Origin of the sequence: Streptomyces sp. NBC_01166 (assembly GCF_045039765.1) — a bacterium.
In the GTDB taxonomy this organism is placed as follows: Bacteria; Actinomycetota; Actinomycetes; order Streptomycetales; family Streptomycetaceae; genus Streptomyces.
On record NZ_CP108613.1, the window covers coordinates 7,068,680 to 7,182,910 of the forward strand.

Annotated in this window: 100 protein-coding genes (1 of these 100 running past the window's edge); 50 read left to right on the top strand and 50 right to left on the bottom strand. The window is 71.2% G+C overall.

Annotation, left to right across the window (positions count from 1 at the left end; genetic code table 11):
* From OG379_RS31995 to OG379_RS32020, 6 genes are all read right to left on the bottom strand, one after another.
* Positions 1–123 carry the 5' portion of an AvrD family protein gene (locus OG379_RS31995; RefSeq protein ID WP_405666552.1) on the bottom strand. It extends 924 nt beyond the left edge of the window, so only the first 123 of its 1,047 coding nucleotides appear in the window; it begins with the start codon at positions 121–123; its stop codon lies off the left edge, out of view.
* Position 124: 1 nt separating this feature from the next.
* Complete coding sequence (locus OG379_RS32000) at positions 125–394, bottom strand: phosphopantetheine-binding protein (protein WP_401629451.1); 270 nt, start codon at positions 392–394, stop codon at positions 125–127.
* The gene (locus OG379_RS32005) at positions 388–1,167 is read right to left on the bottom strand and encodes an SDR family NAD(P)-dependent oxidoreductase (RefSeq protein WP_393766349.1); all 780 of its coding nucleotides are present in this window, start codon (positions 1,165–1,167) and stop codon (positions 388–390) included. The genes OG379_RS32000 and OG379_RS32005 overlap by 7 nt, the downstream gene beginning before the upstream one ends.
* Positions 1,164–2,510 carry a class I adenylate-forming enzyme family protein gene (locus OG379_RS32010; RefSeq protein WP_405666555.1) on the bottom strand — a complete coding sequence of 449 codons (1,347 nt, stop codon included), beginning with the start codon at positions 2,508–2,510 and terminating at the stop codon, positions 1,164–1,166. The genes OG379_RS32005 and OG379_RS32010 overlap by 4 nt, the downstream gene beginning before the upstream one ends.
* A 337-nt stretch (positions 2,511–2,847) precedes the next feature.
* Positions 2,848–3,342: a MerR family transcriptional regulator gene (locus tag OG379_RS32015; protein ID WP_405666556.1), complete on the bottom strand. Its 495-nt coding sequence runs from the start codon at positions 3,340–3,342 to the stop codon at positions 2,848–2,850.
* Positions 3,343–3,644: 302 nt separating this feature from the next.
* Positions 3,645–4,853 (bottom strand): acyl-CoA dehydrogenase family protein, encoded by a 1,209-nt coding sequence (locus tag OG379_RS32020; protein ID WP_405666558.1) that lies wholly within the window; start codon positions 4,851–4,853, stop codon positions 3,645–3,647.
* 103 nt (positions 4,854–4,956) lie between these two features.
* Here OG379_RS32020 and OG379_RS32025 point away from each other — a divergent pair, with 103 nt between their 5' ends.
* Positions 4,957–5,544: a TetR family transcriptional regulator gene (locus tag OG379_RS32025; RefSeq protein ID WP_405666559.1), complete on the top strand. Its 588-nt coding sequence runs from the start codon at positions 4,957–4,959 to the stop codon at positions 5,542–5,544.
* Here OG379_RS32025 and OG379_RS32030 read toward each other — a convergent pair.
* Positions 5,529–6,635 carry a ScbA/BarX family gamma-butyrolactone biosynthesis protein gene (locus OG379_RS32030; protein ID WP_405666560.1) on the bottom strand — a complete coding sequence of 369 codons (1,107 nt, stop codon included), beginning with the start codon at positions 6,633–6,635 and terminating at the stop codon, positions 5,529–5,531. The genes OG379_RS32025 and OG379_RS32030 overlap by 16 nt on opposite strands.
* Positions 6,636–6,798: 163 nt before the next feature.
* Between OG379_RS32030 and OG379_RS32035 the strand changes: the two genes are divergently transcribed.
* Together OG379_RS32035 and OG379_RS32040 are read left to right on the top strand one after the other, a co-directional pair.
* Complete coding sequence (locus OG379_RS32035) at positions 6,799–7,461, top strand: ScbR family autoregulator-binding transcription factor (protein WP_405666562.1); 663 nt, start codon at positions 6,799–6,801, stop codon at positions 7,459–7,461.
* A gap of 233 nt (positions 7,462–7,694) precedes the next feature.
* A complete protein-coding gene (locus OG379_RS32040) occupies positions 7,695–9,053 on the top strand; it encodes a glycoside hydrolase family 5 protein (RefSeq protein ID WP_405666564.1) in 1,359 nt (452 codons plus the stop codon).
* Positions 9,054–9,356: 303 nt separating this feature from the next.
* On the opposite strand, the gene OG379_RS32045 is transcribed toward OG379_RS32040, so the two are convergent.
* The 9 genes from OG379_RS32045 to OG379_RS32085 form a co-directional block, all read right to left on the bottom strand.
* The gene (locus OG379_RS32045) at positions 9,357–11,492 is read right to left on the bottom strand and encodes a SpoIIE family protein phosphatase (RefSeq protein WP_405666566.1); all 2,136 of its coding nucleotides are present in this window, start codon (positions 11,490–11,492) and stop codon (positions 9,357–9,359) included.
* Between the two features lie 311 nt (positions 11,493–11,803).
* Positions 11,804–12,622: a CDP-diacylglycerol--serine O-phosphatidyltransferase gene (gene pssA, locus OG379_RS32050; protein WP_405668725.1), complete on the bottom strand. Its 819-nt coding sequence runs from the start codon at positions 12,620–12,622 to the stop codon at positions 11,804–11,806.
* A 22-nt stretch (positions 12,623–12,644) separates the two neighbouring features.
* Complete coding sequence (locus OG379_RS32055; protein ID WP_104783882.1) at positions 12,645–13,292, bottom strand: phosphatidylserine decarboxylase; 648 nt, start codon at positions 13,290–13,292, stop codon at positions 12,645–12,647.
* Between the two features lie 182 nt (positions 13,293–13,474).
* Positions 13,475–14,680 (bottom strand): acyl-CoA dehydrogenase family protein, encoded by a 1,206-nt coding sequence (locus OG379_RS32060; RefSeq protein WP_351171460.1) that lies wholly within the window; start codon positions 14,678–14,680, stop codon positions 13,475–13,477.
* 2 nt (positions 14,681–14,682) lie between these two features.
* The gene (locus OG379_RS32065) at positions 14,683–15,210 is read right to left on the bottom strand and encodes a MaoC family dehydratase (protein WP_405666568.1); all 528 of its coding nucleotides are present in this window, start codon (positions 15,208–15,210) and stop codon (positions 14,683–14,685) included.
* A gap of 2 nt (positions 15,211–15,212) precedes the next feature.
* The gene (locus tag OG379_RS32070) at positions 15,213–16,178 is read right to left on the bottom strand and encodes a CoA ester lyase (RefSeq protein ID WP_351171463.1); all 966 of its coding nucleotides are present in this window, start codon (positions 16,176–16,178) and stop codon (positions 15,213–15,215) included.
* On the bottom strand, positions 16,175–18,187 hold the full coding sequence (locus tag OG379_RS32075) for a protein meaA (protein WP_393760830.1): 2,013 nt from the start codon (positions 18,185–18,187) through the stop codon (positions 16,175–16,177). The genes OG379_RS32070 and OG379_RS32075 overlap by 4 nt, the downstream gene beginning before the upstream one ends.
* 8 nt (positions 18,188–18,195) lie before the next feature.
* Positions 18,196–19,533 (bottom strand): crotonyl-CoA carboxylase/reductase, encoded by a 1,338-nt coding sequence (gene ccrA / locus OG379_RS32080; RefSeq protein WP_393760828.1) that lies wholly within the window; start codon positions 19,531–19,533, stop codon positions 18,196–18,198.
* 367 nt (positions 19,534–19,900) lie between these two features.
* Positions 19,901–20,695, bottom strand: coding sequence for a GNAT family N-acetyltransferase (locus OG379_RS32085; RefSeq protein ID WP_405666569.1), 795 nt, complete (start codon positions 20,693–20,695; stop codon positions 19,901–19,903).
* A gap of 128 nt (positions 20,696–20,823) precedes the next feature.
* Between OG379_RS32085 and OG379_RS32090 the strand changes: the two genes are divergently transcribed.
* On the top strand, positions 20,824–21,624 hold the full coding sequence (locus tag OG379_RS32090; protein WP_405666571.1) for a restriction endonuclease: 801 nt from the start codon (positions 20,824–20,826) through the stop codon (positions 21,622–21,624).
* A gap of 18 nt (positions 21,625–21,642) precedes the next feature.
* On the opposite strand, the gene OG379_RS32095 is transcribed toward OG379_RS32090, so the two are convergent.
* Together OG379_RS32095 and OG379_RS32100 are read right to left on the bottom strand one after the other, a co-directional pair.
* Positions 21,643–22,458 carry a TetR family transcriptional regulator gene (locus tag OG379_RS32095; protein ID WP_405666573.1) on the bottom strand — a complete coding sequence of 272 codons (816 nt, stop codon included), beginning with the start codon at positions 22,456–22,458 and terminating at the stop codon, positions 21,643–21,645.
* Between the two features lie 91 nt (positions 22,459–22,549).
* Complete coding sequence (locus tag OG379_RS32100) at positions 22,550–24,331, bottom strand: 3-hydroxyacyl-CoA dehydrogenase family protein (RefSeq protein WP_405666574.1); 1,782 nt, start codon at positions 24,329–24,331, stop codon at positions 22,550–22,552.
* Between the two features lie 344 nt (positions 24,332–24,675).
* On the opposite strand from OG379_RS32100, the gene OG379_RS32105 reads away from it, so the two are divergent.
* Positions 24,676–25,248 carry an adenylosuccinate lyase gene (locus OG379_RS32105; protein WP_405666576.1) on the top strand — a complete coding sequence of 191 codons (573 nt, stop codon included), beginning with the start codon at positions 24,676–24,678 and terminating at the stop codon, positions 25,246–25,248.
* Here OG379_RS32105 and OG379_RS32110 read toward each other — a convergent pair.
* The 3 genes from OG379_RS32110 to OG379_RS32120 all read right to left on the bottom strand — a co-directional run bounded on the left by OG379_RS32110 (position 25,226) and on the right by OG379_RS32120 (position 28,607).
* Complete coding sequence (locus OG379_RS32110; protein WP_405666578.1) at positions 25,226–25,798, bottom strand: GNAT family N-acetyltransferase; 573 nt, start codon at positions 25,796–25,798, stop codon at positions 25,226–25,228. The genes OG379_RS32105 and OG379_RS32110 overlap by 23 nt on opposite strands.
* 36 nt (positions 25,799–25,834) lie before the next feature.
* A complete protein-coding gene (locus OG379_RS32115) occupies positions 25,835–27,436 on the bottom strand; it encodes an alpha/beta hydrolase (protein WP_405666580.1) in 1,602 nt (533 codons plus the stop codon).
* Positions 27,437–27,563: 127 nt separating this feature from the next.
* Positions 27,564–28,607 (bottom strand): Rv2578c family radical SAM protein, encoded by a 1,044-nt coding sequence (locus OG379_RS32120; protein WP_405666581.1) that lies wholly within the window; start codon positions 28,605–28,607, stop codon positions 27,564–27,566.
* Between the two features lie 148 nt (positions 28,608–28,755).
* Here OG379_RS32120 and OG379_RS32125 point away from each other — a divergent pair, with 148 nt between their 5' ends.
* On the top strand, positions 28,756–29,199 hold the full coding sequence (locus tag OG379_RS32125; RefSeq protein WP_104783865.1) for an SRPBCC family protein: 444 nt from the start codon (positions 28,756–28,758) through the stop codon (positions 29,197–29,199).
* A 200-nt stretch (positions 29,200–29,399) separates the two neighbouring features.
* Entirely contained in the window at positions 29,400–31,868 is a 2,469-nt protein-coding gene (locus OG379_RS32130) for an MFS transporter (protein WP_405666582.1), read from the top strand.
* A 54-nt stretch (positions 31,869–31,922) separates the two neighbouring features.
* Here OG379_RS32130 and OG379_RS32135 read toward each other — a convergent pair whose 3' ends face one another.
* From OG379_RS32135 to OG379_RS32145, 3 genes are read right to left on the bottom strand one after another with little or no spacing between them, the layout of a single operon-like run.
* Positions 31,923–32,996 carry an acyltransferase family protein gene (locus OG379_RS32135; protein WP_405666583.1) on the bottom strand — a complete coding sequence of 358 codons (1,074 nt, stop codon included), beginning with the start codon at positions 32,994–32,996 and terminating at the stop codon, positions 31,923–31,925.
* Positions 32,996–35,233 carry a bifunctional polysaccharide deacetylase/glycosyltransferase family 2 protein gene (locus tag OG379_RS32140; RefSeq protein WP_405666584.1) on the bottom strand — a complete coding sequence of 746 codons (2,238 nt, stop codon included), beginning with the start codon at positions 35,231–35,233 and terminating at the stop codon, positions 32,996–32,998. The genes OG379_RS32135 and OG379_RS32140 overlap by 1 nt, the downstream gene beginning before the upstream one ends.
* A complete protein-coding gene (locus OG379_RS32145; RefSeq protein ID WP_405666585.1) occupies positions 35,233–35,673 on the bottom strand; it encodes a hypothetical protein in 441 nt (146 codons plus the stop codon). The genes OG379_RS32140 and OG379_RS32145 overlap by 1 nt, the downstream gene beginning before the upstream one ends.
* Before the next feature lie 293 nt (positions 35,674–35,966).
* Between OG379_RS32145 and OG379_RS32150 the strand changes: the two genes are divergently transcribed.
* Entirely contained in the window at positions 35,967–36,971 is a 1,005-nt protein-coding gene (locus tag OG379_RS32150; protein WP_405666586.1) for a chitinase, read from the top strand.
* Between the two features lie 13 nt (positions 36,972–36,984).
* Here OG379_RS32150 and OG379_RS32155 read toward each other — a convergent pair whose 3' ends face one another.
* The gene (locus OG379_RS32155) at positions 36,985–37,878 is read right to left on the bottom strand and encodes a LysR family transcriptional regulator (RefSeq protein ID WP_405666587.1); all 894 of its coding nucleotides are present in this window, start codon (positions 37,876–37,878) and stop codon (positions 36,985–36,987) included.
* Between the two features lie 124 nt (positions 37,879–38,002).
* Here OG379_RS32155 and OG379_RS32160 point away from each other — a divergent pair, with 124 nt between their 5' ends.
* The 8 genes from OG379_RS32160 to OG379_RS32195 all read left to right on the top strand — a co-directional run bounded on the left by OG379_RS32160 (position 38,003) and on the right by OG379_RS32195 (position 47,843).
* Positions 38,003–39,004, top strand: coding sequence for an aldo/keto reductase (locus tag OG379_RS32160; RefSeq protein ID WP_405666588.1), 1,002 nt, complete (start codon positions 38,003–38,005; stop codon positions 39,002–39,004).
* Positions 39,005–39,174: 170 nt separating this feature from the next.
* Entirely contained in the window at positions 39,175–40,008 is an 834-nt protein-coding gene (locus OG379_RS32165) for a M55 family metallopeptidase (RefSeq protein ID WP_362928286.1), read from the top strand.
* Positions 40,001–41,344 (top strand): M20/M25/M40 family metallo-hydrolase, encoded by a 1,344-nt coding sequence (locus tag OG379_RS32170; protein ID WP_405666589.1) that lies wholly within the window; start codon positions 40,001–40,003, stop codon positions 41,342–41,344. The genes OG379_RS32165 and OG379_RS32170 overlap by 8 nt, the downstream gene beginning before the upstream one ends.
* Before the next feature lie 38 nt (positions 41,345–41,382).
* The gene (locus OG379_RS32175) at positions 41,383–43,383 is read left to right on the top strand and encodes a S9 family peptidase (RefSeq protein WP_405666591.1); all 2,001 of its coding nucleotides are present in this window, start codon (positions 41,383–41,385) and stop codon (positions 43,381–43,383) included.
* A complete protein-coding gene (locus OG379_RS32180) occupies positions 43,380–44,324 on the top strand; it encodes an LD-carboxypeptidase (protein WP_393760790.1) in 945 nt (314 codons plus the stop codon). Before OG379_RS32175 ends, OG379_RS32180 begins: the two co-directional genes overlap by 4 nt.
* 142 nt (positions 44,325–44,466) lie before the next feature.
* The gene (locus OG379_RS32185) at positions 44,467–46,248 is read left to right on the top strand and encodes a CocE/NonD family hydrolase (RefSeq protein ID WP_405666593.1); all 1,782 of its coding nucleotides are present in this window, start codon (positions 44,467–44,469) and stop codon (positions 46,246–46,248) included.
* Positions 46,249–46,360: 112 nt separating this feature from the next.
* Positions 46,361–46,594 carry a DUF1049 domain-containing protein gene (locus OG379_RS32190; RefSeq protein WP_401519042.1) on the top strand — a complete coding sequence of 78 codons (234 nt, stop codon included), beginning with the start codon at positions 46,361–46,363 and terminating at the stop codon, positions 46,592–46,594.
* 160 nt (positions 46,595–46,754) lie between these two features.
* Positions 46,755–47,843, top strand: coding sequence for a glutamate--cysteine ligase (locus OG379_RS32195; protein WP_405666595.1), 1,089 nt, complete (start codon positions 46,755–46,757; stop codon positions 47,841–47,843).
* 27 nt (positions 47,844–47,870) lie between these two features.
* Here the strand turns inward: OG379_RS32195 and OG379_RS32200 are convergent, their stop codons facing one another.
* A complete protein-coding gene (locus OG379_RS32200) occupies positions 47,871–48,326 on the bottom strand; it encodes an SRPBCC family protein (RefSeq protein ID WP_405666597.1) in 456 nt (151 codons plus the stop codon).
* Between the two features lie 291 nt (positions 48,327–48,617).
* Here OG379_RS32200 and OG379_RS32205 point away from each other — a divergent pair, with 291 nt between their 5' ends.
* The 3 genes from OG379_RS32205 (at position 48,618) to OG379_RS32215 (ending at position 51,923) form a co-directional block, all read left to right on the top strand.
* Positions 48,618–49,802: an alcohol dehydrogenase catalytic domain-containing protein gene (locus tag OG379_RS32205; protein WP_393760780.1), complete on the top strand. Its 1,185-nt coding sequence runs from the start codon at positions 48,618–48,620 to the stop codon at positions 49,800–49,802.
* Positions 49,803–49,830: 28 nt separating this feature from the next.
* Positions 49,831–50,871, top strand: a complete 1,041-nt coding sequence (locus OG379_RS32210; protein WP_405666600.1) for an NAD-dependent epimerase/dehydratase family protein — start codon at positions 49,831–49,833, stop codon at positions 50,869–50,871.
* 146 nt (positions 50,872–51,017) lie between these two features.
* Positions 51,018–51,923, top strand: coding sequence for an arginase family protein (locus OG379_RS32215; RefSeq protein WP_405666601.1), 906 nt, complete (start codon positions 51,018–51,020; stop codon positions 51,921–51,923).
* A gap of 5 nt (positions 51,924–51,928) precedes the next feature.
* On the opposite strand, the gene OG379_RS32220 is transcribed toward OG379_RS32215, so the two are convergent.
* The 3 genes from OG379_RS32220 to OG379_RS32230 form a co-directional block, all read right to left on the bottom strand.
* The gene (locus OG379_RS32220) at positions 51,929–52,282 is read right to left on the bottom strand and encodes a VOC family protein (protein WP_393760773.1); all 354 of its coding nucleotides are present in this window, start codon (positions 52,280–52,282) and stop codon (positions 51,929–51,931) included.
* 61 nt (positions 52,283–52,343) lie between these two features.
* Positions 52,344–53,153, bottom strand: coding sequence for a class I SAM-dependent methyltransferase (locus OG379_RS32225; protein WP_405666602.1), 810 nt, complete (start codon positions 53,151–53,153; stop codon positions 52,344–52,346).
* 108 nt (positions 53,154–53,261) lie between these two features.
* On the bottom strand, positions 53,262–54,758 hold the full coding sequence (locus tag OG379_RS32230; RefSeq protein WP_405666604.1) for a bifunctional phosphatase PAP2/diacylglycerol kinase family protein: 1,497 nt from the start codon (positions 54,756–54,758) through the stop codon (positions 53,262–53,264).
* A 215-nt stretch (positions 54,759–54,973) separates the two neighbouring features.
* Here OG379_RS32230 and OG379_RS32235 point away from each other — a divergent pair, with 215 nt between their 5' ends.
* The 4 genes from OG379_RS32235 (at position 54,974) to OG379_RS32250 (ending at position 58,984) form a co-directional block, all read left to right on the top strand.
* The gene (locus OG379_RS32235; protein ID WP_405666605.1) at positions 54,974–55,747 is read left to right on the top strand and encodes an IclR family transcriptional regulator; all 774 of its coding nucleotides are present in this window, start codon (positions 54,974–54,976) and stop codon (positions 55,745–55,747) included.
* Complete coding sequence (locus OG379_RS32240) at positions 55,744–56,592, top strand: SMP-30/gluconolactonase/LRE family protein (RefSeq protein WP_405666606.1); 849 nt, start codon at positions 55,744–55,746, stop codon at positions 56,590–56,592. The genes OG379_RS32235 and OG379_RS32240 overlap by 4 nt, the downstream gene beginning before the upstream one ends.
* Positions 56,593–56,709: 117 nt before the next feature.
* Complete coding sequence (locus OG379_RS32245; RefSeq protein WP_405666607.1) at positions 56,710–57,948, top strand: aminotransferase class I/II-fold pyridoxal phosphate-dependent enzyme; 1,239 nt, start codon at positions 56,710–56,712, stop codon at positions 57,946–57,948.
* Between the two features lie 13 nt (positions 57,949–57,961).
* On the top strand, positions 57,962–58,984 hold the full coding sequence (locus OG379_RS32250) for an MBL fold metallo-hydrolase (protein WP_405666608.1): 1,023 nt from the start codon (positions 57,962–57,964) through the stop codon (positions 58,982–58,984).
* Positions 58,985–59,011: 27 nt separating this feature from the next.
* Here the strand turns inward: OG379_RS32250 and OG379_RS32255 are convergent, their stop codons facing one another.
* Together OG379_RS32255 and OG379_RS32260 are read right to left on the bottom strand one after the other, a co-directional pair.
* Entirely contained in the window at positions 59,012–59,632 is a 621-nt protein-coding gene (locus OG379_RS32255; RefSeq protein ID WP_405666609.1) for a DedA family protein, read from the bottom strand.
* A complete protein-coding gene (locus OG379_RS32260; protein ID WP_405666610.1) occupies positions 59,629–60,405 on the bottom strand; it encodes an MBL fold metallo-hydrolase in 777 nt (258 codons plus the stop codon). Before OG379_RS32260 ends, OG379_RS32255 begins: the two co-directional genes overlap by 4 nt.
* Before the next feature lie 275 nt (positions 60,406–60,680).
* On the opposite strand from OG379_RS32260, the gene OG379_RS32265 reads away from it, so the two are divergent.
* Positions 60,681–62,966: an alkaline phosphatase family protein gene (locus tag OG379_RS32265; protein WP_405666611.1), complete on the top strand. Its 2,286-nt coding sequence runs from the start codon at positions 60,681–60,683 to the stop codon at positions 62,964–62,966.
* Between the two features lie 13 nt (positions 62,967–62,979).
* Here OG379_RS32265 and OG379_RS32270 read toward each other — a convergent pair whose 3' ends face one another.
* The 3 genes from OG379_RS32270 to OG379_RS32280 all read right to left on the bottom strand — a co-directional run bounded on the left by OG379_RS32270 (position 62,980) and on the right by OG379_RS32280 (position 65,692).
* Positions 62,980–64,035 (bottom strand): LacI family DNA-binding transcriptional regulator, encoded by a 1,056-nt coding sequence (locus OG379_RS32270; RefSeq protein ID WP_405666613.1) that lies wholly within the window; start codon positions 64,033–64,035, stop codon positions 62,980–62,982.
* A 50-nt stretch (positions 64,036–64,085) separates the two neighbouring features.
* Positions 64,086–64,673 (bottom strand): DUF305 domain-containing protein, encoded by a 588-nt coding sequence (locus OG379_RS32275; protein ID WP_405666615.1) that lies wholly within the window; start codon positions 64,671–64,673, stop codon positions 64,086–64,088.
* A gap of 83 nt (positions 64,674–64,756) precedes the next feature.
* Complete coding sequence (locus tag OG379_RS32280) at positions 64,757–65,692, bottom strand: DUF1996 domain-containing protein (protein ID WP_405666617.1); 936 nt, start codon at positions 65,690–65,692, stop codon at positions 64,757–64,759.
* 236 nt (positions 65,693–65,928) lie between these two features.
* On the opposite strand from OG379_RS32280, the gene ligA reads away from it, so the two are divergent.
* From ligA to OG379_RS32305, 5 genes are all read left to right on the top strand, one after another.
* Positions 65,929–68,025, top strand: a complete 2,097-nt coding sequence (gene ligA, locus OG379_RS32285) for an NAD-dependent DNA ligase LigA (RefSeq protein WP_405666619.1) — start codon at positions 65,929–65,931, stop codon at positions 68,023–68,025.
* A gap of 147 nt (positions 68,026–68,172) precedes the next feature.
* On the top strand, positions 68,173–69,015 hold the full coding sequence (locus tag OG379_RS32290; protein WP_405666621.1) for a rod shape-determining protein: 843 nt from the start codon (positions 68,173–68,175) through the stop codon (positions 69,013–69,015).
* Between the two features lie 689 nt (positions 69,016–69,704).
* Positions 69,705–72,023, top strand: coding sequence for a protein translocase subunit SecD (gene secD, locus OG379_RS32295; protein WP_405666623.1), 2,319 nt, complete (start codon positions 69,705–69,707; stop codon positions 72,021–72,023).
* A gap of 120 nt (positions 72,024–72,143) precedes the next feature.
* Positions 72,144–72,887, top strand: a complete 744-nt coding sequence (locus tag OG379_RS32300; RefSeq protein ID WP_405666625.1) for a YoaK family protein — start codon at positions 72,144–72,146, stop codon at positions 72,885–72,887.
* A gap of 117 nt (positions 72,888–73,004) precedes the next feature.
* Complete coding sequence (locus OG379_RS32305) at positions 73,005–73,310, top strand: 4a-hydroxytetrahydrobiopterin dehydratase (protein WP_393760737.1); 306 nt, start codon at positions 73,005–73,007, stop codon at positions 73,308–73,310.
* 9 nt (positions 73,311–73,319) lie between these two features.
* On the opposite strand, the gene OG379_RS32310 is transcribed toward OG379_RS32305, so the two are convergent.
* Both OG379_RS32310 and OG379_RS32315 read right to left on the bottom strand, forming a co-directional pair.
* The gene (locus OG379_RS32310) at positions 73,320–74,282 is read right to left on the bottom strand and encodes a LysR substrate-binding domain-containing protein (protein WP_405666626.1); all 963 of its coding nucleotides are present in this window, start codon (positions 74,280–74,282) and stop codon (positions 73,320–73,322) included.
* A gap of 85 nt (positions 74,283–74,367) precedes the next feature.
* On the bottom strand, positions 74,368–74,985 hold the full coding sequence (locus OG379_RS32315; protein ID WP_405666627.1) for a TetR/AcrR family transcriptional regulator: 618 nt from the start codon (positions 74,983–74,985) through the stop codon (positions 74,368–74,370).
* A gap of 85 nt (positions 74,986–75,070) precedes the next feature.
* On the opposite strand from OG379_RS32315, the gene OG379_RS32320 reads away from it, so the two are divergent.
* Positions 75,071–76,012, top strand: coding sequence for an aldo/keto reductase (locus OG379_RS32320; RefSeq protein ID WP_405666628.1), 942 nt, complete (start codon positions 75,071–75,073; stop codon positions 76,010–76,012).
* A gap of 47 nt (positions 76,013–76,059) precedes the next feature.
* The gene (locus tag OG379_RS32325) at positions 76,060–76,803 is read left to right on the top strand and encodes a class I SAM-dependent methyltransferase (RefSeq protein ID WP_405666629.1); all 744 of its coding nucleotides are present in this window, start codon (positions 76,060–76,062) and stop codon (positions 76,801–76,803) included.
* Positions 76,804–76,841: 38 nt separating this feature from the next.
* Here the strand turns inward: OG379_RS32325 and OG379_RS32330 are convergent, their stop codons facing one another.
* Positions 76,842–77,042 (bottom strand): hypothetical protein, encoded by a 201-nt coding sequence (locus OG379_RS32330; RefSeq protein WP_405666631.1) that lies wholly within the window; start codon positions 77,040–77,042, stop codon positions 76,842–76,844.
* A 135-nt stretch (positions 77,043–77,177) separates the two neighbouring features.
* Complete coding sequence (locus tag OG379_RS32335; RefSeq protein WP_405666632.1) at positions 77,178–78,227, bottom strand: LacI family DNA-binding transcriptional regulator; 1,050 nt, start codon at positions 78,225–78,227, stop codon at positions 77,178–77,180.
* A 407-nt stretch (positions 78,228–78,634) separates the two neighbouring features.
* Here OG379_RS32335 and OG379_RS32340 point away from each other — a divergent pair, with 407 nt between their 5' ends.
* The 6 genes from OG379_RS32340 (at position 78,635) to OG379_RS32365 (ending at position 88,275) form a co-directional block, all read left to right on the top strand.
* Positions 78,635–79,921 carry an ABC transporter substrate-binding protein gene (locus OG379_RS32340; protein ID WP_405666634.1) on the top strand — a complete coding sequence of 429 codons (1,287 nt, stop codon included), beginning with the start codon at positions 78,635–78,637 and terminating at the stop codon, positions 79,919–79,921.
* A 6-nt stretch (positions 79,922–79,927) separates the two neighbouring features.
* A complete protein-coding gene (locus OG379_RS32345) occupies positions 79,928–80,920 on the top strand; it encodes a carbohydrate ABC transporter permease (protein WP_405666636.1) in 993 nt (330 codons plus the stop codon).
* The gene (locus tag OG379_RS32350; RefSeq protein WP_405666638.1) at positions 80,917–81,777 is read left to right on the top strand and encodes a carbohydrate ABC transporter permease; all 861 of its coding nucleotides are present in this window, start codon (positions 80,917–80,919) and stop codon (positions 81,775–81,777) included. The genes OG379_RS32345 and OG379_RS32350 overlap by 4 nt, the downstream gene beginning before the upstream one ends.
* Before the next feature lie 43 nt (positions 81,778–81,820).
* Positions 81,821–83,074, top strand: a complete 1,254-nt coding sequence (locus tag OG379_RS32355; protein WP_393760717.1) for a glycosyl hydrolase — start codon at positions 81,821–81,823, stop codon at positions 83,072–83,074.
* A gap of 63 nt (positions 83,075–83,137) precedes the next feature.
* Positions 83,138–85,204: an endo-beta-N-acetylglucosaminidase gene (locus tag OG379_RS32360; RefSeq protein WP_405666640.1), complete on the top strand. Its 2,067-nt coding sequence runs from the start codon at positions 83,138–83,140 to the stop codon at positions 85,202–85,204.
* Between the two features lie 41 nt (positions 85,205–85,245).
* The gene (locus OG379_RS32365; RefSeq protein WP_405666642.1) at positions 85,246–88,275 is read left to right on the top strand and encodes an alpha-mannosidase; all 3,030 of its coding nucleotides are present in this window, start codon (positions 85,246–85,248) and stop codon (positions 88,273–88,275) included.
* 60 nt (positions 88,276–88,335) lie between these two features.
* Here OG379_RS32365 and OG379_RS32370 read toward each other — a convergent pair whose 3' ends face one another.
* From OG379_RS32370 to OG379_RS32385, 4 genes are all read right to left on the bottom strand, one after another.
* Positions 88,336–88,695 (bottom strand): DUF6204 family protein, encoded by a 360-nt coding sequence (locus OG379_RS32370; RefSeq protein ID WP_405666644.1) that lies wholly within the window; start codon positions 88,693–88,695, stop codon positions 88,336–88,338.
* 173 nt (positions 88,696–88,868) lie between these two features.
* Entirely contained in the window at positions 88,869–89,705 is an 837-nt protein-coding gene (locus OG379_RS32375) for an aldo/keto reductase (RefSeq protein ID WP_393760709.1), read from the bottom strand.
* 136 nt (positions 89,706–89,841) lie between these two features.
* Positions 89,842–91,641 carry an AMP-dependent synthetase/ligase gene (locus tag OG379_RS32380; RefSeq protein ID WP_405666645.1) on the bottom strand — a complete coding sequence of 600 codons (1,800 nt, stop codon included), beginning with the start codon at positions 91,639–91,641 and terminating at the stop codon, positions 89,842–89,844.
* Positions 91,642–91,868: 227 nt separating this feature from the next.
* Positions 91,869–92,762: a LysR substrate-binding domain-containing protein gene (locus OG379_RS32385; RefSeq protein WP_405666646.1), complete on the bottom strand. Its 894-nt coding sequence runs from the start codon at positions 92,760–92,762 to the stop codon at positions 91,869–91,871.
* A 115-nt stretch (positions 92,763–92,877) separates the two neighbouring features.
* Here OG379_RS32385 and OG379_RS32390 point away from each other — a divergent pair, with 115 nt between their 5' ends.
* Complete coding sequence (locus OG379_RS32390) at positions 92,878–93,909, top strand: bile acid:sodium symporter family protein (protein ID WP_405666647.1); 1,032 nt, start codon at positions 92,878–92,880, stop codon at positions 93,907–93,909.
* Positions 93,910–93,951: 42 nt separating this feature from the next.
* On the opposite strand, the gene OG379_RS32395 is transcribed toward OG379_RS32390, so the two are convergent.
* On the bottom strand, positions 93,952–94,365 hold the full coding sequence (locus tag OG379_RS32395) for a hypothetical protein (protein WP_405666648.1): 414 nt from the start codon (positions 94,363–94,365) through the stop codon (positions 93,952–93,954).
* Between the two features lie 453 nt (positions 94,366–94,818).
* On the opposite strand from OG379_RS32395, the gene OG379_RS32400 reads away from it, so the two are divergent.
* Entirely contained in the window at positions 94,819–95,145 is a 327-nt protein-coding gene (locus OG379_RS32400; RefSeq protein ID WP_405666649.1) for a hypothetical protein, read from the top strand.
* 145 nt (positions 95,146–95,290) lie between these two features.
* Here OG379_RS32400 and OG379_RS32405 read toward each other — a convergent pair whose 3' ends face one another.
* Positions 95,291–95,572 (bottom strand): hypothetical protein, encoded by a 282-nt coding sequence (locus OG379_RS32405; RefSeq protein WP_405666650.1) that lies wholly within the window; start codon positions 95,570–95,572, stop codon positions 95,291–95,293.
* Positions 95,569–95,856: a hypothetical protein gene (locus OG379_RS32410; RefSeq protein ID WP_405666652.1), complete on the bottom strand. Its 288-nt coding sequence runs from the start codon at positions 95,854–95,856 to the stop codon at positions 95,569–95,571. Before OG379_RS32410 ends, OG379_RS32405 begins: the two co-directional genes overlap by 4 nt.
* Before the next feature lie 175 nt (positions 95,857–96,031).
* Between OG379_RS32410 and OG379_RS32415 the strand changes: the two genes are divergently transcribed.
* Genes OG379_RS32415 through OG379_RS32425 form a run of 3 tightly spaced genes read left to right on the top strand, consistent with a single transcriptional unit; the run spans position 96,032 to position 97,589 of the window.
* The gene (locus OG379_RS32415) at positions 96,032–96,874 is read left to right on the top strand and encodes a helix-turn-helix domain-containing protein (RefSeq protein WP_405666654.1); all 843 of its coding nucleotides are present in this window, start codon (positions 96,032–96,034) and stop codon (positions 96,872–96,874) included.
* Positions 96,856–97,065, top strand: a complete 210-nt coding sequence (locus tag OG379_RS32420) for a DUF397 domain-containing protein (RefSeq protein ID WP_405666655.1) — start codon at positions 96,856–96,858, stop codon at positions 97,063–97,065. Before OG379_RS32415 ends, OG379_RS32420 begins: the two co-directional genes overlap by 19 nt.
* Before the next feature lie 20 nt (positions 97,066–97,085).
* A complete protein-coding gene (locus tag OG379_RS32425; RefSeq protein ID WP_405666656.1) occupies positions 97,086–97,589 on the top strand; it encodes an NUDIX hydrolase in 504 nt (167 codons plus the stop codon).
* A gap of 76 nt (positions 97,590–97,665) precedes the next feature.
* Here OG379_RS32425 and fdhD read toward each other — a convergent pair whose 3' ends face one another.
* Genes fdhD through OG379_RS32450 form a run of 5 tightly spaced genes read right to left on the bottom strand, consistent with a single transcriptional unit; the run spans position 97,666 to position 104,273 of the window.
* Positions 97,666–98,514, bottom strand: a complete 849-nt coding sequence (gene fdhD / locus OG379_RS32430; protein WP_405666657.1) for a formate dehydrogenase accessory sulfurtransferase FdhD — start codon at positions 98,512–98,514, stop codon at positions 97,666–97,668.
* 5 nt (positions 98,515–98,519) lie between these two features.
* Entirely contained in the window at positions 98,520–99,380 is an 861-nt protein-coding gene (locus OG379_RS32435) for a 2Fe-2S iron-sulfur cluster-binding protein (protein WP_405666658.1), read from the bottom strand.
* A complete protein-coding gene (locus tag OG379_RS32440; RefSeq protein ID WP_405666660.1) occupies positions 99,377–101,341 on the bottom strand; it encodes an NAD(P)H-dependent oxidoreductase subunit E in 1,965 nt (654 codons plus the stop codon). Before OG379_RS32440 ends, OG379_RS32435 begins: the two co-directional genes overlap by 4 nt.
* Positions 101,332–103,287 (bottom strand): molybdopterin oxidoreductase family protein, encoded by a 1,956-nt coding sequence (locus tag OG379_RS32445; protein WP_405666661.1) that lies wholly within the window; start codon positions 103,285–103,287, stop codon positions 101,332–101,334. Before OG379_RS32445 ends, OG379_RS32440 begins: the two co-directional genes overlap by 10 nt.
* Complete coding sequence (locus tag OG379_RS32450; protein ID WP_393760676.1) at positions 103,284–104,273, bottom strand: 2-dehydropantoate 2-reductase; 990 nt, start codon at positions 104,271–104,273, stop codon at positions 103,284–103,286. The genes OG379_RS32445 and OG379_RS32450 overlap by 4 nt, the downstream gene beginning before the upstream one ends.
* A 277-nt stretch (positions 104,274–104,550) precedes the next feature.
* Here OG379_RS32450 and OG379_RS32455 point away from each other — a divergent pair, with 277 nt between their 5' ends.
* The 8 genes from OG379_RS32455 to OG379_RS32490 all read left to right on the top strand — a co-directional run bounded on the left by OG379_RS32455 (position 104,551) and on the right by OG379_RS32490 (position 113,893).
* A complete protein-coding gene (locus OG379_RS32455) occupies positions 104,551–105,501 on the top strand; it encodes a beta-ketoacyl-ACP synthase III (protein WP_393760674.1) in 951 nt (316 codons plus the stop codon).
* Between the two features lie 75 nt (positions 105,502–105,576).
* The gene (locus tag OG379_RS32460; RefSeq protein ID WP_393760672.1) at positions 105,577–106,254 is read left to right on the top strand and encodes a GntR family transcriptional regulator; all 678 of its coding nucleotides are present in this window, start codon (positions 105,577–105,579) and stop codon (positions 106,252–106,254) included.
* A 257-nt stretch (positions 106,255–106,511) separates the two neighbouring features.
* A complete protein-coding gene (locus OG379_RS32465; protein WP_393760670.1) occupies positions 106,512–107,693 on the top strand; it encodes an ROK family protein in 1,182 nt (393 codons plus the stop codon).
* A gap of 226 nt (positions 107,694–107,919) precedes the next feature.
* Positions 107,920–109,443 (top strand): sugar ABC transporter ATP-binding protein, encoded by a 1,524-nt coding sequence (locus OG379_RS32470; RefSeq protein ID WP_405666665.1) that lies wholly within the window; start codon positions 107,920–107,922, stop codon positions 109,441–109,443.
* Positions 109,440–110,492 carry an ABC transporter permease gene (locus OG379_RS32475; protein ID WP_405666667.1) on the top strand — a complete coding sequence of 351 codons (1,053 nt, stop codon included), beginning with the start codon at positions 109,440–109,442 and terminating at the stop codon, positions 110,490–110,492. Before OG379_RS32470 ends, OG379_RS32475 begins: the two co-directional genes overlap by 4 nt.
* A 78-nt stretch (positions 110,493–110,570) precedes the next feature.
* Positions 110,571–111,608, top strand: a complete 1,038-nt coding sequence (locus OG379_RS32480) for a substrate-binding domain-containing protein (RefSeq protein ID WP_393760663.1) — start codon at positions 110,571–110,573, stop codon at positions 111,606–111,608.
* Positions 111,609–111,655: 47 nt separating this feature from the next.
* On the top strand, positions 111,656–112,876 hold the full coding sequence (locus OG379_RS32485; RefSeq protein ID WP_405666669.1) for a Gfo/Idh/MocA family protein: 1,221 nt from the start codon (positions 111,656–111,658) through the stop codon (positions 112,874–112,876).
* 12 nt (positions 112,877–112,888) lie between these two features.
* Positions 112,889–113,893 carry a sugar phosphate isomerase/epimerase family protein gene (locus OG379_RS32490; protein ID WP_393760659.1) on the top strand — a complete coding sequence of 335 codons (1,005 nt, stop codon included), beginning with the start codon at positions 112,889–112,891 and terminating at the stop codon, positions 113,891–113,893.
* Positions 113,894–114,231: the final 338 nt, after the last annotated feature.

Here is a 114,231-nt window from a genome sequence, read left to right on the forward strand (position 1 = left end):
GCCGGTGACGGCCACCGTGTGGACGTCGTAGACCGCGCGCTGGTAACCCCGTGAGAAGAAGCGGCCCTCGGCCGGGCCCAGGTAGTCGTCGATGGAGCGCAGCAGCAGTTCGGTCGCAGCCATGTCAGACCGCCGCACCGGCTGCGAGAGCCTGGTCGTAGGCGTCCACGAGGTCCTGCACCGTACGCATGTCGGTGATGGAGAACTGCTCCTCGAACGGGTCGACGTCCAGCTCCGCCTCCAGCTCGATGAGGAGCTGGGCGAGCATGAGGGAGTTCAGACCCAGTTCCATGAGGGGCACCGGCGGGGCGACGGCTTCGGCAAGCTCCGGATCGAGCACCAGATCGCGTACCCGGACGACGACGAGTTCGGTTATCTCGGCCTTGCTCAACATGTGATTCCTCCATCTATGACAAGGGACTGACCGGTGACGAAATGGGCGCGGGGAGAGGTGAGGAAGAGGATCGCGTCGGCGATCTCCTCCACGGTTCCGAGCCTCCCCAGCGGGGTGCGGTGCTGGATCTTCTCCCGGTTGCCGGCGGTGACCTCGGCGGTCATCTCGCTGTCGAAGAAGCCCGGGACGATCGAGTTGACCCGGATGCCGAACGCTCCGAGTTCGCGGGCGAGGCTGCGGCTGAACCCGTCGAGTCCCGCCTTCGCCGCCGCGTAGACGGAGACTCCCCGGTAGCCGCGGATCGCGTTGATCGACGAGACGTTGACGATGTTGCCGCCCTGACGGGTCATCAGCCGGGCGCACGCCTGGGTGAGCATCATGGGGGCGAGCAGATTGGTGGTGAGGAGGGTGTCGATCCGCTTGGGCGCGGTCGTCAGGAAGAGTTCCTGGTGGAGAACGCCCGCGTTGTTGACCAGCAGGTCGGCCCGACCGAAGCGCCGGTTGACGCCCCTTACGAAGGCCCGCATGGACGCCGGTTCGGTGAGATCGGCGGCCTCCCAGTGGAAACGGGTCGGGTGGAGCCGCTCACTGTCGGCCGTGAACTCGTTGGCCGTCCGGCTGAAGGTCGCCACCCGCCAGCCGTCGGCGAGCAGGCGCTCCACCACGACGCGCCCCAGACCCCGGCTCCCGCCGCTGACCACCGCGACGCGGCCGTCCTCGGGAGCTCCGTCCGGCGAGGCGGACCCGGTCACGGTGCCGGCCGGCGCCGTCACACCAGACTCCGGGTCTTCTTGAAGCGGTCGTTGTGGTGCTCGGCCTCGGAGATCTCCACGACCGCGGGGACCTTGTACGCTTCCAGCCTGCCCCGGCAGTGGACCCGGGCCCGGCGGCCGAACCCCTCGTGGTCGGCGTCGGCGGTGAGCCGGACGACGGCCTTGACCACCATGCCGGTGACGTGGCTAGGACGCCCGGAGACCGTGACGTCCGCCACCTCGTCCAGTTCCAGAAGGACGTTCTCGACCTCGCTGGGGTAGACCTTCTCCCCGGCCACGTTGATGATCTCCGAACGCCTCCCCAGGATGCGGACGTACGGGCCGTCCACCTCCACCGCGTCCTGGGTGTTGAAGAATCCTTCGTCGTCGAAGGGCGCGGGTGCGTTGAGATAACCGAGCATCGCCATGTCCGAGCGGATCCAGAGCACGCCCTCACGCACCTGGTACTCGAACCCGGGCCCTCCCAGGCGCACCCACAGGGTGTCGTCGGCCTTCGACCTGGTCGGCAGGATGCCGAGTTCGGAGAGACCGTACGTCTGCTTGAGGCGGACGGCGGGCAGTGCCGCCTTCAGCCGCTGGAGGGTGCCGAGCGGCATGGGCTCGGTGCCGTAGGTGACGAGGGAGAGGGAGCTGAGGTCGTGGCGCTGGTACGCACCGGAGATCAGCAGCATGTTGAGGAACGTGGGGGTGGTCGGCAGTACCCGTATCCCGAAGCGCGCGATCGCCGCGCAGACGGTGTCCGGTGTGCGTTCCGGCAGGGTGACCACGGTGCCGCCCTGACTGAGTGTGTGCAGCAGAGTGTTGATGCCGCCGATGTGGTCCAGGTTGAGGAAGGCAAGCGTGGACTGCGGCCTGGTGGGTTCCCCGTACCGGGCGAGTACCTTCGTGAAGTCCAGGACCGTCGCCTTGCTGCGGCCGGTCGTGCCCGAGCTGAAGAGCACCAGACCTGCCCGCCCGGCCGAACGCAGCCGCCCGTACAGCTCGTGGTCCGCGGCCCGTCCGGACCGTGCGAAGGAGTGGCCGGTGCCGTCCGCGTCGATGGTGACGACTGCCTCGACCTGGGCGATCTCGTGGAACTCCGCCCGCTTGGCCTCGGGGAGCGGAGTCAGCGGCACGAGGACGACGCCGCGCTCGACGAGAGCGAGCAGGGCGGCGCAGGTCTCGAAGGACCCGGCCCCCTCCAGGGCCACGACCTGGCCCGCGGTGACCTCGTGCTCGTCCAGGAACGCCCGCCATCGCGCGATTCCGGCGACCAGACCGCCGTACGTGTACCGCACCGAATCGAAGACGATCGCGTCCGCGTCACCGAATCGGTGCAGACGCGCCAGGAATGATGTGATCATTTCGTTTCCCCCTTTTGTGCCGCAGTTGTGCGCCGGCTGCTCGGGTCGCGTGGTGAACACGGAGACCGTGACGAGAGCGGCGGGAACGTGAGAAAGGTGTGTCCGGGACACCGGACCGCACTGTCCGGGGAGGACTTCGTCGTCCCCCGCGAGGCGGTCGTCCGGCCGGGGACGACACCGCGGTGCGTGCTCCGGCGCAGCTTCCGGACGCCGCCCGCGAGCGCGGCTTCCGTTCTGTGACGCTGACGCTACGAAGTTCAAGTGCGCCTGAAGCAAGCACAGTTGTGAGTGTCGAGCGTCACTCGGTGCTGCCGCGGGCGGGCCGGCGGCCATCTCCTCAGGCATAGGCCGGGACAGGCGCCCCGGCCGGACGGCCCGTCGCGGAGGCCGGCGGGGCCGGATGGCCGCCACGGCCGCTCGTCTGCTCGGTGGCGAGGGTGAGTCGCTGCTCCGCCCGCCTGTAGGACGCGAGCCTGTCGTCGACGTGCCGCAGACACCGCTCCAGGCGGGCGGCCTGGTCGCCCAGCCGGCACCTGTGGGCCTCCAGCAGGGCGAGACGCTCGGCGGCACTCTTCTCGCCCTCGCGAACCAGCTCCACGTACCGCGTCAGATCGGCCACGGTCATCCCCGTCTCCCGCACCTGAGCGAGGAAGTCGAGCCAGCGCAGATGGGAGGCCTCGTACGACCGGCGCCCGCCCGGGCCGCGGCCCACATCCGTGACCAGCCCCATCTCCTCGTACCAGCGCAGCGTGTGTGCCCGCAGTCCGGTGAGCTGTGCGACTTCGGTGATCGTGTAGCGGTGTTCGTCCGGCGGACGGTTTCGCTCAGGCATCGTCTGACCCCCTGGTAAGGACAACGCGTAAGAACCTGACCGGCAGACTCAGCCGATCGATGAACACGATGCTACCTAAAAATTCGTCCGCGAAGGTTTGTTTATGGCTCGGAACGGCTTGACATTGCCTTTCCTTGGTGTGCCTCCCGTCCGGCTTGGGCGCGTCTCACCTGGGGGTACGGCGCTCCGGGCCTGCTCTGCGCTCACATTCGTTCTTGAACGTTTATTTACAGACAGCTCGTCCCCGGTCGCACGCATGCGAACGGGGACGGGTGGTGTGCGCTACGCGGGCCGACCGCTACTCAGTCGAGATCCGGCCGGGCCTCCTCCGCCCGCGCGTACGAGGTGGCGGCCGGCTCCATGCGGAGGACGCCGTGGCGGGCCGCGGTCTGCACGTCGCGCCACAGGCGCTGGACGTCGCCGGCGGCGTCGCGTACGTGCGCGCCGCCCGCCCCGAAGAGCTGGTTCGCCGCCTCCAGCAGGAGACCGGCGGCGAACGCCGCGTCCCGCTGGTTGACGGCCGTGAGGGACTCCGTCACCGGTTCCGTGTCCGCGCGGAACGCGGCACGGGCCAGCAGGAGATGCGCGGCGTCGATGCGCGCCGCGGACACCGCCAGTGCATCGCGCACGGCGGGGCTGTCGTAAGGTCCTCGCCCGCCGGTGCCGACGGCGCCTCCCGTCGCCCAGCCGGCCCAGGTCCTCCGGAGCGCGTGTGCGGCGCCCAGCGCGGTCGCGCAGAAGATCAGGCCGCCCGCCAGCTGTGCCGGGGCGCGGTGCGGACGGTCGGCCCCGTGGTTGCCGGTGCCGTCCAGCATCCCGGTGAGGGGGAAGGAGCGGTGGACGGGCACGAGGACGTCGCACACCTCGACGGCATCGCTCGCCGTACCCCGCAGCCCCGTCGCGTCCCAGGTGCCGTGGACGGTCAGCTCGCTCGTCGGCACGGCGAGGACCCGGGTCTCCGGCCGCCCCTCCTCCGGATGGGGCCCGGTCACCGGCGTCGCCAGCAGGACCCACTCCGAATACCGGGCGCCGCTCACGCACTCCCACACGCCGTTGAGCCGCAGGCCCTTCGCCGTCGCCACCGCGGAGCCGGCCGGCGGCGCGACCGCCGAGGCGATCCGCACGTCGGGACCGGCGGCCCACAGTTCGTGCCGGCCGCGCTCCGGAAGGCAGGACGCGAAGCGCCCGTGCGCGGCCCACAGCGCGCCGCACCAGGCGGCCGACGGGCACTCCTGGGCCAAGGCGGTGACGTCTGCGAACAGTGCGGAGAAGCTCCCGGCTCCCTGTCCGCCGCGTCCCCCGAAGTGGGCCGGCAGACCGGCATCCGTCACCGCCTCGACGGTCGCGGGGGAGAGGCGTCCCTCCCTGTCGGCCCGGCGGGCGTCCGCGCCTGCGACGGCAGCCGCCCGAAGGACCTCGGGGCGGGGTGCCGGCAGCCAGGCCCCCGGAACGGCCGGCGGGACGAGCAGGGGGTCCGTGGCGTACGGGGGCGTGATCGCTTGTTCCGTCATGTGAAGTGCTCCCTGGATCCGGCTTCCGATGTGCAGCGAACATTCGTGGGAGAAGGTATTTTTATGTAGGATGGTCGTTCTCCAGGTCTGCGGAGGTAATGGGATGGCAAAGCAGGAGCGCTCGCGGCGTACCTACGAGCAGTTTCTGGACGCTGCCGCTGAGGAGTTCGCTCAGTACGGCTACTCGGACGCCAACCTGCAGCGCGTGGTCGACCGGACCTCCCTGACGAAGGGAGCGCTCTACGGACACTTCGCGCGGAAGGAGGACCTGGCGGAAGCGCTCAGCGGTCGTCTGGCAGCGTTCCTGGACGAGCTGGGCGAGCGCTGCACAGGGCGGGACCTGGCCGAACTGCGCTCGCTGACACTTGAGTTCGCGCGTGAGGTCGAGGCCGATCCGCGGGTCAACGCGGGGCTGCGCCTCATGCTCGACGCCGCGCAGACGGAGCCGGGGGCGCCCGGCCGTCTACGGTGGCCGCCGCGCTCCGCGAGCCGCGCCTCGCCGGATGCGGCGGCATCCGGCGAGGCGCACCCCCGTCCGGCCGGCGAGCCGGCCGACCTGGCCCTGGTCATCCTGGTGGGCGCGTACGTCACTGCCTCCGCGACGGACCGGAAGGGCCTGGCCGAGCGCGTGGCCGCGCTCTGGGGTGCCGTCTCCGCCGCGTCGGGCGACGAGGGTCAGGCCGGGCCGTGATCGGCGGCCGCCCCGCTGGCGGCGAGCTCCCCGGGCAGGCCGGGAGGGCAGGCCCACGTGGAGAGGCAGGTGGCCAGCAGGGTGCCGTTCTGGACCGCCTCGACGGTCAGCGTGCCGGACATGGCAGGGCCTTCGCACGGCTGCCGCCCGGACACCACCAGACTGATCGGCGCGTCGAGTTCGCCGAAGGCCCGGCAGTCCACCGACATCCCGGTCAGCACGGTCTCGCCGTCCGCGGCCCGCGCGTCGGCCGTCGCGCTCCCGGCGTCCCCGTTCACCAGGAGGTGGCCGAGCTGCCGGAAGCCCTCCAGCATGACCATGAGGGGCACGTGATCGCTGGGGTGGTCGAAGTAGATGGCGTGCCGGAGATCGACCAGCAACTGCCAGGACCCGTCGGCGCCCAGGCCCAGGACGCTGTCCTTGGTGCGCAGCCGCCCGACGGACGACGGCGGGATCCGCGTCGTCCCGATCGCCGGGGAGCCGGCGTCCGCCGGTTCCGTGCCGCACCCGCGCAGTCCCTTGTACGTACGGTCGTTGACCGCGACCGCGCTGATCTCCCCCTCGCCGCACACCTGGCCGCCGATCGTCAGCACCACCGTCAGCCGCATCCCGTAGCGGCGCGGCGGACGGTTGCCCACCCACTCCCACCTGGCGTCGAGCACCACCGGCAGCGGCGCGTCCCCGATGCGCAGCAACTCCGGCCGGGTGATGCGGAATGCCGTGCCGCTGCCGACGAACCGGTGGGTGAGCGGCACCCCGTAGAAGCGGTGGGCCAGATACACCAGGGTCTGACGGACCGTCTCCGCCAGCAGCAGCGGATCGCTGATGCCGGAGGAACTCGGTGAGTAGAGGGCGTGATCCCGGGGCCACTGTGCCGCCACCAGGAACCGGTCCTCCCCGGTGCGGACCGAGTCGGTCACGAACACCTCGGCGACGGCGGCGCGGTGCACCATGTGCCGGGGGACGGGCTGGAGGTAGTCGAGTGCGCGCGGGGCGAAGCCGTTCGCCGGCTCGCCGCCGCCCGCGCCGGGTCTGGTGCCGATTTCCTGGATCTCGTGGTCGTCCGTGCGCTGATCACTGCTCCGAAGCATCTCAAGTCCCCCCAGGTGGACCAGCGGAGGCAGAGCGCCTCAGCGGGCGAGCAAGATGATACCGTTACGAAGGTATATTTCAAGCTGGTATTTGGAGCCGGTGGTCCGCATACCGAGAGGTAGCGATCTCCGAACCGACCACGACCCACCAGGAAGGTCGCTGATGGCCGCCGAGAAGAAGACTGCGACGCCTTCCCCAGCCGCGCGAGAGGGCGGCCGGGCGGAGCAGGCGTCAGGACCCAAGCAGCAACGCGCGGTCCGTACCCGCATGCAGGTGCTCGACGCGGCCGCGGAGGCCTTCGCCGCCCGCGGCTATCCGAGTGTGACGATCATGGACGTCGCCGAACTGGCCGGGATGACGAAGGGCGCCGTCTACTTCCACTTCGCCAACAAGGAGGCGCTGGCGCAGGAGGTGGCGGCGAAGTTCTACGAAAGGCTCGGCGTGGTGGTCGAGTCGGTGCGCCAGGACGGGCTCTCGCCTCTGGACGAGGTCTCCGAGCTGCTGATGCGTACCGCTCAGGCGTTCCGCGAGGACGTGGTGGTCCAGGCCGGCGCGCGCCTGCAGATCGAGTACGCGCTCATCGGCGCCGACCTCCCCGCGCCGTTCGAGGGGTACACGGAGGCTCTGTGTGCCAGCTTCCGCCGGGCGCGGGCCGACGGCCTCCTGGCTCCCGGAGCCAACCCCGAGGTGCTCAGCAGGGTGCTCGCGGCGGCCTTCTTCGGCGCGCAGCACATCTCCTGGATCCAGCGCGGCCGTGCGGACCTGGGGGTCCGCGTCCAGGAGCTGCTGTCCACACTCCTGCCCCGCGTCGAGGTGCTTCCCTGACCGCTGTGGCGGAAAGGTCCGGCGGGGCGGACGGAGGCGGGTGGGCTGTCCCGCCTCCGCGGTCCTGGGCGAGGGGGCGTCGGACGGGGTGCTTTCGGGAAGTGGCGCCTTCAAGAAGTGAACTTTGACATGTCCATTGACATGCCGACCGTCGTACTGGCTTCATGTGGGCAATGCATGGGAGCGCTCCCAGGCGCCTCTGCCCGCCATACCCCCCCGAAGGGCGACGACGGATGAAGTCACCGACGAGAAAGTGGCTGGGCCCGGCCTTGGCCGCCATCACCGCGACAGCCCTGCTGATGGCGCTGTCCGGACCGGTCGCCGCGCAGCCGGCGGACCGGGATCCCGCGCCCGCGGCGGCCGCCGCCGGCGCCGGCACGGACTGGCTCCACACCGAGGGCAACCGGATCGTCGACAAGCAGGGCAACCGGGTCTGGCTCACCGGCGCCAACTGGTTCGGTTTCAACGCGACCGAGCGGGTCTTCCACGGCCTCTGGTCCGCCAACCTGGACACGATCACCCGGCAGATGGCGGAGCGCGGCATCAACATCATCCGCGTACCGATCTCCACCCAGCTGCTGCTGGAGTGGAAGAACGGTCAGGCGGCCGTCTCCAGCGCGGTCAACACCTGGGCCAACCCCGAGCTCCAGGGCGAGACGACGCTGGGGGTCTTCGACGCCTTCCTCGGGGTGGCGGAGAAGTACGGCATCAAGGTGATGCTCGACGTCCACAGCGCGGAGGCCGACAACTCCGGCCATGTCCACCCGGTGTGGTGGAAAGGCGCGATCACCACGGAGCAGTTCTACTCCGCCTGGGAGTGGGTGACCGCCCGCTACAAGGCGAACGACACCCTCGTGGCGATGGACGTCAAGAACGAGCCCCACGGCAAGCAGTCCGACACCCCCCGGGCCAAGTGGGACGGCACCACCGACCAGGACAACTTCAAGTACACCTGCGAGACGGCCGGCAAGCGCATCCTCGCGATCAACCCGGATGTCCTCGTCCTGTGCGAGGGCATAGAGATCTACCCGAAGGACGGCGCGAACTGGTCCTCCACCTCCGCGGCCGACTACCACGGCATGTGGTGGGGCGGAAACCTGCGCGGGGCGAAGGCCCACCCGGTCGACCTCGGCGCCAAGCAGGACCAACTGGTGTACTCCCCGCACGACTACGGACCGCTGGTGTACCAACAGCCGTGGTTCGAAGGGCAGTGGGACCGCACCACGCTGGAGCGCGACGTCTGGGACCCCAACTGGCTCTACCTGCACAAGGAAGGCACCGCGCCGCTGTTCATCGGTGAATGGGGCGGTCACCTCGACGGCGGCCCGAACGAGAAGTGGATGAAGGCGCTGCGCGATCTGATGGTGGAGAACGGCATCCACCACACCTTCTGGTGCCTCAACCCCAACTCCGGCGACACCGGGGGACTGCTGGGCTACGACTGGGCCACCTGGGACGAGGCCAAGTACGCCTTGCTCAAGCCCGCCCTCTGGCAGTCCGGCGGGAAGTTCGTCAGCCTCGACCACGAGGTCAGGCTCGGTGGCGAGGGCAGTACCACCGGTATCGGTCTGGGCGACCTCTACGGCGGCTGACCACCGCCCCGCTCCCTCCGCACCACCCCCTGAACGCCCTGGGGTGCCGATGAAACCCCACCGCCTCGGCACCCCAGGGCTCTCCAACGGCCGCCCTGCCGGGCAACCTCGCCCCGCCCCTGCCGGGCCGGACACCCGGAGCGCCCCGCACCGGAATCTGCCCCGTGGTCGTCGGTGACACCGCCGTTCACCGCGACGACAGCCACCTCTCCGGGGCGTACGCCGAAGCGCTCGCCCCGGTCCTGGCCCCGACGCTCGACCGCCTCGTGGGTGCGCCCTGAACCGGCCGGGTGACGTCCGCCTTCAGCCGTCCTGCAGCAGGGCGTTGATGAGCAGCAGCGCGATGTCGTCGGTGCCGGGCGTGGCCCGCTTCGCGTACCGCACGAGCGTGTCGGCGACGGATTCCATGTCCTGCTCCAGGGCCAGGGCGAAGTGCGCGGCCAGCTCCGCGGTGGCGTCGTCGAAGTCCACGCCGGGCGCCTCCACGAGCCCGTCGGTGTAGAGGGCGAGGGCCGCACCGGGGCGCAGCGGGACCTCTGTCGTCGGGTAGCGGGACGCCGGGTCGATGCCGAGCAGGAGGCCGGGCGGCAGGTCGAGGACCTCGGTCTGTCCGTCGGGCTGTCGCATCAGCGGTCCGGGATGGCCCGCCGTGGCCAGCCAGGCGCGGTGCCCGGCCAGGTCGAGGTGCACGTAGAGGCAGCTGGTGAACAGGCCGGGGTCGAGGTCGGTGAGCAGGCGGTTGGTGCGTGCGAGGACCTCGTCGGGCGGCGCGCCGGCGGAGGCGTGTACGGCGGTGCGGACCTGCCCCATGAGCGCGGCGGCGTTCTCGTTGTGCCCCTGTACGTCGCCGATGGCCGCTGCGGCCGTCGTGTCGTCGAGCCGGATCAGGTCGTAGAAGTCCCCGCCGACGCCCATGCCCCGGGTCGACGGGAGGTAGCGGGCCGCCACGTCCAGGCCGGCGATCGCGGGCAGGGTCTGAGGCAGGAGGTGGGCCTGCAGGCTGTGCGCGAGCCGGTCCTTGGCGTCGTAGAGGCGGGCACGGTCGAGTGCCTGGGCGAGGAGGCCCGCGATCGAGGTCAGCAGAGCGCGTTCCTCGGGTCCGAAGGGGTGGGGCCGGTCGTAGGCGAAGACCAGGGATCCGATAGGACGGCCGGAGACGATCAGTGGAAGAAAGGCGCAGGCGGACACCGCGTCTCGGAGGCCGGCCGACGGGTAGGCGCGCTCCAGGTCGGTGAAGGTGGGGTAGAAGTCGGGAATGCCTGTCATCAGCACATGCGCGGCGGGCGTGGGTGAGGACAGGGGCGCGCCGTCGAAGCGGTCCATGAGCGAGGGGTGGCTGCCCCTCCGGCCCTCGACCCGCAGCCGTCCCTCCGCCGAAGTCATCACGACGAGGGTCTGGATCCGGAAGGCGGGCATCACCTGGTCGCCGGCCAGCTCGATCACGTCCTGGGTGCCCACGGCCTCGGTGAGTGTCGCCGCCAGATGCATCAGGTGGTAGAGGGCGGTGGCCCGGCTCGGTACGCCCGAGGACGGGGGCAGCGCCGGCGCCGGGAACTCCGTGGGGCCGGGCTCCGAGGTGGGCAGGATCCGGACGCTGATGCCGGTGGCGGTCGGGAACAGGTGGAAGGCCAGCCAGTGATCCGGCGGCCGCACCACCGTGAAGCTCGTCTGCTGCCGGCTGATGACGGCGGCGCGGTAGTGATCCTCGACGGCGGGGTCGTGCAGCCAGGGGAGCGACACCCAGGGCAGCGTGCCGCACACGTCGTCCGCCCGGGAACCCAGCAGTTCCGCAGCGGCGTCGTTCAGGTAGGTGACGGTTCCGTCGATCGCCAGCGCGCAGCTCCCGCCGGGCAGCCTCTGCACGAACTCCATGGCGGCCGCGGCCTCCGCCGTGTCCGGCTCGGGGGGTTCCGGTGGAGGCAGCACTCGCGGCAGCGCGCCCGGCAGGACCGGGTAACCGCTGCCCTCGGCCTGTTGCAGGAGCATGCCGATGCCCTGGCATCCTCTGACCACGGCCTTGCGCTCGTCGGGCGTCACCTGCGGAGGATGCGACCCGGGCCAGAGCAGTACCAGCCCGCCCCGCGCCGCGTCGCCGGTGCGGATGGGAGCGGCGGCCAGGGCGAACTGGTACGGCAGGACGAGAGCGGCGCGCGGATAGCGGCGTGCCAGCTCCTCCTGACTGCCGAGCCAGATCAGGCAGCGCAGGCGGACGGCGTCGGCCACCGGCATCGGCGCGGACAGCGGGACCCGGGTCCACGGGGCGGCCAGCTGGCCCGGCACCCCGGCGAGTACGGCCAGGTGCAGCGTGGTGTCGTTCCGCGGCAGCAGGTACAGCATCGCCACGGCCGCACCGGTTTCGCGTACGACGTGGGCGACGGCGCTGTCCAGCAGCTCCGTGCCCGAGCCCGTGGCGGCGACAGAGGCGGCATGATCCTGCACGCCTTCCAGCGTCCCGCGTGACAGGCGTTCGCGCACCTGCTGCGGGCCTGGGCGCGTGCGAAGGCCCGGCCGCGGCCGCCGCGGTTCAGCTGCGCGACCTCGACGGGCCCCGCTGGTGATCTACCCGCTTGCGCTCGCCGGCCGGGGTATCCACCTCAACGGGGAACCGGCGACGCCGCTCACGACGGGCTGGTCCGGCGCCCCTTGGAGGGGGAGCCCGCCAGGGGAACACACCGGCCGGCCCCTGGACACGCAGGAGGGCCCGGATGCCGGGGAGCATCCGGGCCCTCGTCGATCTGCGTTCCGCGTGGTTACGGGAGCTGCGCCGCCCGTGCCTCGCGCCGGTTGTCACGGAAGGTGTTCACCCGCCGCGCTGTGGCGAAGAGCGGGATCACCGCCCCCAGGACGACCTGCAGCGCACAGCCGGTCTGGAGGAGCAGCTGGCCGCCGGGGGCGTCGAACGCCCATGCGGCGAGGAGACCCATCGCGGCCACGATCCAGCTGAGCATCGCCACCGCGAGGACGCCTCGCGGCTTCGGGTACTCGACCCGGCTGACCATCAGCCACGCCACCCCGACGATCGCGAGCAGCGTCGGCACGAAGGGCAGCTCCAGCAGCACGATCGAGACGACCGTGAGCGCTCCGAAGGGGCTCGGCATGCCCTGGAACATGCCGTCCTTCAAGGTCACGCACGAGAACCGCGCAAGCCGGAGCACCACCGCCAGCAGCACCACGATCGCCGCGAGCGCCGACACCCGCTGGTGTGCGTCGTCCGCCACCATTCCGTACACCAGTACGAAGTACGCCGGTGCGAGGCCGAAGCTGATCAGGTCGGAGAGGTTGTCCAGCTCCGCGCCCATCGGGGAGGAGCGCAGCTTGCGCGCCACGAGCCCGTCGAACAGGTCGAACACGGCCGCCATGAGCATGAGGATCACCGCGGTCGCCGCGGAGTGCCTGGCCATGCCCGACTCGTCACTGCCCGTGAGGTGCGGGATGAGGATCCCCGTGGTGGTGAAGTACACCGCCATGAAACCGCACGTGGCGTTGCCGAGGGTGAGCGTGTCCGCTATCGACAGCCTCATCGAGAGCGGCATGTCCTCGGCGTCGTCCTGCTCATCCGCCTCGGGCACCCAGCCGGCCTGGGTATCAGGATCAATCACGGTCAATTCGAGTCACCCCCGCGGTCGTGGCCTGGCCAACCTCGACCGCGACATCGACACCTTCCGGAAGATAGATGTCCACGCGCGAGCCGAAGCGGATCAGACCGATGCGTTCACCCTGCTCCACCTTCGTGCCCTGCGGGATGTAGGGGACGATGCGACGGGCGACCGCTCCCGCGATCTGCACCATCTCGATGTCGCCGAGCTCGGTGTCGAAGTGCCAGACAACGCGCTCGTTGTTCTCGCTCTCCTTGTTGAACGCCGGCACGAACCCACCCGGGATGTGCTCCACCGACGTCACGGTGCCGGCCAGGGGGGCCCGGTTGACGTGAACATTCAGCGGGCTCATGAAGATCGCGACGCGGGTGCGTCCGTCCTTCCACGGCATGATGCTCTGCACCACACCGTCGGCCGGCGAGATGACGCGGCCCTGGGTGATCTCGCGCTCGGGGTCGCGGAAGAACCACAGCATGCCCGCCGCGAGCGCGGTGGTGGGCACGGCCACGGCCGCCCAGCGCCCGGACCTGCGGGACCGGGCGAGGCTGAGGGCCGCGGTGGCGACGGTCGGGAGGAGCCACGGCGATGCTCCGCGCGCAAGGCGGACCCCGCCGCGGGATGCAGAGATTTGGCTGTCGGGCATGGATGACCTTCGTAGCGGATGATGCCGCGCTGGCAACGGGGGGACGGCGGCTTTCCGGCGATGCTATCGGGTGCGAGCGGCAACTGGGCAAGCCAGCAGCCGAGTCGGACAGCTGAAAGGCTCCCGACGGGGTTGACCGGGTGTGATGTTCTTCGCCACCAAATCACCTCGTAAGGGACATATCAGCCCTGGAACCGGTACTCCTCGAGCAACCGGCGACCGATGATCATTTTCTGGATCTCGGCGGTACCTTCACCGATCAGCAGCATCGGGGCCTCACGGTAGAGGCGCTCGATCTCGTACTCCTTGGAGAAGCCGTAACCGCCATGGATACGGAAGGCGTCCTCGACGACTTCCTTGCAGTACTCGGAGGCGAGGTACTTCGCCATCCCTGCCTCCAGGTCGTTCCGCTCCCCGGAGTCCTTTTTGCGTGCCGCGTTCACCATCATCGCATGCGCCGCTTCGACCTTGGTGGCCATTTCGGCCAGTTTGAACTGGATCGCCTGGTGCTGGGCGATCGGCTTTCCGAAGGTCTGGCGCTGCTGGGCGTACGAAACGCCCAGTTCGAACGCACGTTGTGCGACGCCACAGCCACGCGCGGCGACATTCACGCGCCCGACCTCGACACCGTCCATCATTTGGTAAAAACCTCGGCCGGTCGTGCCGCCCAGCACGCGATTGGCCGGAATGCGTAGTCCGTCCATGATGAGCTCGGTCGTGTCGACGCCCTTGTAGCCCATCTTGTCGATCTTCCCCGGGATGGTGAGACCGGGGCGGACCTCACCGAAGCCCGCCTCCTTCTCGACGAGGAAGGTCGTCATCGACTTGTGCGGAGCGGTGCCCTCGGGGTGTCCTTCGTCACTCTTGCACAGGACGGCCACCAAAGTGGACGTTCCGCCGTTCGTCAGCCACATCTTCTGGCCGTTCAGAACGTACTCGTCGCCGTCCCTGACGCCCTTGGACGTGATCGCGGAGACATCGGAGCCCAGCGCCGGCTCGGACATCGAGAAGGCACCCCGCACCTCGCCCAGTGCCATCCGCGGCAGGAAGGTGTCCTTCTGCTCCTGCGTGCCGTGCTGCTTGAGCATGTACGCCACGATGAAGTGCGTGTTGATGATGCCCGACACGCTCATCCAGCCGCGGGCGATCTCCTCGACACACAGCGCGTAGGTGAGCAGCGACTCGCCCAGACCGCCGTACTCCTCGGGAATCATCAGCCCGAACAGGCCGAGTTCCTTGAGTCCTTCGACGATTTCCGTCGGGTACTCGTCGCGGTGCTCCAGCTGGGTCGCGACAGGAATGATCTCCTTGTCGACGAAATCCCGGACCGTGGAGAGGATTTCCTGCTGGATATCGGTCAGACCGGCGGTCTGCGCGAGTCGGCTCATGGCTACTTCTCCACGTTCTTCTGCGGCGGCTGGACCAGCGCCGGGCGGCCGGGCTGCTCGCCGCCCCGCTCCTTGATGTACGTCTCGGTGGGGACCATCACCTTGCGGCGGAACACGCAGACCAGCGTTCCGTCCTGCTTGTAGCCCTTCGTCTCGACGTAGACGATGCCGCGGTCGCTCCTGGACCTCGACGGCGTCTTGTCGAGCACGGTCGTCTCGCCGTAGATCGTGTCACCGTGGAAGGTCGGCGCGACGTGCTTCAGCGACTCGACCTCCAGATTGGCGATCGCCTTGCCGGATACGTCCGGCACCGACATGCCGAGCAGCAGCGAATAGATGTAGTTGCCGACGACGACGTTCTTTCCGAAATCCGTCGTCCTCTCGGCGTAGTTGCTGTCCATGTGCAGCGGGTGGTGATTCATGGTCAGCAGACAGAAGAGGTGGTCGTCGTATTCAGTGACCGTCTTTCCGGGCCAGTGCTTGTAGACGGCACCGACCTCGAACTCCTCATATGTGCGGCCGAACTGCATGATCAGGCCTCCGGAGCTTCGAACTTGGAGGTGCGCTGCATACCGGCGGCGCGGCCCTTGCCCGCGATGACCAGGGCCATCTTGCGGCTGGCCTCGTCGATCATCTCGTCGCCGAGCATCGCCGAGCCCTTCTTTCCGCCCTCCTCCGAGGTGCACCAGTCGTAGGCGTCGAGGATGAGCTCGGCGTGGTCGTAGTCCTCCTGCGAGGGCGAGAACACCTCGTTCGCCGCGTCGACCTGACCGGGGTGCAGCACCCACTTGCCGTCGAAGCCCAGCGCCGCCGCACGGCCCGCCACCTCGCGGTAGGCGTCCACGTCGCGGATCTGCAGGAACGGTCCGTCGATCGCCTGGAGGTCGTGCGTACGGGCCGCCATGAGGATGCGCATCAGGATGTAGTGGTACGCGTCCGCCGGGTAGCCGGGCGGCTGCTGGCCCACGACCAGGGTCTTCATGTTGATCGAGGCCATGAAGTCGGCCGGGCCGAAGATCAGGGTCTCCAGGCGGGGCGAGGCGGCGGCGATGTCGTCGATGTTCACCAGGCCCTTGGCGTTCTCGATCTGCGCCTCGATGCCGATCTTCCCGACCTCGAAGCCCATCGTCTTCTCGATCTGGGTCAGCAGCAGGTCCAGCGCGACGACCTGCTGGGCGTCCTGGACCTTCGGCAGCATGATGCAGTCGAGGTTCGGTCCCGCGCCCTCGACGACCGTGATGACGTCGCGGTACGTCCAGTGGGTCGTCCAGTCGTTGACCCGCACGACCCGGGTCTTGCCCGTCCAGTCGCCGTTGTTGAGCGCGTCGACGATGTGGTGCCGGGCGCCTTCCTTGGCGAGCGGCGCGCAGGCGTCCTCCAGGTCCAGGAAGACCTGGTCGGCCGGGAGGCCCTGGGCCTTCTCCAGGAACCGCGGGTTCGAGCCCGGCACTGCCAGACAGGAGCGGCGCGGGCGCAGACGGTTCACGGGCGTGGTCATGCGGGGACCTCCAGAGGGTCGAGCTTGTTCGCTTTCCGGATCTCGTCGACGATACGGCCGATGATCTCGGTGATGCCGAAGTCCTTCGGGGTGAAGACGGCGGCGACGCCGGCTTCGATGAGGGCGTGCGCGTCGGCAGGGGGGATGATGCCGCCGGCGATCACCGGGATGTCCGGCGCACCGGCCTCGCGCAGCCGGTGCAGCACGTCCGGCACCAGCTCGGCGTGCGAGCCGGACAGGATGGACAGGCCGACGCAGTGCACGTCCTCGGCCAGCGCGGCGTCGGTGATCTGCTCGGGCGTCAGCCTGATGCCCTGGTAGACCACCTCGAAGCCGGCGTCCCTGGCGCGTACGGCGATCTGTTCGGCGCCGTTGGAGTGCCCGTCGAGGCCGGGCTTGCCCACCAGCAGCCGCAGTCGTCCGACGCCCAGGTCCCCGGCGGTGCGGGTGACCTTCTCGCGGACCAGCGCGAGCGGCGTCCCCGCCTCCGCGGCGACGGCGACCGGCGCCGACGAGACACCCGTCGGCGCCCGGAACTCGCCGAACACGTCGCGCAGGGCCCAGGACCACTCACCGGTGGTGACGCCCGCCCGTGCGCACTCGACGGTCGCCTCCATCATGTTCGCGGTGCCCGCCGCGGCCTTCTTCAGGGCCGTCAGCGCCTCGGTGGCCCGGGCCTCGTCGCGGTTGTCGCGCCACTCGTGCAGGGCCGCGACGACCCGGGCCTCGTTCTCGGGATCCACCGTCATGATCGCGGCGTCGAGGTCCGCGGTGAGCGGGTTGGGCTCGGTCGTCTCGTAGATGTTGACGCCGACGATCTTCTCCTCGCCGCCCTCGATCCGGGCACGCCGCGCGGCGTGCGAGGAGACGAGCTCCGACTTGAGATAGCCGGACTCCACGGCGGCCATCGCGCCGCCCATCTGCTGGATCCGGTCGATCTCGGCCAGCGACTCGGTGACCAGCTCGTCGACCTTGGCCTCGATGACATGCGAACCGGCGAAGATGTCCTCGTACTCCAGCAGGTCGCTCTCGTGCGCGAGCACCTGCTGGATACGGAGCGACCACTGCTGGTCCCAGGGGCGCGGCAGCCCGAGCGCCTCGTTCCAGGCCGGCAGCTGCACCGCGCGGGCGCGGGCGTCCTTGGAGAGCGTGACGGCCAGCATCTCCAGCACGATGCGCTGGACGTTGTTCTCCGGCTGCGCCTCGGTGAGCCCCAGGGAGTTGACCTGTACGCCGTAGCGGAACCGGCGCTGCTTGGGGTTCGCGATGCCGTACCGCTCGCGCGTCACCCGGTCCCAGATGCGGCCGAAGGCGCGCATCTTGCACATCTCCTCGATGAAGCGGACCCCCGCGTTCACGAAGAAGGAGATGCGGGCGACGACGTCACCGAACTTCTCCTCCGGCACCTGGCCGGAGTCGCGCACGGCGTCGAGGACCGCTATGGCCGTCGACATGGCGTACGCGATCTCCTGGACCGGAGTGGCCCCCGCCTCCTGCAGGTGGTAGCTGCAGATGTTGATCGGGTTCCACTTCGGGATGCGGTTGACCGTGTACGTGATCATGTCGGTCGTCAGCCGCAGCGACGGGACCGGCGGGAAGACGTGGGTCCCCCGCGACAGGTACTCCTTCACGATGTCGTTCTGCGTCGTGCCCTGGAGCTTGTCCGGGTCCGCGCCCTGCTCCTCCGCGACCACCTGGTAGAGCGCCAGCAGCCACATCGCGGTGGCGTTGATCGTCATCGAGGTGTTCATCTGCTCCAGGGGGATGTCCTGGAACAGCCGTCGCATGTCACCGAGGTGCGAGACGGGCACGCCGACCCGGCCCACCTCGCCGCGGGCGAGGACGTGGTCGGGGTCGTAGCCGGTCTGCGTGGGCAGATCGAAGGCGACCGAGAGACCCGTCTGGCCCTTGGCGAGGTTACGCCGGTACAGCTCGTTGGACGCCTCGGCGGTCGAGTGACCGGCGTACGTCCGCATGAGCCACGGGCGGTCCTTCTGACGTTCGGTCATCGTGGACCTCAGACGTTACGGAAGCGGTTGATGGCGTCGATGTGCTGCTCGCGAAGCTCCGTGTCGCGCACGCCCAGGCCCTCACGGGGTGCCAGCGCGAGCACGCCGACCTTGCCCTGGTGCAGGTTGCGGTGCACGTCGTACGCGGCCTGGCCGGTGTCCTCCAGGGAGTAGACCTTGGACAGCGTCGGGTGGATCTTTCCCTTGGCGATCAGCCGGTTCGCCTCCCACGCCTCGCGGTAGTTGGCGAAGTGGGAGCCGATGATCCGCTTCAGCGACATCCACAGGTAGCGGTTGTCGTACTCGTGGTTGTAGCCCGACGTCGAGGCGCAGGTGACGATCGTGCCGCCCTTGCGGGTCACGTACACGCTGGCGCCGAAGGTCTCGCGGCCCGGGTGCTCGAAGACGATGTCCACGTCCTCGCCGCCGGTCAGCTCACGGATGCGCTTGCCGAAGCGCTTCCACTCACGCGGGTCCTGGTTGTGCTCGTCCTTCCAGAACTTGTAGTCCTCCGCGTTGCGGTCGATGATCGCGGTGGCGCCCATCTTCCGGCAGATGTCCGCCTTCTGGTCGCTCGAGACGACACAGATCGGGTTGGCGCCTCCGGCCAGCGCGAACTGCGTGGCGTAGGAGCCGAGTCCGCCACTGGCGCCCCAGATCAGCACGTTGTCACCCTGCTTCATGCCCGCACCGTTGCGCGAGACGAGCTGGCGGTACGCGGTCGAGTTGACCAGGCCCGGGGAGGCGGCCTCCTCCCAGCTGAGGTGCTTGGGCTTCGGCATCAGCTGGTTGGACTTGACGAGTGCGATCTCCGCCAGGCCGCCGAAGTTGGTCTCGAAGCCCCAGATGCGCTGCTCGGGGTCGAGCATCGTGTCGTTGTGGCCGTCGGAGGACTCCAGCTCCACCGAGAGGCAGTGCGCGACGACTTCGTCGCCCGGGGTCCAGGCGTTGACGCCGGGCCCGGTGCGCAGGACGACGCCCGCGAGGTCGGAGCCGATGACGTGGTACGGGAGGTCGTGCCGCTTGCTGAGGTCGCTGAGCTTGCCGTACCGCTCCAGGAAGCCGAAGGTCGAGACGGGCTCGAAGATCGACGTCCACACGGAGTTGTAGTTGACCGAGCTGGCCATGACCGCCACCAGGGCCTCACCCGGGCCGAGCTCGGGAACCGGCACGTCCTCGACGTGGAGGGACTTGCGGGGGTCCTTGTCGCGGCTGGCGACGCCGGCGAACATCTCGGCCTCGTCCTTGTGCACGGTCACCGCGCGGTACGACTCGGGGATGGACATGGCCGCGAAGTCCGCGGCCGTGCTGTCCTGCGATTGGATCGCGTCCAGGATTTCCTTCACGGTGATGCCTCCGGCAGATCGGGTCTCCGGCGTCGAGGGAAACGCTCGGAGGCCCCTGTGGTCAGGGGAGCGGTGCGGTGTTGGAGGTGTGCCGTCGGTTCGGCGTGGTGGTGCTCTGTGCCTGCTCGGTGGAGCAGAAGGGGTTGCCTGTGACGCAGGCGTCCGGGCGCGCGGACACGTGGTCTGCGGGGACAGCCGGCGTACGAGAGATCTCTGCACGCCGGCCGCCCGGACACCTTCAACGTATGGCACTGCGTGACAGGTGGCAAGGCACCCAGTGCCAACAATTTCTCTCAGTTGTCATCTCGTAGGCACGCATGAGCAACATCATGGTCGGTATGTCGCATTGCTCCGCCTTTTGTGGCGGTTACGGCGCGGTGCGGTACACGTACGGCGTCGTCGTGCTCAGGGCCGAGAAGCCGAGCCGTCGCAGGATCGGGGCGGAACGGTCCGTCGCGTCCACCTGGAGGAAGCGGTAGCCGAGCCCGGCGGCGATGCGGGCCCGATGGGCGATCAGGGCGCGGTAGATCCCCCTGCCCCGCCATTCGGCCGCCGTACCGCCGCCCCAGAGCCCGGCGAAGCCGGTGCCGGGGTGCATCTCCAACCGGGCGGAGCTCACGGGCTCGTCGCCGGCCAGGGCGACCACCGCGACGAATGTGTCCGGCGGGGCGTCGGCGAGACGGGCCAGGGTCTGATGGCGCAGCCGGGAACCGTCGGTGCCGAAGGCCAGCTCATGGGCCCGGACCATCAGCTCCACCCCCGCGGCGTCGGTCACGTGCCGCAGCCGCACCCCCTCGGGCAGTTCCACCGCCCCGGCCTGGTCCGCGACCGGTGCCACCAGCAGCGTCTCCGGCGGCTCCGGCTCGAACCCGGCCGCGGTGAGGAGAACGCCCAGCCCGGGCGGGCCGTCGTGCGCGTACAGCTTCCACTCGAATTCGCTTACACCCCGGGCTGCGTAGTGCCCCACCTGTGCCGAGATCTCCGACCGCGCGCGGGCGGGCGAGAGGTCCGGAGCCGTCCACACGACGCCGTTCCAGTCGTCCGGGCCACCGGTCTGCCGCACGACGTCACCGACCCGCTCGACGCGCGTACCGGGGCCGTCCGGGCGGGCGTGCTCGCGCATCTCGTGGTCGAAGAGGGCCAGCATCTCGTCAGGTTCCATGTGCGCATCCGAGCACCCCCTCCCCGGCCCGGCCACCGGGTTTTCTTCCGACGGTGCGTCAACCGGCGGCCGCGGGGCACACGTAAGTGATCTTGAAATGCCGCAACGGACAAGGGGTGGGGAACGCGATGGGGATACAGACGCGCAGATCGGCCCGGAAGGGCCGCAGGTCCGAATTCGACGTCAGGCGGACGGCGTTCGGCTTCGTGTTCCTCGCGCTCCTGATCTGCGGCGCCGGACTCGCGGTGCGCACGGCCCTCAGGACCGCCGAACGGCACCCGGTGGTCGCCGTCGCCTCGACCGTCGCGCTGGTGGCCGCGGTCGTGCTGCTCCTGCGCCTGCGCCGCAGCCGCAGGGCGGCCGCCAAGGCCGCCGCGGCAGCCGTCGAGGCCGCCTACGAGGTCGTGGACGCCGCCCTGGAGGAGCTGCCGGAAGCCGACGTCGTGCCGCCGCGCCCCGAGCCGGTGCGGACGGTCGACCACGAGGCCATGGACCCGTACGACTACGAGGCCATGGACCCGTACGACTACGAGGCCATGGACCCGTACGACTTCGAGGAGGCCGTGGCCGCGCTCTGCAGGCGGGACGGCTGCCTGGACGCCGAGGTCGTCGGAGGCGCCGGCGACCTGGGCGCCGACGTGGTAGGCACCACGCCGGACGGCCGCCGCCTGGTCGTGCAGTGCAAGAGGTACACGAACGACAACAAGGTCGGCTCGCAGGACCTCCAGCGCTTCGGCGGCACCTGTTACGCGGTGCACGGCGCCGAGGCGGCCGTCGTCGTCACCACCGGCGAATTCACCGATCCGGCCCTCGAGTACGCCGAGCAGTGCGGCATCGTCTGTGTCGGTCTCGACGGGCTCACCGCGTGGAGCGAGGGCGCCGCGCCGCCCTGGTACGCGAGCGCGTCCGTGCAGCCCGTCGAGGGGTGAACCCCGCCGGGGCCGGGCTCAGTGCTCCTTCAGCGCCTGCTGGATCGTGCGCATGATCTCGTCGAGCGGTGCGTCGGTACGGGCCACGGTGACCAGCACCTCGCCCTCCCGGGACACGGACGCCGCAGGGGCCTTCCCGGTCTCGCCCCCCACGGTCCGCCCCGCCCCGATCCCCGTGCCGAAGGTCTCCCGCACGATCGCGAACGCGTGGTCGAGCTGGGACTCCACGTCGCCCTGCCCGTCCGCCCGCAGCCAGCGCCGCAGCACATGGTTGTGCGCGGTCACGACGGCGGACGCGGCGACCTCGGCGAGCAGCGGGTCGTCATTGCCCACCTGGTGGTCACGCTCGTCGAAATGGCCCAGCAGATAACGCGTGAACAGCCGTTCGTATCGGGCCACCGAGGCGATCTCGGCCTCGCGGAGCGTGGGCACCTCACGGGTCAGCTTGTAGCGCGCCACGGAGACCGCCGGCTTCGCCGCGTACATCTTCATGACCTCCTTGATGCCGCGGCACACGGTGTCGAGCGGGTGCTCGTGCGCGGGTGCGGCGTTGAGGACGGCCTCGGCCCTGACGAGGGTGTCGTCGTGGTCCGGGAAGATGGCCTCTTCCTTGGAGCGGAAGTGGCGGAAGAACGTGCGCCGGGCGACCCCGGCCGCCCCCGCGATCTCGTCGACGGTCGTCGCCTCGTACCCCTTCGTGGCGAACAGTTCCATGGCCGCTGCGGCCAGTTCGCGGCGAATCTTGAGCCGCTGGGCGGCCGCCCGGGTGCTCGCGGCACTCTCAGGGGCGTCCGCCGAGGCGGAGGAACGAGGGGACTTGGCGGGTTGGGACATGAGGTGAACGTAACCCATCGGCGCAGGGGAGTGCGCCTGTGGGGGCGGGTCGCCCGGGGGTCCCAGCAACCCGCCCCACCCCGCCCCGATGTCAGCGGCGGGCATATTCGCGGAAGCCGCGCCCCGTCTTGCGGCCGAGGCAGCCCGCGGCCACCAGATGCTCGAGCAGCGGCGCCGGGGCGAGGCCCGGGTCGCGGAACTCGCTGTGCAGAACCTTCTCGATGGCGAGCGAGACGTCCAGGCCGACGACGTCCAGGAGCTCGAAGGGGCCCATGGGATAGCCGCCGCCCAGCTTCATCGCCGCGTCGATGTCGTCGAGCGTCGCGTAGTGCTCCTCGACCATCTTGATCGCGTTGTTCAGGTAGGGGAACAGCAGCGCGTTCACGATGAAGCCCGCCCGGTCACCGCAGTCGACCGGGTGCTTGCGCACCTTCACGCAGACCTCGCGGACCGTGGCGTGCACGTCGTCGGCGGTCAGCACCGTGCGGACCACCTCGACCAGCTTCATCGCGGGCGCCGGGTTGAAGAAGTGCATCCCGATCACGTCCTCGGGGCGCGAGGTCACCCGGGCGACCGCCACGACCGGCAGCGACGAGGTGGTCGTCGCGAGCACCGCACCCGGCTTGCAGACCTTGTCCAGGGTCTGGAAGAGCTCCCGCTTGATCTCCAGGTCCTCGGCGACCGCCTCGACCGCGAGATCGACATCGGCGAAGGAGTCCAGGGAGCCCGCCGGGGTGATCCGGGCGAGGGTCTCGTCCCGCGCCTCCTCCGTCAGCCTTCCCTTGGAGACCGAGCGCCCCAGGGACTTGGCGATCCGGGCCTTGGCCGTGTCCGCCTTCTCCTGGCTGCGCGCGGCGAGGACCACGGTGTACCCGGCCTTCGCGAAGACCTCCGCGATGCCCGAGGCCATCGTCCCCGAACCGGCCACACCCACCGATGAGACCTCGCGCCCGGTGACCGCGCCCGCGCTCTCCACCGGCGTCAGGGCGTCCGGCACCACGCTCTGCCCGCCCGGGGCGTCGTACGTGTAGAAGCCGCGGCCCGCCTTGCGGCCGGTCAGACCGGCCTCGCTGAGCTGGCCGAGCACCGGCGCCGGCGCGTGCAGCCGGTCGTGGGAGGCGGAGTACATGGCCTCCAGCACCGTGCGGGCCGTGTCGACGCCGATCAGGTCGAGCAGCGCCAGGGGGCCCATCGGCAGCCCGCAGCCCAGCTTCATGGCGGCGTCGATGTCCTCACGGGAGGCGTAGTTGGCCTCGTACATCGCCGCGGCCTGGTTGAGATAGCCGAACAGCAGACCGTCCGCGACGAAGCCGGGCCGGTCGCCGACCGCGACCGGCTCCTTGCCCAGCTCGCGGGCGAGCCGGGTGACGCTCTCCACGGCGGGCGGGGCGGTCAGCACGGAGGAGACCACCTCGACGAGCTTCATCACGGGCGCCGGATTGAAGAAGTGCAGGCCCAGGACACGCTCGGGGTGCTGCGACTCGGCGGCCAGCCGGGTCACGGACAGGGCGTTCGTGCCCGTCGCCAGGATCGCGGTGGGGGAGACGACCGCGTCCAGCTCCCGGAAGACCTGCTGCTTGATCTCGTACGTCTCCGGCACGACCTCGATGACCAGCTCCGCCTCCGCGGCGGCCTGCAGATCGGAGAACGTACGGAACCGGGCGAGGATGTCGCGTCGCTCCTGCTCCGTGATCCGCTCGCGGCGCACGGCGCGCTCGGTGGAGGCCTCCAGGGTGGCGACGGCCTGCCGGGCGGCGGCTTCGTCGATGTCGATGCCGATGACCTCGCGGCCCGCACGGGCCAGGACCTCGGCGATGCCGGTGCCCATGGTGCCGAGGCCGACGACGGCAATGGTGGTGAGCGGGATGTCCATCACGGGACTCCAGGGTGAGTGACGACTGTGAGGAGCACGGCGGCGCGCAGGGTCTGGATCAACCGGCGCTCGGTGTGCGGGAATTGCGTGTCGTGGTGCACGGTTCCGGGCGCTCGGGCGCACCGGGGGGAAGGGTGACGGGCTCTGTCCCGGAGCCACGTCTCACGAACTGCCGAACCGACAAGCACTCCGGGTGGTTGCGTCACCAGGCCACCGGAGCTGCGGGTGTGTGTCCCGCTCACCTGAGCTTAACCGGCGGGTAACGAGCGCGCCAGCCCTGGCGGTCTGTGCACTGGCACACAGTTCGTCAACCACAGCGCGTTCGCCGCCCTAAACTCAGCGTCATGGATGAGGAGTTCCGCTCGCTTACGGACAGGCTCGGCGACGAGGCCGGTGAAACGGAGGACTTCCACCGGCTGATCGACACCGAGGACGACGAGGAGCTGGCCACGGTCCTCGTGGAACGAGAACGCCCTCTCTGGGCCCGCGAGATCGCGGCGTTCCGGCTCGGCTGCCGGGGCGACCGCCGGGCCTTCGAGGCGCTGGTCCTCCTCCTCAACCACCGTGATCCCGAGCGCTGCGTATCCGCCGCCCACGCCCTCCGGCTCCTGGGCGATCCCCGGACCCCGAGAGCGGCTGCCGCGCTCGCCACCAACAGCCTCCGGACGGGCTATGCCCTGCATCCGGTGCGCCTGCTGACCGACCTGCGCGCACCCGAGTCGGTGCCCGCCCTGGTCAGCACCCTGCACCGGCTGCTGACCCCCGACGAGCCGCACTGGCGCGTCGCCCTCGCGTGCGTCGAGGGGCTGGGGAGCCTGGGGGACGGGCGGGCCCGCCCGGTCCTGGAGGCCGCACTGCCGCACCCCCGGCTCGGCACGGCGGCGGCGGAGGCGCTCAGCCGACTGCCGGCGGGCTGAGCGTGGGGACGTACCGGACCTCGGGCACCATGGCACCCCCGGTGTCGAAGGCCTCCTCCGCGCCGTCCGGGCGGAAACCCGCGCGCTCGTAGAAGCGCCGGGCCCGCGTGTTCTCCTTCAGTACCCAGAGGGACATCGCGGCGAATCCGTCCGCACGGGCCCGCGCGGTGACCTCGGTCAGCAGCGCGCGCCCGGTGCCCGTGCCGATGCGGTCCGGGTGTACGTAGAGCGCGTACAGCTCCCCGCTCCCGGGCCGCCCGCTCCCGTCGCGGCAGGGTCCGTAGCAGGCCCAGCCGGTCACCGCGGCGTCCGGCGCCCCGGCCACCAGGTTCACCGGGCCGCCGCCCGCCGCGAGGCGTGCGCGCCGGCGCTCGGCGTCCTCGTCGACGTCCATCGCGTCCAGGTACGCCTGCGGGATCATTCCGGCGTACGCCCACCGCCAGCCGCGCACCCGGATGTCCGCCACGGCTGCGCAGTCGTCGACGGTCATGTCACGTACAGGCACGCCGGGGGCGTACGCGGGAGCTGGGCGTGTGGTCACGCGCTCCATCCTGGCGTACGCCCCCGGTGCGGGGCCCGGTATTTCTCAGCCGCGGAAGCCGAGCAGACCGTGCAGTGTCTTGCCCTTCAGGTTCGCTCCGGCCTTCGTGGCGGGGGCGGGCTTCGGCTCCGGGAGGGCGTCGCAGACCGCGTCCGCGCCGCTGCCGCCGCCGGCCGGGAGGGTGCCGTCGGTGAGGTAGTCCACCAGGTGCGCGTCCAGGCAGTCGTTGCCGCTCAGGGTGATGCCGTGGTTGCCTCCGCCCTGCTCGACGACGAGTCTCGACCCCTTGAGCCTGCGGCTCATGGTGACGCCGCCCTCGTAGGGCGTGGCCGCGTCGTCGGTGGCCTGGAGGATCAGCGCGGGCGGGATGTCGTCGTTGGTGACCCGCACGGGCTCGAGAGGCTCCACCGGCCAGGTGGCGCACGGGGCGTTGTACCAGGTGTTGTTCCACGACATGAAGGGCGCCTTGCGGTGCGCCTGCCAGGTGTCGTTGCGCCAGGTGCTCCAGGTGCGGGGCCAGCCGGCGTCGCGGCACTGCACGGCGGCGTAGACGGAGTAGCCGTTGTCGCCGCTCCTGTCCACGGCCGCGAAGTCCTTGTACGCGGTGGCCAGCGCGTCCTGGTCCTTGTCGTTGACGTACGCGGCGAACGTCTCGGCGAGGCGCGGCCAGTAGCCGTTGTAGTAGCCGCCCGGCATGAAGGTGTCCTCGAGCTCGCCCGGCCCGACCTTGCCGGCCGCGGGGTGCTTCTTCACCGCGTCGCGCATCCGGTACCACGCGGCCTCGACCGCGGCCGGGTCCTTGCCGAGCTTGTACGTGGCGTCGTTCTTCGCGATCCACGCCATCAGGGCCTTGTGGCGGGCGTCGAACGCGTGGTCCTGGCCGAGGTTGTCCTCGTACCAGACGCCGTCCGGGTCGACGACCGAGTCCAGCACCAGGCGGCGCACGCGCTCGGGGAACAGCTTGGCGTAGACCGCGCCCAGGTAGGTGCCGTACGAATATCCGAAGTAGTTGATCTGCTCTGCGCCGAGGGCCTCGCGGATGGTGTCGAGGTCCTTCGCGGCGCTGACGGTGTCCATGTACGGCAGCAGTTCGCCGTGCTTCTCACCGCACGCGGCGGCGAAGGAGGCGGCCCGGTTGCGCGCGGTCTTCTCCGCCGCGTAGGAGTCCGGCACGGAGTCGGGGCGTACGGGTTCGAAGTACTTCGGCACGCAGTCCAGGGCGGGGGTGCTCTTCCCGACCCCGCGTGGGTCGAACCCGATCACGTCGTACTGCGCGGCGAGCTTCGCGGGCAGCGAGGACGCGACGAAGCCCGCCATGGAGAGCCCGCTGCCGCCGGGGCCGCCGGGGTTGACCAGCAGGGGCCCCTGCGAGGTCTTCGCCGTGTGCGGGATCCGGGAGAGGGCCAGGGTGACCTGCCTGCCCGACGGGTTGTCATGGTCGAGCGGCGCGCGGACGGTTGCGCACTGCAGGGCCGGATACGTCTTCGTCCTGCAGCCGGTCCACCTGAGCGGCGTGGCGGCGCCGGGGGCGGCCGCACCCGTCCCGGCGGTCGCGGTGGACGGCGCGGACGCGGTGGACGGCGCGGCGGTCACCAGACCTGCGACCGTGGCGCCGACGGCGACCAGAATTCCTGCACGTTTCGTCATAGGGCCTCCCGTGGTCGGGGAACACGGCTGTGGGTGGCACAGCCCCCGCCGCATGCTTCCCGGATCCGGGCCGGGCAGGTCACATGTCGCCGAGAGTTGACCCGTTCGGGCAGGGAGGCCGGTGCGGTCAGAGCAGGGTCAGCTGGGTGGGGCCCGGCGTATGTCCGTCGGTGAGGGCCGGCGGGGTCTCGCGGGCGAGGCGGCGGGCGCCGCCCCGGTCGGCCGGGCCGATGCCGAACTCGGCCGCGAGCTCGTGGACCCGGCGGGTGATGGACCGCTGGTACCAGGTCGGTGCGTACGCGCCGTCCGCGTACATCCGTTCGTACCGTCGCACCAGGTGGGGGTGGTGCTGTGCGACCCACCGCATGAACCACTCGCGGGCGCCGGGCCGCAGGTGCAGGACGAGCGGCGTGACGGACGTGGCCCCGGCCGCGGCGATGGCGCGGACGGTGGCGCGCAGCTGGTCGGGGTGGTCGCCGAGGAAGGGGATGACCGGGGCCATCAGCACCCCGCAGCCGATCCCGTTGTCCGTCATGGCGCGGACGACGTCGAGGCGACGCTCGGGGGAGGGGGTGCCCGGCTCGACCGTGCGCCACAGCTCGGGGTCGGTGAATCCGACGGAGACGGACACGCCGACCTCGGTGACCTCGGCGGCCTGTCGCAACAGATCGAGGTCGCGCAGGATCAGAGTGCCCTTCGTGAGGATGGAGAAGGGATTCGCGTGGTCGCGCAGCGCCGCGATGATGCCGGGCATCAGCCGGTAGCGGCCCTCGGCCCGCTGGTAGCAGTCGACGTTCGTTCCCATCGCGATGTGCTGGCCGTGCCACTGGCGGGAGGCCAGATGACGGCTCAGCAGCTCGGCGGCGTTGACCTTGACGACGATCTGCGAGTCGAAGCCGAGACCGGTGTCCAGGTCCAGATAGCTGTGGGTCTTGCGGGCGAAGCAGTACACGCACGCGTGGGTGCAGCCCCGGTACGGGTTCACTGTCCATTCGAACGGCATGCGGGAGGCCCCGGGCACCCGGTTCACGATCGAGCGGGCCCGGATCTCGTGGAAGGTGATTCCCCTGAATTCCGGGGTGTCGAAAGTGCGCGTCGTCACCGCGTCCGCGGCGAAGAGCGCACCGTTACCCGTCTTTGTGGTGTTCTCTGCCAGATTGTCCCAGCGCATGAGCGCCTCCTTGGTAGCACTCCGCAGAGAATAGAACATGTGTTCACTTGATCGTGCACGGCGGAGCGCGGGGCCCGATTTTGAGGGGCCGTACCCGAGGTGGTTGGCTCAGCAGCACCCCGAAGAACCGAGTGCTGGAGGAGCAGGCATGGCGCAGGTCGAGGCCACGACAGAGCGGATCATCGCGGCGGACGCAGAGACGGTGTTCGATGCGCTGGCCGACTACAAGGAGGTCCGGGGCAAGGTGCTGACCGGGCACTTCAGCGAGTACGAGGTGCGCGAGGGCGGGGACGGCGAAGGCACCCTCGTCCACTGGAAGCTCCAGGCCACGAGCAAGCGGGTCCGCGACTGCCTGCTCGAGGTCACCGAGCCCACCGACGGGCAGCTGATCGAGAAGGACCGCAACTCCTCGATGGTCACCACCTGGACCGTCACCCCGGCCGGCGAGGGCAAGTCCAAGGCCGTCGTCTCGACGGTGTGGAACGGCGCCGGCGGCATCGGCGGGTTCTTCGAGAAGACCTTCGCGCCCAAGGGACTCGGCCGCATCTACGACGAACTGCTGCAGAACCTCGCCACCGAGGTGGAGAAGTAACGCTGCTTCCCCCGCTGTTGGCGTCGCGGCCGGCCTCACCGGAACGGGTGGTTTTCCGGGGTGGCCGGTTGCGCGTCGCAGTGCCTCCCACCGGCGCATAAGCCCTCTGAATGCGCCCTGCGTGCGCCCGGTCGCGTTTGCCCCGCCTTACCGCCTGATGCGAGAAATGGGCGGCGCAGCTGCGACGAGGGGAGCGTTACGTGGTGGGTGGGATCACTCTGGTGAAGGACGAGCCGGGAGGCACGGAGTACGGGGCGCCCGGTTCCCGGGCGGCGCCCGGCACCGAGGCGGAGTACGAGCCGCCCCCGCCGCCGTCCGCCGCCGGGCCGTCCGCGCCGCCGGACGACATCAGCCCCCGCAGGATCCGGCTGGTCTTCCTCGGGCTGATGCTCACCCTGCTGCTCGCGGCGCTCGACCAGATGATCGTCGCCACCGCCCTGCCGAAGATCGTCGGTGAGCTGCACGGCCTGGACAAGATGTCCTGGGCGGTCACCGCCTATCTGCTCGCCTCCACGATCGGTCTGCCGCTCTACGGGAAGCTCGGCGACCTCTTCGGCCGCAAGGGTGTCTTCCAGTTCGCGATCGTCGTCTTCATCATCGGCTCCGCCCTGGCGGGCTGGTCGCGCACCATGGACGAACTCATCGCCTTCCGGGCCGTCCAGGGCATCGGCGGCGGCGGGCTCATGATCGGCGTCCAGGCGATCATCGCGGACATCGTCCCGGCCAGGGAGCGGGGCCGCTACATGGGCCTCATCGGGGCCGTCTTCGGCCTCGCCTCGGTGGCGGGACCGCTCCTCGGCGGTTTCTTCACCGATCACGCCTCCTGGCGCTGGTGCTTCTACATCAACGTGCCGTTCGGCCTCGTCACCCTCGCCGTCATCGCCCTCGTGCTGAAGCTCCCCAAACCCGCCGTCCGCCCCCGCCTCGACGTGCTGGGGGCGCTGCTGCTGGCCGTCGCGTCGACCTGCCTGGTGCTGCTCACCAGCTGGGGCGGGACGGAGTACGCCTGGGGCTCCCGGACCATCCTGGGGCTCGCCGCCGGGGCTGCCGGAACGACTCTGCTCTTCCTCGTCGTCGAACACCGGGCCGCCGAACCCATCATCCCGCTGCGCCTGTTCCGGGACTCCGTCTTCAACGTCACCTCGCTGGTCGGCGCGGTCATCGGGGTCGCCCTCTTCGGGGCGGCCAGCTATCTGCCGACCTACCTCCAGATGGTCGAGGGCGTGTCCGCCACCGAGTCGGGGCTGCTGATGCTGCCCATGATGGGCGGCATCGTCATCTCCTCCGTCGTCTCCGGCCAACTGGTCTCGCGTACGGGCCGCTACCGCGTCTATCCGCTGGTGGGCGGAGCCGTGTCGGCTGTGGGCATGTGGCTGCTCTCCCTGCTCGACACCAACACCTCGGCGCTGGAGTACGGCATCTGGCAGGCCGTCCTGGGCATCGGGATCGGCCTCGTCATGTCCATCCTGGTGCTGGCCGTGCAGAACTCCGTACGCCCTTCCGACCTCGGCACCGCCACCAGCGCGCACAACTACTTCCGCCAGATCGGCGGCAGCGTCGGAGCCGCGATCTTCGGCACCCTGTTCGCCGGGCGGCTCGGTGACGCGCTCGGGGTGCGGCTCCCCTCCGGCGCCGATCTGCCCGACGCCGAGTCGATCACCCCACAGCTGGTCCACTCCATGGAGCCCGCACTGCGCGACGCCTACATCCAGGCGTACGCCGACGCGATGCCGCGGATCTTCCTCTACCTGGTGCCGGTGCTCCTGCTCGGCCTGTTCCTCGCCTTCTTCCTCAAGGAGAAACCGCTGGTGTCCCACCACACCCCCCAGACGGCCCCCGACCCGACCGAGGTGCACTCCACGATCCCCGCGGCCCGCACCGACCCCGGCCCGCCGCAGCCCGGACCGCTCTCCGGGGTTCCGGTGTGCGGATGTGTCCAGCACCCCGACGGCACGAAGGTGGGGCGGGCCGCGCTCACCCTCATCGACGTCCAGGGGCGGCAGGTCGGACGCGGAGCGAGCGCCGACGACGGGCGGTACGCGCTGAGCGCGCCGGCAGCGGGGGCCTACGTGCTGATCGCCGCCGCGGGCGGGCACCAGCCGCAGGCCGTCAGTGTCACCGTCAGCGACCGGCCGGTGGAGCTCGACGTGGTCCTGGGCGGGGCGGGACGGCTCGCCGGCGCGGTCGTCACACCCGACGGAGCCCCCGTCCGCGACGCGGCGGTCACACTCACCGACGTACGGGGCGAAGTCGTCGCGACGACCCGCACCGGACGCGAGGGCGCCTATGTCATCAGCGAGCTGGTGGCCGGTGAGTACACCCTCGCCGCCAGCGCGCCGGCCTTCCGCCCCGCCGCCCTCCCCGTCAGCGTGCAGGCCGCCCGGGAGACCAGGCAGGACATCGAGCTGGCGGGCGGTGCCGTGCTCCGGGGGATCGTGCGCGCCCCTGGCGGGCGAGCCGTCGAGGACGCCAGGGTCACGCTGCTGGACGCGGCGGGCAACGTGGTCGACACCCTGACCACCGGCTCCGACGGGGCGTTCCGGTTCGTCGACCTGTCGACCGGCGAGTACACCGTGATCGCCGCCGGCTATCCGCCGGTCGCCACCGTGCTCCAGCTCCCCGGGGGAGGCCGCACCGAACGCGACCTCCAGCTGGGCCACGAGGACTGAGGGCGGCTCAGGTGCGCCGGGGTGTGCGGGGGAGCGCCCCGCACACCCCGGCCCTCACGGCAGAAGCCGGGGCCTCCGCCTCGCCGCGACGTCCTCGACCCAGCCGAAGCACACCACGGCGGCGGCGATCAGCATCCAGGCGACACCGAACTGCCACCAGAGGCTGTCCAGCGGCAGGTGCCGCTCCAGCGCCGGCACCTCCCACATGAGGTCGATCAGCGGCACCGCGGCCATCAGCGCCACCTCGTGCCAGAGGTAGACCGTCACCGCGCGGGCGTTGAACACCGTGACGACCCGGTCGGCCACCCGGTGACGTACGAGTCCGTCGAAGCGCGGCCTGAAACGCAGCAGGAGCAGCACGAACCCCGCCGACCACAGCGCCTGGGCGAGCGGGAGGTCGTCCAGGTCGAACGAGCCCTCCGCCGGGTGCCCGGCCGCCCACCAGGCACCCGCGGCCATCAGGGGCACCGCGACCCCCACCGCTCCCGCGCCGCGCAGCCGGTCGACCACACCGTCGCGGTGCGCGAACCCCAGCAGCCAGCAGAACAGGAACACCGAGGCGTCACTGATCGCGCCCCCCAGCCGGCCGTCCGGCACCCCGGACACCGTCTCCAGCACCACGACGGGCACCAGGGACAGGGCGAGCACGGGGAGCGGGGCGAGCCGGAAGAGGCGCAGCAGCAGCGGAGAGAGCAGTACGAACCAGAGATAGGCGCGCAGATACCAGAGCACCGCCCAGGCCTGCTCACCCCAGGCGTTGCCGGGCGGATCCCCGACCGGCAGCACCCAGAGCAGGACGTCCGGCCCCGGCACCCAGCCGTGCAGCAGCATAGCCACGCCGAGTACGAGCCCGAACAGCCACACCGGGATCAGCAGCCGCCGCAGCCTGCTGCGGAGCACCCCGGGGGCCGGCCGCTCCAGCGAGCGGGCCATGAGCGACCCGGCGAGCGCGAACATCACGCCCATGGACGGGAAGACGTACCCCAGCCAGGGCCACTCGAAGGTGTGGTAGGTCACCACCCGGACGAGCGCCACGGCCCGCAGCACATCGAAGGACCGGTCCCGGCCGGTGGCCGTGGCGGCCGCGGAGGGCGGCGCGAACGCCGCCCGGCGGTGCGCCCCCGCCACTACGAGGCCCCCACGTGGGGCGTGCCCACCTCACCCGTGCGTTTCAGCTTCTGCCAGCGCAGCCGGCCCCCGGTCGCCGCCGTGACACAGGAGTGGATCAGCACGAGGTACATCAACTGCCGGTAGGCGAGCTGCTGGAGGGGCATCATCAGCAGGTACCTGTACTTCTCCCGGTCGAGACGGAAGGCGTACGCCGCGCAGAGCAGCTGCACGGCCAGGATCGCCAGCCAGGCGAGCAGCGACGCCCGGAAGTCCACGAAGACCATCGCGTAGACGGTGAAGACGTCGATGAGCGGCGCGAACACCGGTGTGACGATCTGGAAGAGGACGACGAGCGGCATGCCGACGCGGCCGAAGCGCCCGGAGGGCCCCCGGTCGGTGACGGACCGGCGGTGCTTCCACAACGCCTGCATGGTGCCGTAGCTCCAGCGGTAGCGCTGACGCCACAACTGGCCCAGGGACGCCGGTGCTTCGGTCCACGCCCGGGCGTGCTCGGCGTAGACGACGCGCCAGCCCGCGCGATGGAGCGCGATGGTGATGTCGGTGTCCTCCGCCAGCGTGTCCTCGCTCATCCCGCCGGCCTCCAGAACCGCCTGGCGGCGGAAGGCACCGATGGCACCGGGGATGGTGGGCATGCAGCGCAGCAGGTCGTACATCCTGCGGTCCAGGTTGAAGCCCATCACGTACTCGATGTGCTGCCAGGCACCGATCATCGTGGACCGGTTGCCGACCTTCGCGTTCCCCGCGACGGCGCCGATACCGGGGTCGGCGAACGGCTGGACGAGCTGGTGCACGGCGTCCGGTTCGAAGACGGTGTCCCCGTCCATCATCACGACGATGTCGTGACGCGCCTGCCGCACACCGTTGTTGAGTGCCGCCGGCTTGCCCGCGTTCTCCTGCCGGATCACCCGGACATTGGGGAGGCCGAGCGATTCGGCGATCTCCGCGGTGCCGTCCGTCGATCCGTCGTCGACGACCAGGATCTCGATCGGATGTGTGCTCGCGGCGAGGGAGTTGAGCGTGGCGGCGATGCACTCCTTCTCGTTGTAGGCCGGAACGATCACACTCACCGGCCCGGTCACCTCGGGGCCCCAGGTGAACCGGCGTCTGTTGCGCTGCCGGTGATGGCGCCGGGCGAGCAGGAGCATCAGGCCGAAGCGGCCCAGGACCGCCACCCCGACGACACCCAGCATCGTGGCCAGCCCCGGCACGGTCCACTCCGCGACCGTGACCGCGGCGAGCAGGGCGCGACCCTCCCACACGCTCGCGGTGTCCGCCTTGCGGTGGGCGGCCTGCACCGAGTCGCCCTGTGCGCCGCCGTCCTGTACGGGGCCGGGGGGAGCGGCAGCGTCCGCGTCCTCACCGTCGGTGCCGGCCTCCTGCTGGGCGCCGCTGACGGTGGTGAAGGTGTAGCCCTTCGCCTTCATCTTCTTGATGTACTCCGGCAGCGCGGCCAGGGTCTCGGAGCGGTCGCCGCCCGAGTCGTGGAAGAGCACCGAGGCGCCCTCGCCGTCCTCCGGCGTCGCCCACTCGATGATCTTGGAGACGCCGGGCTGCTGCCAGTCCTCGCTGTCGGTGTCGATGAACACGCTCGTGTAACCCATCGCGCCGAGGCGCTCGTAGACGGGCCAGCTGTAGTCGTCGATCGCATCGGTCTTCGAGGAGTACGGGGCGCGGAACAGCGTCGTCGTGATGCCGGCGGCGCCCGCCAGCGCGAGCTGCGTCTGGGCGATCTCCCGCTTGACGCGGGCCTCGCTCTGATAGGAGAGATCGACATGGGTGAAGGTGTGGACCCCCACCTCGTTGCCCTCGTCGACCATCCTGCGGACGACGTCCGGATAGCGCGCGACCATCGAGCCGACGAGGAAGAAGGTGCCCGGCACGTCGTTCTCGTCCAGGATGTCCATCACCTTCCCGCTCCACTCGGGATCGGGGCCGTCGTCGAAGGTGAGCACGATGGTCTTGTCCGGCACGGACTGCGTACGGGCGGTGCCGCCGGGGAAGCTCAGGATCGGCCCGCCCTCCAGCACGTCGGCGGGCACCGAGTCCGCGGAGGCTCCGGTCCGGACCCGCTGGTCGTCACCGATCTCGGCGCGCAGATAGCCGTCCAGCAGCATCATGCAGACGAGCCCCAGCAGAAGCAGCAAGGCCATGATCACGCGGGGCCGGGGGACGGCCTGGCGCCCCACGCGGCTGATCCTGCCGGGCGTGGCGTGCCGACGGCGGGAAGCGGCCATCAGTTCGCCCCGCCCGATGCCGATGCCGATGCCGATGCCTGGCCGGACGGTGTCGCTCCGCCGGCCGCCGGCGGCGTCGGCGCGCCGCCCGGGGGCGCGGTCCCGCCCGGTGGCATGCCGTAACCCGGCCGCGTCCCGCCTCCCGGGCCGGCCTCGGCGGCCGGGCCGCCGTCGAAGGGGAGCAGCTGCGAAGGGGTCATGGAGATGCCGCCCATGAAGGCGAGTCCCAGCACGGCGGCGTAACCGACGCAGACGGCGCCCAGGAGCATGCCGGCGCGGCGCAGCAGCTTGGCCCGGCGCCCGGAGCCGTCCACGAAGACGGGTCCCTCCTGCGGCTGTTCGGCCGCGCGACGGCGCTCGGCCGGACGGGCCGGGCCGGCGTGTGCCCGGCGTCGGCCGCGCGGCGCCGGGTCTTTCTCGATGACGGGGTCGGATTGCATGTGCGCATGGTGGCGAAGCTTGATGTGCGAAGTCTGGAGCTTTCCTGGCCGCTCGCTGTGAAGAGGGCCCGAACCTGTCGGACCGCTGAGAGTACGCCGACCGCGATACGCCGGCTCCGTGCCGCTCGAACCTTTCCCAGCAGGGGAGTTGGGCGTTCCAGGCGGCCACTGTTGGTCCTTTTCCATGGGTTTCCTGTGTCTTCGCGCAGGCCCCGGGTGTGAGAGGTTCTAGGCGTCCCGGCAGCACCGGCTGCCGTTGCGGACGACATTCCGAAAGCAGGTGCACACACGTCATGCGAAGGCGCACACGGGTTTCCTCAGCCGTCGCCGGGCTGATCGCGCTCGGCCTCGCGTGCTCGGCCTGCTCGCCGGGCGGCGTCGCCGATCAGTCGAAGGGGACCGCGCAGCCCCCGCCGGCGGCCGCGCGGACCGCCTACACCCCGTACGTGAGCGCCACGACCGCCGCCGACACGGACGGCGCGGGGTCCCCCGACACGTACAACCTGGCCTTCGTCACCTCCGCCACCTCCGGCTGCACCCCCCTCTGGGGCGGCACCACCGCGGCCGGCAGCGAAGCGGTCGCGGCGCGCGCCGAGGCGCTCACCGCCGACGGCGCGGACCTCCGGGTCTCCTTCGGCGGTGCCGCGGGCACCGAGGCGGCGCTTGCCTGCGACAGCGCGGAGGAGCTGGCCGACGCCTACGCCGAGGTGCTCGACGCGGTCGGCGCCACGAAGGCCGACTTCGACATCGAGGGCAGCGCGCTCACCGACACCGCCTCCGTCACCCGCCGCAACGAAGCACTCGCCCTGCTCCAGGAGAAGCGCGGCCTCGACGTCACCTACACCCTGCCCGTCATGCCCGAAGGGCTGGAGGACACCGGGCTCGCGGTCCTGGAGGACGCGGTGGACCAGGGGGTCGACGTCTCGGCGGTCAACATCATGGCGATGAACTACAGCACGTCCCACAGCGGCGACATGGGCGACTACGCCGAGCAGGCGGCCGCCGCGGCCCAGGCCCAGCTCATGGACGTCCTCGGGCTGTCGCAGGACGCGGCGTGGAAGGCGCTGCACATCACCGTGATGATCGGGGTCAACGACGTCGAAGGGGAGACGTTCACCCTCGACGACGCGGCGTCCCTGCGTTCGTTCGCCGCCCGCCGAGGGGTCGGCGCGCTCTCCCTCTGGGCGGCCTTCCGCGACCAGCAGTGCACCTCCGACGAGGACACGGATACCGCCTCGGACGCCTGCAGCGGAGTCGACCAGGAAGCGGGAGCGTTCGCCGAGGCGCTGAGCGGCTGAGAGGCGGCCGGGGTCAGCGCAGCGGGGCCTCCCGGACCAGCGTCATCAGCGCCTTCGCCCCCGGGGTCATGGCCTGGGCCGGCGGGAGGACCACGACGCTCTCGTAGGCCGGCCGGTGCGCTCCGTCGAGCTCCACCGCGACCAGGCCCCGGGCCTCCGGCTTACGGGAGAAGTGGTGCGGCACGACCGCGATCCCGAGGCCCTCGTGCACCAGCTCCAGCAGGCTGTGCACGTCGTTGACCTCCAGCGCCACCGTGCGACGGACCCCCGCCACGGCGAACGCCTCGTCGGCCGCCCGCCTGGGCCCCCAGTCCGGGTGGAAGTCGATGAACGACTCGCCGCGCAGTTCGCCCCACGCCACCCGCGCGTCCTCCTGGGCGAGCCGGTGACCGGGGGCGCACAGGACGACCATGGGCTCCCGGGCCAGCGGCACGAGCTCGCCCCGCCACTCCGGCGGGCTCACGGTCGCCGCGAACGCCAGGTCGAGCCTCCCGCCCGCCACCCCTTCCAGCAGGCTGGACGTGCCCTCCTGCCGGAGCCTGATCTCCATGTGCGGATGCTCCCGGTGGAAGGCCGCGAGCAGCCTCGCCGTGCTGACCCCGGCCACGCACTGCTCCACCCCCAGCGTCAGCGTGCCGCGCAGCAGCCCCCGTACGGCGTCGACGGCGTCCCGCGCCGCCCTGGCACCCGCCAGCGTGCGCTCCGCCTCCACCAGCAGGGCAGCCCCCGCCTCGGTGAGCCGGACCGTGCGGGTCGTACGGCTGAACAGCGGCGTCCTCAGCTCGTGCTCCAGCGCGCGGACGGAGGCGGACAGCCCCGACTGGGACACGGCCAGACGCTCGGCAGCCCGGGTGAAGTGCCGCTCCTCGGCGACCGCGACGAAGTGCTCCAGCTGACGCAGTTCCATGATTGAGCAATCTAACCGATGAATCCCAGCGGAATCTCCTGTTGGACCGCTGGATCGTTCTCCGCCAGTCTTGGGTACGCGCACCGGTCCTGGCGCGCCAGCCCGTGCCCCGTGGAGTGCCCGTATGTACGTTCCGTCCGCCGACCGCTACGCCGCCATGCCCTACCGGCGCACCGGACGCAGCGGCCTGCTGCTTCCCGCGCTGTCGCTCGGGCTCTGGCACAACTTCGGAGGCGACCGCACCCCCGAGAGCCAGGGCGAGATCCTGCGCAGGGCCTTCGACCTCGGCATCACCCACTTCGACCTCGCCAACAACTACGGCCCGCCGCCCGGCTCCGCCGAGACCGCCATGGGCCGCGCCCTGGGCACGGACTTCGCGGGACTCCGGGACGAGATCGTCATCTCGACCAAGGCGGGCTACCACATGTGGGAGGGGCCGTACGGGGAGTGGGGCTCCCGCAAGAGCCTGCGCTCCTCGCTGGACCAGAGCCTGACCCGGCTCGGCCTCGACTACGTCGACATCTTCTACTCGCACCGCTTCGACCCCGACACCCCGCTCGAGGAGACGATGGGCGCGCTCGACACGGCGGTGCGCCAGGGCAAGGCGCTCTACGCCGGCGTCTCCAACTACTCCGCCGAGCAGACCCGCGAGGCCGCCCGCATCCTGCGCGAGCTGGGCACGCCCCTCGTCATCCACCAGCCGCGCTACTCCATGCTCGACCGCTGGGTCGAGGACGGGCTGCTCGACGCCCTCGACGAGCTCGGCACCGGCTCCATCGCGTACTCCCCACTGGAGCAGGGCATCCTCTCCGACCGCTATCTGAACGGCATCCCGGAGGGATCGCGCGCGGCGGGGAGCAGCCCGTTCCTGTCGGCCGAGGCCGTCACCCCGGACCTCGTGAGCCGGCTGGGCGCACTGAACGAGCTGGCCCGCGAGCGCGGACAGTCCCTCGCCCAGATGGCGCTCGCCTGGGTGCTGCGCGGCGGCCGGGTCACCTCCGCCGTCGTCGGAGCGAGCAGCGTCGCCCAGCTGGAGAACAGCGTGGCGACGGTCGGAAACCTGGAGTTCGGCGAGGACGAACTCGGCAGGATCGAGGAGCTCGTCAAGGGCACCGCCCGCGCCTGACCTCGGAGCCGTCCGCCGCCCGTGCGGCGGACGGCTTCACCGGACTGGACCAGTGGCAGATCACCGACGCCCTGGTCCGGCGCTGTCCCGGCGCGTACCGTGATGCGGCACGAAGATCCTCTTCCCGGGAACGGGCGGGGGAGCGACCGACCAGCGACAGGACCGCGCACGTGAAGATCCTCGTCAGCGCCGACATGGAGGGCGCCACCGGAGTGACGTGGCCGGCCGATGTACTGCCCGGCACCCCGCAGTGGGAACGGTGCCGTTCGCTCTTCACCTCCGATGTGAACGCCGCCGCACTCGGCTTCTTCGACGGGGGCGCCGACGAGGTCCTCGTCAACGAGGCCCACTGGACCATGCGCAACCTGCTCCTGGAGCGGCTCGACGACCGCGTCCAGATGCTCACCGGCAAGCACAAGTCCCTCTCCATGGTCGAGGGCATCCAGCACGGCGACGTCGACGCCGTCGCGTTCGTCGGCTACCACACGGGCGCCGGCACGGAGGGCGTGCTCGCCCACACCTACCTCGCCAACTCCATCACCGGGGTCTGGCTGAACGGGGTCCGCGCCAGTGAGGGCCTGCTCAACGCCCATGTCGCGGCGGAGTACGGCGTGCCCGTCATCCTGGTCACCGGCGACGACCTGACCTGCGAGGACGCCCAGGGCTACGCCCCCGAGGCGCGTACGGTGGCGGTGAAGGACCACGTCTCGCGGTACGCCGCCGTGTGCCGGACCCCGGCCCGTACCGCCGCCGACATCAGGGCGGCCGCCGCCGGGGCGACCGCGCTCGCCGGGCGCCGCACACCCGTGACGAGCGGCTCGTACACGGTGGAGCTGGAGTTCGACGCCGAGCATCTGGGGGCCGCCGCGACCGTGGTCCCCGGCGTGGCGCCGAGCGGCGAGCGGCGCGTCGTCTATACCAGCGGGACGATGTACGAAGGTATTCGCACATTCAAGGCGGTGACGACGATCGTGTCGGCCGCCGTGGAGGAGCAGTATGGCTGAGGCGGGCAACCCCACCGGACCGGTCGACGAGCGGGCGCTCGAAGAATCGGTGACGTTCACCTCCGAGCTGATCCGGATCGACACCACCAACCGGGGCGACGACACCTGCCGGGAACGACCGGCCGCCGAGTACGTCGCCGAGCGGCTGGCGGACGCCGGGCTGGAACCGGCCCTCCTGGAGCGCACGCCGGGACGGACCAACATCGTCGCCCGGATCGAGGGCACCGACCCGTCCGCCGACGCCCTCCTCGTCCACGGCCACCTCGACGTGGTGCCCGCGGTGGCGGAGGACTGGACCGTGCACCCCTTCTCCGGGGAGGTGCGTGACGGCGTCGTGTGGGGGCGCGGGGCCATCGACATGAAGAACATGGACGCGATGGTCCTCGCCGTCGTCCGTGCCTGGGCACGTGCGGGCGTACGCCCGCGCCGCGACATCGTCATCGCCTACACGGCCGACGAGGAGGCCAGCGCGCACGACGGCGCCGGCTTCCTCGCCGACCGGCACCCCGAGCTCTTCGAAGGCTGCACGGAGGGCATCAGCGAGTCCGGGGCCTTCACCTTCCACGCAGGACCCGGCATGTCGCTCTACCCCGTCGCGGCCGGGGAACGCGGCACGGGGTGGCTGAAGCTGACCGCCGAGGGCAAGGCCGGCCACGGCTCCAAGGTCAACAGGGCCAACGCCGTCAGCAGGCTCGCCGCCGCCGTCGCCAGGATCGGCGCGCACGAGTGGCCGGTACGGCTGACCCCGACCGTACGGGCCGCGCTCACCGAGATCGCCGCGCTCCACCACATCCGTGTCGATCCCGACGCCCCCGGATTCGACGTGGACGAGCTGCTCGGCAAGCTCGGCCCCGCCGCCGCGCTGATCGAGCCGACCGTGCGCAACAGCACCAACCCGACGATGCTGGAAGCCGGTTACAAGGTCAACGTGATCCCCGGACACGCCACCGCCCAGATCGACGGACGCATGGTCCCCGGCGGCGAGGACGAGTTCCGCGAGACCCTGGACCGGCTGACCGGCCCCGGCGTCGACTGGGAGTTCCAGCACCGCGAGGTCGCGCTCGAAGCCCCGGTCGACTCGCCGACGTACGCGAAGATGCGCGCGGCCATCGAGCTGTTCGACCCGGGCGCCCACGTCGTCCCGTACTGCATGTCGGGCGGCACGGACGCCAAGCAGTTCTCGCGTCTCGGCATCACCGGCTACGGCTACTCCCCGCTGAAGCTGCCCGTCGGCTTCGACTACCAGGCGCTGTTCCACGGCGTCGACGAGCGGGTCCCCGTCGACGCCCTGCACTTCGGCGTCCGGGTCCTGGACCACTTCCTGCGCACCGCCTGACGACCCGCACCGCCCGACCGAAGAGGGGGAAACCGACCATGGCGTCCACAGCGGCGTACGGCACATGGCCGTCACCGATCGACGCGGCGCTGACCGCGTCGCGCGACGGCAGGCCGGAGTTCGTCGGCACCGTCGGCGACGAGGTGTGGTGGACGGAGCCACGCCCCGCCGAGGGCGGCCGCCGCGCCCTCGTACGCCGGAGGGCCGACGGCAGCACCCGGTCGGTGCTCCCCGAACCGTGGAACCCCCGCAGCCGCGTCATCGAGTACGGCGGGGTGCCGTGGGCCGGTGCGCCGCGCGAGGAGGGCGGGCCCCTGGTCGTCTTCGTCCACTTCCCCGACCAGCGGCTGTACGCCTACGCGCCGGACGGGCCCGACGAACCGTGGCCGCTCACCCCCGTGTCGGACCTCGGCGGCGGACTGCGCTGGGTCGACCCGCAGCTGCACCTCGGACGCGGTGAGGTGTGGTGCGTGCTGGAGGAGTTCACCGGAGCCTCGCCCACCGACGTGCGGCGCGTGATCGCGGCCGTGCCGCTGGACGGTTCGGCCGCGGGGGACCGCGGCGCCGTACGCGAACTCACCGACGACCGGAACCGGTTCGTCACCGGGCCCAGGCTGTCGCACGACGGCCGCCGGGTCGCCTGGATCGCCTGGGACCATCCGGAGATGCCGTGGGACGGCACCGTCGTGAAGATGGCCGACCTCACTGCCGACGGTGACTTCACCGGGGTCCGGCCCCTGGTCGGCGACACCGACGAATCGGTCGTCCAGGTGGAGTGGGACCGCGACGGCTCGCTGCTCTTCGTCTCGGATGTCGGAGGCTGGTGGGAGCTCCAGCGCCTCAGGCCCGATGCCGTCGCCGGCGCGGTCGTGCCCACCAGCCGCCTCTGCGGCGGCCGGAGCGAGGAGTTCGGTGGGCCGCTGTGGAAGATCGGACTTCGCTGGTTCCAGCTCATGGACAACGGGCTGATCGCCGTCATCCACGGCCGGGGCACCACCGCGCTCGGTGTGCTCGACCCGGAGACCGGTGAACTCGTCGACGCCGTGGGCCCCTGGACCGCGTGGGCGGAGACGCTCGCCGTGCAGGACACCCGGGTCATCGGCATCGCCGCGAGCCCCCACAGCTCGTACGAGGTGGTGGAGCTGGACACGGCCACGGGGCACACCCGGACCATCGGCGCACCCCACCAGGACGCGGTCGACCCCGCCTACCACCCCGAACCGCAGATCCGTACCTTCACCGGACCGGCCGGCCGCGAGATCCACGCCCATGTGTACCCGCCGCGCCATCCCGGGCGCACCGCCCCCGACGGAGAACTCCCGCCCTACGTCATCTGGGCGCACGGCGGTCCCACCGGTCGCGCCCCGCTCGTACTCGACCTGGAGATCGCCTACTTCACCTCGCGAGGCATCGGTGTCGCGGAGGTGAACTACGGCGGCTCGACCGGCTACGGCCGCGCCTACAGGGAGCGGCTCCGCGGGCAGTGGGGCGTCGTCGACGTGGAGGACTGCGCGGCCGTCGCCCTGGGGCTGGCCGAGGAGGGCTCCGCCGACCGTGACAGGCTGGCGATCCGGGGCGGGAGCGCCGGGGGATGGACCACCGCCGCCTCCCTCACGCGGACCGATGTCTACGCCTGCGGAGCGATCAGCTACCCGATCCTCGACCTGGAGGGCTGGGCGACCGGTGAGACGCACGACTTCGAGTCGCAGTACCTGGAGTCGCTCGTAGGCCCCTACGCCGAGGTGCCCGAGCGCTACCGGGAGCGCTCGCCCGTCAACCACCCGGACGGGATCACCGCCCCGTTCCTGCTGCTCCAGGGACTCGACGACCCGATCTGCCCGCCCGTCCAGTGCGAGCGCTTCCTCGCCGCGACCGAGGGGCGCGGGATCCCGCACGCCTACCTCACCTTCGAGGGGGAGGGCCACGGCTTCCGGCGGGCCGACACGGTGAGGCGCGCACTGGAGGCCGAACTCTCCCTGTACGCGCAGACGTTCGGAATCGACCGGCCCGACGTGCCACGGCTGGAGCTGAAGAAGTGACCCTGGAGCCCCTCGCCCGCCCGGCCCGGCTGCGGCCCGGTGCCAGGGTCGCGGTCGTCGCCCCCAGCGGTCCCGTGCCGCCCGAACGGCTGGAGCGCGGTCTCGACGTGCTGCGCGGCTGGGATCTCGACCCCGTCGCGGCCCCCCATGTGCTCGACACGCATCCGGAGCTGGACCACCTCGCCGGCACGGACGAGGACCGTGCCCGGGACCTCCAGGAAGCCTGGTGCGACCCGTCCGTGGACGCCGTGCTCTGTGCCAGGGGAGGATTCGGCGCCCACCGCATGGTCGATCTCCTGGACTGGCCCGCGATGCGGGCGGCCGGGCCCAAGGTGTTCGTCGGATACAGCGACATCACCGTGCTGCACGAGGCCTTCGCCCTGCGGGCCGGGTTCTCGACCCTGCACGGCCCGATGGTCGCCACCGAGGTCTTCCTGAAGGACGCGGACACCCGCCAGGCCCTGCGGTCGACCCTGTTCGAACCCGAGTCGGTGCAGACCCTGGGGCTGGACACGGCGGTCGCGCTGGTGCCCGGCACGGCCCGGGGGGTCACCTACGGCGGCTGTGCCGCACTGCTCGCCGCCGACGCCGGCACCCCGCGCGCCCGGACCTCGGTCCAGGGCGGGCTGCTGATGCTCGAGGACACCGGGGAGGAGCCGTACAGGCTCGACGGCGTGCTCACCCGGCTGCTGCGCATCGGCGCCCTCGACGGGATATCCGGTGTGGTGTGCGGCTCCTGGGAGGGCTGCGGCCCTTACGAAGGGGTGCGGGCCGTGCTCGCCGACCGGCTCGGGGGGCTCGGGGTCCCGGTGGTCGAGGAGCTGGGCTTCGGCCACGGCCCCACGGCGCTGACCGTGCCCCTCGGGGTGCCGGCGGTTCTGGACGCGCCGGCCGACGGCGGCCGTTGCACCTTGACCTCCCAGGTCCCGGCGCTGGTCTGACGGCCCGACGGGCCGGGGGCGGCCGCGGGTCCGTCCCGGAAAACTCCGCCCACGTGCGTTGACAGCGGTATGAGGTGTGTCACAACATGGGCCTGGCCCGGTACTTACCGGTCGGTAATGTGTCCTCGGTGTGGAGGTCCATGTGTCGCGAGCTGTGCCCAGATTCCGCCGTCCACGTCCACTCGCCCTGCTCGCCGGGGTGGCGATTCTCGCCCCGCTCGCTCTGACCGGTGCCCCACCCGCGTCCGCGGCCGACCAGTACACCGTCACCCCACTGGAGTTCACCGTGCGGGCCGGCGACCGGTCCTGCACGGTCGACGCCGACCTCTACCGGCCGGCCGGAGTCGACGCGCAGCACCCGGCCCCGGCCGTCCTCGCCACCAACGGTTTCGGCGGCAGCAAGTCCGACGGCTCCACCGACGTCATCGGCAAGGCCTTCGCCGAACGCGGCTACGTCGGACTCGTCTACTCGGGGCTGGGCTTCGGCAAGTCCGGCTGCCTCATCACGCTCGACGACCCCGCGATCGACGGCAAGGCGGCCTCCCGGCTCGTGGACTTCCTCGCCGGCACCCGCGCCGCCGACGACGGCACCAAGGCCGACTACGTCACCACGGACGCCCCGGGCGACCCGGTGGTCGGCATGATCGGCGGCTCGTACGGCGGTGCCATCCAGATGGCGACCGCCTCCGCAGACCACCGCGTGGACGCGCTCGTCCCGCTGATCACCTGGAACGACCTGGCGTACTCGCTCGCCCCGAACGCCGCCGGAGCGTCCCGGGGCGTCTCCTCCGACACGCCCGGTGTCTTCAAGTGGCAGTGGACCAACGGCTTCTACCTGATGGGAGAGGGGCAGCCGCTGCTGGTCCCGAGCCTCGACCCCTCGCGCTTCGGCAGCCTCGGCTGCCTCCACTTCGCCGAGCAGGCGTGCGACACCATCCGTCTGCTGAACTCCGGCCGCTATCCGGCCGACGCGACCGAGGAGATGCTGACGTACGCGCGGAGCGTCTCGCCGGCCTCCTACCTGTCCGGTGTCACAGCGCCCACACTGCTCGTGCAGGGGCAGGCCGACAGTCTGTTCAACCTCAACGAGGCCACGGCCACCTACCGGGCGCTCGAGGCCCAGGGCACCACGACGAAGATGATCTGGCAGGCCTGGGGACACAGCGGCGGCTCCGTACCCGGCGAACTCGACCTGGCCACGGGCAATCTGGAGACCAGCTACGTCGGACAGCGCATCCTCGCCTGGTTCGACCGCTACCTCCACCACGACGAGTCGACCGCGACCGGACCCGAGTTCGCCTACTACCGTGACTGGGAGAGCGGCTACGGCACGGCGGCCGCCGTCCCCGCCCTGTCCCGGACCATGTACCTCTCCGGTGACGGCGCCCTGGTGGACAGCCGCTCCGAGGTCACGCGCGGCAGCCGGCAGTACACCAACTGGCTCCTGCCGACCAGCCACTCCGAGAGCTCCCTCGCCGGACTCATCGGGCTGTCCGACCCGGCGCCGTACGACACCAAGGGCACCTACCTCGGCTGGACCAGTGCGCCGCTGACCACGCCGGTGGATGTCGTCGGCGCGCCGAAGGCCACCCTGAAGGTCGTCTCCCCGAAGACGGAACGGGTCCAGAACAGTGGCGACGCCGCGGACAAGCTGACCCTGTTCGCGAAGGTGTACGACGTGGCACCCGACGGGACCCAGAAGCTGGTGAACCGCCTGGTCGCCCCCGTCCGCGTCCCCGACGTCACCCGCGCCTTCACCGTCGAGCTGCCCGGCATCGTGCACCGGTACGAGACCGGGCACCGGCTGCGGTTCGTGATCGCCGCGAGCGACACGGCGTACTTCGGCAACCGGGGCATCAAGCCGGTCACCGTGGTCAGCGCCCCGCAGGACACCGGCGTCCTGGAGCTGCCCGTCATCGGCTGACCGTCACCCGTACGGCCCTGCTCCACAGCTCCCCGGACCCGGGACGGCGCCATCCTGGGTCCGGGGACCGCCGTTCCCGGCCCCGGCACCAGGACGAGCGAAAGGGCAGTGCATGAGCCCCAAGGACGTATCAAGCGGCACCACGAGTGCCTTCGCGCCGGCCAGGATCGCCGTCATCGTGTTGGCGATCCTGGCGATCGTCTTCATCTGCGTGAACACCGCCGAGGTCACCATCCGCGTCATCATCCCCAAGGTCACGATGCCGCTCTGGGCGGCACTGCTGGGCGTCTTCCTGGCGGGCGGGCTCTGCGGGGCCTATCTGTTCCGCAGGCGGGCGGCGCGGTAGGGGAGCGGTCCGGACCGCTCGCGGCGCCGACGGCCGTCCTCTCCGTCCTCGCGCCACCTGGCCGGGGTGCGGCAGTCTGAAAGGTGCCGCCGGGGGTACGCGCGCCTCATCACCCGCTACGCGTACCGGACGGCAGCGGGCGGCTGAGGAGGATGCGAACGTGCGGACTGTCGGTGTCGAGGAAGAACTGCTGCTCGTCGACTCGGAAAGCGGTGACGCCCGCGCGCTGTCGACGGCGGTGCTGGCCCTGGCGGAACGCCGGGCCGAGGGGGACTCCGTCTTCGAGTCCGAACTGCACGACCAGCAAGTGGAGTTCGCCACCGAGCCACGCGTCGGGATGGACGACCTCGCGGAGGAGATCCGCCGCTGGCGGGCGGAGGCCTCACACAGCGCGGCCGAGGCCGGCGCCGCAGTGGCGGCCCTGGCGACCTCACCGCTGCCGGTCAGCCCCTCCATAGGGGAGGACGAGCGGTACCGGTGGCTGGCGGAGCGGTTCGGCCTGACCGCACAGGAGCAGCTGACCTGCGGGTGCCATGTGCATGTATCGGTGGAGTCGGACGAGGAGGGCGTCGCCGTACTGGACCGGATGCGGCCCTGGCTTCCGGTCCTGCTGGCGCTGAGCGCGAACTCCCCCTTCTGGCAGGGACAGGACACCTCGTACGACAGCTACCGGAGCAGGGTGTGGGGCCGCTGGCCGTCGGCCGGCCCGGTGGAGGTGTTCGGTTCCGCCGACCGTTATCACGAGCAGGTCCGGCAGCTGGTCGGCACCGGTGTCCTGCGCGACGAGGGAATGATCTACTTCGACGCGCGGCTCTCGTACCGCTACCCCACGGTGGAGGTCAGGGTCGCGGACGTCTGCCTGGACCCGGCGGACACCGTGCTGCTCGCCACGCTCGTGCGCGGCCTGGTCGAGACGGCGGCACGCGCCTGGCGGGCCGGTGGCCCGCCGGACCCGGCTCCGGTGAGCGCGCTGCGCATGGCCGCCTGGCAGGCCGCCCGCTCGGGCATGGAGGGGCGGCTGCTCCACCCCCTCACCATGCGCCCCGAGCCGGCCGCCGATGTCGCGGGGGCCCTGCTCACCCATGTGGGTGACGCACTGGAGGACAGCGGTGACCTCGCGTCGGCGGACAAGGCGCTGCGGACCCTGCTGACGCGGGGGACCGGGTCCCGGGCCCAGCGTGAACTGCTGGCGGGCTCGGACAGCCTCCGGACCGTCGTGACCGAGTGCGCGGCCAGGACCCGCGGCTGACCGCGTGCACGGGGCGGCCGTGGGCGGTCACCCGGCGGGCTGCCCGGCCTCCGCCTGGGTGTCGACCGCCTCGGCCAGTCGCCTCAGCATGGCGCGGTGCCTGATCTGGAGGACCGCGTCGAGGGCGACGTTGTGCAGGGTGCCGCCGAGCCCTTGCAGCGGGTGCTCGTCGAGCAGCACCAGGGTCTCGTCACCCCAGGGACGGATGTCGAACCCGATGCGCGCCGTGCCCAGGAACCCGCTGTACACCTCCAGCTCGAGCACTTCGGGCCGCTCCAGACGGCGCACGGTGGTGCGTCCCTGGAAGTCCTTCGGGCCGAGCCGCAGGGTGTACTCGATGGAGGAGCCCACCTCGGGCCACCGGCCTTCCAGGAGGCGGGAGTCATGCGTTCCGACCACCCATCTCCCGTACTGCTCCGGTTGCTCCAGTACCGCCCACAAGGCTTCGGGCGGGTGGTGAATCAGCTGGTGGCGAATGGCCATGGACGCCTCCACACGGACATCGGACGGGTGGGAACGGCGGTGGGTTCACCGGAAATGCTACGTGTCCCGCCCGCAGCCGACATGTCGGAGCCGGGCACGCCGCGAGCCGCCCCGGAACTCACCCGAACGGCCTAACAGGGCTCCCGGTCGCCCCATCGGCGGGCCCCCGCGCCTGTGCTGCCGCGGCCACCGGTGATCTGCCCGAAGTCCTGTTCACCGTACGAGCGGGGGGGCAGTAGAACGGAAATGCATCATGCCGGCGAACCCACCCGGAAGAACTGAGGAGGGCGCATGCGCGCACTCACCTGGCAAGGACGGCGGGACGTCCGTGTGGAGACGGTCCCCGACCCCGTGATCCAGGATCCGACGGACATCATCGTCCGGATCACGTCGAGTGGTATCTGCGGATCGGACCTCCATCTGTACGAGGTACTCGGCCCCTATCTCACGCCCGGCGACATCCTCGGCCACGAACCGATGGGCGTGGTGGAGGAGACGGGCCGCGAGGTCACCGCCGTCAAGCGCGGGGACCGCGTCGTGGTCCCGTTCAACGTCTCCTGCGGCGACTGCTTCATGTGCGACCAGGGGCTCCAGTCGCAGTGCGAGACCACCCAGGTCCGTGAGTACGGGAGCGGCGCCGCCCTGTTCGGCTACACCAAGCTCTACGGGCAGGTGCCCGGCGGACAGGCCGAGCTGCTGCGCGTCCCCTTCGGCAACACCCTGCCGGTCAAGGTCCCCGACGGCCCGCCCGACGACCGGTTCGTCTACCTGTCCGACGTCCTTCCGACCGCCTGGCAGGCCGTGGAGTACGCGGCCGTGCCACCCGGCGGCAGTGTGACGGTCCTGGGGCTGGGCCCGATCGGCGACATGGCGGCACGCATCGCCCTGCACCGGGGCGCCGGCCTGGTCATCGGCGTGGACCTGGTCTCCGACCGCCTGCAGCGGAGCGCCGCGAGGGGCGTCCGGACCCTGGACCTGCGGGAGCACGGCAAGAACCTCGGAGACGCCGTGCGCGATCTCACCGACGGACGCGGGACCGACGCCGTCATCGACGCCGTCGGCATGGAGGCGCACGGAGCACCCGTGGCCAAGGCGGGGCAGTGGGCCGTGGGCATGCTGCCCGACACGGCCGCGCGCGCGCTCATGGAGCGCGCGGGCATCGACCGCCTCAGTGCCCTGCTGACCGCGATCGACCTGGTGCGCCGGGGAGGCACCGTGTCCGTCTCCGGCGTCTACGGCGGCGCCGTCGACCCGCTGCCACTGCTCAAGATGTTCGACAAGCAGATTCAGCTGCGCATGGGGCAGGCCAACGTCAGGAACTGGGTGCCCGACCTCCTGCCGCTGCTCGTCGACGACGACCCGCTCGGGGTGGACGGCTTCGCCACCCACCACCTGCCGCTCGCCGACGGGCCTAAGGCGTACGAGACTTTCCAGCAGAAGGCGGACGGCATGGTGAAGACCCTGCTCAGGCCGTGACCGACCTCGACTCGGGGCAGGAGGAGCGATGACGAACGCACCCCGGGGCCTGCGCGTCGTGGTCACCGGCGCCACCGGAAACGTGGGGACCAGTGTCGTCCGGGCCCTGGCGGATGACCCGTCCGTGGCCTCGGTCCTCGGCCTGGCGCGACGGCGGCCGGAGCTCGCCGTGCCCGGCGTGGAGTGGGGCACGGTGGATCTCGAACACGGCGACAGCCCACGAAGGCTGGCGGAACACCTGGCCGGCGCCGACGCCGTCATCCACCTGGCCTGGCGCTTCCAGCCCACGCACGACCCCGTCGTCACCTGGCGGAGCAATGTCGAGGGCTCACTGCGGGTCTTCGGCGCGGTCCGCGACGCGGGCGTGCCGGTGCTGGTCCACGCCTCGTCGGTGGGCGCCTACTCGCCGGGGCCGAAGCAGGAGCCGGGGGTGGACGAGCAGTGGCCCACGCACGGGTGGCCCGATGCGGCGTACTGCCGGGAGAAGGCCTACCTGGAACGCGTACTGGACACCTACGAGCTACGGAACCCGGGGATCAGGGTGGTGCGTATGCGCCCGGGGTTCCTGTTCAAGAGGACGGCGGCGAGCGAACAGCGCCGGATCTTCGGCGGCCGCCATCTGCCGGGCATCCTGCTCCGCCCCGATCTGCTGCCGTTCGTCCCCGACCTCAAGGGGCTGCGCTTCCAGGTGCTGCACACGGACGATGCGGCCGAGGCGTACCGGCTCGCCCTCACGAACGACGTCCGGGGCGCCTTCAACCTCGCCGCGGACTCCGTGACCGATGCCCGGCAGCTCGGCGAACTGCTCCGTGCCCGTGTCGTGCGCGCCCCGACGGCACTGGTGCGGGGCGCCCTGGCCGCCGCGTGGCGGACGCACGCCGTGCCCGCCTCCCCGCACCTGTTCGACGCCGTGCTGCGGCTCCCGGTCATGGACAGCGCCCGGGCCCGGGAAGAACTGGGCTGGCGGCCGGCGTACTCGGCCACCGAGGCGCTCACCGCCTTTCTGCACGGAGTCTCCCGTGGTGAGGGGGAGGGCACCGCGCCGCTGGCAGGCAGCCGGTGGGGATGAGCGCACCGGTCACCGCCGGGCAGTTCCACCGAAGGTGACGGGACGTCAAACTTCTTCGCGCGGCCTCCCGTTCCCGTTCCTCGCTTGAGCCGGCCCCTGACGTATCGGGGAGACACGCATGGGCCGGAGCGGTAAGTATGGACCGCATGCGCACACTCGTGGTCCTCGACGCCCCCTCGAACCTCGGGCTGCGGCCCCCCGCACCCGGCACCGTGCCCGGCTGCTACAAACTGGCCGGCGCGCTCCGTGAGCAGCGGATCGTGCAGCGGCTCGGAGCGTTCGAGGGCGGTGTCGTCGTACCGCCCCGCTACGACCGCGGCGACTGGCAGGAGGGCGACGGCGTCTTCAACGCCGCCGCCATCGCCCGCTACACCAGGACGCTCGCCGACCGGATCGAGAGGCACGTCAGGGCCGGTGAGTTCCCGGTCGTCCTCGGCGGCGACTGCTCCATCCAGCTCGGCGCCACCCTCGCCCTGCGCCGCATCGGACGGTACGGGCTCGCCGCGATCGACGGTTCGGCGGACTTCCGGCACCCGGGCAACAGCGACCGGATCGGCGCGGCGGGCGGCGAGGAACTGGCCCTGTCCACCGGACGCGGGCAGGCCGATCTCACCGACCTGGAAGGGCTGGGGCCGTACCTCAAGGACGAGGACATCCGGCTCTTCGGCATGCGCGACCACGACGAGGACCGCGCCGAGATGACCGCGCTGAAGATCTCCAACGCGACGGTGGGGGAGATCAGGGAATGGGGGCCCGCCGACATCGCCCACGCCGTGGTGCAGACCCTGGAGGTCCCCGTCCTCGACGGCTTCTGGGTGCACCTCGACGCCGATGTGCTCGACCCGGGCGTCATGCCCGCCGTCGACAGCCCCGACGAAGGCGGCCTGTTCCCCGACGAACTCGCCCCGCTCCTGCGGGCCCTGGTCCGGTCACCGCGCTGCGTCGGTCTCAACGTGACGATCTACGACCCCGATCTGGACCCGGACGGCACAGCCGGCGCGCTGCTCACCGACCTGGTCGTCGGCGCCTTCGCCGAGGAGCAGGCGCGCTGAGCGCGTCAGGCGGGTACGTTCCGGTCGACGTACTCGAAGACCGAGCCGTCCGGGTGCAGGGCGATCAGATTGCGGCCGGCCGGGGTGGGCACCGGGCCCGCGACGACCTTCGCGCCCACCCGCGTCAGCGCCGCGTGCGCCTCGTCGACGTCCTTGACCGCGATGGTCGCCGACACCTTGCGCAACACCTCCAACTGCGACTCGGGGCCGCTCATCAGCAGGAAGCAGCCGATCGCGGCCACCGCAACCCCGCCGCGCTCGAAGCGCTGTGCCGGAGTGCTGGTCAGGCCCTCGTAGAAGGCCACCGCGGCCTCCAGGTCGTCGACACAGATACGCAGCGTGGTTCCCAGGATCTCCATGCCCACGAGGGTAGTTGCCGACCCCGCCGGATGTGATCGATTCCCGGCGCCGCTGCGCGGATCACGCCCGGCAGAGCACCTCGCCGTGGGGCACCATGAACCACGCGTCGGGCTCCTCGCCCCATGCCCGCCAGGCCTCCGCGATCGCCGTCAGCTCTCCGGCGCTCGCGTGCCCGCCGTCCACCGCCAGCTTCGCGTACACCGACGCGGTCGTGCGGTCCGCCCACAGGCCGCTCCACCAGGCGCGGTTCTCCGGGGTGGCGAAGCACCAGGCCGCCGCTGTCGGGGTGATGTCGGTGAAACCCGCCTGCCGCGCCCAGGAGAGCAGCCGGCGTCCGGCGTCCGGCTCGCCGCCGTTCGCGCGGGCCACCCGGCCGTACAGCTCCAGCCACTCCCGCATCCCGGGCACCTCCGGGAACCAGGTCATGGCCGCGTAGTCGCTGTCGCGGGCCGCGACGATGCCGCCCGGTCGGCAGACCCGCCGCATCTCGCTCAGCGCCAGCACCGGATCGCTGACGTGCTGGAGCACCTGATGGGCGTGGACCACGTCGAAGGAGTCGTCGGGGAAGTCCAGGGCGTGGACGTCCGCCGTGGTGAACTCCACGTTTTCCACGCCGCGTTCGGCGGCGTTCCGCGCCGCGCGCTCCAGCACGTCGCTGCTGGTGTCGACCGCCGTCACCCGGCCGGGCGCCACCAGGGACGCGATGTCCGCGGTGATGGTGCCCGGCCCGCAGCCCACGTCCAGAACCGCCTGGCCCGGGCGGAGTTCGCCGATCAGGTAGGCCGCCGAATTGGCGGCGGTGCGCCATTGGTGCGAGCGCAGCACCGACTCGTGGTGGCCGTGTGTGTAGACCGCTGGTTCTTTCGGCATGGCCGTACGTCCTCTCTCGGACCTAAGTCGCAGGCGATGAGTCGACGGTACGCCGCGATGTCGCATCCTGAGATAGGCGTCTCATGATGTGGTCGTAGCGATCTCCCGCTACACCGGCATCGGGCAGTACACCGTCAGCGCCTCGGGCAGCTTGTCGATCAGCAACTCCGTCCCGGAGTGGGCCACTTCTCCGTCGTACGCGTAGGGAGTCCCCGGCGCGAGACCGGCGAGCCTCACCCTGCGGCGCCGTACCGCGGCATGGACGGGCGACCGGCTGAGCGGTCCGGCGATCGCTGCGGCGAGCAGCCGGAGTGCGGGGGTGCGGCCGCCGTGCACCACGCGTACGTCCAGCAGGCCGTCCGCCAGGTTGTGGCGGCGGCCCGGGGCCGGGCCCACCCGCTGGAACAGCCCGTTACCCACGAAGAGCAGCCACAACGGCCGCCGCCTCCCCTGGAGTTCAGCCGTCAGCGGGCGCGAACCGCGCAGCGCCTCGAAGGCCGCGAGCACCCCGGCGGGCCAGCCGCCGATCCGGGGGGCCCAGTGCTCCCGGGTCCGCACGAGCTCCGGATACACGCCCAGGCTGAAGGCGTTGAGGAAGTAGCCGGGCGCCCCGCCCGGCCCGTGCGGCCCGGGCCGGAAGCGGCCCAGGTCGACCCGGACCGCGTCGCCCTTGGTCAGCGCCGTCACCGTGTCCTGCACGGTCTCGATGCCGAGGTCGTACGCGAAGTGGTTGAGGGTCCCACCGGGGAACACGGCGAGCGGCAGGCTGTGGGTCGCCGCGACGGCCGCCGCAATGTTGACCGTACCGTCACCTCCGCAGACACCCAGGGCCTTGCCCTGCCCCGCCGCCTTCTCCAGGCATCCCGGCAGGTCGGAGGGCGCGCACTCCACCGTCTCCGCGAGTGGCAGCGCGTCGCGGATCATCGTCGCCGCCGCGGTCGCGGAGCCGGACTCCCGGTTGACGACCACCACCAGGCCTTGGCCCGCCGCCAGCGCGGGGGCCTCGGCCGGCGGGCGGCCCGGGGCCGGGAGCTGTCCACGGGTCGGTACGACGCCCCGCAGTGCGAACGCGGCCCCTATGCCGAGCGCCGCACCGACCAGCACATCGCTCGGATAGTGGACCCCGGTGTAGACGCGGGAGGCCGCCACGGCCGCCGCCACCGGGGCGACGACCGCACCCCAGCCCTTCGACTCCATGGTGACGCCGGTCGCGAAAGCCGCCGCGGACGCGGCGTGCCCCGACGGGAAGGACGTGGTGAAAGGCTGCCGCTTCAGCTGCCTCATGACCGGAACCAGATCCACTATCGGCCGCTCCCTGCGCACCGCCCCCTTGCCCACGGTGTTGATGGCGGCCGAGGCGACGGCCAGCGAGGCGATCCCGCGCAGTGCCGCCCTGCGGGACCGCGCGCTGGAGCCCAGCGCCGCCATGCCCGCGGCGGCTCCGAACCACAGCAGCCCATGATTGGCGCTGCGACTCAGCCGTGGCAGGACCGGCTCGGCGCCGGGCCAGTGTCTTTCGGCCACGCGCTGGAACGCGGCGAGATCTCGCTGGTGGAACCAGGCCCGCCAGCGGCCGGGGGAGGAGAAACTGCTCGTAGTCGACATGGGACAGCGAATACCCTGCGACCGGGCGGTGAACCAGGAGGCGCGCACAGCGCGCCCCGTCGGATCCCGTCGGAATCGGATGAGATACGGGGAATCGCCCCCGTCCCGCCCGCTCCGTGGCGTCGAGGACATTGCCGGGACAAGTTTTCTGCCGCTAGCCTGCGTTCGTGATTCCGGTCATTGACCGGAGTGTCGAACGAGATTGGCGGGCGATCATGGGACGACTCGTCCCTGCGGTGACCAGGGCGCTGGATGTTCTCGAACTCTTCCTCCAGGGCGAGGGAACCCTCTCGGCTCCCGAGGTCACCCGCAAGCTCCAACTGCCGCGGACCACCGTGCACGAACTGCTCACCACGCTTGCCGCGCGGTCCTACCTGGTCACGGTCCCGGAGCAGCCGGGCCGGTACCGGCTGGGCGTGCGCACCTACCAGCTGGGCAGCCGCTACGCCGAACAGCTCGACCTGGCGGCCGAGGGGCAGCAGGTGGCCCGTGAGGTCGCCGAGACCTGTGGTGAGACGGTACACGTGGCGATCCTGGAGGGCACCGAGGTCATCTACATCGCCAAGGTGGACTCCACCCACGCCGTCCGCATGGTCTCCGCCGCGGGCCGGAAGCTGCCCGCGCACTGCACCTCCGTCGGCAAGCTGCTCCTCGCGGCGCTCCCGGAGGCGGAGCTCGACGCCCGCCTCGACGGACGCGAGCTCATCGCCATGACCGACAACAGCCTCACCGACGCCGCGGAGCTGCGGGAGGCCCTCGCCGTCGTCCGCAAGCGGGGCATAGCGGTCGAGCACCGGGAGTCGAACCCGGATGTGAGCTGTGTGGCCGCGCCGGTCCGGGACCGCTCCGGTCGTGTCGTCGCCGCGCTCTCCATCTCGGTGCCGATGATCCGCTGGAGCGAGGAGCGCGAGGCGGAGCTCGCGCAGCTCGCGGCGGGCGGAGCCGACGCGCTGTCCGGCCGGCTCGGACACCACCGGCCGCAGACATGAGGCCGGCCCTGGAGGTGGCCGTGCGAGAGCAGGCCGAGCTGGGTGAAGGCCCCACCTGGGACCCCGCCACCGGGCGGCTGATCTGGGTCGACATCCTCTCGGCCCGCGTCCACACCTACGACCCGTCGACCGGCCGCCGTACGGTCATGGCCACCGGCCAGCACGTCGGGGCGGCGAAACCCCGGGCCGGCGGCGGCCTCGTGGTCGTCCTGCGGGACGGAACGGGACTGTACGACGAGGCGGGTGCCTTCTCCTGGCTGGTCCACGACCCCGTTCCCGGCCGGCGGGGCAATGACGCGGCCGTGGCACCGGACGGCGCCCTCTGGGCGGGCACCATGCGCTACGACGAGGCGGAGGGAGGCGGCACCCTTTCCCGGATCGCCCCGGACGGCACGGTCAGCCGCGCCCTGGACTCGGTGACCGTCAGCAACGGCACCGGATGGAGCCCCGACGGCCGGCTCATGTACTACATCGACACCACCACGCGGCGCATCGACGTCTTCGACGTGGACGGGGAGCGCGTGCTGAACCGGCGCGCACTCGCCGAGACCGAGCGGGGCGCCGGGTGGCCCGACGGGCTGACGGTGGACGCCGACGGCTGTGTGTGGGTCGCGTTCTGGGACGGCGCGGCGATCCGGCGCTACACCCCCGACGGCCGGGTGGACCGGGTCGTGGACCTGCCGGTCCGCCGGCCCACGGCGTGCGCGTTCGGCGGGCCCGGCCTCCGCGACCTGTACGTATCCACCGCCCGGACGGGCCTGGACTCCCCGCACCCCCTGTCGGGCTCGCTGCTCGTGCTGCCGGACACGGGGCGGGGGCTGCCGGGGACGCCGTTCGCCGGATGAGCGGCGGGGGTGGACGGCGTGCGTATTTCTGCCGCCTCCGGGGCCGGTGCGCGGGCGTACCCCGGGGAACCTCCGTATAAAGGGGCCAGAGGGACGCAGGCGGAGGGAGGCCCCGGGATGCACTGGAGCGAGCGGCAGCAGCCCCGCCCGCCCGGGGAGGACCACGGGCCCGTCCGGTACGGGCCGCCCGCACCCGACCCGGGCCTCCCCGTCCTGCCCGAGCTCGCCGCCGTGCTGGCCGCGTCGGCCGCGCGGACCCGCCCCGAGCCGCCCGGTGGCGGAACGATCCTGCGTGAGGCGGCCTGCGGCTACTGGGGGCGTCGGGGCCTCCACGGCGGCCCCGAGGACATCGCGGCGGCCCCGGGCGCCCAGCCCCTCCTCCTCGCCCTGATCGCGGCGCACGGCGGCGACGTGCTCATGCCCCGGCCCTGCCCCGCCACCTGGATGCCCCAGGCACGGCTCCTGGGCCGGCCCGCCTACCACGTGCCGACTCCCGCCGAGTGCGGCGGCATCCCCGACCCGTACGCCCTGCTGGAGACCGTGCGCAGGGTGCGCGCCGAGGGCGGCAGGCCCCGGCTGCTCCTCATCTCCGTGGTCGACGACCCGACAGCGACCCTCGCCCCGCCGGAACTGGTCCGCGAGGCGTGCGAGGCCGCCGTCTCGGAAGGGCTGCACATCGTCAGCGACGAGACCTGGCGCGACACCCTGCACCGGCCCCACGACACCGTCCTCCTGAGCCCCGCCGAAATGTGCCCCGACGATGTCACCGTGCTCTCCGACCTGGCCGGAGCGCTCACCCCCTCCGCCTGGCCGGTGGCCGTCGCACGCTTCCCGCCCACCGCGCGCGCCGCCGCGCGCCGCGCCCGGGTTCTCGACATCCTCACCGCGCTCGGCGCCCTCGTCGCGGAGCCGGTCGCCCGGGCCGCCGCCCACGCGCTGGGGGAACCCGGGGCCGTCACGGCCAGGATCCGGCAGGCGGCACACCTCCAGTCCCACGTGGCCCCCGCCGCACACCGCGCCGTGCTCACCGTCGGCGCCCTCGCCAGGCCGCCGCAGGCCGGCCGCCACCTCTACGCCGATCTCGGACCGCTGCGCACCCGGCTGGCCGCCCGTGGCGTCACGGACTCCATGGAGCTGGAGGAATACCTGTCGGAACGGCTCGGTGCCCCGGCTCCCGGCGGGCACCGGTTCGGGGACGAACTGGGAGCGCTGCGGGTGCGGCTGAGCACCGGACCGCTCCTCGGCTCAACCCCGGAGCAGCAGACGGAGTCCCTCACTGCGGTGGAGCCCTTGAAATTGCCCCATGTCGCCCGAGCACTGAGCATTTTCGCAGCAGCCCTCGATGAACTCCGATGACAGGAGCCTCTCGATGACGGAACAGACCGAGCGTCCGTTCGCCGGAACCGGCCGCGCGCCCAGCCGTCCCGTCGACGCTCCACGCCGCCTCGGTGAGCCGCGGACCTGGCCCCGCAGCTTCGCGGACCGCCTCACCGCGCCGCTGCCGGGTGTCAGGGGCATGACCCGTCTGGCCCGGGAGCGTGCCCTGCGGCCCAACGCCGAGGGGCTCCGGGGCGTTCACCGGCTGCCGTACGCCCCCCAGCCGCTCCCGGTCACGGACACCGACACGACAGCCGTGACCTGGGCCGGACACGCCAGCTGGATCGTCCGCATCGGGGGACTCACCGTCCTCACCGACCCCGTCTGGTCGCGGCGCATCCTGGGCACCCCCGCCAGGATCACCCCCGTCGGAGTCCCCTGGGAGGCACTGCCCCCCGTCGACGCGGTCCTCATCAGCCACAACCACTACGACCACCTGGACGCCCCCACGCTCCGCAGACTCCCGAGGGACACCCCACTCCTCGTCCCCGCGGGTCTCGGCCGCTGGTGCCGGCGCCGCCGCTTCACCTGCGTCACCGAGCTCGACTGGTGGGAGTCGGTGGAGCTGGGCGGAGTCCGGTTCGACTTCGTGCCCTCCCACCACTGGTCCAAGCGCACCCTCCTGGACACCTGCCGGTCCCTGTGGGGAGGCTGGGTGCTCGGCGGCCCACAGGGACGGCGGCTCTACTTCGCGGGGGACACCGGCTACGGCCACTGGTTCAAGGAGATCGGCCTCCGCTATCCCGGCCTCGACCTCGCGATGCTGCCGATCGGGGCGTACGAACCGCGCTGGTGGCTCTCGGACGTCCACACCGACCCCGAGGAGGCCGTGCAGGCGTACGAGGACCTCGGGGCCCGCGCCATGGCCCCCATGCACTGGGCGACGTTCCTGCTGTCCGCCGAACCGGTCCTTGAACCGCTGACCAGGCTCCGTACCGCCTGGCAGCGGGCCGGGCACCCGCGCGCCGACCTCTGGGACCTGCCGGTCGGCGCCTCTCGCGTCCTGGAAGCCTGACCGATGCCCCGCGGGCGCACCGCGGCCTCAGCCGGCCATCCGCGCCCGCAGCCGCTTCCAGAGCGCCGGCGTCCCGCTGATCAACAGCGTCAGCACGACCGCCGCGAGCACACCCTCCCAGGGCTCGGCGAACAGCGAACCGCCGAGGATCCCGATCAGCTGGTACGTCGCCGCCCAGGCCAGACACGCGGGCACGTCGCCGCGGGCGAACTGCCGCAGCGGCATCTCACCGAGCAGACAGGCCAGCATCACCGGTATGCGCCCGGCCGGCACCAGCCGGGACAGGACCAGCACCATCGTGTCGTGCTCGTCCAGCTTCCGTTGCGCCTGCTCGAGCCGTTCCGGAGCGGCCCTGCTGGTGATGGCCTCCAGCCACTTCGAGCCGTTCTTGGACCGCACCCCGCGCTGCCCCAGCCAGTACAGGCATATGTCCCCGAGGAACGCCGCGCCCGACGCCACGGCGAACACCACGAGCAGCGCGAACGGTGACGTCTGGTGGAGCGTCACCACGGCCGCCGTACTCACCAGCGCCCCCGTGGGCACCACCGGCACCAGAGATCCCAGCGCCACGAGCAGGAACAACGACGGATAGCCGAGGGCCTGCTGCGTCGACTCCGTCGGCAGCTGCCCCAGCACTTCCTCTATCACCTACGGGCCTCCGGCCTCACATGCTCGCCGTGCCCCAGCCGGTGCACCGCCACTTCCGGTGCCACCCGCGCCGCCTGCCGCACGAACTCGTCGCCCGGCGCATGGAACTCGTGCGGCTTGACCCCGTCCATCCCGATCGGCCAGTACGTGCCGTAGTGCACCGGCACCGCGGACCGCGGCTCCAGCATGGTGAGCACCTGAGCTGCGCGGGCCGCGTCCAGATGGTGGTGGCCCAGATTGGGCCCCCAGCCGCCCACCGGAAGCAGCGCCACGTCCACCGGTCCCACGGCGTCGGCCATGCCCTCGAAGAGCCCGGTGTCCCCCGCGAAATAGGTGCGGGCCTCGCCCTCGACGACGTATCCGAGAGCGGGCACCCGGCGCGGGCCGACCGGCAGCCGGCGCCCGTCGTGCAGAGCCGGAACCGCCCGGACCAGGACCTCGCCGACCCGCACCACGTCCCCCGGCGCGACCTCGGAGATCCGCAGCCCGCGCGCCCGGCGCAGCAGCCGGAGGCCCGGGACGGCCCTCACGGCGCCACGGGGCACGATCAGCAGGCTGCCGGGGGCGAGACGGGCCAGGGAGGGGAGATGCAGATGGTCGGAGTGCAGGTGGGAGATCAGGACCACGTCGGCGACCGCGGCATCCGGCGGCGGGACCTCCCCCCGGCGCCGGCGCAGATGCGCGAAGCGCCGTGCGAACAGCGGGTCGGTCAGGACCCGGACTCCGGAGTCCTCGATCGTGCAGGTGGCATGACCCCACCAGGTGACCTCCACCGCCCTGCCTCCTCGTTCCCGCCCCCGCCGGCTCCGTACACGTACCCGTACCCGTACGAGAGTAGGCGCTCCGCGCTCCTCCCACGCCGGGGTGCTCCTTCGCGCCCGGCCCGGCGCGCCTGCGGGCGATTACGGAGGGCTACCGCAGGGGTAGGGTCGTGGCCGGCCTCCGAGCCCCGGAGAGGGCCCGGGGCCTGGGAAGATCCCGGAACGGCTATGACAGGCTTGATGCGGGCCCATGCCGAACACGGGGCCCGGACGTGAGGTGGAACGGCGTGAGTGACGGGCGATGGCGCAGGGCGGGGGGAACCCTCATACGCGTGATCTCGGTGTGGGCCGTCTCCACGCTCACCATGCTGGCGCTGGCGGGGATCCTGCCCGACTTCCAGCTCCAGGCCGACAACGGGGACACCGTCACGAGGACCGCCTTCACCGCGGCCTGGGGCGCGGGCGCCTTCGGTCTGCTGTCCGCCCTGGTGTGGCCGGTGCTCGTCAGATCGCTGCTCATCGTGCCCGCCCTGGTGCTGGGCGCCCTGGTCTTCTTCCTCAACGGCTCGCTGCTGCTGATCGCCCTGCGGCTCATCCCGGACGGGCGCGGGGACGCCGACCCGGAGACCGCCGTGGTCGTGGCCGCCGTCATGTCGGCCGTCGCCTCCGCGACCTCCACGGCCCTCGCGGTCCGTGACGACGACGCCTACCGGCGCAGACTCTCCCGCCTCGCGGACCGGCGCCGCAGACGCAGCGGCATGCCGCAGACCGCGGACGGCGGCCGTGGCGGCCCGCCCGGGATCGTGTTCGTCCAGCTCGACGGTGTGGGCCACGACGTACTCGAACGGGCCGCGGCCGACGGACTCATGCCGACGGTGGCCGGTCTGCTCTCCGACGAGGCGGGCCACCGGCTCACCCCGTGGACCACGGACTGGTCCAGCCAGACCGGCGCCAGCCAGCTCGGCATCCTGCACGGCAGCAACTACGACGTGCCGGCCTTCCGCTGGTTCGAGAAGGAGACCGGCACCGTCATGGTCTCCAGCAGACCGGCGAGCGCACTCGAACTGCAGCGCAGGGCCATCGCCCGCACCCACGACGGCGGCCTGCTGACCGTCGACGGCGCCAGCCGGGGCAACCTCTTCAGCGGCGGCGCGGACCAGCTCGCCCTGGTCCTGTCGATGGCCGCCAGGCTCGGCAAGGGGCGCCGCTCGCGCGCCGGCTACTTCGCCTACTTCTCCGACCCGGCCAACGCGGTCCGTACCGCCCTCTCCTTCGTCGCCGAGGTGGGCCGCGAGATCGGCCAGTCCGTCCGGGCACGGGTGCGGAAGGAGACCCCCAGGGTCAAGCGCGGCGGGCTCTACCCCTTCATCAGGGCCTTCGCGACCGTCGTGGAACGTGACGTGGTGGTCGCCGCGGTGATCGGCGACATGTTCGCGGGACGCACCGCGGTCTACGCCGACCTGGTCGCCTACGACGAGGTGGCCCATCACTCCGGGCCGTTCAGCAGGGACGCGGAGAAGGTCCTGACACGGCTCGACCGGTCGCTGGGGCTCATCCTCAAGATCGCCGACCACACCCCGCGCGACTACCGGATCGTGCTGCTGTCCGACCACGGTCAGAGCCCGGGGGAGACCTTCGCGGGACGCTACGGCCTCACACTCAAGGACCTCGTACGGGCAGGCTGCGGGCTGCCCGTGCCCCGCAGCGCTCAGCGCACCCGCAGCGCCTCCGAGGCCCGCGACGCCGTGCGCATCGCGCTGCACAGGCCGGTCGCCGGGGAGCAGGAGGCGGAGCACCCGGCCAAGACCTCCGACCCGGTGGTGCTCGCCTCCGGAAATCTCGGGCTGCTGTCGTTCCCGGACATCGAGGGGCGGGCCACGCGCGAGCAGCTCGACCGGCGCTACCCCGCACTGCTCGGCACGCTCGCCTCCCATCCGGGGATCGGCTTCCTGCTCGTACGGAGCCAGAGGCACGGGTCGGTGGTGCTCGGGCCCGGCGGGGCGGAGGTCCCGGTGGCGGAGCTGACGGACGGGGAAGGGCCGCTGGCCGTCTTCGGGGCCGGTGCGGCGGACGCGGTGCGGCGGACCGACGGCTTTCCGCACGTCGCCGACGTCATGGTCAATTCGATGTACGACCCGGAGACCGGCCGCGTACACGCCTTCGAGGAGCAGATCGGCTCGCACGGCGGACTGGGCGGTGAACAGTCGCGGCCCTTCCTGCTGTGGCCGCGGACGCTGACGGACCCCCTCGACGCCGTGGCGGCGGATGCTCCCCGGGGGGCGTCCCCGGCCCGTCCGGTAGGCGTTCCTCAGGCCGGTCCGGTGGGCGCGGAGGCGGTGCACCGGGTGCTGGCACGCTGGCTGAGGGAGCTGTCCGGGCCCCAGGTGCCGCTGCGGCAGGAGGGCTTCACCGGGGCGGTGCGGGTGGACGAACCGTTCCCGGACGGACAACCGCTGCCGGTCGGACAACCGTTCCCGGTCGGACCGCAGTCGGAGGGGCCGGCCGGCGCGGACGTCCCTGTCCGTGCCGACGTCCCGGACCCCGGCGACGCCGTCCCGGGCCCACGCGGGTGAGAGGCCCCGGGCCTCAGGCGGACTCGCGCCGCACCAGCGTCGGGTGGAAGACCACGGAGGGTGCGGGGCCGGAGCCCGGTTTGCCGATCTGCTTCAGGAGGAGCCGGGCCATCTCGGAGGCCATCTCCTCCACCGGCTGACGTACGGTCGTCAGCGGCGGATCGCACGCCACCGCCGCGTTGCTGTCGTCGAAACCCACCACCGCCACGTCCCCCGGCACATCCTTGCCCGCCCGGAGCAGCACGGGCAGGGCGCCCAGCGCCATCAGGTCCGAGGCGATGAACACAGCGTCCAGATCCGGCCGTTCACTCAGCAGCCGGCGCATCGCCGAAGCCCCGCCCGACTGGGTGAAGTCCCCCTCGGCGGTCACCACGTCCCCGATGCCGTGCTGCTCCAGCGCGTCCAGGAAGCCGGTCAGACGCACCTGCCCCGCGGGCATGTCCTGCGGGCCCGCCACCGTCCCGATACGCCGCCGGCCCAGGGCCGCCAGGTGGTCGGCCGCCATCTGGGCCCCCGCCCGCTGATCCGCCTCGACGTAGGTGAGCGGCGAGGGCCGCCGGGGCCGGCCGGCCAGCACGGCGGGCAGCCGGGTGTCGTGGAGCAGCCCGGGCAGCGGGTCGTCGGCGTGCGAGGAGATCAGCACCACCCCGTCGACGTGTCCCTGGCGGAGATACGACAGGAGCTGATTGCGGGAGGCCTCGTCGTCGGAGAGCATCAGCACCATCTGGATACCGGCGGGGCGCAGCACGTCCAACAGCCCGCCGACCACGCGTCCGAAGTGCGGGTCGGAGAACATCCGGCCGATGAACGGCTCGGAGACCGGGCGCCGTTCACGCTCGGACACCACCAGGGCGATCGAATCGGTGCGCCGGGTCACGAGCGAACGCGCCGCACGATTGGGGACGTAGCCGGTGGCGGCCACCGCCTCCTCCACGACCCGCCGCAAAGCCGGGTCCACCGTGGTCGCGCCGTTGATCACACGGGACACGGTCGCCCGGGAGACGCCCGCCACCGCGGCCACGTCCTCCAAGGTGGCGGGGCGTACGGGCGGCGATACGTCGGCAGTCATGCAGTCTTTATACAAGGTGATCCGACGGGCATGCGAAGGCTTCCGGCACGTCAGCGGGTGTGCTTGCCCGTGGGCAGCGCCGTCAGGGCGGTCAGTTGCGCCGCACGCGCGGTGACGAGCTCCCTGGCCCGTGCCCTGGCCTCCGCCCGGCTGCCCGCCGACACCTCCGAGCGCGAGACCTGTTCCGACTGGCGCAGATGGTCGCGGATCTGTTCCACCAGCAGGCGGTCGAAGGCCGCCCCTTCGGCCCTACGGGCATCCTCGAGGTCCTCGGCCGTCACCATGCCCGGCATGTCGTGCCCCTTGTGCAGGTCGGTGTCCGGCAGCCCCATCCGGTCCCGCAGCCCCCGCAGCGCCTCCAGTTCGGTGTTCTGGGAGGTCTGCAGGCGGGAGGCCCAGTCCCGCAGCCGTGGAACGGTGGCCTTCTCCGCCGCGAGGTCCAGCAGGATCAGGGCCTGTTGGTTCATAGGGATCATCAACTGGACCCAGGCGGAGTCGGTCGGGTCCGCGGAGGAGGCGGCACCGTCCGTCGTACGCGACGGCACGGGCCGGGATTCCGGAGGCCGTTCTCCGTCCCGGGCGCACGAGGTCAGGACGGCGAGCAGGAGAAGCAGCGCTGCGGTGCGACGGACCGGCATCGGCAGGTGTTCCTTGCGCGAGGGCGCCTGCCCGGGCCGCGTGGGCCCGGACAGACACCGGTGGACAGTGGATCCACGGCAGATCAGGGGGTGCCGTCGGCGCCGCACTTGATGATGGCGTTGATGCAGTCGCGGACCCGCTGTGCCATCTCGGCCTCGGGCCATACGTTGAAGAAGTCGCCGTGCATGGTGTAACCGCGCCCCGAGGCCAGTCGGAGCCGTGCCGGGTCACCGTTGACCGGATAACGCAGGACCTGGCGCAGCTTGGGCACCGCGACCGGATGGGTCGACGGGCAGGCGCCGCCCACCGGATAGGCCATGTGGCTCTTGTGGTCGGCCGAGTCGAGGTCGGTGCCGTTCCAGCACTGGGGGAAGTCGAGGTAACTCTCCAGCATGGAGCCGGCCGGGCAGTTGACGAAGTCGTGGGACGGGTTGACCTCACCGTGGTGCAGACACGACCAGCGCGAGATGGTGTTGTCGTCGGGGCCGGTCGCCTTCGCGTTGCCCGCGACGATCCGCAGCCCCCGGGGGAGCGGCTCGATCGTACGGATGACGTCGTCCCGCACTCCCTCGCCGAGGTAGTAGAAGGTGGTGCCGGTGGGCTCCACCTCCTTGGCGCCGTCGTACAGCGTGGGGACCCAGTACGAGGACAGGTCGGTCGTGGGTGAGCAGCTGGTGCGGCCCTTCTCCAACGAGGCCAGGTCGGAATGGGCATTGGTGGTGTCGTTGCCGAAGAAGCTGTGCATGTGCGAGGCGCCGGGGAGGTCGGGCAGCACGATCGGATCGTCGGGAGCGCGGTGGGTGTAGGGGCATTCCGCGAGGAACTCCGCGACCCGGACGACATCGGCCGCGGCCTTCGGCCCGGGCTGTGCGGTCCGGTCACCGGCTGCGTTTCCCGCGTTGGCCTGGACGAGGGTCAGGGCCAGGGCGGCGGCGGCCAGCCCCGCGATCCGGTAGCGCCACGGCGGGAGGGTTCCGCGTCCGCGGTGTCCGGGCTTACGTCTGCTGAGGAAGAGCACGGCACTCCTGTTCCGAGAAGTGGGGGGCCTCCGACCGGTTGTCCGGCCGGGGAGAGAGCGCTCTCTCATGGAACGTAGAAGTGTGATGTAAGCATGTCAAGACTCCGCGTAGGGGCCTCAATTACCTGCCGCTTGAACCGAGTTGCTGGAACGAATCATGGGAGAGCGCTCTCTCGTCGATGGTCCCGGATGGTGGCCGGAAGGCGTTGTCAGTGGTGGACGGCAGGATGGTGGTCATGACGACGAACTCAGTCGGTGTGCTCGCCGACACCGCCGCCTACGCGGCCGCTGTGGAAGAAGCCGAGCGTGCCGCCGCCGCGTATTACGCCACAGGTGAGAGCACGCTCGACGACGATGCGTACGACCGCCTGGTGCGCGGGATCGCGGCCTACGAGGAGGAGCACCCGCAGGAGGTGCTGGACGCCTCGCCGACCGGCAAGGTCGCGGGCGGGGCGGCCTCGGGGGACGTGCCGCACACCGTCCCGATGCTCTCGCTGGACAATGTCTTCTCCGCCGAGCAGTTCGTCACGTGGACCGCCTCCGTGGAGCGGCGTATAGGCAGGTGTGTCGCCGCCTGGAGCGTGGAGCCGAAGCTCGACGGTCTCGCCGTCGCCGCACGCTACCGGCAGGGCCGCCTCGACCGGTTGATCACCCGAGGTGACGGGACGGCCGGGGAGGACGTCTCGCACGCCATCGGTACGGTGCTCGGCCTGCCCGACCGGCTCGGGGCTCCCGTGACCCTGGAGGTGCGCGGCGAGATCCTCATGACCAACGAGCAGTTCGAGCAGGCCAATACCGTGCGCACCGAGCACGGAGCCGCTCCCTTCGCCAATCCGCGCAACGGGGCGGCGGGCACCCTGCGGGCCAAGGACCGTCCGTACCGCGTGGAGATGACCTTCTTCGCGTACGGCGCGCTCGCGCTGCCCGAATCCGGCGAACTGACCGCCACCCTGGCCGAACTCCCGCACGGCGAGGTCCTGGAGTATGTCGCGGGGCTCGGCGTGCACACGGCCGCGGACACCGCGGTCGCCCCGCGCACCGTCACCACGGTCGAGGAGGTGCAGGCCGGGGTCGAGGACATCGCGGCCCTGCGCGCGTCCCTGCCGTTCGGGATCGACGGCATCGTGATCAAGGCGGACCTGGCGGCCGACCAGCGCGACGCGGGGTCGGGCACGCGGGCGCCACGCTGGGCCATCGCCTACAAGCTCCCGGCGGTGGAGAAGGTCACCCGGCTGCTGGGCGTCGAATGGAACGTCGGCAGGACCGGCATCATCGCGCCCCGCGCGGTGCTGGAGCCCGTCGAGATCGACGGATCCACCGTCAGCTACGCCACGCTGCACAACCCGGCCGACATCACGCGCCGCGATCTGCGCCTGGGCGACCATGTGATGGTCTACAAGGCGGGTGACATCATCCCCCGCATCGAGGCCCCGGTCGCACATCTGCGGACGGGTGAGGAGAAGCCGGTCGAGTTCCCCGAGGTCTGCCCCCAGTGCGGGTCGGAGATCGACATGAGCGAGCAGCGCTGGCGCTGCGTCCGGGGCCGCGACTGCCGCCTGGTCGCCTCCATCTCCTACGCGGCGGGCCGTGACCAGCTCGACATCGAAGGGCTCGGCGCGACCCGGGTCGTCCAGCTCGTCGACGCCGGCCTCGTCCGGGACTTCGCCGATCTCTTCACACTGGAGCGGGACCAGCTGCTCTCGCTGGAGCGGATGGGGGAGACCTCCACCGACAATCTGCTGGCGGCCATCGAGACGGCCAGGACCCGCCCGCTGTCCCGCGTCTTCTGCGCCCTCGGTGTGCGGGGCACGGGCCGCTCCATGTCCCGCCGGATCGCCCGCTACTTCGCCTCGATGGACCGGATCGTCGCGGCGGACGCCGAGGCGTTGCAGCAGGTCGACGGAATCGGCAAGGAGAAGGCCGCGGCGGTCGTCACGGAGCTCGCCGAGCTGGCGCCGCTGATCGGCAAGCTGGTGGCCGCGGACGTCAATATGACCGAGCCCGGTGCGACTCCTCCGCCGGAGCCCGGAGCCGAGCCGGAGGGCGGAGCCGAGGACCGGACGGCGGCCGGGCTGCCGCTCGCCGGGATGACGGTCGTGGTCACCGGAGCCATGACCGGGGCGCTCGAAAAGCTCTCGCGCAATCAGATGAACGAGCTGATCGAGCGGGCCGGCGGGAAGTCCTCCTCCAGTGTCTCCAAGCGCACCAGCCTGCTGGTCGCCGGCGAGAAGGCAGGGTCCAAGCGGACCAAGGCCGAGGATCTGGGAGTCCGGATAGCCGCGCCCGAGGAGTTCGCCGAGCTGGTCGAGAGCTATCTCGCCTCGGAGGCGTGAAAGGTACACGCGGACCCAAGCCTTGGAATTGTCAAGAGAGTGGCCTTTCCGTTCCTTGTAATGCATAGTGAGGGCTCGATCATGCCTCGCTATCAGCGGTCGGTGAGTACGGGCGGCTGGGGCGGCAGACCTGAGGGTGAGGGCCCGATGCGTTCTTCGCGTGACGGACGGCGGCGCGGCCGGCAGGTCCTCCGGCAGCGGGTCGCACACTCAGGAGCGGCGCACCGTCCCGGTCCCGTCAGGGGACTGGCCATCGACCTGGGCAGCTCCGGGGCCCGTGCCTGGGTCCCGGGGCGGGGCCTTGTCGCCGGCGGACCGGCCGGGTGGGAGGACCATGGCGGCCGGCCGGTCCGGCGGGGGCGCATCGTCGACGCGGCGTCCTGCGCCGGACTGCTGGGCCGCCTCGCCGACACCGCGCTCGGCGAGCACCGGCAGGACAGCGTGATCGTGCTGAGCCACCCGGTCCTGGCCGGACGGGAACACCGCACGCTGGCCGGGGAACTCCTCGCCGCTCTGGGCGCGTCCGGGGCACTGGTCCTGAACAGCGCCAGCGCCGTGGCCGCGTCCGCCGGGCTGGGCAGCGGTCCGGTGCTGGTCGTCGACATGGGTGCCGAGCTGACCGAAGTCGCCCTGCTCGTGGACGGAAGGGTCGTGGACGCCCGCCAGGCCGATGCGGGACTCAGCGATCTCGAACCGCGGTCACTGCCGGCGGAACTCGTCCGTAGCGTCCTCGATATGATCACGTCCATGTGGCGTGAGGACCAGCACGGCGCGGTTCGCGGAGCGTTGCGCCGTGGCCCCGTGCTCACCGGTGGCGGAGCGCTCCGCCACGACGTCACCGACCTGATCGCGGGCTGCCTCGGTGCGCCGGTGCGCATCGCGCCCGACCCGTCGACCGCCGTCGTGCGGGGCGCCGCGCTGATCCTGGACTCCGTGCCGGCCCGCGCCGGTGTGGGTGCGGTGTCCCTCCGCCCGGTCCGGCTGAGGTGAGCCCCCTCCCGGGGGCACCCCGGGGGAACGCGCCCCCTAGGGCGCCGCACGGCACGCGACCGCACGACGCGCGGACACTCGGCGCGCGACCGCACAATGCGCGACCGCACGACGCACGAGCGCATGACGCGCGACCGCCCGGCCCACCGCGGCACGAGGTGCGGCACCTTGTTGCCGCGCTGCTCCTCACCGTCCTGACTCTTCTCGGGGGCGCGCCGGCCGCCGCCGGAACCACACTCCCGGCGCCAGGCCCAGGCGCCGCGCATGCTGTCACCGGCGTCGCGCATGCTGTCACCGGCGCCGCGCATGCTGTCACCGGCGTCGCGCACGCCGACTCCGGCGTCGCGCACGCTGCCGCCCCCGCCGAGCACATCGCCGATCCCGCCGTCGGCCTGGTGCCGCGTGCGGGCGCCGACCGCCCCCACGCCCCGCACCACGTTCCCCCGCCCGGCCACGGCGCCCTCGCACCGCGTCCGCAGGGCCTCCCCCTGCCTCGGGGCATCGCGCCGGGAGCAGCGGGAACGGGCCCGTTCATCGTCGTAAGGGCAGGCGCGGCGCTTCCCGGTGTGCGGGGTCCTCCAGGGGTGACGGCCGGTCAGCCGGCCCTTCGCCGGTCCTGTTCCACAGACCCGTCGCCCCGCCCTCCCCTCTGAGGCCAGGGCGGACGACGCCCACTCAAGGGGACTCCCATGACTCGCGCCACCACGGTGCGAGCGGTTCTGGCTGCCGCCGTTCTGCTCGTCTCCGTGTTCATCACGCTGACCATGTCACCCAGACTCGGCCTCGACCTCCAGGGCGGCACCCGGATGGTGCTGCAGGCCAAGGACTCCGGCACCGCGAAGGCGGACCGGGAGAGCACCGATCGCACCCTGGAGGTACTGCGGCAGCGCATCGACTCACTCGGCGTCGCCGAACCCGTCCTGACCCGCTCGGGCGAGGACCGGATCATCGTCGAACTGCCCGACGTCCAGGACCCGCGCCAGGCCGCCGAGGTCATCGGCAGAACCGCCCAGCTCAGCTTCCACGCCGTCCAGGGCCCCGGAACCCGGGAGCAGCAGGACGCGGAGACCGACGCGGCCGGGGACGGGCCGACACTCCCCGACGAACAGGGCGGGCTCCTCGATCTCGGCCCTACGCAGCTCTCCGGCGCCGGAGTCAAGGACGCCACCGCGAACTTCGACGCGCAGCAGGGCACGGGCTGGAGCGTCTCCCTCGACTTCCACAAGGACGCGGGCGGGAAGTGGACCGATCTCACCGGGGAGGCCGCGTGCAACCCGGCCCAGGACGAGCGGCGCCGCGTCGCGATCGTCCTCGACGGGAAGGTCATCTCCTCGCCGCAGGTCGACCCGTCGGTCGGCTGCAAGGTGGGACTGGCCTCCGGATCCACCCAGATCACCGGCTCCTTCAGCGCCGACGAGGCGCGCGACCTCGCCCTGCTCATCAAGGGCGGCGCCCTCCCCGTCCCCGTGGAGATCGTCGAGCAGCGGACCGTCGGCCCGACCCTCGGGGCGGCAGCCATCGACGCCAGCGCCCAGGCCGCCCTCATCGGCGCCGCAGCCACGGCGCTCTTCATCACCTTCATGTACCGGCTGTTCGGTGCGCTCGCCGCGCTCGCCCTCGCCGCCTACGGAGTGATCTCGTACGCGGTGCTCGTCGTCCTCGGCGTCACTCTGACCCTGCCTGGACTCGCCGGCTTCGTCCTCGCCATCGGAATGGCGGTCGATGCCAACGTCCTTGTCTTCGAACGGGCACGGGAGGAGTACGCGGAGCGGCGGAACGGTTCACTGCGCTCCGCGCTGAGCGCCGGATTCCGTAACGCCTGGAGCGCCGTCGCCGACTCCAACGTCACCACGCTGATCGCCGCCGGCCTCCTCTTCTTCCTGGGCTCGGGCCCGGTCAAGGGCTTCGGAGTCACCCTCGCCATCGGTGTCCTGGTCTCGATGTTCTCCGCGCTCGTCATCGCCCGGGCGCTCACCGAGATCGCGGCGGGATCCCGGTTCGTCGGTGACTACGCCGGCGTCAACGGCATCGCACGGCCCGGCCGTGTACGCACCTGGCTGAACGCCCGCGACCCCCAGTTGTTCAGGGCTCCGCGCCGTTGGCTGATGATGTCCACCGCGCTCGTCCTCGTCGCCGTGACCGGCATCCTCGTGCGCGGAGTCGATCTGGGGGTCGAATTCACCGGCGGGCGGCTGGTGGAGTACTCCACCAGCCGCCCCGTCGACGTCGAGACCGCCCGCGACAGGATCGCCGCCGCGGGATTCACCGACGCCGAGGTCACCACGGCGGGCGAGCACGACCTCTCCGTGCGCACCGGGAAACTGGACAACGACGGGGAACACGCCCTGCGGGCCGCGCTCGCCGGGGAGGGCGGCGGGGCCACGAAGGTGCGCGACGAGCTGATCGGCCCCAGCCTGGGGGACGAACTGCGGCGCAACGCCCTGATCGCCCTGGGCGTGGCCGTGCTCGTGCAACTCGCCTATCTCGCGGCCCGCTTCCGCTGGACGTTCGCCGTGGCGTCGGTCGGGGCCCTGGTCCACGACGTCGTCATCCTGGTCGGCGCCTTCGCCTGGCTCGGTCGCCCCGTCGACGGGATCTTCCTGGCCGCCCTGCTCACCGTCATCGGTTACTCCGTCAACGACTCCGTGGTGGTGTTCGACCGGGTACGGGAGCTCTGGGCCAGGAGCCGGCGCACCCCGGTCGCCGACGTGGCCAACCGTGCCGTCCTGCAGACCGTCCCACGCACCGTCAACACGGGGATGGGCGCCCTGTTCATCCTGGTCGCCCTCGCGGTGCTGGGCGGTGACTCGCTGGCGGACTTCGCGCTCGCCCTTCTCATCGGCATCTGCGTGGGGACGTACTCCTCGGTGATGACCGCCGTACCGGGAGCGCTCCTCCTGGAGAGGAGCAGCAAGGCCCCACCGCCCGCCCGCAAGCGGGCACCGGGGCGCAGGAAGGCGGTCGGCGAGCCACGCCGGGACCCCGCCGACAACGGGGCACGCGTCTAGGGCCTCCCGTCATGGCGGGCCGGGCGGGGCGTATGACGTCCCGCCCGGCGCGTACGGAGGGGGCGAGCGCCGGGCCGGGGCACAATCCTGACCACGTCGAGTGATCGGAGTGTGCCCCTCATGCCCCTCGTGCTGCGTGAGGCCCGGGACACGCTCGTACCGGACATGGGCGGCCCGCACGGGCCGCTGCCGCCGGTGATGCTCGTCCTGACCGTGCTCACCGGGCTGGTCGACGCGTTCAGCTATCTGCTCCTCGGGCATGTCTTCGTCGCCAACATGACAGGCAACGTCGTCTTCATGGGATTCGCCCTCGCCGGCGCGGCGGGCTTCTCGACGCTCGCCTCGATCGTGGCGCTCGTGTCGTTCGGGGCCGGGGCGCTGGCCGGCGGCGTCACCGTCCACCGGGCGAGGGCGCACCGGGGCCGGCAGTTGCAGTACGCGCTTCTCGTCGAGACCGTCTTCGTCACCGCCGCCATGATCGTCACGCTGGTCTCGGGCGGGCCGTACACCGGGGGAGTCCGTTTCGCTCTCATCGTGCTGCTCGCCCTCGGGCTCGGTGTGCAGAACGCCGCGGTCCGGGCGCTCGCCGTACCCGACCTCACCACCACGGTGCTGACCCGCACCCTGACCGGCGCCGTGGCCGACAGCCGGTTCGCCAAGGGGCCCGGCGGCCGGGCGGGCCGCCGGCTCCTCTCGGCCGCCGCCCTGTTGGCCGGTGCCTTCATCGGTGCTCTGGTCCTGCTGAACGGTCACCCGACGCTGCCGCTGGTCCTCGCCGTGGTCCTCCTGGCCGTCCTGAGCACGGTGGCGACCCTGCTGGCCCGGACCGACGCGCCCTGGACCAGGCCGCGCGACGGGGCATGACGTGGGCCCCGGCCGGCAGCGGCAGCCCCTCCCCGTGTCAGGCGCGACAGCCGGCGCACGCGGGCCGTAACGTCACAGGCACCGCCGACCCCACCCCGTACGCCGAGGAGCCGCCGAATGCCCGCTGAACCGCTGTCCGCAGACGACATCCAGGCCGGTCTGCGCGAGTTGCCCGGATGGAAGCTGGAGGGGGACCGGATCACCCGTACCTACCGGCTGCCCTCCCACTTCGCCGCCGCCGGGCTCACCGTCCACGTCGCCCAGATCCAGGACGAGCTCGACCACCACTCGGACCTGACGCTCGGTTACAACACGGTGGCCCTCGCCGTGCACACGCATGACGCGGGTGGCGCCGTCACACGCAAGGACCTCGCGCTGGCGGCGCGGGTGGAGGCGGTCGCCGCCGGGCACGGCGCGGAGTAGGCGCCCTCCTCACGGAGCAGGGCCGAAGCGGGGGTGTGCGGCCAGCCAGTTCGCGTAGCTGTCGCTGCGCCGCACGGCCTCCGCGTACGCCGCACGGGTGTGCCCGCCCACCGCGGCGGCCGCGGCGCTCGATGCGGGGGACCGCGGGTGCCGGCCCAGCAGATGGCGCCAGCTCAGCGGCGAACCCGCGAGGGGCCGGGTCACCAGGCCCGGGGCCGGCGGGAACGTGGCGCGGCACAGCCCGATCGCCCGGCCCACCTGGACCAGATGCACCACGGACGCCGTGTCCGTCTCGTAGACCGACGCCGGGGTGAAGCCGGCCCGCGCGCACGCGGCGGTGAAGCAGTCGGCGAAGCATCCGTCGCCGGGCACGTCGGCCCAGCACTCGTCCGCCAGCGCCGAGAGTTCGAGCTCCTGCCGGCCCGCCAGCGGGTGGCTCTCCGGGAGCATGACGAACACCGGGTCGACGCCGATGATCTGCCAGACCAGCCGGTCCGCCGACGGCGGCGGGCTCTCCCCGCAGGCGCCGATCAGTGCGAAGTCCAGCCTGCCGTCGATCAGCAGCGAGGCGATCTCCGCCACCGACCACGAGGTGTACGTGGACACCGGCGCCGCCGGATGCGCGGCGGCGAGCCGGTCGACAAGGCCGCCGAGCAGCGGGCCGTGCGTGCCGCCGAGCCGGAAACGCTCCATGGTGGACCGGGCGTTGGCGAAGCGCACCGCCTCCTCCTGGAGCCCGCTCACCGCGGGCAGCACCACCCGGGCCCGTTCCAGCACCAGTTCGCCGAGCAGGGTGGGCCGCGCCCCTGTGTGGTCCCGGTCGAAGAGAGATCCGCCGAGCGCCTTCTCGATCCGCCGCAACTGTGCGCTGAGCGCGGGCTGCGCGAGCCCGAGTGCCGCCGCTGCCTTGGTGAGGCTGCCGGTGTCGGCTATCGCCCGTACGGTGCGCAGATGACGTAACTCCAGCTCCATGCGCGCACGTTATGGCCGTCGGCACCCACCGGCAATACGTGGAACGTACTCCAGGTCCGGATTCATGAGGCGATCGCCCGGTCCGTCAGCCGTTCCGTCCCGCGGAGTGCCGGAGCGCGTCGACGACCAGGTCGAGGAGCTGGTCGGTCCTCTCCGGCGAGTCGCTCGCCGTGGTGGAGAGGAAGACCCCGAGCAGCATCATCGTGACGTTCTCCGGATCGACGTCCGCGCGCAGCGAGCCGGCCCGCGCGCCGCGGTCGAGGATCTCCGCGATGGCCGCCGTGATCCGTTCCCGCGTCGCGGGCGTGGCGATGCTGCCCGACGCCCAGCCCGCGCGCAGCGTGGCCGACATGCCGCGCTTGACCTGGAGGAACGCCGCGTACCGGTCCATCCACGCGCGGAGCGCGGCTTCGGGAGGCAGTTCGGAGAGCAGCGCGGGCGCGCTGGAGACCACCTCGTCCAGCTCCGCCGAGTAGATGGCCTCCACCAGCGCCTCCCGGGTCGGGAAGTGCCGGTAGAGCGTGCCGATCCCGATACCGGCCTCGCGGGCGATCGCGTCCAGAGGCACGGCCTCGACCGTCGAGGCGAAGGCGGCTCGGGCGACGGAGAGGATTCTGTCGCGGTTGCGCCGCGCGTCGGCGCGTACCGGCCGGCCGGGCGCCGCGACGCCGCGGTCCGTGGCCGGGGATTCGTGCTCGGACAAAGCGGAGGGCCTCCGTTTACTGCTAGCCTGGATTAAGCGGAGTGACTCCGCTTAATTCATCGTCTCACGAGAACGGGACACCGCCATGGCCTCTTCCACCCGATCTCTCCAGCACACGGCCTCCGGCGCGCGGCGCCCCGGAGGACCCTGGCAGCTCGCCGGCCGCCCCGTCTCCCGCGTCGGCTTCGGCGCGATGCAGCTCGAACGCCTCGCGGGCGACCGCAAGGCGGCCGTGGCGCTGCTGCGCCGCACCGTCGAGCTGGGGATCGACCACATCGACACCGCCCAGTTCTACGGCCATGGATTCGTCAACGATGTGATCCGCGAGGCCATCCGCGCCGAGGAGGACGTCATGGTGGTCAGCAAGGTCGGAGCAGCCCCCGACCCCGATGGCCCCCTTCCTCTGCGCCTCGCGCAGCGTCCCGAGCAGTTGCGCGCAGGTGTCGAGGACAACCTGGCCGCCCTCGGACTCGAACAGATCCCGCTCGTCAATCTGCGCCGTGCGGACAACGGGCCCGGCCTGCGCGCCGAAGGCGACCAGGTCGTCGACCTCGACGACCAGCTCGCCGTGATGACGGCACTGCGCGACGAGGGCAAGATCGGTGCGATCGGCCTCAGCAGTGTCACGCTCGACGGGCTGCGCAGGGCTCTCCCCGCCGGCATCGCCTGCGTGCAGAACGCCTACAGCCTGCTCACGCGCGACGACGAGGACATGCTGCGGCTGTGTCTCGCCGAGGGCATCGCGTGGGTGCCGTTCTTCCCCCTCGGCAGCGCCTTCGACGGCCTGCCGAAGGTGTCCGACGAGCCCGCCGTGATCGCCGCCGCCCGCGACCTGGAGGTCACTCCCGCACAGGTCGGCCTGGCCTGGCTCCTCGGCCACGCCCCGAACCTGCTGCTGATCCCCGGGACGGCCGACCCGGATCACCTGGAGGCGAACGTCGACGCGGGAGCGGTCACGCTCGACGAGGCGACGGTCGCGGCACTCGACGCGGTCCCGCCTCGCCGGGGGGACATCACGCTCGGCTGAGAGGAGCCCGGACGCGGGATCTGACGGGCGCCCCCTAGGGTGGCGTCGTGCTGGATTACGACACGGAAGCCGCCCGCTACGACAGGACCCGCGGTGGAGAACCCCGGGCCGAGGCCGCCGCGGGCGCCGTCCTCAAATTGCTGCCACCGTCCGCCCGAACGCTGCTGGACATCGGCTGCGGGACGGGGCTGGTCACCCGGCAGATCTCCCAGGGCCGCCCGGCGCTCCGGGTGTTCGGCGCGGACGCCTCGTACGGCATGGCGCGGCTGGCCCGGCAGCGGATCGGGGCGGTCGCACTCGCCGACGTACGGCAACTGCCCCTGCGCACGGCCTCGGTCGACGCGGTCAGCGCCGTCTGGCTGCTGCACCTGCTGCGCGGTGACGCCCTCGTTCGCGAGGTGGTGGCCGAGGCGGCCCGGGTGCTGCGGCCCGGCGGGGTGTTCGTCGCCACGGTCGACAAGGATGCCGGGCACGACGTGGGCAGCGACATCGACGCGGTGCTCACCCCCTACCGCAGCTCGCAACCGGCCGACGCGGCGGACCTGGTCACCGGTTACGCGCGATCCTGCGGCCTGGAGCCGGCGGGCGAGGCCGGCTTCACGGGACACGGGCAGGGGCGCTCGCCCCTGCGTACCGCACGGGCGGTGCTGCGGGGCGACTACGCCTCGCGACTGGCGCTGCCCGGAACGGCGGCCACCCGGCTCGCGGCCGAACTCACCGCCCTGCCCGATCCGGACCGCCCGCGGGCCGACCCCTCGTACCGGCTGCCGGCGTTCCGGGCGCGCGGCTGACGAGAAGCGCCCCGGCCGCCGTTGCCTGGGCGGCGGCTTCACAGGCAGCCGCAGCCTGTGGCGTGGAGCAGCAGGAACACCGCCGTCGCCGCGACCAGGGTGAAGCCGGCCGCGGCCACCGCGGTCCAGCCTCGTCGGCGGCGGCCCTGCACGCGGAAGGTCCCGCAGGCGCCGTGAGCGAGGAACAGGCCGAGCAGTCCGAACCAGCCGAGGCCCTTCGCTGCTCTGCGGATCCTCATGACGGTTCTCCGGCCTCATGGGGGAGCAGGCCTCGCAGGGGACCCGGGGTGGAGCACCCGTGAACGGCCGGAACGGTTGGTCAGGAACCCTCCGGTGCGGTGAGCGCCGCCGGCCGTGGAGGCAGGATCTTCCGGTCACCCTGCCGGCACCGCTCCCGCCCCGCCCCCGCCGTCCCGCGCCGCCGCCGTGCTGCCCCGCTCGATCAGCCGGGGAAGCGGAACCTGCACGGTGCGGGCAGGGCCGCCGTCGAGCAGTACGGTCAGCTCCCCTGCCGCGAGCCGGCCGAACGCGACCGGGTCCCGGGAGAGCGCCGTCAGCCACGGTGCGGTCAGCCGGCAGAGTGCCGAGTCCTCCCACGACACGACCGATACGTCGTCCGGGACCGCGAGGCCGAGGCCCGTGGCGACCGCGGACCCCGCCGCGGCCATCACATCGTTGTCGTAGATCAGGGCCGTCGGCGGCACCGGCTGCTCCAGCACCTTCCTGGTGACCGCCGCTCCCTCGATGTCGGAGTAGTCCGTCGTCACCGAGTGCGCATCGGCCAGGCCGCGCCGGTCGGCCTCGATCCGCAGGGACTCGATGCGCCGGTCTGTGTGGGCGAGGCTGGACAGACCCGCGATGTGCACGATGCGGCGGTGCCCCAGCTCGTGCAGACGGCCGACGACCGCCGCCATGGCGCCCGCGTCGTCCGCGCGGATCTGCGAGAGACCCGGGTGCGGGCCCGTGTCCCCGCCGGGCAGCGTGCCGATGACGACGGCGCGCAGGCCCAGCTCGTCCAGCAGGTCCGCACGCGGATCGTCCGTACGCGGGTCGACCATCAGCACGCCGTCGACCCGGTGCTCGGCCCACCAGCGCCTGTAGACCGCGCACTCGGCGGCCACGTCCTCCACCACCTGGAAGAGCAGGCCGAGTTGACGCTCGGCGAGCACCTCCTGGATTCCGGAGATCAGCTGCAGGAAGAACGAGTCCACACCCAGGTTGGCCGCCGGACGCGCCACGACCAGCCCCACGGTGGCCGACCCCTCCCCGGACAGTGCCCGCGCGGCTGTACTCGGCCGCCAGCCCAGCTGTTCGGCGACGCGCCGGATCCGGTCGCGGGTGATCTCCGAGACACCCGGACGGCCGTTGAGCGCGAACGAGACGGCGCTCTCCGAGACTCCGGCGCGCTGCGCGATGTCCTTCATGGTCGGCCGGCGTGTCGGTGTGCGTCTGGCCGGTGAGATGTACTCGGCCGACGGTCCCTTCGGTATCACCCGGTGCCTCTTTCCCGCGTTCCCCGTGGTCCCCAAGTGAGGTCGGCGTCTTCGCCCGGCCCCGGGGCAGTGTAAGCCTTGCCGAGGGCTGGGTCGAGAGAAGCCAACGAACAACTAATGCGCTTGAGTTGCAGGGGTCTAATGCGCTTTAGTGCGCAACGGGGACTGGAGCCTGGCGACCTCTTGACCTGCATGTATCCCGAAAAGTTCATTCAATCTTCGATGAGTGTATTGACTTTCACTCAGGTGCCTTGCAGTCTCAGCCGAGCGAAGGCGCCGACGGGTTCACCACTCCGCTTCCCTTCGCATGCCTGGTCCGAGCAAAGGAGCCGTTCACCGTGCGCATCTCCCGCAGAGCAGCCGCCGCTGCCGTCGTACTCGCCACAGTCCTGCCGTTGAGCGCCTGCGGGGGCGGCTCCGGAGCGGGCTCCACCGACGCGTCGGGCAAGGTCGAAGGGAAGATCACCTTCCAGACCTGGAACCTGCAGGCGAACTTCAAGGACTACTTCAACGGTGTGATCGCCGACTTCGAGAAGAAGTACCCCGGCACCGAGGTCAAGTGGGTCGACCGTCCGGGCGAGGGCTACGCGGACAAGATCAGCGCCGACGCCGCCGGCGGCACCCTGCCGGACGTCGTGAACGTCTCGCCCGACCTGGTGGCGCCGTTGGCCGAGGCGGGAATCGCCCTCGACCTCGACAAGGCGGCGTCGAAGTACCGCGAGGAGTACCTGCCGGAGGCGTGGGCCAGCCATCAGGTCCCGGGTGCGGAAGGCACGTTCGCCTTCCCCTGGTACCTCAACACCGGGCCGATGTTCTACAACAAGCGGCTGCTGGAGAAGGCCGGGCTCGACGCGGCGAAGCCGCCGTCCACCTATGACGAGGTCTTCTCCGCCGGGCTGAAGCTGGCCGAGGCGAGTGACGGGAAGGTCGCGGCCCTCGCGAACGTCCCCACCATCGAGGACTTCGGCCGCTACGGCGGTGGGCTGATGAACGACGAGGGCACCGGCTTCACCTTCAACGATGCCAAGGGCGTCGAACTCCTCACGAAGTACAAGCAGTTGTACGATGCGAAGGCGCTCGACCCGCAGGCGCTGACCGCGACACCCGAGTCCTCGGGGCACAAGTTCCTCACCGAGTCCGTGGCGATGAACCCCGGCAGTGCGCTGGATCTGGCCAACTTCAAGAAGCAGGCCCCGGGGCTCTACAAGAACATCGGCATCACCGACCAGGTCAGCAACACCGGCAAGGCCAACATGTACGTCATGGGGCTCATGGTGAACGCGCAGACCGAGCAGAAGCCCGCTTCCGTGGCCTTCGCCCACTACGTCACCGACGCGACCCGCCAGATGCAGTTCGCGAAGCAGGTCGCCATCTTCCCGAGCACCGCGGGATCCCTGGACGACCCGTACTTCACCGAGGAGGACGGCACGGACGAGACCCGCGTCCGGATAGCCGCGGCCAAGTCGCTGAAGACGGCCGTCAATTACACGCCGGTGCTGTTCAGCGAACAGATGAAGACCGAGCTCCGCAACCAGATCGCCAAGGCGCTCCAGGGGAAGCAGAGTCCCAAGGAAGCTCTTGACAACGCTGTCAAGGCCTGTGACCGGCTCCTGCAGCAGAGCTGAGACCTGATGAAGACCCCTGTCACCCCCTCCGCCGTCACGCGTGCGACGGCCGACGGCTTCCCCGGGCCCCGAACCGCCCCGGCGGCGAGCGGGTCCGCGGCCCCCGGCGGCGGCCGGCCGGTTCGCCGGATCAGCCGCCATCTACCGCTGAGTCCATGGCTGTTCGCGGCACCCGGACTGCTGGTCGTCGGCGCCTTCAGCCTGTACCCGTTCTTCAGCACCCTGGTCAACGCCTTCACCGACCGCCGGACGCTGGTGCCCGGCACATTCGTCGGCCTGGACAACTTCCAGGAGTTGCTGCACGACGAGATGTTCTGGATCGGCCTCCGCAACAGCACGCTCTACGTCCTCGGGGTCGTACCCGCGCTCGTGATCCTCCCGCTGCTGCTCGCGATGCTCGTCCAACGGCATATCCCGGGCATCACCTTCTTCCGCTCCGCCTTCTACACCCCCGTCGTGGCCTCCATCGTGGTCGTCGGTCTGATCTGGGTGTGGATGCTCGACGACCGCGGGCTGATCAACTCCCTGCTGGAGGCGGTCGGCATCGGCAAGGTCGGCTTCCTCAGCGACCAGTGGCTGCTGCTGCTGAGCGCGATGACGGTCACGGTCTGGAAGGGCCTCGGCTACTACATGATCATCTACCTGGCGGCCCTGGCGAACGTGCCACGGGAGCTGCACGAGGCCGCGTCCGTGGACGGCGCCGGAGCGGTACGCCGCTTCTTCACCGTCACCGTTCCCGCCGTCCGCTCGACCATGGTGCTGGTGGCGGCGCTCGCCTCGGTCTCGGCCTTCAAGGTCTTCTCCGAGGTCTACCTGATGGCCGGCCCCTCGGGCGGTCCGGCCGGTGAGGACACCACGCTGGTGATGCTCGTCCAGCGGGTCGGCACCGGCCTGACCGGACGCGTCGGTTACGCCTCCGCGATCTCGGTCGTCATCTTCGTCGTCACCGTCGGGCTGATGCTGCTGGTGCTCCGCGCCGACCGCAGGGAGGACGCGTGAGCATCCTGAGGACCACGGACGCCGAGGGGCGCCGCATCCCGGCCTGGCAGCTCGTCCTGCGCTACGTCCTGCTGCTCCTCGTGCTGGCCCTGACCGTCGGGCCGTTCCTGTGGCAGCTCTCGACCTCCCTCAAGGGCCCGGGCGAGGACATCTTCAGCTCCCCGCCGAAGTTCTTCCCCAGCGACCCGACCTTGGACAACTACACCCGGGTAGCCGACACCATCCCGGTCTGGGAGTACGCGCTGAACTCCCTGAAGGTCGCCTCCGCCAACGTGGTGACCAACTGTGTGGGCGCCGCCCTGGCCGGCTACGCGCTGGCCAGGCTGCGCTACCGGGGGCGCCGGGCCGCGACCCTGGCGTTCATCCTCGCCATGCTGGTCCCCGTGGAGGGCATCATCATCGCCCAGTTCACCACCATGCGTGATCTCGGTCTGAACAACACCCTCCTCGGGGTGCTCCTGCCGGGCTCCATCGGAGCGATGAACGTCCTGCTGATGCGCAACGCGTTCCTGAACCTCCCGCAGGAGGTGGAGGAGGCCGCGTTCGTCGACGGCGCCAACGTCTGGCAGCGCTTCCTGCGGATCGCGCTGCCCTCGGTCAAGGGCACCCTCGCCGTCGTCGCGATCTTCGCCTTCATGGGCGCCTGGGACGACTTCCTGTGGCCCCTGATCGTGCTCAGCGACCCGGAGAACTTCACCCTGACCATCGGGCTGAACTACCTGCACGGCACCTTCGCCAACGACGAACGGCTCGTCGCGGCGGGCACGATCATCGCCGTGGCCCCGCTCATCGCGCTCTTCGCCTGTCTGCAGCGCTTCTTCTTCCGGGGAGTCGGCGAAGGCGCCGTCAAGGGCTGACCGTCCACCGCCCCCCACCACAGAACCAGGATCACCCCTTCCCATGAGCTCCACCGTGCCGCGTTTCGGCGCCAACTACACGCCCAGCCAGGGCTGGTTCCACCACTGGCTGGACTTCGACCTCGACGCCGTGCGCGCCGACCTGGACTCGATCGCCGGTCTCGGCCTCGACCACATCCGCGTCTTCCCGCTCTGGCCCCTCTTCCAGCCCAACCGCACGCTGATCCGCCCGCGCGCCGTCGAGCAGCTCGTCGAGCTGGCCGACGCCGCGGCCGAACGCGGCCTCGACGTCAATGTGGACGGGCTGCAGGGGCACCTGTCGAGCTTCGACTTCCTGCCCGCCTGGACGCAGACCTGGCACCGCCGCAACCTGTTCACCGACCCGGACGTCGTGGCCGGCCAGGCCGCATACCTGCGGACCCTCGCCGCAGCCCTCGCCGACCGGCCCAACTTCATCGGCATGACCCTCGGCAACGAGATCAACCAGTTCTCCGGAAGCCCGCACCCCGACCCCGACCCCATCACACCCGGCCAGGCCGCCGACTGGCTGCGGACCCTGCTCGACGCGTGCGAGGAGGGCGCCCCCGGGAAGCTCCATCTGCACGCGGAGTACGACGCGTCCTGGTACCAGGACGACCACGCCTTCACCCCGGCGCACGCGGCCCGGATCGGTGCGGTCACCGCCGTCCACTCCTGGGTCTTCAACGGCACCGCCCAGCGCCACGGACGTGACGGCACGGCGACCGAGCACCACGCGGCGTACCTGATCGAACTCTCCAAGGCGTGGGCGCAGGACCCCCACCGGCCTGTGTGGCTCCAGGAGGTGGGCGCTCCCGCGCCCCTGATCCCCGCCGGCCACGCCGCCTCGTTCACGGAGGCGACCGTCGCCAACGCCCTGGACTGCGAGGACGTCTGGGGAGTCACCTGGTGGTGCTCCCACGACGTCTCACGCTCCCTGGCCGACTTCCCCGAACTGGAATACGGCCTCGGACTGCTCACCAACGACCGGCAGGTCAAGCCCGCCGGGCAGGCCATCGCCAGGATGGTCGAGGAGCAGCGTGCGGCCGCCCACCGCCCCGCGCCCCGGACCACCGCGCTCGTCGTCGACAGCGGCGACGACGACACGGCGCCCCGCCGGTCGGTGTGCGCGCCCGGCGGCGCGGTCTTCGAGGCGTTCGCCCGGCTCACCGCGGACGGTGCCCGCCCCACCACGGTCCTCGCGAGCCGTGCCGAGGACCGCCACCACCTCGCCGGCCGCGGTATCACCGAGGTCGTCACCCCCGGCCAGGTCCTGTGACCCGCTGAGGTACGCCGCCTCACCCAGCACCGGAATCGCACCTCGCACGATACGGAGCAGACCATGACCCAGCCTCACCCACGCCCCGCCGCCCCCAGCCGGCGCACCGTCGTCCTCGCGGGCGCCGCTACCGCGGCCGCTCTTCTCGCCCCCGCGTTCCCCGGGCAGGCCGCGGCCGCCACCGCCGCCGCCCCTGGAGAGCTCCAGCCCTACGCCTCGTACTGGTTTCCCGACTCGCTGCCCACCGGCACCCCCGGGGACGGTGTCACCTGGCGCAGCCTGAAGAGCTGGCGTGCCGAGGACGACCGGGACCTCGCGTTCAACACCGCGACCGTTCCGCTCGCCGACCGCTTCACCCCCGTTCCGGTCAACACCACCGCCCGGACCGGTCAGGCACGCAACACCTCGTTGGTCGCCTTCGGGCACACCGCGGGCAACCCTTCCCAGGGTTCGGCCACCGCCGACCACTACGCGCTGAGCCAGTGGGCCTACCTCGACGAACTCGTCTTCTGGGGCGGCTCGGCCGGCGAGGGGCTGATCCTCGCGCCCAACGCGCCGGTCGTGGACGCGGCCCACCGCAACGGCGTGCCCGTACTCGGCACCGTCTTCCTCCCTCCGGTCCACCACGGCGGTGACCTCCGCTGGACCCGCGACCTCGTGCAGCGGGATGCCGCAGGACGCTTCCCCCTGGCCGCGAAGCTGGTGGAGGTCGCCACCGTGTACGGCTTCGACGGCTGGTTCCTCAACGCCGAGACCGAGGGCGGGGACGCCGAACTGGGGGCCGACATGCTGGCGTTCGTCACCGACCTGCGGAAACGCGGGAAGGCCGCCGGGCTCCGCACCACCTGGTACGACGCCATGACGGTCAGCGGCCAGGTCGGCTGGCAGGGCGCCCTCAACGAGGAGAACACCGCGCTGTTCCAGCAGGCGGACACGATGTTCGTCGACTTCCGCTGGACCCCGGACACCCTCACCGCGTCCGGTGAGCGGGCCGACGCCATCGGACGCAGCCGCTACGACCTGTGGGCCGGGGTGGACGTCGAGTCCACCGGGTGGAACAAGGTGGTCGACTGGGACGCGATCGTCCCCACCGACCGCCCGCACACCGTGTCGTACGGCTTCTACCGCCCCGAATGGACGCTGAACCACCTTCCCGAGGACCGCACGCCCGGTCAGTTCCACGCCGCCGACCAGCGGTTCTGGACCGGCAGCTCGCTCGACCCCGCCAGGCCGGGGCCCAAGGAGGAGTGGCGGGCCCCGGCGGCGGTGCTCGCCGACCGCTCGACGGTCGACCGGCTTCCGTTCGCCACCACCTTCAACACCGGGCACGGTCTGCGGTGGTACGAGAACGGGCGGCCGGTCTCGGACGCCGCGTGGAACCACCTGGGGCTCCAGGACCGGCTCCCGGCACGCCGCTGGGTCGTCCGCACCGAGGGAAGCAGGCCCTCCGTCGCCTTCGACTTCGCCGACGCCTGGCGTGGTGGAAGCAGTCTCCTGGTCGACGGTGACCTGGAGGCCCCGGCCACCGTCGAGCTGTTCGGGACCCGGCTGCCGCTCTCCCGGCGTACGGTCGTCGAACTCACCCACCGCATCGATCCGGATTCCGGTCCGGTCACCGTGGAACTGGCCGTGGCCCCGCACGAACCGGACCGGGCGGGCGACCCGTTCGCCTACACCTATGTGCCGGCCGGAGAGCTGAGGCCCGGCGCGGTTGGCTGGACCACCGCGACGCTGCGGCTGGGCTCCCTCGGTGGCATGGCCCACGCACTGGGCGTCCGGCTCAGAGGCACAGGCGCGGGCGCGGTGCGGTGGCGGCTCGGTGCGCTGGCCGTACGCGATACCGTCAGGAAGCCGCACCCGCCGACCGCACTGCGCATCACCGACGCCGCCGCCGACGGCTCGGAGCTGCGCCTGCGCTGGCACCGAGCACCGGGCCCGGTGCGTCACTACGAAGTGCACCGGATCCTCCCCGACGGCACCCTGCGCTTCCTCGGAGGCACCTGCCAGACCGCCTTCTTCCTGTCCGGCATCCGCAGGGAGGCGGGCGAGAGGTCCGCGCGCTTCCAGGTCCGGGCCGTCGACGAGCTCTACGACCTGTCCGGCGCCGCAGTCGCCGCGCACCGCTGGTAATCCGCCCCCACCCGCACCCACATCACAACGGAGTCACCCTCATGCACGACGACCGCAGCCTGGTGGAAGCCCGTCTGAAGCGTGTCCTGGACGAACGCATCCGCCCCGCCGTGTACCCGGAGTCCGTACCACTGGACGTCGCCGTCTGGAACGCCCCGGGAGAGCCCGTCCCCGTCGCCGAGGGCCTGGCCGGCCCCGTCGAGCCCATCGCGGTAGGCGACCGGTGGGGCGCCCCGTGGAGCACCTGCTGGTTCCGCGTCTCCGGTACGGTCCCCGCGCACTGGGCGGGCCGCACCGTCGAGGCGCTCCTCGACCTGGGCTTCGACGAGAACATGCCGGGCTTCCAGTGCGAGGGCCTGGTGTACCGGCCCGACGGCACCCCGGTGAAGGGCCTCAACCCGCGTAACCAGTGGGTGCGTGTGGGGGCTCCCGTCGCGGGAGGCGAAGAGGTCCTGCTTCACGTCGAGGCCGCCTCCAACCCCGTCATCCTGGACTACCACCCCTTCCTGCCCACGCAGCTGGGTGACAAGGAGACCGCCGGCAGCGAGCTCCAGTACACCCTCGCCCGGATGGACCTCGCCGTCTTCGACGAGCACGTGTGGAACCTCGTCCAGGACCTGGAGGTGCTCGGGGAGCTGATGGCCGAGCTGCCCGTCGAGGGAGCCCGCCGCTGGGACATCCTGCGCGCCGTCGGCCGGGCGCTCGACGCGGTCGACCTCCAGGACGTCAACGGAACCGCGGCGGCCGCCCGTGCGGAGCTGGCCGAGGTGCTCGCCACCCCCGCGCAGCCGTCCGCACACCGCATCAGCGCGGTGGGACACGCCCACATCGACTCCGCCTGGCTGTGGCCGCTGCGCGAGACCGTCCGCAAGGTGGCGCGGACGACGTCCAACATGACGGCCCTGCTGGAGGACGAACCGGACTTCGTCTTCGCGATGTCCCAGGCACAGCAGTTCGCCTGGATCAAGGAACACCGGCCCGAGGTCTACGCCAAGGTCAAGAAGGCCGTCGCGGAAGGCAGGTTCGTGCCCTCCGGCGGCATGTGGGTCGAGTCCGACACCAACATGCCCGGCTCAGAGGCGATGGCCCGTCAGTTCGTGCACGGCAAGCGCTTCTTCCTCGACGAGTTCGGCATCGAGAACGACGAGGCGTGGCTGCCCGACACGTTCGGCTTCGCCGCCGGCCTGCCCCAGATCATCAAGGCCGCCGGCTCCAAGTGGCTGCTCACCCAGAAGATCTCGTGGAGCCAGACCAACAAGTTCCCGCACCACACCTTCCGTTGGGAAGGCATCGACGGTACGCGGATCTTCACCCACTTCCCGCCGGTCGACACGTACAACTGCTCCATGAAGGGCAGCGAGATCGCCCACGCGGCCGACAACTTCAAGGACAAGGGGGTCGCCCGTCACTCGCTCGCTCCCACCGGCTGGGGTGACGGCGGCGGCGGTACGACCCGCGAGATGATCGCCAAGGCCGGCCGGATGCGGAGCCTGGAAGGCTCGGCCACCGTCGAGTGGGAGAAGCCCGCCGACTTCTTCACCAAGGCCGAGGCCGAGTACCCGGACGCGCCGGTGTGGGTCGGCGAGCTGTACCTGGAGCTCCACCGCGCCACACTCACCAGCCAGGCGAAGACCAAGCAGGGCAACCGCCGGAGCGAACACCTGCTGCGGGAGGCCGAGCTGTGGGCCGCGACCGCGGCCGTCCAGGCCGGCTTCGCCTACCCGTACGAGCAGTTGGACCGGATCTGGAAGACGGTGCTGCTCCACCAGTTCCACGACATCCTGCCGGGGTCTTCGATCGCGTGGGTGCACCGCGAGGCCGAGAAGACCTATGCGGCCGTCGCCGAGGAGCTGAACGGCATCGTGGACGCCGCCCAGCGCGCACTGGCGGGCGACCCCTCCGCAGGGCGCGAGCTCGTCTTCAACTCCGCCCCGCACACCCGTGCCGGGGTGGAGGCGGGTGCGGCCGGTGCCGCGCACCCCGGCAGCGAGGGACAGCTGGCCCCGCGCGAGGACGGCGGCTTCGTGCTCGACAACGGACTCCTCCAGGTCGAGATCGACGCGAGGGGCCTGGTCGTCTCGGCGTACGACATCGGTGCCGAGCGCGAGACCGTCGCACCGGGGCAGGCGGCCAACCTCCTCCAGATCCACCCCGACTTCCCGAACATGTGGGACGCCTGGGACGTCGACGCGTTCTACCGGAACACCGTCACCGACCTCACGGACCTCGACGAGCTCACCCCGGTCGAGGGCGAAGGCACGGTCGGTGTCCGGATCGTACGGAGCTTCGGTACCTCGAAGGTGACCCAGCTGCTGACCCTCACCTCCGGTGCCAAACGCCTCGACATCGACACCGAGGTCGACTGGCACGAGACGGAGAAGTTCCTCAAGGCCTCGTTCCCGCTGGACGTGCACGCCGAGCGCTACGCCTCCGAGACCCAGTTCGGGCACTTCTACCGGGCCACCCACACCAACACCAGCTGGGAGGCGGCCAAGTTCGAGGCGTGCAACCACCGGTTCGTCCACGTGGAGGAGCCGGGCTGGGGCGTGGCACTCGTCAACGACTCGACGTACGGGCACGATGTGACCCGCACGGTGCGCGCGTCCGACGCGGGCACCACCACCACGGTGCGCGTCTCGCTGCTGCGCGCCCCCCGGTTCCCCGACCCGGAGACCGACCAGGGCGTGCACCGCTTCCGGCACGCCCTCGCGCCGGGCGCGGCGATCGGCGACGCGGTGCGTGAGGGCTTCCGCATCAATCTGCCCGAGCGCCGAGTCACCGGAGAGCGCGAGGTCGCCCCGCTGGTGACCGTCGACAACGACGCCGTCGTCGTCAGCGCGGTCAAGCTGGCCGACGACGCGAGCGGTGACCTCGTCGTCCGTCTCTACGAGTCCACCGGAGGCCGGGCCCGGGTCCGCCTCGCCACCGGGTTCGACGCGGCAGGCGTCGCGGTCACCGACCTGCTGGAGCGGCCGCTGGACGACGTGCCGGCGCCCGTACTCACCGAGGAGGGTGCGAGCCTGTCACTGCGCCCGTTCGAGCTGGTGACGCTGCGGCTGACCCGCCGCTGAACCGGTGCGTGGGGGCCGGCGTCCGGTCCCCACGCCGCCCCGGTGCCTGAGGCAGGAGGATCAGGCGTCCTTCCCGGCCGCGGCGCGGCGCTGCCGTTTGCCGAGGGGCGCCTGGGAGAGGTCCTCGGCGCTGCTCCTGAGGTTCTTGTGGCCGTAGCCGCGTTCCGCCAGCCACGCCCTCGCAGCGTTCTCGGCGCGTTCGGTCGCCTCCAGGATGTCTTCTTCCTCATCGCCCGAGTCCTGGAAACGGAAAGTGAAGGCCGAGCGGGCGGCCAGGTCGTAGCTCAGGTGTCCCTCAGGCGTGAAGGCCGCGCGCAGGACGTCATGCTCCGCGGCACGGGACAGGAGCTCGGCCCGCTGGGCGGGGCTGAGCCCGTCGAAGACGCCGCGGACCGTGATGCGGAAGGTGCGAGTACTCATCCGGCGACCTTAACCAGCCCGGTCGGCGCGGTTCCACCGCGTTTCTCCCGCACAGCTCTCCTGGACGCGCGAACACAGACGTGAGGGCACGGAGGCGCCGACACAGACGCACGGACACACACCGGCGCCCCCACCGGAGGTACAGCGGTGGGGGCGCCGGGGAGAAGCGGGGGTCAGGCGCCGACGTTCATCTCGGCCGGGTGGGATCCGATGCGCTTGCCCTCGTCGAGCGCGGCGAACGCGGCGAGGTCGTCGGCGTCCAGCTCGAAGTCGAACACGTCGATGTTCTCCGCGATCCGCGACGGCGTCACGGACTTGGGGATCACCACGTGGCCCGTCTGCAGGTGCCAGCGGAGCACCGTCTGCGCGGGGCTCCGGCCGTGCTTGTGCGCGACGGCGACCACCGTCGGGACCTCCAGGAGGCCCTTGCCCGAGCCCAGCGGCGACCAGGCCTCGGTGACGATGCCGTGCTCGGCGTGGACGGCGCGCGACTCGGCTTGCTGGAGCTGCGGGTGCAGCTCGATCTGGTTGACCGCGGGAACGACGGAGGTCTCGCCCATCAGGCGCTCCAGATGTTCCGGGAGGAAGTTCGACACACCGATGGCCTTCGCGCGGCCGTCGGCGAGGATCCGCTCGAAGGCCTTGTACGTGTCGACGTACGCGTCCTTGGCCGGCGTCGGCCAGTGGATGAGGTAGAGGTCGACGTAGTCGAGGCCCAGCTTGTCCAGCGACACGTCGAACGCGCGCAGCGTCGAGTCGTAGCCCTGCTCGCTGTTCCACAGCTTGGTCGTGACGAACAGCTCCTCGCGGGCCACACCCGAGGTGGCGAGGCCCTTGCCGGTGCCCGCCTCGTTCCCGTAGACCGCGGCGGTGTCGATGCTCCGGTACCCGGCCTCCAGGGCCGTGGCCACGGCCGTCGTGGCCTCGTCGTCAGGCACCTGCCAGACACCGAAGCCGAGCTGCGGCATCTCGAGGCCGTTGTTGAGGGTGATGGTGGGGACCTGGCTCACGAGCGGTCGATCCTTACGTTGTGGGTGGGTACTCCCAGAGGGAACGATCGGAAAAGCCTAACCATTCCCACCTGCCCCGATCCGGTGAACCGGAGAAAGAGTGCACCTCTGACGAGCCGTCAGGAGAGGTCCCGGCTCATCGGTAGAGAGCGTCGACCTCGGCCGCGTACGCCGTCTCGATCGCCTTGCGCTTCAGCTTGAGCGACGGGGTGAGCAGGCCGTGTTCCTCGGTGAACTGGTGCGCCAGTATGCGGAAGGTGCGGATGGACTCGGCCTGGGACACCGCCGTGTTCGCGGCCACCACGGCCCTGCGCACCTCCATCTCCAGATCGGGGTCACGCACCAGATCGGCGGGACGCATCGGCGTACGGCCCTGCATCGCGAGCCAGTGCTCCACCGACTCGTGGTCCACGGTGACCAGGGCCGCGATGTAGGGCCTGTCGTTGCCGACGACGATGCACTGCGCCACCAGCGGATGCGCGCGCACCCGCTCCTCCAGGCCGCTCGGGGCCACACTCTTGCCCCCGGAGGTCACCAGGATCTCCTTCTTGCGCCCGGTGATGGTCAGATAACCGTCCTCGTCGAGCGCGCCCAGGTCACCGGTGGCCAGCCACCCGTCGTGCAGTACGGCATCCGTGGCCTTGGGGTCACCCAGGTATCCGGAGAAGACGTTGGCGCCGTGCACCCACACCTCACCGTCCCTGGCGATGTGCACCGTGGAGCCGGGGATCGGCTGGCCGACGGTGCCGTAGCGGGTGCGCTCGGGCGGATTGGCCGTGGCCGCGGCCGTCGTCTCGGTCAGCCCGTAGCCCTCGTAGACCGTGACGCCCGCGCCCGCGAAGAACAGCCCGAGCTGCCGGTCCATCCCTGAGCCGCCCGACATGGCGTGCCGCACCCGGCCGCCCATGGCGTCGCGGACCTTGCGGTAGACCACCTTGTCGAAGAACTGGTGCTGCATCCGCAGCCCGGCGGACGGTCCGGGGCCGGTGCCGAAGGCCCGCTCCTCCATCGCCTCGGCGTACTTCACCGCGATGTCCACGGCCTTGTCGAACGCCCCCGCGCGGCCCTCCGCCTCCGCCTTGCGCCGTGCGCCGTTGAACACCTTCTCGAAGATGTACGGCACCGCGAGGATGAAGGTGGGCCGGAAGGCCACCAGGTCCGGCATCAGGGCCTTCGCGGACAGCTCCGGCTGGTGCGCCAGCTTCACCCGGCCGCGCAGTGCCGCGATCTCCACCATGCGGCCGAAGACATGGGCGAGCGGCAGGAAGAGCAGCGTCGCCGCCTCCTCGCCGGGCTTGGAGAGGAACACCGGATGCCAGCGGCCGACCATGGTGTCGGCCTCGAACATGAAGTGGGAGTGGGTGATCACGCAGCCCTTGGGGCGCCCCGTCGTACCGGAGGTGTAGATCACGGTCGCCACGGAGTCGGGGGTCACCGCGCGGCGGTGCCGGTGGACGACCTCGTCGTCGATCAGCGCACCGGCCTCGTTGAGCTCGGTCACCACGTCGGCGTCCAGCTGCCAGAGTCTGCGCAGGTTCGGCAGCCGGTCTATCACCGAGCCGATCGTCATCGCGTGGTCCTCGTGCTCGACCATGACGGCCGCGACCTCGGCGTCGTGCAGCATCCACAGGACCTGCTCGGCCGACGACGTCGGATAGATCGGCACGGACTGGGCTCCCACCGCCCAGAGCGCGAAGTCGAAGAGGGTCCACTCATAGCGCGTGCGCGACATCAGGGCGACCCGGTCGCCGAACCTGACGCCGTGCGCGATCAGCCCCTTGGCGAGAGCGAGCACCTCGTCGCGGAAGGTGGCCGCCGACACGTCGTGCCATCGGCCCTCCGCGTCCTTGCGGCCGAGGGCCGTCCGGTGGGGGTCTTCCTCCGCATGGTCGAAGACGGTATCGGCAAGACCGCCGACTTGAGGGGCAGCGGCCATGGGTGGGACAGTGAACTCGCGCAATGACCTGCTCCTTGTGGCGCTCCGCACGGCGCCGCGACGCTACCTCACCGCACGAGGCTGCGGGAGGGTCCGAAGTCTCCGGAAACATGGCATCTGGCCATGCCAACCGTAGAAATCGGGCCAGATGGGCAAGGCTCGGGCGGAGTTCTGACCACGGAGTAAGTAGCTGGGGCGGGAATCTCCACCGAATCTGTACGCGGCGCTTACGCCGATTCCGGGTGCGAAGGCATGACCGGACCGCGGTGAAGACGGTCGCCACCCGCCAGGATCGCGGCCGCGAGGGCGTCCGCCGCCTCCTGAGCGGTGTCCCTGCGGCGCCCGTGCAGCAACACGAAGTCCACATCCCCGAGCTCCGGCAGACCTGCCCGGGACGGGACCGGCACGAGCCCCGGCGGGATGAGCCCCCGGGTGTGGGCCATCACCCCCAGGCCGGCACGGGCCGCCGCCACGAGTGCGCTCAGGCTCGCACTCGTACACGCGAAGCGCCAGGACCTGCCGTGCTCCTCCAGCACCTCCAGGGCGCGCGCCCTGGTGATGCCGGGAGGCGGGAAGGCGATCAGCGGGAGGGGACGCTCGGGATCGATCCGCAGCTGCGGGGCGCCGATCCAGGCCAGGGTGTCCTGCCAGACCAGCTCCCCGTGGGCGTCCCCGACGCGGCGCTTGGCCAGCACCAGGTCGAGCCGGCCCGCCGCGAGCTGCCGGTGCAGCGCCCCGGACAGCTCCACGGTGAGCTCCAGCTCGACCTCGGGGTGCTCCCGCCGGAAGGACTCCAGGATCTCCGGAAGGCGGGTCAGCACGAAGTCCTCGGAGGCCCCGAAGCGCAGCCGTCCGCGCAGCCTCGTGCCGGTGAAGAACGCCGCCGCCCGCTCGTTGGCCTGAAGGATCGTCCGCGCGAACCCGAGCATGGCCTCGCCGTCCTCGGTGAGATCGACCCGGTGCGTGTCCCGGTCGAACAGCTGGCGGCCGGCCTCGGACTCCAGCCGGCGGACGTGCTGGCTGACCGTGGACTGCCGGACGCCGAGCCGGCGCGCCGCCTGCGTGAAGCTCAGGGTCTGGGCGACGGCCAGGAAGGTGCGGAGCTGGACGGGGTCGTACATGGTCCGAGGCTATCGCGAACTGTGATGACAGTCAGTGCGGTGTACGGGATTCCCGATCGCGGGGATGAGGAGCACGATGGGGAGGGCACGATTCCACCGAGAGAGCACGGAGCACATGAGCCGCCGCACCAGCCGCCGTATCCCCGCGCTGCCGTCCTGGCTGCCGGTCGACCTCTACATCCTGGCGCTGATCGGCACGGTGGTACTCGCGGCGCTGCTGCCCGTCTCCGGGACCGGCGCGGACGTGGCGGGCGGCGCGTCGACCGGCGCGGTGGCCCTGCTCTTCTTCCTCTACGGGGCGCGTCTCTCGACCGCCGAGGCGCTCGACGGCCTGAAGCACTGGAGGCTCCACCTCACCGTCCTGGCCTGCACCTTCGTGGTGTTCCCGCTGTTCGGGCTCGCAAGCCACGGTCTGGTGCCGTACGTGCTGACCCCACAGCTCCAGGACGGCTTCCTCTTCCTGTGCCTGGTGCCCTCGACCATCCAGTCGTCGATCGCCTTCACCTCGATCGCCCGAGGCAACGTGCCGGCCGCCATCTGCGCCGGCTCCTTCTCCAGCATCGCCGGGATCCTGCTGACGCCGCTGCTGGCGGCCGTGCTGCTGGGCGGGAGCGGGGGAGGGTTCTCCGCGGACTCGCTGGTGAAGATCGTCCTCCAGCTGCTGGTTCCCTTCCTCGCCGGGCAGCTGCTGCGCCGCTGGGTCGGAGGTTTCATCAGCCGTCACCGCAAGGTGCTGGGGTACGTCGACCGCGGGTCGATCCTGCTCGTCGTCTACACGGCCTTCAGCGAGGGCATGGTGGCCGGGATCTGGCACCAGGTCACCCCGCTCCGGCTCGGCGCGCTGCTCGGCGCCGAGGCCGTGCTGCTGGCCCTCATGCTCGCGGTCAGCTGGTACGGGGCGAAGCGGCTGGGCTTCGGGCGGGAGGACCGGATCGCCATCCAGTTCGCCGGGTCGAAGAAGAGCCTGGCGGCCGGGCTGCCGATGGCCAGCGTCCTGTTCGGCGCGCACGCGAGTCTCGCGGTGCTGCCGCTGATGCTCTTCCACCAGATGCAGCTGATGGTCTGCGCGGTGATCGCCAAGCGCCGCTCGCGTGACCCGCTGCCGGGCGGCGAGGCGGCCTCGGAGCAGCCGGTATCCGTGGGCTGACGCGGGCAGGCCGGTGATCCCACGGGCTCACCGGCCACACGGTCAATCCGTGGGCGCTCCGACGAGGCTCCGAATCGGGTGGTGCCGGCCCCAGAGCCTGTTCACCAGAGGGGCCGCGGCCCCCATGAGCGTCATGACCGAGGCGGCGACCCAGTACCGCCGGCCTTGGCCCAACGTCAGTACCGACACTGCTCCCACTGCGGCGCCGATGCTCAGGCTCAAGGCCGGCCACCACTCGCTCCGGCGCAGCAGACCGGGAACGGAGTACATCGTCACGATGAATCCAGCGGTCATCGCGAACTCGTACCACCCGCCCCCCTCAGGAAGGTTCCACCCACCGGCACGCCCTCCATTGCTGTGGTAGAAGAACCGCATGTGCACTGCGCCGGCCACACCCCAGCACAGCGCACCGGCACTCACCGTGCCTATCAGCGCTCTCCACTCCCTGTTCCCCATGACCAGATGGTAGATCCCGCTGGGATCACGGCGCCGGCAGTCCTGGCGCCGGTCACGGTGCCTGGTGGTGGCGGTGGTGATCCTGGGCCTGCGCAAGAACGACGCCGCCCCGGCACCGATGGCACAGCACCGGATGGGGGCAGCTCCGCCAATGTGTCGCGCGTCCATGCGTACACGGAATGAAGCAGGCCTACGACCTGCTTCCCGCCGTTGTGGAAGAGTCCCTCCAGGACCCCGGGCAGAACATCTTCATCGCGTCCGAATACCTGGCGCAACTCAAGGCGGAGAGTGAGTTCGCCAACGTGCCGGCAGGGGAGATGACGTCCGCCCAGTACCAAGAACTTGACTTGCCGCGCGGTACAACGGCGGCCCCTACTGGGAAGGGGATCAGGCCCAGGATTATGGCCGGGGATTCAATAACGACCTCGAGAACGCCAGGGAAGCGCTGCGCTGATGTCCGACCAGATCGAAGCCACACCCGTGGCCGGAGACGACAGTGGCTGCCTTCGACGGGTCATAGCGGTGCCGCTGACGATCATCTACGCGATCGCTGCCTTCTGCTGCTACACAGCGCTGATCACCCACCCCTCCGGGAGCTGGGACCAGGACGCGTACGGCGCGATCACGTTGATGTGCTTTCTCACCATCGCGGTCAGCGCGCTCGGGGTGCTTGTCACCCTTGCCCCTCCCACCGTGCGCCGTGCCATGGGTCCCTGGTGGCTGGCGCCGCCGCTGATCCTCAGCGCGATCGCGGTGGCCCGGTGGGTTTTGGGCGGTTGACGGCTGTCCGGAGGTCGCGGCCGTGCAGTCCACCGGAGCAATTCGGGCCTTGCCTGCCGGCCGCAGCGGCTACATAGCCGGTCGGGTGCGCGCCCCCAACGCAAGCAGTTGGGGAAGGCGTCCTCAGTTGGGCTTCGCTGTGCTGTCATCGGGCATCGTCCTCGGACCGATCGGTGCGTGGGGCGCCCCGTATGTCGGTGAGTCCGAGGCCGGTACGGCTGCGGGCGTTGGCCTCGGCGACGCGGGCGCTCAGCAACTCGGCCGGGCCGAGCGGCCGTAGGCGGTCCGGGTCCGCGTCCCACTCGCGGCCACCGCCGAGTGGGCGGAGCTGGAGGTACGGCCCTTCGTGGCCCATCACCAGGCCCACACGGCCACTGCCGTCGTCGTGCACGGCTGTCCCGACGTGAGGGGCGCTGTCGTCGGTCACCCGCTCGCTCCACCCCTGATCGCGGCAGCGAGGGCATGCGCAACAGGGGGCGAGCAGACGCCGAGGTGCACGAGAGCGTAAGGGGCCGGCCGTGCGCTGCCGTCGTCCTCTGTGTCCGGCCACGGAGTGCGCGCATCCATCGCGGGCAGTTGGATTCCCGCGGCGCTCAGTGCGGCGGCGAGGGCGTCGTGCGCATCGACGGCCTCCTGGATCTTGGCCGTTGTGGGGCGTCCTGTCTGGCGTGTCCTGTGGGGGAGGGGCGGCTTCTGCGACGGCGGCGTCATGGGTGGGTTCCTTCGGTTGTACTTTCGCGGATTCCTCTGCCTGGCCCCACGCCCGGCATTACGTTGCGTGATGGGATGGTTACGAGAATGGCCCGGGCGGTGGTGTGACACACCGAGGGCGGGGTGTGCTTCCCCGGCAGTTGAGTCACGTTCCACACGTTCCACGGAGGGCACGATGCCGACGAGGCGCGCGGTCACAGGCCGCAGCAGGGAACCACGCGCACGGTTCGCGGAGGAGCTGCGGCGCCTGCGCAGCGAGCGCGGCGACAGTCTGCGGCAGCTCGGCGAACGGCTGGGCTGGGACTGGTCGTTGTTCGGGAAGATGGAAAAAGGCGAGACGGTCGGCGGGCCGGAGGTCGTGGAGGCGCTGGACCAGCACTACGGGACGCCGGGCATGCTGCTGGCCCTGTGGGAGCTGGCGATCAGCGACCAGACCCAGTTCAAGGAGCGGTACCGGCGGTACATGGCCCTGGAGGCGGAGGCCACGAGCCTGTGGCACTTCGCGGTCAGCGTGCTGCCGGGGCTGTTGCAGACACCGGGGTATGCGCGGGAACTGCTGGCGTCCGGCGGGTTCAGCCGGGAACGGCTGACGCAGCAGGTGGAGGCGCGGATGGGACGGCGGAGCCTGCTGGAAGGAGAAGGCGCGCCGCCGTTCCGGACGATCCTGTCGGAGGCGGCTCTTCGGACGGCATTGCAGGGTGCGGAGGAGTGGCGGGACCAGCTCGAGTATCTGTCCGAGATGGCGGAGCGGCCGAATCTGACACTGCAAGTGCTGCCGCAAAGTGCCGGGTTGCATGGGTTGTCGAGCACTGACGTCTGGTTTCTTCGACTGCCTGACGGCCGTACTGTGGCGTACACGGAGCACGGGTACGGCGGCGAACTCCACGAGGAAAGCGCTGCGGTGGAGCGCATGCAACGTGCGTACGATGCAACGCGTGACCTGGCGCTTTCCCCCGCCGAGTCGCAAAAATTCGTCCTGCGCATGTTGGAGGAACTGCCGTGCGATCCATCGACCTGAGCGCCGCGACCTGGCGCAAGAGCAGCCACAGCAACCAGGACGGTGGCGCGTGCGTAGAGGTCTCAGACGACTTCGCCGCTGTCGTCCCGGTGCGTGACAGCAAGTGCCCACACGGTCCCGCGCTGACATTCGCGGTGGACCACTGGTCGTCGTTCGTGTCCGCAGTGAGGGACGGAGCGGTGGACGCCTGAGCCGCCCGCCGCGCCACAGCATGACGGCAGAGAAATCGAAGGCCCTGAAACCCCGGGTGCAGCTGGTCATCGGCATCATCCGCCGAGGCGACGAGATCCTGCTCGTGCGCGAGAGTCTCGGCGCAGCCGGCGAGCCCCTCTGGTCGCTGCCCGGTGGCGGGGTCGAGGACGGCGAGCTCATGCACGAAGCCCTCCGGCGCGAGCTGCGGGAGGAGACCGGGCTGCTCGTGGGCGATCCGGTGCGGACCGCATTCCTCATGCACATCGACTCGGAGCGTCATCCTTCGGCCGTGGCCGCCGCCTTCGAGATCGACGAGTGGTCGGGGGACATCGCGCCACAGGACGACGACATCGAGCAGGCCGCCTTCTTCCCTCTGCCCGATGCCCTGAAGCTCCTCCGCGAGCTGGACAGCTCGACGCAGCGGGAGCCCATCGTCGGCTACCTGAGCGGGGACGTCGCTCCAGGGGCCACCTGGCTGTACCGCAACCGAGGCGGAGAAGAGACGCTGGTCGCCCGCTGGTGACGCACGAGAGGGCCCGGACGGCGCAGGGGGCGCTCCCCGCCGGCCGGGCCCTGCCCCGTGCAGCGGGCGGGCCGGCTCAGCCCTGGCCCACCGTCGCCTCGAGGGCGATGCGGTGGTCACCCGCGTACACGTTCATGGACTGCCCCCGCAGGAAGCCGACCAGGGTCAGTCCGCTCTCGGCCGCGAGATCCACGGCCAGCGACGACGGCGCCGAGACCGCCGCCAGCATCGGGATCCCCGCCATCACCGCCTTCTGCGCCAGTTCGAACGAGGCCCGCCCCGACACCAGCAGAATCGCCTGCGAGAGCGGCAGCCGGTCGTCGGTGAGGGCGCGCCCCACGAGCTTGTCGACCGCGTTGTGGCGGCCGACGTCCTCCCTGATGTCCAGCAGCTCGCCCTCCGGGGAGAACAGCGCCGCCGCGTGCAGGCCCCCGGTCCGGTCGAACACCCGCTGTGCCTCGCGCAGCCGGTCGGGGAGGACCGAGAGCAGCGCGGGCGTCACCCGGACCGGGGGAGTGTCGGAGACGGGATGGCGGGTCGTGGTGCGGACGGCGTCGAGGCTCGCCTTGCCGCAGAGTCCGCAGGACGAGGTGGTGTAGACGTTGCGTTCCAGCGTGATGTCGGGGACCACGACGCCGGGCGCCAGTTTCACGTCCACCACGTTGTACGTGTTCACTCCGTCGGCCGTCGCCCCCGCGCAGTACACGATCGACTGCACCTCGGAGCCCTCGCCGATCACGCCCTCGCTCACCAGGAAGCCCGCCGCGAGCGCGAAGTCGTCGCCCGGGGTGCGCATCGTGATGGCGAGTGGTTTGCCGTTCAGCCGGATCTCCAGGGGCTCCTCCGCCACGAGAGTGTCGGGGCGGGTCGTGACCGCCCCGTCCCGGATGCGGATGGTGCGGCGACGCTCGGTGACCCGTCCCATAGCCGTCAATCCCGATTCTGTACGTGTTGGTAGCCGAAACGGCCCTTGATACAGAGGTTGCCATGGGTCACGGGGTTGTCGTGCGGCGAGGTGACCTTGACGATCTCGTTCTCCTGCACATGGAGGGTCACGTTGCAGCCCACACCGCAGTAGGCGCAGACCGTCGTGGTCTGCGTCTGCGCCTCCTCGTCCCATCTCCCCGTCGCCCGCATGCCGAATTCCGTGCTGAACGAGAGTGCGCCGGTGGGGCAGACCTCGATGCAGTTCCCGCAGAAGACACAGGCCGAGTCGGGGAGTGCGGCGTCGTGCTCGGTGGAGATACGTGCGTCGAAACCGCGTCCCGAGACGGCGATGGCGAAGGTGTTCTGCCACTGCTCGCCGCAGGCGTCGACGCACTTGTAGCAGAGGATGCACTTGTCGTATTCGCGGACGAACAGTTCGTTGTCGATCTTGGGCTGTTCGTTCATCCGGGCGGCGTCCGCGCCGAAGCGTTCCGGCTTCGCCTCGTACTCCTTGATCCACTCCTCGGCCCGTGGCGTCGTGGACAGGTCCGTCGACGAGGCCAGCAGCTCCAGGACCACCTTCCGGCTGTGCCGGGCCCGCTCCGTGTCCGTGCGGACCGTCATGCCCGGCTCGGCGCGCCGGGAGCAGGCCGGGGCGAGCGTGCGGGCGCCCTCCACCTCGACCACACACACCCGGCAGGCGTTCTTCGGCGTGAGCGTGTCCCCCTGGCACAGGGTCGGGATGTCCTTGCCCGCCGACCGGCAGGCGTCCAGGATCGTGGACCCTTCCGGGACCCGGGTCTCCTCGCCGTCCAGCGTGAACGAGACGAGACGGCGCGGCGGCTGAAGCGGCACAGTGGTCACTTGTAGACCCCCAGACGGTCGATGGCTGACTCCACGGCGTTCCACGCTGTCTGGCCGAGACCGCAGATCGAGGCGTCCCGCATGGCCTGCCCCACCTCTCTCATGAGCGCGATGTCCTCGGCGGCCCCGTCGCCCGTACGGTCCACGATCCGGTGCAGGGCCTCCTCCTGGCGGACCGTGCCCACCCGGCAGGGCACGCACTGGCCGCACGACTCGTCGCGGAAGAACTCCGCGATGCGCAACAGCACCCGGGGGAGCTCCACCGAGTCGTCCAGGACCAGGACCACCCCCGAGCCGAGTGTCGTCCCCGCCGCGCGGGTGCCCTCGAAGGTCAGCGGGACGTCCAGCTCGTCGGGGCGTACGAAACCGCCCGCCGCCCCGCCGAGGAGCACGGCCCGCAGCCGCTCGGGCGGACCCGCGAGGTCGAGCAGCTCCCGCAGATTCGCGCCGAAGGGCAGTTCGTAGATGCCGGGGCGTGCCACCTGGCCGGAGACGCAGAACAGCTTGGTCCCGGTGGACGTCTCCGTGCCGGTCGCGGCGTACGCGGCGGCTCCGTGCCCCAGGATCGGCAGCACGTTCACCAGCGTCTCGACGTTGTTGACCGCGGTCGGTTTGCCGAAGAGGCCCTTCTCCACCGGGAACGGCGGTTTGGAACGCGGCTCGCCCCGCTGCCCCTCGATCGAGTTGAAGATAGCGGTCTCCTCGCCGCAGATGTACGCCCCCGCACCGCGCCGGATCTCGATGTCGAAGGCGTACCCCTGCCCGAGGACGTCGGGGCCGAGCAGTCCGCGGGTGCGGGCGCTCGTCAGGGCGTGGTCGAGCCGTTCGTACGCGCGGGGGTACTCGCCGCGCAGGTAGATGTAGCCCTGGTGGGCGCCGATGGCGTATCCGGCGATCGTCATCGCCTCGACCAAGGCGTACGGATCGCCCTCCATCAGGACCCGGTCCTTGAAGGTGCCGGGCTCGCTCTCGTCCGCGTTGCACACCAGGTAGTGCGGACCGTCGGCCTGCTGGGCGGTGGCCTGCCACTTGCGGCCCGTCGGGAACGCGGCGCCGCCCCGGCCGACGAGTCCGGCGTCCAGCACCTCGCGAATCACCCCCGCCGGGCCGAGCGCGAACGCGCGGCGCAGTGCGGTGTAGCCGCCGGTGGAGCGGTAGTCGTCGAGGGATGCGGGGTCCACCGTGCCGATCCGCTTGAGGAGTACGAGGGCGGGGTCGCCGGCCTGGGGGACGGCTGCGGCGGCCGGGGGCTCCTTCGGGGCGTCCAGGGGCGCGCGGGCCGCGGTGACCAGCGCGGGCGCGGTGGCGGGGGCGAGCACGGCGGAGCAGCGGACGGCCCTTGCGGCGGGTGCTTCGGGGGCTCCGCCCCCGGACCCCTGCTCCTCGAACTCCCCCGGACTCCGTCCGGGGGGACCCCCGAGGGGCTGGATTTGCCTGAAGCTCCGGAGGTCTGGATCCGCCCCCGCCTGGAGCAGCAGCGCCGCCGGTGCTCGTTCGCACAGGCCCAGGCACGGGCTCTCCTGCCAGACCGTGCCCTCGGCCGGGGTGCCCGGAGCACCCAGGCGCTCGGTGAGGTCCGCGCACACGCCCGCCGAGCCGCGGGCCGCGCAGGCCAGGTCCGTACAGACGTGGAGCACCTTCGCCGGGCGGGGCCGCACCGAGAACATGGAGTAGAAGGTCGCGACGCCGTATGCCTCCGCCGGGGCGACCGTGAGCCGCCGGCAGATGTAGTCCAGCGCGCCCTCGCTGATCCAGCCCACACGGTCGTTCACCGCGTGCAGTGCGGGCAGCAGCTGGTCCCGGCGGTCCTTGGCCGCGGCGGCACCGCCCCTCGCCCACCGGAGGTCCTCGTCGGTGCGCTCGGCGGCGCCCTCCCATCCGGACGGCGGAGGGCCCAACAGGGCGTCCACCGCTTCCCGTTCGGCGTCGGACGGGGCCGCGTCGGTGTACCTCAGGTCCATGCGGGCACCAGCTTCTCTATCCGTACGGCGGAGGCCTTGAATTCGGCGGTGCCGGCGATCGGGCAGTTCGCCTCGATGGTCAGCTGGTTGGTGTCGACCTCGTCGGGGAAGTGCATCGTCATGAAGGCCAGACCCGGCCGCAGCCCGGGGTCGATCCAGACGGGCGCGGTGACACTGCCCCGCCGCGACGAGACCCGCACCTCCTCGCCCACGGAGACGCCGTACGACTCGGCGTCCTCGGGACACAGCTCGATGTACTCGCCCCGGCGCAGTGGTGACGCGTAACTCCCGCTCTGCACACCGGTGTTGTACGAGTCCAGGCGTCGCCCGGTCGTCAGCCTCAGCGGGTAGGACTCGTCGGTGAGGTCGACCGGAGGATCGTGCTGCACCAGGCCGAAGGGGGCCGCGGGGCCGCGCCGGTCCGGATCGGTCTCCCAGAGCCGGGCGTGCAGGAAGCTCGACGGCAGCTTCTCCGTGTCGGGGCAGGGCCACTGCAGCCCCTGGTGCTCCGCGAGCCGTTCGTACGTCATCCCGAAGTGGTCGGGGGAGAGGGAGCGCAGCTCGTTCCAGACGGCCTCGGAGTCCTCGAACTTCCAGTCGTGGCCGAGCTGTCCGGCCAGGGCGCAGATGATGTCGATGTCCTCGCGGGCCTCGCCCGGCGGCACGAGCGCGGCCCGGACGCGCTGCACGCGCCGTTCGCTGTTGGTCGTGGTGCCGTCGGTCTCGGCCCAGGCGGCGGTGGCGGGCAGGACCACGTCGGCCAGCTGGGCGGTCCTGGTCAGGAAGATGTCCTGCACCACCAGATGGTCCAGTGCCTCCAGCCGGCGCACCGCCTGGTCGCTGTCGGCCTCCGACTGTGCGGGGTTCTCCCCGATGCAGTACACCGCGCGCAGTTCGCCGGTCTCCATGGCCTCGAACATCTGGGTGAGGGTCTTGCCGTACCGAGGCTGGATGACGGTGTCCCAGGACCGTTCGAACTTCTGCCGGACGGGCGGGTCCAGGATGTCCTGGAAGCCGGGGAGTTTGTTGGGGATGGCGCCCATGTCGCCGCCGCCCTGTACGTTGTTCTGCCCGCGCAGGGGCTGGACCCCGGAGCCGTACCGCCCGACATGGCCGGTGAGCAGCGAGAGGTTGATCAGCGCGCGTACGTTGTCGGTGCCGTTGTGGTGCTCGGTGATGCCCAGGGTCCAGCAGAGCTGGGCCCGTTCGGCCGTGGCGTAGGCGTGGGCGAGGTCCCGGATCGCCTCGGCCGGGACCCCGGTCACCTTCTCGGCGGCGGTCAGGGTCCAGGGTTCGACGAGCGCGGCGTACTCCTCGTACCCGCTGGTCGCGCGGTCCACGAAGGCCTTGTTGACCAGCCCGGCGTGGATGATCTCGCGGCCGATCGCGTGGGCGAGCGGGATGTCGGTGCCGACGTTGAGACCGAGCCAGCTCTCCGCCCATTCGGCGGTCGAGGTGCGGCGCGGGTCGACGGCGTGCATCCGGGCGCCGTTGTGGATGCCCTTGAGCACGTGGTGGAAGAAGATCGGGTGCGCGAAACGGGCGTTGGAGCCCCACATCACGATCAGGTCGGTGTGCTCCACCTCCTCGTACGAGGACGTGCCGCCGCCGGAGCCGAAGGCGGCCGAGAGGCCCGCGACGCTCGGGGCGTGACAGGTGCGGTTGCAGGAGTCGACGTTGTTGGTGCCCATCACGACGCGGGTGAACTTCTGGGCCACGTAGTTCATCTCGTTGGTGGCCCGGGCGCAGGACAGCATCGCGAAGGCGTCGGGGCCGTGTGCCTCGCGGGTCTGCCGGAACCCGGCAGCCGCCCAGGCCAGCGCCTCCTCCCAGCTCGCCCGGCGCAGCACGCCGTCCTCCCCGCGGACGAGAGGGTGGGTGAGGCGTTCGTACGTCTTCGGCTGCCGGTCCTTCCGGCTCCGACCGCCTGTGCGTTCGCTCTTCATGGTGCGCTCCCTGCCGGTGCCGAGGACGTGGTGGCGAGGAGATCCGCGAGCGCGTGCACGGCGCGCAGCGTCGGTACGGGCGTTCCGGCCAGCTCGGCCAGCTCGACGACGGCCGCGAGCAGCACGTCGAGTTCGAGGGGTTTGCCCTTCTCCAGGTCCTGGAGGGTGGATGTCTTGTGATCGCCGACGCGCTCCGCGCCCGCGATGCGCCGCTCCACGGAGATCTCGGGGCGGCAGCCGACGGCCGCCGCCACTTCGAGGGTTTCGCGCATCATCGACTCCACGAGTGCGCGGGTGTCCGGATGGCGGCAGATCTGGCCCATGGTGGCGCGGGCCAGCGCGCTGATCGGGTTGAAGGAGATGTTGCCGAGCAGTTTGATCCAGATGTCGTTGCGCAGGTCGGACTCCACAGGGCACTTGAGTCCGCCCGCGACCATGGCCTCGCTGAAGTCCAGACAGCGTCTGGAGACCGTCCGGTCCGGCTCGCCGATGGCGAACCGGGTGCCTTCGAGGTGGCGCACCACGCCCGGTGCCTCGATCTCGGTGGCGGCGTAGACCACGCAGCCGATGGCGCGTTCGGGCGGCAGTGTGGCGCTCACCGAGCCGGCCGGGTCGACGCTGTGGATCCGGCGGCCGGTGTACGGGCCGCCGAGGCCGTGGAAGTACCACCAGGGGATGCCGTTCTGGGCGGCTATCACCGCGGTGTCCCGGTGCATCAGCGGATGGACCAGCGGCCCCGACACCGCGTACGAGTTGGCCTTGAGGCCGAGGAACACATAGTCGACGGGCCCGACCTCCGAGGGGTCGTCGGTGGCGGCGGGCCGTGCGGTGAAGTCACCGCGCGGGCTGAGCACGCGCACACCGTCACGGCGCATGGCCGCCAGATGCGGGCCCCGGGCGATGAGATGGACGTCGGCGCCCGCGCGGTGGAGCGCGGCCCCGACATAGGCGCCGATTGCTCCGGCGCCGACAACTGCGACTTTCACGGGCTCTCCGTTCGGTGAGAGGACCGAGCGAGGGTGTCAAGTCGACAGAATATTGTCTACAGTATGCCTTCGGGGAGGGTCAATACTCGTGACAGCGGGTGCCTGGTCCGGACGCGATTCCGGCAGGTACTCCGGAGTGTCCGCGAGAGTTCCCGGGGAGCTGTTCGAGACGCTCCAACCTCGGGCGCGTATTCCTGTGGGATCAGGTGCCCCTGTACCGGTCGGTAGCAACCAAGACTGGATAGTTCCTGCCAAACGTAGCGAGGGGAACCCGTACATGACCGGCTCACGTGTCGTGGCGCTCGGCCACTACCAGCCTGCCAAGGTCCTCACCAACCACGATCTGGCGGCCATGGTCGACACCAGCGACGAGTGGATCACCAGCCGGGTCGGCATCAGGACCCGGCACGTGGGCGGGCCCGACGAACCCGTGGACGAACTGGCCGCCCACGCCGCGGCCAAGGCCCTCGCTTCGGCCGGACTCCAGCCGGCGGACATCGACATGGTCCTGGTCGCCACCTCCACGGCCATCGACCGGTCGCCGAGCATGTCCGCCCGGGTCGCCGCCCGCCTGGGCATGGGCTCACCGGCCGTGATGGACATCAACGTGGTCTGCTCCGGGTTCACCCACGCGCTCGCCACCGCCGACCACGCCATCCGGGCCGGCGCCGCCACCCGGGCCCTCGTCATCGGCGCCGACAAGATGGGCGACATCGTCGACTGGACGGACCGCTCCACCTGCGTCCTGATGGGCGACGGTGCGGGTGCGGCCGTCGTCACCGCCGACCCCGAAGGGGGCGACAGGCCCGGGATCGGCCCCGTCCTGTGGGGTTCGGTGCCGGAGATGGGCAATGCCGTACGGATCGAGGGCACGCCCCCGCGATTCGCGCAGGAGGGCCAGTCCGTCTACCGCTGGGCCACCACTCAGCTGCCGCCGATCGCCCGCAAGGTCTGCGAACGGGCCGGTGTCACGCCCGAGGACCTGGCCGCGGTGGTGCTGCACCAGGCCAACCTGAGGATCATCGAACCCGTCGCCCGGAAGATCGGGGCGGTCAACGCCGTCATCGCCCGTGACGTGGTGGATTCCGGTAACACCTCGGCCGCGTCGATCCCGATGGCCCTGTCCAAACTGGTGGAAAGAGGGGAGGTCGAGAGCGGTGCGCCGGCCCTGCTCTTCGGCTTCGGCGGAAATCTTTCCTACGCGGGTCAGGTGATCCGCTGCCCCTGAGGCCCCCGGCGTGGCATTGTGCTCGGTAGACTGTAGACGATAAGCAATGGCCCGGGCGCCCGGAGGGGGACCGCGATGTTGTCCGCAGGACTGCCGCAAGGAACGGTGCCGAAGCTGGAGCGGCCGGGACCGTTGCGCGAGCGCGTCTACGAGGCGCTCCTCGAGCTGATCACCACGCGTGCCCTCAGCCCCGGCCAGCATCTGGTCGAGAGCGAACTCGCGGGCCATCTGGGGGTGTCGCGGCAGCCGGTGCGCGAGGCGCTCCAGCGGCTGAACACCGAGGGCTGGGTCGATCTGCGCCCCGCGCAGGGCGCGTTCGTCCATGAACCCACCGAGGAGGAGGCGGACCAGCTGCTCTCGGTCCGTACCCTGCTGGAGGCGGAGGCCGCCCGGCTGGCCGCCGCCCACTCCGGACGGCCGGGCATCGAGGCCCTGGAGGAGCTGTGCTCAAAGGGGGAGCGGGCCGTCGCCGCCGACGACGTGGACCTCGCCGTCGCCACGAACGCCGCGTTCCACGCCAAGGTCATGGAGCTGGCGGGCAATGTCGTCCTGTCCGAGCTCGCCGCCCAGGTGGACCGCCGGGTCCGCTGGTACTACACGCCTGTGGCCCGCCAGCGCGGCACCCAGTCGTGGATCGAGCACCGGGAGCTGATCGCGGCGATCGCCTCCAGGGACGAGCAGCGGGCGACCGAGATCATGCGGGCACACACCGAGCACACGCGCCAGACGTACCACCGGCGCGAACAGGCCTGATCGCCGTCCGACCGGAGATCACCGCCTGACCGAAGGCCGGGGCAGCAGGACGCCCCGGCCTTTTCGCGCGCTCCTGACCGGCACACCGCACGCCGGGGCCGTCGGCCGGCGCCCACGAGCCGCATCTTTGTCCTGAGTGTGGAGAAAGTTGGAGTGGATTCATGCGCAACTTCTTCCCACTCCGGTAAACCGCTGCTACGTTCCCCTCGAAAGCCCGACGGACTGGCCGATGTGGCGGGGAGGGACGCGTGAGACGTATGACGGCACGACCCGCGAACACGCACCAGGCGCGACTGCTCCGGCTGTTGCGCGACGGTGGGCCCAACTCCCGCGCACAGCTGGGCGATCAGGTCGACCTCTCACGCTCCAAGCTCGCCGTCGAGGTGGACCGGCTCCTGGAGACCGGACTCGTCGTGGCCGACGGGCTCGCCGCGTCCCGCGGTGGGCGCAGGTCCCACAACATCCGGCTCGCCCCGGGACTGCGCTTCCTCGGCGTCGACATCGGTGCCACATCCATCGACGTGGCCGTCACCAACGCCGAGTTGGAGGTCCTCGGGCATCTCAACCATCCGATGGACGTGCGGGAAGGACCCGTCGCGATCTTCGACCAGGTGCTGGCGATGGCGGCGAAGCTCCGGGCCTCCGGGCTCGCCGAAGGCTTCGACGGCGCCGGTATCGGGGTCCCGGGACCCGTCCGCTTCCCCGAAGGCGTCCCGGTCGCTCCGCCGATCATGCCGGGCTGGGACGGCTTCCCGGTCCGCGAGGCGCTCAGCCAGGAACTGGGCTGCCCCGTCATGGTGGACAACGATGTGAACCTGATGGCACTGGGGGAGCAGCACGCGGGCGTAGCCCGTTCCGTGGGCGACTTCCTCTGCGTCAAGATCGGTACGGGTATCGGCTGCGGCATCGTGGTGGGCGGAGACGTCTACCGCGGCACGACGGGTAGCGCCGGAGACATCGGCCATATCCAGGTGGAACCGGACGGACGCGCCTGCGCGTGCGGCAACAAGGGCTGCCTGGAGGCCCACTTCAGCGGCGCGGCCCTCGCCCGCGACGCCGAGGACGCGGCCCGGGCCGGACGGTCCCCGGAGCTGGCGGCCCGGCTGGAAGCGGCCGGAAAGCTCTCGGCCGTCGATGTGGCCGCCGCAGCCGCGGCCGGCGACCCCACGGCGCTCGACCTGATCCGCGAGGGCGGAAACCGGGTCGGTCAGGTCATCGCCGGACTCGTCAGCTTCTTCAACCCGGGCCTCGTCGTGATCGGCGGCGGGGTGACCGGGCTCGGCCACAACCTGCTGGCCAGTGTCCGCACCCAGGTCTACCGGCAGTCCCTGCCGCTGGCCACGGGCAACCTCCCCATCGTCCTCGGTGAGCTGGGGCCCGTCGCCGGGGTGACCGGTGCGGCCAGGCTCATCAGCGACCACCTGTTCTCGCCGGCCTGATGTCCGGGCCGGCGCGCCGTTCGGCACGCGTTCCGCAGTCACCTCCGTAAGCAAGCCTGTTCCGAGCTCCGCCCGCAGGACCGCACAGCACGCGCACAGCAGTACACCCCAGCAGTTCCGTCAGCAGTACGGCACCGCCGGCACTGCCCCCTGCCCGCTCACCGGCCTTCCCCGGAATCTCGGCCCGTCCGAGCAGGGGAGAACCCACCCGCCGAGGGGATTCGTCATGGCACCAGAACCACCTCTGCTCACGATGTCCGGCATCACCAAGTCGTTCCCCGGAGTGCGCGCCCTCGACGGCGTGGACCTGGAGGTGCTGGCCGGTGAAGTCCACTGCCTCCTCGGCCAGAACGGTGCCGGCAAGTCCACCCTCATCAAGGTGCTCGCCGGGGCCCACCAGCCCGACGGCGGCGCCATCACCTGGCGCGGCGAGCCCGTCCAGCTGTCCTCGCCGATCACCGCGATGCGGCTGGGAATCGCCACCATCTACCAGGAACTCGACCTGGTGGAGGGCCTCTCGGTCGCGGAGAACGTCTTCCTCGGCCATGAACCGACCAGCGCGGGCTTCGTCGTCCGGACCCGGGAGGCCCGCACCACGGCCGCCGCACTCCTGAAGCGGCTGGGGCACCCGGAGATCGACCCGGCCCGCCTGGTCGGCGACCTGTCCGCGGCCCACCAGCAGATCGTCTCCATGGCGCGGGCGCTCTCCCACGACGTACGGCTCATCGTGATGGACGAGCCGTCCGCGGCCCTGGACCCCGACGAGGTCGACAACCTCTTCCGCATCGTCGACGGGCTCACCGCCGACGGGGTGGCCGTCGTCTACATCTCGCACCGGCTGGAGGAGATCCGCCGCATCGGCGACCGGGTGACGGTGCTCAAGGACGGCAGGGCCGTCGCCGTCGGACTGCCCGCCCACTCCACCCCCACGAACGACATCGTTGCCATGATGACCGGACGCAACGTCGAGTTCGTCTTCCCGGAGCGGCCCGGCCCCGGTGCCCGGGCCATGGCCGAACCCGTACTGAGGGTCGAAGGCCTATGCCGCAAGGGGGAGTTCGAGCCCGTCGACCTGGAGCTCATGCCCGGTGAGATCGTCGGCCTGGCCGGACTCGTCGGCTCCGGGCGCTCCGAGATCCTGGAGACCGTCTACGGCGCCCGCAAGCCGACCGCCGGCCGTGTCCTCGTCGACGGCACACCGCTGCGGGCCGGCAGCGTCCGGGCCGCGGTGGCCGCGGGAATCGGCCTGGCTCCCGAAGAACGCAAGGCGCAGGCACTGCTGTTGACGGAATCCGTCACCCGCAACGTCTCGATCTCCACCCTGTCCCGGTTCGCCCGCGGCGGCTGGCTCGACCGGGGCGCCGAGCGCACCGCGGCCAGGACCGCGACCCGGGAACTCTCGCTGCGGCCCGACAACCCGGACGCCGCTGTCCGCACCCTCTCCGGCGGCAACCAGCAGAAGGCGGTCCTGGCCCGCTGGCTGCTGCGCGGCTGCCGGGTCCTGCTGCTCGACGAACCGACCCGCGGTGTCGACGTCGGCGCCCGCGCCGAGCTCTACGCAGTGATCCGCCGGCTGGCCGACGAAGGCCTCGCCGTTCTGCTCGTCTCCAGCGAAGTGCCCGAAGTGCTGGGCCTCGCCGACCGGGTGCTGGTGCTCCGGGAGGGCCGTGTCGTGCACACGGCCGATGCCAGGGAGCTCGACGAGCACCGTGTCCTCGACCTCGTCATGGAAGGGAGCCCGACGTCATGACACAGCCCGCACCGTCGGCGCAGCACCAAGGGCCCGAGAAGGGGACCGCGACCGGCCCCGTGGCCGCGCCGCCCTCGAAGCAGAGTGGCGGTCCGCGCGCACTCGGCCTGCGAGCCGATGTCCGAAACCTGTCGCTGCTCGGCGTACTCGCCGTCCTGGCAGTCGTCGGCGGCATCACCGAACCCGACGCGTTCCTGGACACCGGGAACCTCCAGCTGATCCTGACGCAGTCCTCCGTCATCGGGGTCGTCACCGTCGGCATGACCCTCGTCATCATCGGCGGCGGCATCGACCTCTCGGTCGGCGCGATGGTGGCCCTCGCGTCCGTCTGGGCCACGACGCTCGCCACCCAGGACTTCGGCTTCGCCGGGATCCTCTTCACCGCGGTGATCGTCGGCCTCGCCGCCGGGCTCGTCAACGGGGTCCTCATCGCCTACGGGCGGATGGTGCCCTTCATCGCGACGCTCGCCATGCTCGCGTCGGCCCGTGGACTCGCCCTCCTGATCACCGACGGCAAGACACAGATCGTCACCGTCCAGTCAGTCCTCGATCTGGGCCTGCCCGATTCGTACGTCCTGGGAATCCCGCCGCTGGTCCTGGGCTTCGCCGCGGTCACCGTCGTCGGCTGGCTCATCCTGAACCGGACCACGTTCGGACGCCGTACGGTCGCCATCGGAGGCAACGCGGAGGCGGCCAGGCTCGCCGGCATCGACGTACGCCGCCAGCGGCTCTACCTCTATCTGCTCTCCGGCGTGTGCTGCGGGATCGCGGCCTTCATGCTGATCATCCTGTCCGGCTCCGGGCAGAACACCAACGGCAATCTGTACGAACTCGACGCCATCGCAGCCGCGATCATCGGAGGCACCCTGCTGAGCGGTGGCAGGGGCACCATCGTCGGATCCGTGCTCGGGGTCCTCGTCTTCACCACGATCACCAACATCTTCGCCCTGAACAATCTGCAGAGCGACGTCCAGCAGATCGCCAAGGGCGCCATCATCGTCGCCGCCGTCCTCGTGCAGCACCGCACTCTGCGCGGCGGCGAGACCTGAGTTCCCCCTGCCTGACAGAGCACTGATCACCCACCCGCTGTTCCGTACGTATCGCACCGGATGAAGGGTTTGACAGCCATGCCAGAAACCAGCCGCAGAGGACTGCTCTTCGGCACCGCGGCCGTCTCCGCGGGAGCCTTCCTCACCGCCTGTACCAGCAACGAGCCCAAGGAGAAGGAGACAGCCCAGAACAACCAGCCCGCCGCCGACGACAAGCCCGGCAAGCCCGTCACCATCGGCTTCGCCGGACCCCAGGCCGACCACGGCTGGCTCAACGCCATCAACGTGAACGCCAAGTCGCGGGCGGAGAAGTACTCCGAGGTGACCCTGGAGATCACCGAGGGGTCCAACGACACCGCGGCCCAGATCGGCCAGGTCAAGACCCTCATCAACAAGAAGGTCGACGTCCTCGTCATCCTCCCCGCCGACGGCAAGGCACTCACCCAGGTCGGTCTGGAAGCGATGAAGGCCGGCATCCCCGTCGTCAACCTGGACCGCGTCTTCGCCTCACCGCAGGCATACCGCTGCTGGGTCGGCGGCGACAACTACGGCATGGGCCTCAACGCCGGGCATTACATCGGTGAGCAGCTCAAGGGCAAGGCGAACGCCAAGGTCGTCGAGCTCGCCGGCATCGACAACCTGGAACTCACCAAGCAGCGCAGCCAGGGCTTTGCCGACGCGCTGAAGAACTACTCCAACGTCAAGCTGGTGGCCCGTCAGGCCGCCGACTTCACCGTGGAGTCGGGTCAGGCCAAGATGGCGCAGCTCCTCCAGGCGCAGAAGCAGTTCGACGCGATGTGGAACCACGACGACGACCAGGGTGTGGGCGCGCTGAGGGCCATCCAGCAGGCCGGGCGCGACGAGTTCATCATGGTCGGCGGTGCGGGCGCCAAGTCCGCGATGGACGCCATCAAGGCCGACAACAGCGTCATGAAGGCCACCGTGCTCTACCCGCCCACGATGGCCGCCTCCGCGATCGACCTGGCACGCGCACTCGGCCAGGGCAAGGGCGTCGCGGGCCTCTCCGAGATGGAGATCCCGACCTCGCTGACCCTGTACTCGGCGGTGGTCACGAAGGACAACATCGACCAGTACCTGCCGACGGGCTTCAGCTGATCCCGCACCGCCGCAGCCACCGAACCACCGACGAGGAGGAAGCCCGCATGGCCCGCAGGGAAGAAACGGAGCAGGAGACCGAGGCACCGCCGCCGACGGCGACGCTCGGTGTCGGCATGGTCGGATACGCGTTCATGGGTGCGGCCCACTCCCAGGGGTGGCGCACCGCGGGACATGTCTTCGACCTGCCGGTGCGACCCGCTCTCGCCGCGATCTGCGGACGTGACCGGACGGCCGTCGAGGCCGCGGCCGTCCGGCACGGGTGGGCTGCCGCGGAGACCGACTGGCGCGCCCTGATCGCCCGGGACGATGTGCAGCTGGTCGACATCTGCACCCCGGGCGACAGCCACGCGGAGATCGCCATCGCCGCCCTGGAGGCGGGCAAGCACGTCCTCTGCGAGAAACCGCTCGCCAACACGGTCGCCGAGGCGGAAGCCATGGCTCAGGCCGCGGAGCGGGCGGCGGCCCGCGGCCAGGTGGCGATCGTGGGCTTCAACTACCGGAAGGTGCCCGCCCTCACCTACGCCCGCCGGATGATCGAGGAGGGCAGGCTGGGGGCCCTGCGGCACGTACGGGCCACCTACCTCCAGGACTGGCTCGTCGACCCCGAATCACCGCTCACCTGGCGGCTGGAGCGGGAGCGCGCCGGATCCGGCGCACTGGGAGACCTCGGGGCGCACATCGTCGACCTCGCCCAGTACCTGGCCGGGGAGACGCTGGTCGGGGTGTCGGCGATGAGCGAGACCTTCGTGCGCGAGAGGCCCGTGCTCGCCGGGGCCGCCGCCGGGCTCTCAGGGGTGGGTGACAGTACCGCGCGGGGGGCGGTCACCGTCGACGACGCGACCCTGTTCACCGGGCGGCTGGCGTCGGGGGCCCTGGCATCCTTCGAGGCGACCAGGATGGCCGCCGGGCGGAAGAACGCCCTGCGCCTGGAGATCAACGGGGAGCTCGGGTCGATCGCCTTCGACCTGGAGCGGCTCAACGAGCTCTCCTTCCACGACCACACCGAACCCGCCACCAGCGCCGGCTTCCGACGGATCCTCGTCACGGAACCCCAGCACCCCTACCTGGAGGCGTGGTGGCCGCCGGGCCACGGTCTGGGTTACGAACACACCTTCGTCCACCAGGCCCATGACGTGGTGCGCACCATCACCGAAGGGCGCGCCCCCGTACCGTCGTTCGCCGACGGGCTCCAGGTGCAGCGGGTGCTCGCCGCCGTTGAGGAGAGCGCCGCGAAGAACTCCGTATACACCCCGGTTCCCTTCTAGGAGGTTCCGCGCATGCCCCGTCCCTTCACTCTCTTCACCGGCCAGTGGGCCGACCTGCCGCTGGAGGAGGTCTGCCGGCACGCCCGGGACTTCGGTTACGACGGGCTCGAACTCGCCTGCTGGGGCGATCACTTCGAGGTGGACAAGGCGCTGTCGGACCCCGGCTACCTCGACGGCCGGCGGCAGCTCCTCGACAAGTACGGTCTCAAGTGCTGGGCGATCTCCAACCACCTGGTCGGCCAGGGCGTCTGCGACAACCCGATCGACGAACGCCACCAGGGGATCCTGCCCGCCCGCATCTGGGGGGACGGGGAGCCGGAAGGCGTCCGGCAGCGGGCCGCCGAGGAGATCAAGAACACCGCCCGGGCGGCGGCGGCCTTCGGCGTCGACACGGTCATCGGCTTCACCGGGTCCTCCATCTGGCACCTGGTCGCCATGTTCCCGCCGGTTCCGCCGCACATGATCGAACGCGGCTACGAGGACTTCGCGGAGCGGTGGAACCCGATCCTGGACGTCTTCGACGCCGAGGGGGTGCGCTTCGCCCACGAGGTGCACCCGAGCGAGATCGCGTACGACTACTGGACCACGCACCGCGCCCTGGAGGCCGTGGGCCACCGGCCCGCTTTCGGGCTGAACTTCGACCCGAGCCACTTCGTGTGGCAGGACCTCGACCCGGTCGGCTTCCTGTACGACTTCCGGGACCGGATCTACCACGTGGACTGCAAGGAGGCCCGCAAGCGCCTCGACGGCCGCAACGGGCGCCTCGGCTCCCACCTGCCCTGGGGCGATCCACGGCGCGGCTGGGACTTCGTCTCGGCGGGGCACGGCGACGTGCCCTGGGAGGACGTCTTCCGGATGCTGCGGTCCATCGGGTACGAAGGGCCGGTCTCCGTGGAGTGGGAGGACGCCGGCATGGATCGGCTGACGGGGGCGCCCGAGGCGCTGGCGTCGCTGAAGCGGTTCGACTTCGACCCGCCGAGCGCGTCGTTCGACGCGGCGTTCGGCGGGGGCGACTAGGGCCTCTCGCTCGGATCAGGCTGGATCAGGGAGCGGGGAGGGGCCCTCCACGAGGGCTCCGCCCCGGCCCCCGCGCCTCGACACCCCGCCGGGCCGGTCCGCCCGGCGGGGCGGTCGGCCATGCCCTGGAGCGCCTTTGTCCTGCCGTGGGTAAAAGTTCAACTCGGCACCTGCGCAAGGGCTTTCCGTACGGGACGAACACAGCTACGGTCCCCTACGTGTACACGACATGACTCGCGTCACCGGGGCCCCGTAAGGAGCCCCGGAGGCGAGCGCGGCAGTCCCCGCGTGGAAGGCAGAACGCACCCGCCCGTACAACCGGCACACTCCGGAGGACG

Excerpts from the sequence above, each read along its gene's own strand:
- OG379_RS32000 (WP_401629451.1), bottom strand. The coding sequence starts at position 394 with ATGTTGAGCAAGGCCGAGATAACCGAACTCGTCGTCGTCCGGGTACGC.
- OG379_RS32010 (WP_405666555.1), bottom strand. The coding sequence starts at position 2,510 with ATGATCACATCATTCCTGGCGCGTCTGCACCGATTCGGTGACGCGGAC.
- OG379_RS32015 (WP_405666556.1), bottom strand. The coding sequence starts at position 3,342 with ATGCCTGAGCGAAACCGTCCGCCGGACGAACACCGCTACACGATCACC.
- OG379_RS32020 (WP_405666558.1), bottom strand. The coding sequence starts at position 4,853 with ATGACGGAACAAGCGATCACGCCCCCGTACGCCACGGACCCCCTGCTC.
- OG379_RS32025 (WP_405666559.1), top strand. The coding sequence starts at position 4,957 with ATGGCAAAGCAGGAGCGCTCGCGGCGTACCTACGAGCAGTTTCTGGAC.
- OG379_RS32030 (WP_405666560.1), bottom strand. The coding sequence starts at position 6,635 with ATGCTTCGGAGCAGTGATCAGCGCACGGACGACCACGAGATCCAGGAA.
- OG379_RS32035 (WP_405666562.1), top strand. The coding sequence starts at position 6,799 with ATGGCCGCCGAGAAGAAGACTGCGACGCCTTCCCCAGCCGCGCGAGAG.
- OG379_RS32040 (WP_405666564.1), top strand. The coding sequence starts at position 7,695 with ATGAAGTCACCGACGAGAAAGTGGCTGGGCCCGGCCTTGGCCGCCATC.
- OG379_RS32055 (WP_104783882.1), bottom strand. The coding sequence starts at position 13,292 with ATGCCCGACAGCCAAATCTCTGCATCCCGCGGCGGGGTCCGCCTTGCG.
- OG379_RS32060 (WP_351171460.1), bottom strand. The coding sequence starts at position 14,680 with ATGAGCCGACTCGCGCAGACCGCCGGTCTGACCGATATCCAGCAGGAA.
- OG379_RS32065 (WP_405666568.1), bottom strand. The coding sequence starts at position 15,210 with ATGCAGTTCGGCCGCACATATGAGGAGTTCGAGGTCGGTGCCGTCTAC.
- OG379_RS32070 (WP_351171463.1), bottom strand. The coding sequence starts at position 16,178 with ATGACCACGCCCGTGAACCGTCTGCGCCCGCGCCGCTCCTGTCTGGCA.
- OG379_RS32075 (WP_393760830.1), bottom strand. The coding sequence starts at position 18,187 with ATGACCGAACGTCAGAAGGACCGCCCGTGGCTCATGCGGACGTACGCC.
- OG379_RS32085 (WP_405666569.1), bottom strand. The coding sequence starts at position 20,695 with ATGGAACCTGACGAGATGCTGGCCCTCTTCGACCACGAGATGCGCGAG.
- OG379_RS32090 (WP_405666571.1), top strand. The coding sequence starts at position 20,824 with ATGGGGATACAGACGCGCAGATCGGCCCGGAAGGGCCGCAGGTCCGAA.
- OG379_RS32095 (WP_405666573.1), bottom strand. The coding sequence starts at position 22,458 with ATGTCCCAACCCGCCAAGTCCCCTCGTTCCTCCGCCTCGGCGGACGCC.
- OG379_RS32100 (WP_405666574.1), bottom strand. The coding sequence starts at position 24,331 with ATGGACATCCCGCTCACCACCATTGCCGTCGTCGGCCTCGGCACCATG.
- OG379_RS32105 (WP_405666576.1), top strand. The coding sequence starts at position 24,676 with ATGGATGAGGAGTTCCGCTCGCTTACGGACAGGCTCGGCGACGAGGCC.
- OG379_RS32110 (WP_405666578.1), bottom strand. The coding sequence starts at position 25,798 with ATGGAGCGCGTGACCACACGCCCAGCTCCCGCGTACGCCCCCGGCGTG.
- OG379_RS32115 (WP_405666580.1), bottom strand. The coding sequence starts at position 27,436 with ATGACGAAACGTGCAGGAATTCTGGTCGCCGTCGGCGCCACGGTCGCA.
- OG379_RS32120 (WP_405666581.1), bottom strand. The coding sequence starts at position 28,607 with ATGCGCTGGGACAATCTGGCAGAGAACACCACAAAGACGGGTAACGGT.
- OG379_RS32125 (WP_104783865.1), top strand. The coding sequence starts at position 28,756 with ATGGCGCAGGTCGAGGCCACGACAGAGCGGATCATCGCGGCGGACGCA.
- OG379_RS32140 (WP_405666584.1), bottom strand. The coding sequence starts at position 35,233 with ATGGCCGCTTCCCGCCGTCGGCACGCCACGCCCGGCAGGATCAGCCGC.
- OG379_RS32145 (WP_405666585.1), bottom strand. The coding sequence starts at position 35,673 with ATGCAATCCGACCCCGTCATCGAGAAAGACCCGGCGCCGCGCGGCCGA.
- OG379_RS32150 (WP_405666586.1), top strand. The coding sequence starts at position 35,967 with ATGCGAAGGCGCACACGGGTTTCCTCAGCCGTCGCCGGGCTGATCGCG.
- OG379_RS32155 (WP_405666587.1), bottom strand. The coding sequence starts at position 37,878 with ATGGAACTGCGTCAGCTGGAGCACTTCGTCGCGGTCGCCGAGGAGCGG.
- OG379_RS32160 (WP_405666588.1), top strand. The coding sequence starts at position 38,003 with ATGTACGTTCCGTCCGCCGACCGCTACGCCGCCATGCCCTACCGGCGC.
- OG379_RS32170 (WP_405666589.1), top strand. The coding sequence starts at position 40,001 with ATGGCTGAGGCGGGCAACCCCACCGGACCGGTCGACGAGCGGGCGCTC.
- OG379_RS32175 (WP_405666591.1), top strand. The coding sequence starts at position 41,383 with ATGGCGTCCACAGCGGCGTACGGCACATGGCCGTCACCGATCGACGCG.
- OG379_RS32190 (WP_401519042.1), top strand. The coding sequence starts at position 46,361 with ATGAGCCCCAAGGACGTATCAAGCGGCACCACGAGTGCCTTCGCGCCG.
- OG379_RS32200 (WP_405666597.1), bottom strand. The coding sequence starts at position 48,326 with ATGGCCATTCGCCACCAGCTGATTCACCACCCGCCCGAAGCCTTGTGG.
- OG379_RS32205 (WP_393760780.1), top strand. The coding sequence starts at position 48,618 with ATGCGCGCACTCACCTGGCAAGGACGGCGGGACGTCCGTGTGGAGACG.
- OG379_RS32210 (WP_405666600.1), top strand. The coding sequence starts at position 49,831 with ATGACGAACGCACCCCGGGGCCTGCGCGTCGTGGTCACCGGCGCCACC.
- OG379_RS32215 (WP_405666601.1), top strand. The coding sequence starts at position 51,018 with ATGCGCACACTCGTGGTCCTCGACGCCCCCTCGAACCTCGGGCTGCGG.
- OG379_RS32220 (WP_393760773.1), bottom strand. The coding sequence starts at position 52,282 with ATGGAGATCCTGGGAACCACGCTGCGTATCTGTGTCGACGACCTGGAG.
- OG379_RS32225 (WP_405666602.1), bottom strand. The coding sequence starts at position 53,153 with ATGCCGAAAGAACCAGCGGTCTACACACACGGCCACCACGAGTCGGTG.
- OG379_RS32230 (WP_405666604.1), bottom strand. The coding sequence starts at position 54,758 with ATGTCGACTACGAGCAGTTTCTCCTCCCCCGGCCGCTGGCGGGCCTGG.
- OG379_RS32235 (WP_405666605.1), top strand. The coding sequence starts at position 54,974 with ATGGGACGACTCGTCCCTGCGGTGACCAGGGCGCTGGATGTTCTCGAA.
- OG379_RS32240 (WP_405666606.1), top strand. The coding sequence starts at position 55,744 with ATGAGGCCGGCCCTGGAGGTGGCCGTGCGAGAGCAGGCCGAGCTGGGT.
- OG379_RS32245 (WP_405666607.1), top strand. The coding sequence starts at position 56,710 with ATGCACTGGAGCGAGCGGCAGCAGCCCCGCCCGCCCGGGGAGGACCAC.
- OG379_RS32250 (WP_405666608.1), top strand. The coding sequence starts at position 57,962 with ATGACGGAACAGACCGAGCGTCCGTTCGCCGGAACCGGCCGCGCGCCC.
- OG379_RS32270 (WP_405666613.1), bottom strand. The coding sequence starts at position 64,035 with ATGACTGCCGACGTATCGCCGCCCGTACGCCCCGCCACCTTGGAGGAC.
- OG379_RS32275 (WP_405666615.1), bottom strand. The coding sequence starts at position 64,673 with ATGCCGGTCCGTCGCACCGCAGCGCTGCTTCTCCTGCTCGCCGTCCTG.
- ligA (WP_405666619.1), top strand. The coding sequence starts at position 65,929 with ATGACGACGAACTCAGTCGGTGTGCTCGCCGACACCGCCGCCTACGCG.
- OG379_RS32290 (WP_405666621.1), top strand. The coding sequence starts at position 68,173 with ATGCGTTCTTCGCGTGACGGACGGCGGCGCGGCCGGCAGGTCCTCCGG.
- secD (WP_405666623.1), top strand. The coding sequence starts at position 69,705 with ATGACTCGCGCCACCACGGTGCGAGCGGTTCTGGCTGCCGCCGTTCTG.
- OG379_RS32300 (WP_405666625.1), top strand. The coding sequence starts at position 72,144 with ATGCCCCTCGTGCTGCGTGAGGCCCGGGACACGCTCGTACCGGACATG.
- OG379_RS32305 (WP_393760737.1), top strand. The coding sequence starts at position 73,005 with ATGCCCGCTGAACCGCTGTCCGCAGACGACATCCAGGCCGGTCTGCGC.
- OG379_RS32310 (WP_405666626.1), bottom strand. The coding sequence starts at position 74,282 with ATGGAGCTGGAGTTACGTCATCTGCGCACCGTACGGGCGATAGCCGAC.
- OG379_RS32320 (WP_405666628.1), top strand. The coding sequence starts at position 75,071 with ATGGCCTCTTCCACCCGATCTCTCCAGCACACGGCCTCCGGCGCGCGG.
- OG379_RS32330 (WP_405666631.1), bottom strand. The coding sequence starts at position 77,042 with ATGAGGATCCGCAGAGCAGCGAAGGGCCTCGGCTGGTTCGGACTGCTC.
- OG379_RS32335 (WP_405666632.1), bottom strand. The coding sequence starts at position 78,227 with ATGAAGGACATCGCGCAGCGCGCCGGAGTCTCGGAGAGCGCCGTCTCG.
- OG379_RS32345 (WP_405666636.1), top strand. The coding sequence starts at position 79,928 with ATGAAGACCCCTGTCACCCCCTCCGCCGTCACGCGTGCGACGGCCGAC.
- OG379_RS32355 (WP_393760717.1), top strand. The coding sequence starts at position 81,821 with ATGAGCTCCACCGTGCCGCGTTTCGGCGCCAACTACACGCCCAGCCAG.
- OG379_RS32360 (WP_405666640.1), top strand. The coding sequence starts at position 83,138 with ATGACCCAGCCTCACCCACGCCCCGCCGCCCCCAGCCGGCGCACCGTC.
- OG379_RS32365 (WP_405666642.1), top strand. The coding sequence starts at position 85,246 with ATGCACGACGACCGCAGCCTGGTGGAAGCCCGTCTGAAGCGTGTCCTG.
- OG379_RS32370 (WP_405666644.1), bottom strand. The coding sequence starts at position 88,695 with ATGAGTACTCGCACCTTCCGCATCACGGTCCGCGGCGTCTTCGACGGG.
- OG379_RS32380 (WP_405666645.1), bottom strand. The coding sequence starts at position 91,641 with ATGGCCGCTGCCCCTCAAGTCGGCGGTCTTGCCGATACCGTCTTCGAC.
- OG379_RS32385 (WP_405666646.1), bottom strand. The coding sequence starts at position 92,762 with ATGTACGACCCCGTCCAGCTCCGCACCTTCCTGGCCGTCGCCCAGACC.
- OG379_RS32390 (WP_405666647.1), top strand. The coding sequence starts at position 92,878 with ATGAGCCGCCGCACCAGCCGCCGTATCCCCGCGCTGCCGTCCTGGCTG.
- OG379_RS32395 (WP_405666648.1), bottom strand. The coding sequence starts at position 94,365 with ATGGGGAACAGGGAGTGGAGAGCGCTGATAGGCACGGTGAGTGCCGGT.
- OG379_RS32400 (WP_405666649.1), top strand. The coding sequence starts at position 94,819 with ATGTCCGACCAGATCGAAGCCACACCCGTGGCCGGAGACGACAGTGGC.
- OG379_RS32410 (WP_405666652.1), bottom strand. The coding sequence starts at position 95,856 with ATGACGCCGCCGTCGCAGAAGCCGCCCCTCCCCCACAGGACACGCCAG.
- OG379_RS32415 (WP_405666654.1), top strand. The coding sequence starts at position 96,032 with ATGCCGACGAGGCGCGCGGTCACAGGCCGCAGCAGGGAACCACGCGCA.
- OG379_RS32425 (WP_405666656.1), top strand. The coding sequence starts at position 97,086 with ATGACGGCAGAGAAATCGAAGGCCCTGAAACCCCGGGTGCAGCTGGTC.
- fdhD (WP_405666657.1), bottom strand. The coding sequence starts at position 98,514 with ATGGGACGGGTCACCGAGCGTCGCCGCACCATCCGCATCCGGGACGGG.
- OG379_RS32440 (WP_405666660.1), bottom strand. The coding sequence starts at position 101,341 with ATGGACCTGAGGTACACCGACGCGGCCCCGTCCGACGCCGAACGGGAA.
- OG379_RS32445 (WP_405666661.1), bottom strand. The coding sequence starts at position 103,287 with ATGAAGAGCGAACGCACAGGCGGTCGGAGCCGGAAGGACCGGCAGCCG.
- OG379_RS32455 (WP_393760674.1), top strand. The coding sequence starts at position 104,551 with ATGACCGGCTCACGTGTCGTGGCGCTCGGCCACTACCAGCCTGCCAAG.
- OG379_RS32460 (WP_393760672.1), top strand. The coding sequence starts at position 105,577 with ATGTTGTCCGCAGGACTGCCGCAAGGAACGGTGCCGAAGCTGGAGCGG.
- OG379_RS32465 (WP_393760670.1), top strand. The coding sequence starts at position 106,512 with ATGACGGCACGACCCGCGAACACGCACCAGGCGCGACTGCTCCGGCTG.
- OG379_RS32470 (WP_405666665.1), top strand. The coding sequence starts at position 107,920 with ATGGCACCAGAACCACCTCTGCTCACGATGTCCGGCATCACCAAGTCG.
- OG379_RS32475 (WP_405666667.1), top strand. The coding sequence starts at position 109,440 with ATGACACAGCCCGCACCGTCGGCGCAGCACCAAGGGCCCGAGAAGGGG.
- OG379_RS32480 (WP_393760663.1), top strand. The coding sequence starts at position 110,571 with ATGCCAGAAACCAGCCGCAGAGGACTGCTCTTCGGCACCGCGGCCGTC.
- OG379_RS32485 (WP_405666669.1), top strand. The coding sequence starts at position 111,656 with ATGGCCCGCAGGGAAGAAACGGAGCAGGAGACCGAGGCACCGCCGCCG.
- OG379_RS32490 (WP_393760659.1), top strand. The coding sequence starts at position 112,889 with ATGCCCCGTCCCTTCACTCTCTTCACCGGCCAGTGGGCCGACCTGCCG.